General features: G+C 36.5%; 106 protein-coding genes. 67 read left to right on the top strand and 39 right to left on the bottom strand.

Features of this window, described 5'->3' with window-relative positions:
* Window positions 1-295: 295 nt before the first annotated feature.
* A complete protein-coding gene (locus RTX21_RS16660) occupies window positions 296-808 on the bottom strand; it encodes a hypothetical protein (RefSeq protein WP_312769439.1) in 513 nt (170 codons plus the stop codon).
* Window positions 809-2,932, bottom strand: coding sequence for a methylmalonyl-CoA mutase (gene scpA / locus RTX21_RS16655; RefSeq protein ID WP_312769436.1), 2,124 nt, complete (start codon window positions 2,930-2,932; stop codon window positions 809-811).
* Window positions 2,933-3,323: 391 nt separating this feature from the next.
* Here scpA and htpG point away from each other — a divergent pair, with 391 nt between their 5' ends.
* Window positions 3,324-5,213, top strand: a complete 1,890-nt coding sequence (gene htpG / locus RTX21_RS16650) for a molecular chaperone HtpG (RefSeq protein WP_312769434.1) — start codon at window positions 3,324-3,326, stop codon at window positions 5,211-5,213.
* 56 nt (window positions 5,214-5,269) lie between these two features.
* Here htpG and RTX21_RS16645 read toward each other — a convergent pair whose 3' ends face one another.
* Complete coding sequence (locus RTX21_RS16645; RefSeq protein WP_312769433.1) at window positions 5,270-7,390, bottom strand: carboxy terminal-processing peptidase; 2,121 nt, start codon at window positions 7,388-7,390, stop codon at window positions 5,270-5,272.
* Window positions 7,391-7,562: 172 nt separating this feature from the next.
* Between RTX21_RS16645 and surE the strand changes: the two genes are divergently transcribed.
* The gene (surE, locus tag RTX21_RS16640) at window positions 7,563-8,327 is read left to right on the top strand and encodes a 5'/3'-nucleotidase SurE (protein WP_312769432.1); all 765 of its coding nucleotides are present in this window, start codon (window positions 7,563-7,565) and stop codon (window positions 8,325-8,327) included.
* A 6-nt stretch (window positions 8,328-8,333) separates the two neighbouring features.
* Window positions 8,334-8,903, top strand: coding sequence for a Crp/Fnr family transcriptional regulator (locus tag RTX21_RS16635; protein ID WP_312769431.1), 570 nt, complete (start codon window positions 8,334-8,336; stop codon window positions 8,901-8,903).
* Window positions 8,904-9,089: 186 nt separating this feature from the next.
* Here RTX21_RS16635 and RTX21_RS16630 read toward each other — a convergent pair whose 3' ends face one another.
* The 8 genes from RTX21_RS16630 to RTX21_RS16595 all read right to left on the bottom strand — a co-directional run bounded on the left by RTX21_RS16630 (window position 9,090) and on the right by RTX21_RS16595 (window position 16,792).
* Complete coding sequence (locus RTX21_RS16630) at window positions 9,090-9,599, bottom strand: hypothetical protein (protein WP_312769430.1); 510 nt, start codon at window positions 9,597-9,599, stop codon at window positions 9,090-9,092.
* Window positions 9,600-9,663: 64 nt separating this feature from the next.
* Window positions 9,664-10,863: a diaminopimelate decarboxylase gene (lysA, locus tag RTX21_RS16625; protein WP_312769429.1), complete on the bottom strand. Its 1,200-nt coding sequence runs from the start codon at window positions 10,861-10,863 to the stop codon at window positions 9,664-9,666.
* A gap of 309 nt (window positions 10,864-11,172) precedes the next feature.
* Window positions 11,173-11,931 carry an alpha/beta hydrolase gene (locus tag RTX21_RS16620; protein WP_312769428.1) on the bottom strand — a complete coding sequence of 253 codons (759 nt, stop codon included), beginning with the start codon at window positions 11,929-11,931 and terminating at the stop codon, window positions 11,173-11,175.
* Window positions 11,932-11,964: 33 nt separating this feature from the next.
* Window positions 11,965-12,381, bottom strand: coding sequence for an OsmC family peroxiredoxin (locus RTX21_RS16615; RefSeq protein WP_312769427.1), 417 nt, complete (start codon window positions 12,379-12,381; stop codon window positions 11,965-11,967).
* An 84-nt stretch (window positions 12,382-12,465) separates the two neighbouring features.
* A complete protein-coding gene (locus tag RTX21_RS16610) occupies window positions 12,466-13,320 on the bottom strand; it encodes an AraC family transcriptional regulator (protein ID WP_312769426.1) in 855 nt (284 codons plus the stop codon).
* Between the two features lie 39 nt (window positions 13,321-13,359).
* Window positions 13,360-14,583: a 3'-5' exonuclease gene (locus RTX21_RS16605; protein WP_312769425.1), complete on the bottom strand. Its 1,224-nt coding sequence runs from the start codon at window positions 14,581-14,583 to the stop codon at window positions 13,360-13,362.
* Window positions 14,584-14,597: 14 nt separating this feature from the next.
* Window positions 14,598-15,248 (bottom strand): hypothetical protein, encoded by a 651-nt coding sequence (locus tag RTX21_RS16600; RefSeq protein ID WP_312769424.1) that lies wholly within the window; start codon window positions 15,246-15,248, stop codon window positions 14,598-14,600.
* A gap of 11 nt (window positions 15,249-15,259) precedes the next feature.
* Window positions 15,260-16,792 carry a helicase HerA-like domain-containing protein gene (locus RTX21_RS16595; RefSeq protein ID WP_312769423.1) on the bottom strand — a complete coding sequence of 511 codons (1,533 nt, stop codon included), beginning with the start codon at window positions 16,790-16,792 and terminating at the stop codon, window positions 15,260-15,262.
* Between the two features lie 184 nt (window positions 16,793-16,976).
* Between RTX21_RS16595 and RTX21_RS16590 the strand changes: the two genes are divergently transcribed.
* The 7 genes from RTX21_RS16590 (at window position 16,977) to RTX21_RS16560 (ending at window position 22,783) form a co-directional block, all read left to right on the top strand.
* A complete protein-coding gene (locus RTX21_RS16590) occupies window positions 16,977-17,858 on the top strand; it encodes a bestrophin family ion channel (protein ID WP_312769422.1) in 882 nt (293 codons plus the stop codon).
* Between the two features lie 2 nt (window positions 17,859-17,860).
* On the top strand, window positions 17,861-18,400 hold the full coding sequence (locus RTX21_RS16585; protein WP_312769421.1) for an RNA methyltransferase: 540 nt from the start codon (window positions 17,861-17,863) through the stop codon (window positions 18,398-18,400).
* A gap of 170 nt (window positions 18,401-18,570) precedes the next feature.
* Window positions 18,571-19,224 (top strand): CBS domain-containing protein, encoded by a 654-nt coding sequence (locus RTX21_RS16580; protein ID WP_312769420.1) that lies wholly within the window; start codon window positions 18,571-18,573, stop codon window positions 19,222-19,224.
* A gap of 3 nt (window positions 19,225-19,227) precedes the next feature.
* Window positions 19,228-20,100: an NAD kinase gene (locus RTX21_RS16575; RefSeq protein WP_312769419.1), complete on the top strand. Its 873-nt coding sequence runs from the start codon at window positions 19,228-19,230 to the stop codon at window positions 20,098-20,100.
* Between the two features lie 105 nt (window positions 20,101-20,205).
* A complete protein-coding gene (fbaA, locus tag RTX21_RS16570; RefSeq protein WP_312769418.1) occupies window positions 20,206-21,273 on the top strand; it encodes a class II fructose-bisphosphate aldolase in 1,068 nt (355 codons plus the stop codon).
* An 87-nt stretch (window positions 21,274-21,360) separates the two neighbouring features.
* Window positions 21,361-22,218, top strand: coding sequence for an acetyl-CoA carboxylase, carboxyltransferase subunit beta (gene accD, locus RTX21_RS16565; protein WP_312769417.1), 858 nt, complete (start codon window positions 21,361-21,363; stop codon window positions 22,216-22,218).
* Window positions 22,219-22,312: 94 nt separating this feature from the next.
* Window positions 22,313-22,783, top strand: a complete 471-nt coding sequence (locus tag RTX21_RS16560) for a DUF6973 domain-containing protein (RefSeq protein WP_312769416.1) — start codon at window positions 22,313-22,315, stop codon at window positions 22,781-22,783.
* 47 nt (window positions 22,784-22,830) lie between these two features.
* Here RTX21_RS16560 and RTX21_RS16555 read toward each other — a convergent pair whose 3' ends face one another.
* The 4 genes from RTX21_RS16555 to RTX21_RS16540 all read right to left on the bottom strand — a co-directional run bounded on the left by RTX21_RS16555 (window position 22,831) and on the right by RTX21_RS16540 (window position 26,626).
* Window positions 22,831-23,895, bottom strand: a complete 1,065-nt coding sequence (locus tag RTX21_RS16555) for a T9SS type A sorting domain-containing protein (protein WP_312769415.1) — start codon at window positions 23,893-23,895, stop codon at window positions 22,831-22,833.
* Between the two features lie 247 nt (window positions 23,896-24,142).
* Window positions 24,143-24,943 carry a methionine ABC transporter substrate-binding lipoprotein MetQ gene (gene metQ, locus RTX21_RS16550; protein WP_312769413.1) on the bottom strand — a complete coding sequence of 267 codons (801 nt, stop codon included), beginning with the start codon at window positions 24,941-24,943 and terminating at the stop codon, window positions 24,143-24,145.
* Window positions 24,944-24,954: 11 nt separating this feature from the next.
* Window positions 24,955-25,608, bottom strand: a complete 654-nt coding sequence (gene metI / locus RTX21_RS16545; protein WP_312769412.1) for a methionine ABC transporter permease MetI — start codon at window positions 25,606-25,608, stop codon at window positions 24,955-24,957.
* Complete coding sequence (locus tag RTX21_RS16540) at window positions 25,598-26,626, bottom strand: methionine ABC transporter ATP-binding protein (protein ID WP_312769410.1); 1,029 nt, start codon at window positions 26,624-26,626, stop codon at window positions 25,598-25,600. Before RTX21_RS16540 ends, metI begins: the two co-directional genes overlap by 11 nt.
* Before the next feature lie 544 nt (window positions 26,627-27,170).
* Here RTX21_RS16540 and RTX21_RS16535 point away from each other — a divergent pair.
* The 6 genes from RTX21_RS16535 (at window position 27,171) to RTX21_RS16510 (ending at window position 31,535) form a co-directional block, all read left to right on the top strand.
* Window positions 27,171-28,571 carry a nucleoside recognition domain-containing protein gene (locus RTX21_RS16535; protein WP_312769408.1) on the top strand — a complete coding sequence of 467 codons (1,401 nt, stop codon included), beginning with the start codon at window positions 27,171-27,173 and terminating at the stop codon, window positions 28,569-28,571.
* A 47-nt stretch (window positions 28,572-28,618) separates the two neighbouring features.
* Window positions 28,619-29,011: a hypothetical protein gene (locus RTX21_RS16530; RefSeq protein ID WP_312769406.1), complete on the top strand. Its 393-nt coding sequence runs from the start codon at window positions 28,619-28,621 to the stop codon at window positions 29,009-29,011.
* A 9-nt stretch (window positions 29,012-29,020) separates the two neighbouring features.
* Window positions 29,021-29,473 (top strand): tRNA (cytidine(34)-2'-O)-methyltransferase, encoded by a 453-nt coding sequence (locus RTX21_RS16525; RefSeq protein ID WP_312769403.1) that lies wholly within the window; start codon window positions 29,021-29,023, stop codon window positions 29,471-29,473.
* 141 nt (window positions 29,474-29,614) lie between these two features.
* Entirely contained in the window at window positions 29,615-30,376 is a 762-nt protein-coding gene (locus tag RTX21_RS16520; protein ID WP_312769401.1) for an alpha/beta hydrolase, read from the top strand.
* A gap of 93 nt (window positions 30,377-30,469) precedes the next feature.
* Window positions 30,470-31,093, top strand: a complete 624-nt coding sequence (yihA, locus tag RTX21_RS16515; protein ID WP_312769400.1) for a ribosome biogenesis GTP-binding protein YihA/YsxC — start codon at window positions 30,470-30,472, stop codon at window positions 31,091-31,093.
* Window positions 31,086-31,535 carry a GNAT family N-acetyltransferase gene (locus tag RTX21_RS16510; protein ID WP_312769398.1) on the top strand — a complete coding sequence of 150 codons (450 nt, stop codon included), beginning with the start codon at window positions 31,086-31,088 and terminating at the stop codon, window positions 31,533-31,535. Before yihA ends, RTX21_RS16510 begins: the two co-directional genes overlap by 8 nt.
* A gap of 154 nt (window positions 31,536-31,689) precedes the next feature.
* Here the strand turns inward: RTX21_RS16510 and RTX21_RS16505 are convergent, their stop codons facing one another.
* The gene (locus RTX21_RS16505) at window positions 31,690-32,355 is read right to left on the bottom strand and encodes a response regulator (protein ID WP_312769397.1); all 666 of its coding nucleotides are present in this window, start codon (window positions 32,353-32,355) and stop codon (window positions 31,690-31,692) included.
* Window positions 32,345-34,045 carry an ATP-binding protein gene (locus RTX21_RS16500; RefSeq protein ID WP_312769396.1) on the bottom strand — a complete coding sequence of 567 codons (1,701 nt, stop codon included), beginning with the start codon at window positions 34,043-34,045 and terminating at the stop codon, window positions 32,345-32,347. Before RTX21_RS16500 ends, RTX21_RS16505 begins: the two co-directional genes overlap by 11 nt.
* Before the next feature lie 97 nt (window positions 34,046-34,142).
* On the opposite strand from RTX21_RS16500, the gene RTX21_RS16495 reads away from it, so the two are divergent.
* From RTX21_RS16495 to RTX21_RS16480, 4 genes are all read left to right on the top strand, one after another.
* On the top strand, window positions 34,143-34,748 hold the full coding sequence (locus RTX21_RS16495; protein ID WP_312769395.1) for a SprT-like domain-containing protein: 606 nt from the start codon (window positions 34,143-34,145) through the stop codon (window positions 34,746-34,748).
* Window positions 34,735-35,814, top strand: a complete 1,080-nt coding sequence (locus RTX21_RS16490) for a mannose-1-phosphate guanylyltransferase (RefSeq protein ID WP_312769393.1) — start codon at window positions 34,735-34,737, stop codon at window positions 35,812-35,814. The genes RTX21_RS16495 and RTX21_RS16490 overlap by 14 nt, the downstream gene beginning before the upstream one ends.
* A gap of 82 nt (window positions 35,815-35,896) precedes the next feature.
* Window positions 35,897-37,429, top strand: a complete 1,533-nt coding sequence (locus tag RTX21_RS16485; protein WP_312769391.1) for a YifB family Mg chelatase-like AAA ATPase — start codon at window positions 35,897-35,899, stop codon at window positions 37,427-37,429.
* A gap of 25 nt (window positions 37,430-37,454) precedes the next feature.
* Window positions 37,455-37,841 (top strand): HU family DNA-binding protein, encoded by a 387-nt coding sequence (locus RTX21_RS16480; RefSeq protein WP_312769583.1) that lies wholly within the window; start codon window positions 37,455-37,457, stop codon window positions 37,839-37,841.
* Window positions 37,842-38,111: 270 nt separating this feature from the next.
* Here the strand turns inward: RTX21_RS16480 and rnhA are convergent, their stop codons facing one another.
* On the bottom strand, window positions 38,112-38,588 hold the full coding sequence (gene rnhA, locus RTX21_RS16475; protein ID WP_312769389.1) for a ribonuclease HI: 477 nt from the start codon (window positions 38,586-38,588) through the stop codon (window positions 38,112-38,114).
* A 14-nt stretch (window positions 38,589-38,602) separates the two neighbouring features.
* On the bottom strand, window positions 38,603-40,177 hold the full coding sequence (gene dnaB / locus RTX21_RS16470; protein ID WP_312769387.1) for a replicative DNA helicase: 1,575 nt from the start codon (window positions 40,175-40,177) through the stop codon (window positions 38,603-38,605).
* Between the two features lie 172 nt (window positions 40,178-40,349).
* Between dnaB and RTX21_RS16465 the strand changes: the two genes are divergently transcribed.
* A complete protein-coding gene (locus RTX21_RS16465; protein WP_312769386.1) occupies window positions 40,350-41,813 on the top strand; it encodes a DUF5687 family protein in 1,464 nt (487 codons plus the stop codon).
* A 149-nt stretch (window positions 41,814-41,962) separates the two neighbouring features.
* Window positions 41,963-42,679, top strand: a complete 717-nt coding sequence (locus RTX21_RS16460; RefSeq protein WP_312769384.1) for an ABC transporter ATP-binding protein — start codon at window positions 41,963-41,965, stop codon at window positions 42,677-42,679.
* Between the two features lie 114 nt (window positions 42,680-42,793).
* Here RTX21_RS16460 and RTX21_RS16455 read toward each other — a convergent pair whose 3' ends face one another.
* Window positions 42,794-43,123, bottom strand: coding sequence for a multidrug efflux SMR transporter (locus RTX21_RS16455; protein WP_312769383.1), 330 nt, complete (start codon window positions 43,121-43,123; stop codon window positions 42,794-42,796).
* Between the two features lie 87 nt (window positions 43,124-43,210).
* The gene (gene fumC / locus RTX21_RS16450; protein WP_312769382.1) at window positions 43,211-44,605 is read right to left on the bottom strand and encodes a class II fumarate hydratase; all 1,395 of its coding nucleotides are present in this window, start codon (window positions 44,603-44,605) and stop codon (window positions 43,211-43,213) included.
* A 284-nt stretch (window positions 44,606-44,889) separates the two neighbouring features.
* Here fumC and RTX21_RS16445 point away from each other — a divergent pair, with 284 nt between their 5' ends.
* Complete coding sequence (locus RTX21_RS16445) at window positions 44,890-45,165, top strand: hypothetical protein (protein ID WP_312769379.1); 276 nt, start codon at window positions 44,890-44,892, stop codon at window positions 45,163-45,165.
* A gap of 182 nt (window positions 45,166-45,347) precedes the next feature.
* Window positions 45,348-46,436 (top strand): peptide chain release factor 1, encoded by a 1,089-nt coding sequence (gene prfA / locus RTX21_RS16440; protein WP_312769376.1) that lies wholly within the window; start codon window positions 45,348-45,350, stop codon window positions 46,434-46,436.
* A 47-nt stretch (window positions 46,437-46,483) separates the two neighbouring features.
* Here prfA and RTX21_RS16435 read toward each other — a convergent pair whose 3' ends face one another.
* Both RTX21_RS16435 and RTX21_RS16430 read right to left on the bottom strand, forming a co-directional pair.
* The gene (locus RTX21_RS16435) at window positions 46,484-46,909 is read right to left on the bottom strand and encodes a DUF6146 family protein (RefSeq protein WP_312769374.1); all 426 of its coding nucleotides are present in this window, start codon (window positions 46,907-46,909) and stop codon (window positions 46,484-46,486) included.
* A 64-nt stretch (window positions 46,910-46,973) separates the two neighbouring features.
* Complete coding sequence (locus RTX21_RS16430; RefSeq protein WP_312769372.1) at window positions 46,974-48,173, bottom strand: endonuclease; 1,200 nt, start codon at window positions 48,171-48,173, stop codon at window positions 46,974-46,976.
* 225 nt (window positions 48,174-48,398) lie between these two features.
* On the opposite strand from RTX21_RS16430, the gene RTX21_RS16425 reads away from it, so the two are divergent.
* Together RTX21_RS16425 and RTX21_RS16420 are read left to right on the top strand one after the other, a co-directional pair.
* Window positions 48,399-51,278, top strand: coding sequence for a TonB-dependent receptor (locus RTX21_RS16425; protein ID WP_312769370.1), 2,880 nt, complete (start codon window positions 48,399-48,401; stop codon window positions 51,276-51,278).
* A 62-nt stretch (window positions 51,279-51,340) separates the two neighbouring features.
* Window positions 51,341-52,720: a DUF5689 domain-containing protein gene (locus tag RTX21_RS16420; protein ID WP_312769368.1), complete on the top strand. Its 1,380-nt coding sequence runs from the start codon at window positions 51,341-51,343 to the stop codon at window positions 52,718-52,720.
* Between the two features lie 52 nt (window positions 52,721-52,772).
* Here the strand turns inward: RTX21_RS16420 and RTX21_RS16415 are convergent, their stop codons facing one another.
* Genes RTX21_RS16415 through RTX21_RS16400 form a run of 4 tightly spaced genes read right to left on the bottom strand, consistent with a single transcriptional unit; the run spans window position 52,773 to window position 55,132 of the window.
* Window positions 52,773-53,366 carry a DUF4126 domain-containing protein gene (locus tag RTX21_RS16415; protein ID WP_312769365.1) on the bottom strand — a complete coding sequence of 198 codons (594 nt, stop codon included), beginning with the start codon at window positions 53,364-53,366 and terminating at the stop codon, window positions 52,773-52,775.
* Window positions 53,367-53,409: 43 nt separating this feature from the next.
* Entirely contained in the window at window positions 53,410-53,781 is a 372-nt protein-coding gene (gene rnpA, locus RTX21_RS16410) for a ribonuclease P protein component (RefSeq protein WP_312769363.1), read from the bottom strand.
* 9 nt (window positions 53,782-53,790) lie between these two features.
* On the bottom strand, window positions 53,791-54,516 hold the full coding sequence (locus tag RTX21_RS16405) for a tRNA threonylcarbamoyladenosine dehydratase (RefSeq protein ID WP_312769361.1): 726 nt from the start codon (window positions 54,514-54,516) through the stop codon (window positions 53,791-53,793).
* A complete protein-coding gene (locus RTX21_RS16400; protein WP_312769358.1) occupies window positions 54,509-55,132 on the bottom strand; it encodes a TatD family hydrolase in 624 nt (207 codons plus the stop codon). The genes RTX21_RS16405 and RTX21_RS16400 overlap by 8 nt, the downstream gene beginning before the upstream one ends.
* Before the next feature lie 218 nt (window positions 55,133-55,350).
* Here RTX21_RS16400 and RTX21_RS16395 point away from each other — a divergent pair, with 218 nt between their 5' ends.
* Window positions 55,351-55,980 (top strand): TetR family transcriptional regulator, encoded by a 630-nt coding sequence (locus tag RTX21_RS16395; RefSeq protein ID WP_312769355.1) that lies wholly within the window; start codon window positions 55,351-55,353, stop codon window positions 55,978-55,980.
* Here the strand turns inward: RTX21_RS16395 and RTX21_RS16390 are convergent.
* Window positions 55,977-57,119 carry a serine hydrolase gene (locus tag RTX21_RS16390; RefSeq protein ID WP_312769351.1) on the bottom strand — a complete coding sequence of 381 codons (1,143 nt, stop codon included), beginning with the start codon at window positions 57,117-57,119 and terminating at the stop codon, window positions 55,977-55,979. The genes RTX21_RS16395 and RTX21_RS16390 overlap by 4 nt on opposite strands.
* 78 nt (window positions 57,120-57,197) lie before the next feature.
* Between RTX21_RS16390 and RTX21_RS16385 the strand changes: the two genes are divergently transcribed.
* Window positions 57,198-58,499, top strand: coding sequence for a M48 family metallopeptidase (locus tag RTX21_RS16385; RefSeq protein ID WP_312769349.1), 1,302 nt, complete (start codon window positions 57,198-57,200; stop codon window positions 58,497-58,499).
* 19 nt (window positions 58,500-58,518) lie between these two features.
* Here the strand turns inward: RTX21_RS16385 and RTX21_RS16380 are convergent, their stop codons facing one another.
* Window positions 58,519-60,048 (bottom strand): hypothetical protein, encoded by a 1,530-nt coding sequence (locus tag RTX21_RS16380; protein ID WP_312769346.1) that lies wholly within the window; start codon window positions 60,046-60,048, stop codon window positions 58,519-58,521.
* 128 nt (window positions 60,049-60,176) lie between these two features.
* Here RTX21_RS16380 and RTX21_RS16375 point away from each other — a divergent pair, with 128 nt between their 5' ends.
* Entirely contained in the window at window positions 60,177-61,418 is a 1,242-nt protein-coding gene (locus tag RTX21_RS16375; protein ID WP_312769343.1) for a DUF445 domain-containing protein, read from the top strand.
* Window positions 61,419-61,480: 62 nt separating this feature from the next.
* On the opposite strand, the gene RTX21_RS16370 is transcribed toward RTX21_RS16375, so the two are convergent.
* Window positions 61,481-63,148 (bottom strand): DUF6909 family protein, encoded by a 1,668-nt coding sequence (locus tag RTX21_RS16370; RefSeq protein ID WP_312769341.1) that lies wholly within the window; start codon window positions 63,146-63,148, stop codon window positions 61,481-61,483.
* Window positions 63,149-63,518: 370 nt separating this feature from the next.
* Between RTX21_RS16370 and RTX21_RS16365 the strand changes: the two genes are divergently transcribed.
* Window positions 63,519-65,717, top strand: a complete 2,199-nt coding sequence (locus RTX21_RS16365; protein ID WP_312769340.1) for a glutamine synthetase III — start codon at window positions 63,519-63,521, stop codon at window positions 65,715-65,717.
* Between the two features lie 224 nt (window positions 65,718-65,941).
* On the top strand, window positions 65,942-66,598 hold the full coding sequence (locus tag RTX21_RS16360; protein ID WP_312769338.1) for a C40 family peptidase: 657 nt from the start codon (window positions 65,942-65,944) through the stop codon (window positions 66,596-66,598).
* A 48-nt stretch (window positions 66,599-66,646) separates the two neighbouring features.
* On the opposite strand, the gene RTX21_RS16355 is transcribed toward RTX21_RS16360, so the two are convergent.
* The gene (locus RTX21_RS16355) at window positions 66,647-67,663 is read right to left on the bottom strand and encodes an aminoglycoside phosphotransferase family protein (RefSeq protein ID WP_409414992.1); all 1,017 of its coding nucleotides are present in this window, start codon (window positions 67,661-67,663) and stop codon (window positions 66,647-66,649) included.
* 135 nt (window positions 67,664-67,798) lie between these two features.
* Between RTX21_RS16355 and xrtF the strand changes: the two genes are divergently transcribed.
* Both xrtF and RTX21_RS16345 read left to right on the top strand, forming a co-directional pair.
* Window positions 67,799-68,320: an exosortase family protein XrtF gene (xrtF, locus tag RTX21_RS16350; RefSeq protein WP_312769335.1), complete on the top strand. Its 522-nt coding sequence runs from the start codon at window positions 67,799-67,801 to the stop codon at window positions 68,318-68,320.
* A 341-nt stretch (window positions 68,321-68,661) separates the two neighbouring features.
* Window positions 68,662-69,096 carry an exosortase F system-associated membrane protein gene (locus RTX21_RS16345; protein ID WP_409414991.1) on the top strand — a complete coding sequence of 145 codons (435 nt, stop codon included), beginning with the start codon at window positions 68,662-68,664 and terminating at the stop codon, window positions 69,094-69,096.
* Between the two features lie 295 nt (window positions 69,097-69,391).
* On the opposite strand, the gene RTX21_RS16340 is transcribed toward RTX21_RS16345, so the two are convergent.
* The 7 genes from RTX21_RS16340 to RTX21_RS16310 form a co-directional block, all read right to left on the bottom strand.
* The gene (locus tag RTX21_RS16340) at window positions 69,392-70,393 is read right to left on the bottom strand and encodes a cation diffusion facilitator family transporter (protein ID WP_312769331.1); all 1,002 of its coding nucleotides are present in this window, start codon (window positions 70,391-70,393) and stop codon (window positions 69,392-69,394) included.
* A gap of 52 nt (window positions 70,394-70,445) precedes the next feature.
* Window positions 70,446-71,435: an aspartate-semialdehyde dehydrogenase gene (locus RTX21_RS16335; protein WP_312769328.1), complete on the bottom strand. Its 990-nt coding sequence runs from the start codon at window positions 71,433-71,435 to the stop codon at window positions 70,446-70,448.
* A gap of 36 nt (window positions 71,436-71,471) precedes the next feature.
* Window positions 71,472-71,909, bottom strand: coding sequence for a hypothetical protein (locus RTX21_RS16330; RefSeq protein ID WP_312769325.1), 438 nt, complete (start codon window positions 71,907-71,909; stop codon window positions 71,472-71,474).
* Window positions 71,910-71,992: 83 nt separating this feature from the next.
* Window positions 71,993-74,719, bottom strand: coding sequence for a TonB-dependent receptor (locus RTX21_RS16325; RefSeq protein WP_312769323.1), 2,727 nt, complete (start codon window positions 74,717-74,719; stop codon window positions 71,993-71,995).
* 60 nt (window positions 74,720-74,779) lie between these two features.
* Window positions 74,780-75,643 (bottom strand): carboxylating nicotinate-nucleotide diphosphorylase, encoded by an 864-nt coding sequence (gene nadC / locus RTX21_RS16320; protein ID WP_312769322.1) that lies wholly within the window; start codon window positions 75,641-75,643, stop codon window positions 74,780-74,782.
* A 4-nt stretch (window positions 75,644-75,647) separates the two neighbouring features.
* Complete coding sequence (nadB, locus tag RTX21_RS16315; protein WP_312769321.1) at window positions 75,648-77,246, bottom strand: L-aspartate oxidase; 1,599 nt, start codon at window positions 77,244-77,246, stop codon at window positions 75,648-75,650.
* 50 nt (window positions 77,247-77,296) lie between these two features.
* A complete protein-coding gene (locus tag RTX21_RS16310; RefSeq protein WP_312769320.1) occupies window positions 77,297-77,923 on the bottom strand; it encodes an NAD(P)H-dependent oxidoreductase in 627 nt (208 codons plus the stop codon).
* A 248-nt stretch (window positions 77,924-78,171) separates the two neighbouring features.
* Between RTX21_RS16310 and mraZ the strand changes: the two genes are divergently transcribed.
* From mraZ to RTX21_RS16195, 23 genes are all read left to right on the top strand, one after another.
* Window positions 78,172-78,645: a division/cell wall cluster transcriptional repressor MraZ gene (gene mraZ, locus RTX21_RS16305; RefSeq protein WP_312769319.1), complete on the top strand. Its 474-nt coding sequence runs from the start codon at window positions 78,172-78,174 to the stop codon at window positions 78,643-78,645.
* Window positions 78,646-78,733: 88 nt separating this feature from the next.
* Entirely contained in the window at window positions 78,734-79,627 is an 894-nt protein-coding gene (gene rsmH / locus RTX21_RS16300) for a 16S rRNA (cytosine(1402)-N(4))-methyltransferase RsmH (RefSeq protein WP_312769316.1), read from the top strand.
* 63 nt (window positions 79,628-79,690) lie between these two features.
* On the top strand, window positions 79,691-80,062 hold the full coding sequence (locus RTX21_RS16295; RefSeq protein WP_120211937.1) for an FtsL-like putative cell division protein: 372 nt from the start codon (window positions 79,691-79,693) through the stop codon (window positions 80,060-80,062).
* Window positions 80,043-82,040 (top strand): penicillin-binding transpeptidase domain-containing protein, encoded by a 1,998-nt coding sequence (locus RTX21_RS16290; protein ID WP_312769314.1) that lies wholly within the window; start codon window positions 80,043-80,045, stop codon window positions 82,038-82,040. The genes RTX21_RS16295 and RTX21_RS16290 overlap by 20 nt, the downstream gene beginning before the upstream one ends.
* 24 nt (window positions 82,041-82,064) lie before the next feature.
* Window positions 82,065-83,543, top strand: a complete 1,479-nt coding sequence (locus tag RTX21_RS16285; protein WP_312769312.1) for a UDP-N-acetylmuramoyl-L-alanyl-D-glutamate--2,6-diaminopimelate ligase — start codon at window positions 82,065-82,067, stop codon at window positions 83,541-83,543.
* 6 nt (window positions 83,544-83,549) lie between these two features.
* Entirely contained in the window at window positions 83,550-84,791 is a 1,242-nt protein-coding gene (mraY, locus tag RTX21_RS16280; RefSeq protein WP_312769310.1) for a phospho-N-acetylmuramoyl-pentapeptide-transferase, read from the top strand.
* Window positions 84,792-84,807: 16 nt separating this feature from the next.
* On the top strand, window positions 84,808-86,151 hold the full coding sequence (murD, locus tag RTX21_RS16275; protein WP_312769308.1) for a UDP-N-acetylmuramoyl-L-alanine--D-glutamate ligase: 1,344 nt from the start codon (window positions 84,808-84,810) through the stop codon (window positions 86,149-86,151).
* 44 nt (window positions 86,152-86,195) lie between these two features.
* Window positions 86,196-87,431: an FtsW/RodA/SpoVE family cell cycle protein gene (locus RTX21_RS16270; RefSeq protein WP_312769307.1), complete on the top strand. Its 1,236-nt coding sequence runs from the start codon at window positions 86,196-86,198 to the stop codon at window positions 87,429-87,431.
* The gene (gene murG, locus RTX21_RS16265; RefSeq protein WP_312769304.1) at window positions 87,431-88,534 is read left to right on the top strand and encodes an undecaprenyldiphospho-muramoylpentapeptide beta-N-acetylglucosaminyltransferase; all 1,104 of its coding nucleotides are present in this window, start codon (window positions 87,431-87,433) and stop codon (window positions 88,532-88,534) included. Before RTX21_RS16270 ends, murG begins: the two co-directional genes overlap by 1 nt.
* Window positions 88,534-88,995, top strand: coding sequence for a hypothetical protein (locus RTX21_RS16260; protein WP_312769301.1), 462 nt, complete (start codon window positions 88,534-88,536; stop codon window positions 88,993-88,995). The genes murG and RTX21_RS16260 overlap by 1 nt, the downstream gene beginning before the upstream one ends.
* Before the next feature lie 7 nt (window positions 88,996-89,002).
* Window positions 89,003-90,379, top strand: coding sequence for a UDP-N-acetylmuramate--L-alanine ligase (gene murC / locus RTX21_RS16255; RefSeq protein ID WP_312769299.1), 1,377 nt, complete (start codon window positions 89,003-89,005; stop codon window positions 90,377-90,379).
* Window positions 90,380-90,431: 52 nt separating this feature from the next.
* Window positions 90,432-91,460 carry a cell division protein FtsQ gene (locus RTX21_RS16250; protein WP_312769297.1) on the top strand — a complete coding sequence of 343 codons (1,029 nt, stop codon included), beginning with the start codon at window positions 90,432-90,434 and terminating at the stop codon, window positions 91,458-91,460.
* Window positions 91,461-91,573: 113 nt separating this feature from the next.
* Entirely contained in the window at window positions 91,574-91,960 is a 387-nt protein-coding gene (locus tag RTX21_RS16245; RefSeq protein WP_312769295.1) for a GxxExxY protein, read from the top strand.
* A gap of 103 nt (window positions 91,961-92,063) precedes the next feature.
* On the top strand, window positions 92,064-93,449 hold the full coding sequence (gene ftsA, locus RTX21_RS16240) for a cell division protein FtsA (protein WP_312769293.1): 1,386 nt from the start codon (window positions 92,064-92,066) through the stop codon (window positions 93,447-93,449).
* 105 nt (window positions 93,450-93,554) lie between these two features.
* Window positions 93,555-95,456, top strand: coding sequence for a cell division protein FtsZ (gene ftsZ, locus RTX21_RS16235; protein WP_312769291.1), 1,902 nt, complete (start codon window positions 93,555-93,557; stop codon window positions 95,454-95,456).
* A 102-nt stretch (window positions 95,457-95,558) separates the two neighbouring features.
* A complete protein-coding gene (locus RTX21_RS16230) occupies window positions 95,559-96,005 on the top strand; it encodes a GatB/YqeY domain-containing protein (RefSeq protein WP_312769289.1) in 447 nt (148 codons plus the stop codon).
* Window positions 96,006-96,265: 260 nt separating this feature from the next.
* The gene (locus tag RTX21_RS16225) at window positions 96,266-96,676 is read left to right on the top strand and encodes a BrxA/BrxB family bacilliredoxin (RefSeq protein ID WP_074235805.1); all 411 of its coding nucleotides are present in this window, start codon (window positions 96,266-96,268) and stop codon (window positions 96,674-96,676) included.
* A 189-nt stretch (window positions 96,677-96,865) separates the two neighbouring features.
* A complete protein-coding gene (locus tag RTX21_RS16220; RefSeq protein WP_312769284.1) occupies window positions 96,866-97,804 on the top strand; it encodes a ribose-phosphate pyrophosphokinase in 939 nt (312 codons plus the stop codon).
* Window positions 97,805-97,847: 43 nt separating this feature from the next.
* On the top strand, window positions 97,848-98,486 hold the full coding sequence (locus RTX21_RS16215) for a 50S ribosomal protein L25/general stress protein Ctc (protein WP_312769283.1): 639 nt from the start codon (window positions 97,848-97,850) through the stop codon (window positions 98,484-98,486).
* Between the two features lie 85 nt (window positions 98,487-98,571).
* Complete coding sequence (locus RTX21_RS16210) at window positions 98,572-99,396, top strand: T9SS-dependent choice-of-anchor J family protein (protein ID WP_312769282.1); 825 nt, start codon at window positions 98,572-98,574, stop codon at window positions 99,394-99,396.
* 128 nt (window positions 99,397-99,524) lie between these two features.
* The gene (locus RTX21_RS16205; protein WP_312769281.1) at window positions 99,525-100,025 is read left to right on the top strand and encodes a M15 family metallopeptidase; all 501 of its coding nucleotides are present in this window, start codon (window positions 99,525-99,527) and stop codon (window positions 100,023-100,025) included.
* A 107-nt stretch (window positions 100,026-100,132) separates the two neighbouring features.
* Window positions 100,133-102,652 carry an ADP-ribosyltransferase gene (locus RTX21_RS16200; RefSeq protein WP_312769279.1) on the top strand — a complete coding sequence of 840 codons (2,520 nt, stop codon included), beginning with the start codon at window positions 100,133-100,135 and terminating at the stop codon, window positions 102,650-102,652.
* A 1-nt stretch (window position 102,653) separates the two neighbouring features.
* Complete coding sequence (locus RTX21_RS16195; RefSeq protein ID WP_312769278.1) at window positions 102,654-102,917, top strand: hypothetical protein; 264 nt, start codon at window positions 102,654-102,656, stop codon at window positions 102,915-102,917.
* Window positions 102,918-102,984: 67 nt separating this feature from the next.
* Here the strand turns inward: RTX21_RS16195 and RTX21_RS16190 are convergent, their stop codons facing one another.
* Complete coding sequence (locus tag RTX21_RS16190; RefSeq protein WP_312769276.1) at window positions 102,985-103,452, bottom strand: hypothetical protein; 468 nt, start codon at window positions 103,450-103,452, stop codon at window positions 102,985-102,987.
* 159 nt (window positions 103,453-103,611) lie between these two features.
* Here RTX21_RS16190 and RTX21_RS16185 point away from each other — a divergent pair, with 159 nt between their 5' ends.
* The 11 genes from RTX21_RS16185 (at window position 103,612) to RTX21_RS16135 (ending at window position 115,332) form a co-directional block, all read left to right on the top strand.
* Window positions 103,612-103,821 (top strand): hypothetical protein, encoded by a 210-nt coding sequence (locus RTX21_RS16185; RefSeq protein WP_312769274.1) that lies wholly within the window; start codon window positions 103,612-103,614, stop codon window positions 103,819-103,821.
* 182 nt (window positions 103,822-104,003) lie between these two features.
* A complete protein-coding gene (locus tag RTX21_RS16180; RefSeq protein WP_312769272.1) occupies window positions 104,004-104,381 on the top strand; it encodes a hypothetical protein in 378 nt (125 codons plus the stop codon).
* Window positions 104,382-104,524: 143 nt separating this feature from the next.
* Window positions 104,525-105,562: a patatin-like phospholipase family protein gene (locus RTX21_RS16175; RefSeq protein ID WP_312769271.1), complete on the top strand. Its 1,038-nt coding sequence runs from the start codon at window positions 104,525-104,527 to the stop codon at window positions 105,560-105,562.
* 247 nt (window positions 105,563-105,809) lie between these two features.
* Window positions 105,810-105,971 carry a hypothetical protein gene (locus tag RTX21_RS16170; RefSeq protein WP_312769270.1) on the top strand — a complete coding sequence of 54 codons (162 nt, stop codon included), beginning with the start codon at window positions 105,810-105,812 and terminating at the stop codon, window positions 105,969-105,971.
* A 20-nt stretch (window positions 105,972-105,991) separates the two neighbouring features.
* The gene (locus tag RTX21_RS16165; protein ID WP_312769269.1) at window positions 105,992-106,522 is read left to right on the top strand and encodes a hypothetical protein; all 531 of its coding nucleotides are present in this window, start codon (window positions 105,992-105,994) and stop codon (window positions 106,520-106,522) included.
* A gap of 3 nt (window positions 106,523-106,525) precedes the next feature.
* Entirely contained in the window at window positions 106,526-108,025 is a 1,500-nt protein-coding gene (locus RTX21_RS16160) for a hypothetical protein (RefSeq protein ID WP_312769268.1), read from the top strand.
* Between the two features lie 16 nt (window positions 108,026-108,041).
* A complete protein-coding gene (locus RTX21_RS16155; protein ID WP_312769265.1) occupies window positions 108,042-108,239 on the top strand; it encodes a hypothetical protein in 198 nt (65 codons plus the stop codon).
* 135 nt (window positions 108,240-108,374) lie between these two features.
* Entirely contained in the window at window positions 108,375-112,277 is a 3,903-nt protein-coding gene (locus RTX21_RS16150; RefSeq protein ID WP_312769264.1) for a hypothetical protein, read from the top strand.
* A 114-nt stretch (window positions 112,278-112,391) separates the two neighbouring features.
* Entirely contained in the window at window positions 112,392-114,578 is a 2,187-nt protein-coding gene (locus tag RTX21_RS16145) for a zincin-like metallopeptidase toxin domain-containing protein (RefSeq protein ID WP_312769262.1), read from the top strand.
* Window positions 114,578-114,886, top strand: coding sequence for a hypothetical protein (locus RTX21_RS16140; RefSeq protein WP_312769261.1), 309 nt, complete (start codon window positions 114,578-114,580; stop codon window positions 114,884-114,886). Before RTX21_RS16145 ends, RTX21_RS16140 begins: the two co-directional genes overlap by 1 nt.
* 158 nt (window positions 114,887-115,044) lie before the next feature.
* Window positions 115,045-115,332: a hypothetical protein gene (locus tag RTX21_RS16135; RefSeq protein ID WP_312769259.1), complete on the top strand. Its 288-nt coding sequence runs from the start codon at window positions 115,045-115,047 to the stop codon at window positions 115,330-115,332.
* Window positions 115,333-115,343: the final 11 nt, after the last annotated feature.

Below are 115,343 nucleotides of genomic sequence, written 5' to 3'. Positions count from 1 at the left end.
CTGGCAAAAAAGATTGCAACGGAAAGCGGGAAATAGCTCCTAAAAAAAGATTTCGGGGAAACTGTTTTGAGTTTGAAATATTGCGCAATAAAAAACCCGAAAATCTTACGACTTCGGGTTTTGATATTTCAATATACTGTTATTCTATGAGTGTACCAAACCACGAAGCCTCGCCTTTGCAAAAGGCAATCCTACTGATGTATGTAGATTATATTTGAACATTGCTTCGTTGTTTTTTTATTGGTTGAACTTGATTTTCAGATGCAAAGATATTATTTTTTTTGAATTGGCAAATTTATTGCGATTTTTTTTCAAAATTTTCCATCCATATTTTCGCTTCTTTTCTAACAACAGTATTAAAGTTTTGAAGCGTAACTCCGTCATAATGATAACTTGTACCCAAATCTTGTAAATCTTCCCAAGAAAATTTTAATAGATAAAATGGAAAAATACTTGATTCATAATCTGATTTAATACAGAAGTATGATAGTTTTTCGAGATGAGATTTTAAATTTCCTTCTTCATTGATGATGGACAATATGTAATAATAACACATATTTTGAATTGCCTCTTCATCTTCAAATTCTTCGAGGTCAAATTCTTTTAAAACTTTATGAACGTATGATTTTATCTCCCAAGCATCTGTAGGTTTGGGAAATGATGCAAGAATTTGAATATTCTCAGTTGCTATTCCTTTTTCAAGAAGTTCGATAGCCCAATCTACAGAAAAGTCATAATTGAAAGGTTCGAATCCTTTGTGTGACTGAGCTAGTCTTGTAAGATTTGATTTTTCGTGTAGAATATTCATTTAAGCTAAAAATTTCTCCAAAATATCCACAGCACACTTCGGTAAATTGGTTCCAGGACCAAAAATAAAATCCGCACCATTCTTATAAAGGAACTCGTAATCTTGTTTCGGAATTACACCTCCAACGACGATGGTAATATCATCCGCTCCCAATTTTTTCAATTCTTCAACAACTTGCGGAACCAAAGTTTTGTGACCTGCGGCCAAAGAGGAAACGCCCAAAATATGAATGTCATTTTCCACCGCTTGTTTCGCAACCTCTTCCGGAGTTTGAAATAACGGTGCAACATCGACATCAAATCCCATATCGGCGAAGGCTGTCGCAACGACTTTCGCGCCTCGGTCGTGACCGTCTTGTCCCATTTTTGCCACCATAATTCTTGGTCGTCTTCCTTCTGCATCTTCAAATTTCTGACTTAAGGAAACTGCTTTTTCGAAATATTCATTTTTTCCTGCATTCATAGCGTAAACTCCTGATATAGTTCTGATATTAGCTTTGTAACGTCCGAAGCTTTCTTCCATTGCATCGCTCATTTCTCCCAAAGTTACTCTTCTTCTTGCTGCTTCTATGCAAAGTTCAAGAAGGTTTCCGTTTCCTGTTTTGGCGGTTTCTCGGATTTTGTTTAAAATTTCTTCGACAGATTCTGCGTTACGATTTGTTTTTATGGAGTTTAATCTTTCGATTTGTTTTCTGCGGACTTCTGTATTATCAATATCGAGAATGTCGATGTCTGTTTGTTTTAGATTGGATTTGAAGGAATTAACACCAATGATGAACTCTTCTCCACTATCGATTTTTGCTTGTTTTCTCGCAGCAGCTTCCTCAATTCTCATTTTCGGGATTCCGGCTTCAATGGCTTTTGTCATTCCGCCTTCTTTTTCCACCTCATCGATGTATTTCATCGCTTCGTCAATCATCTGCTGGGTTAATGATTCAACTAAATGACTTCCGCCCATTGGGTCGACAACGTCGCAAATTCCGCTTTCTTGTTGAAGAATGATTTGGGTATTTCTGGCAATTTTTGCGGAATAATCTGTCGGTAAAGCAATAGCTTCGTCTAAAGCGTTCGTATGTAAAGACTGCGTTCCGCCTAAAGCCGAAGACAATGCTTCAATGGCAGTTCTTGTGATATTATTAAAAGGTTCTTGTTCTGTTAAAGACCATCCGGATGTTTGGGAATGTGTTCTTAAGGCTAATGATTTTTGATTCTGAGGATTGAACTGTGTCAAAAGATTGGCCCAAATATATCGTGCAGCACGCATCTTGGCGATTTCCATAAAGTGATTCATTCCGATGGCCCAGAAAAAGGATAATCTTGGCGCAAAATCATCGACGTTCATTCCGGCTTTGATTCCTGTTCTGACATATTCCAGACCGTCGGCTAATGTATAAGCCATTTCCAAAACCGGTGTTGCGCCGGCTTCCTGCATATGATAGCCTGAAATCGAAATCGAGTTGAATTTCGGGATATTTTTAGACGTATATTCGAAAATGTCGGCGATGATTTTCATTGATGGTGTTGGCGGATAGATGTAAGTATTCCGAACCATAAATTCTTTCAGGATGTCATTTTGAATCGTCCCTGACAATTTATCCATCGAAACGCCTTGTTCTTCTGCGGACACAATATAGAAAGACAAAATCGGGAGAACTGCGCCGTTCATCGTCATCGAAACTGAGATTTCGTTGAGTGGAATTTGGTCAAACAAAATCTTCATATCTTCAACAGAATCAATCGCAACGCCTGCTTTTCCAACGTCGCCAATGACTCTTGGGTGGTCGGAATCGTAACCTCGGTGTGTTGCCAAATCGAAAGCTACGGAAAGTCCTTTTTGTCCAGCTTGGAGATTTCTTCTGTAAAAAGCATTGGATTCTTCGGCTGTGGAAAATCCGGCATATTGACGGATGGTCCAGGGTTTCTGAACATACATCGTGGAATATGGACCTCGCAGAAAAGGTGCGATGCCTGCGGAACCATTCAAAATGCTTTTGTTTTTGACGTCTTCTGCAATGTATTTCGATTTAAGTTCCAAACCATCTTTTTCAAACGAATAATTTTCTAAATTCGAATTGGATTCAATGTTTTGAAAATCAGGGTTTTGGTTTTTTATTTTGTGGCGCATTTTTCCTTTTTCTTGATGAAAGTAAATGTAAGGAATTTTGAAAATGTAGTGGACCACAAAAGGAACAAAAGTTTTTGTGCTCAAAAATTCATTTGTATGTATTCTTTTAAACGCAAAGGACGCAAAGAATTATTTCCATTATTGAAAATATTTTTAAGTGCACAAAGGCATAAAACTCATCAAAGGAAGAAGGCTGATGACACTTCGACTCCGCTCAGTGTGACAAGTCTAATACTATGGTTTCATTTTCAGCGATGTCAGTCTGAGCGGAGTCGAAGACTTTTTTGGAATTAGAGTTTTTTATTCCAAGCGACAATTTGTCATTCTTTTTTTAGATGGTCTTTTTTTTGAGATTTGACTTTCAAAATATAAAATAAAAAATAATATAAATATGGCAACAGGAAGTATTAATGTGTCGGTGGAGAATATTTTTCCGCTGATTAAAAAGTTTCTTTACAGCGACCATGAGATTTTTCTGCGTGAGTTGATTTCTAACGCGACGGATGCGACGACGAAGTTGAAGCATCTGACGATAATTGGGGAAGCAAAAGTGGATTATGGCAATCCAATTATCGAAGTTAAGATTGATAAAGAGGCTAAAACTCTGGCTATCAAAGACCAAGGTCTCGGGATGACAGGTGAGGAAGTTGAAAAATACATCAACCAGGTTGCTTTTTCCGGTGCAGAGGAATTTCTTGAAAAATATAAGGATTCTGCGAAAGATGCTGGAATTATCGGCCATTTTGGTCTTGGATTTTATTCGGCATTTATGGTGGCGGAGAAAGTGGAAATTTTCACGAAATCATATAAAGAAGATGCAAAAGCGGTTCGTTGGGTGTGCGACGGAAGTCCGGAATATACGCTTGAAGAAACGGAAAAATCTGATAGAGGAACGGAAATCTTACTTCATATTGCTGAAGATTCGACGGAGTTTTTAGAGGAATCTAAAATTCGTGAATTGCTGACAAAGTATAATAAGTTCAATCAAGTTGCGATTAAATTCGGAACAAAAACTGAGACTTTGCCTTTACCAGAAGGTTCAGCTGAGGATGCAAAACCAGAAACAATTGAGGTTGATAATATCATCAATAACACGAATCCGGCTTGGACGAAATCTCCTTCTGAACTGAAAGATGAAGATTACAATAATTTCTACAGAGAATTGTATCCGATGCAGTTTGAAGACCCGTTGTTTCATATTCATTTGAACGTGGATTATCCGTTCAATTTGACAGGCGTTTTGTTCTTTCCAAAATTAGGTAACAACCTGAATATTGAGAAAGATAAAATCCAATTATATCAAAATCAGGTGTTTGTTACGGATGAGGTGAAAGGAATTGTTCCGGACTTCCTGATGTTGCTTCGTGGAGTTATTGATTCACCGGATATTCCGTTGAATGTTTCGCGTTCGTATTTGCAGGCTGACGGCGCTGTGAAAAAAATCTCTTCTTATATTACGAAAAAAGTGGCGGATAAAATGGTTTCATTGATCAATGATAACCGTGAAGATTATGATAAAAAATGGAATGATATCAAAATCGTTATCGAATATGGAATGATTTCGGAGGATAAATTCTATGAAAAATCTGACAAGTTTGCGCTTTATCCAACGACTGACGGAATCTATTATCTTTGGAATGAATTGATTGAGAAAATCAAACCAACTCAGACTGATAAAGACGGAAAAACGGTGATTCTTTATGCTAACAATGCCAATGAACAGCACAGCTACATCCAATCTGCGAAAGAAAAAGGTTATGAGGTTCTATTGTTGGATTCTCCGATTGTTCCGCATTTGATTCAGAAATTGGAAGCTTCGAAAGAGAATGTTTCTTTTGCGAGGGTTGATGCAGACCACATCAATAATTTGATTAAAAAAGATGAGCCTAAGATTTCTAAACTAAATGATACGGATAAGGAAACTTTGAAGAAAGAAATTGAGGAATCTATCAATGACAATAAGTTTACGGTTCAGTTAGAGGATTTGGATTCTACAGATGCACCGTTTACTTTGACTCAGCCGGAGTTTTTCCGAAGAATGAAGGATATGCAGGCAACCGGCGGTGGCGGAATGTTCGCAATGGGCGGTTTCCCAGAGATGTATAATTTGGTGGTAAATTCTAATTCTGATTTCGCTGGAGAATTGCTGAAAAAAAATAATGCTGAAGAGAAAAATGCGATGATTAATCAGGCTTTGGATTTGGCAAAATTGTCTCAGAATCTTTTAAAAGGAAAAGAACTAACGGATTTTATCAAACGTAGTTTTGAGAGTTTGAAGTAATAAAGTATTTCATTAAGCATAAAAAAGCGGAACTAAATTTGAGTTCCGCTTTTTTGTTATTTGATTTTCGAAAGCACATCCACCGTTTCTTCCAGATAAAAATCTCTTTCAAGATTTTTTCTCCAGTTTTCTGTTTTCTTGGCAAACGCTTCGTCTTTTTTGATTCTTTCCGCTTCGTCTGTATGAAGGGTAAATTTCAATCCGTTATTGAATTTATCCAAACCTTTGAACTTGTTGATTTGTGCTTTGCGTGCTTTCATCAATTCATTGAATTTGGTTTGATTCAACGTGATTGTTTCTTCTTTGTCCAAAGCTTCTTTCCATTCTGCAGATTCCTGCAACATTTTATAATTGTTGTTATCCAGCAATTGTTTGTCTAATTCCGCTTGCAATTGAGGAACATTAAGTCCTGTCAATTTCTTGTAAGAAGTAGTTTCGATTTTGTCCCAAGGCAAAGCGAATTGGTCAAAACGCTCTCCAACTTCTGCATAAGAGAAGAAATCTTTCATTTTAAGGTCAGATTCCACACCTTTTCTTTGAGTCGATTCTCCGGAAACTCTATAGAATTTTTGAATCGTCAGTTTCAAAGCTCCGAAATCGTCATTCGTGTTCAGGAATCTATTCAATTCCACAAAAGTCTGAACCGTTCCTTTCCCAAAAGAACTTGGCGAACCGATTATTGCTGCTCTGCCATAATCCTGGAAAGCGCCCGCCAAAATTTCAGAAGCTGACGCAGACAATTCGTTTTGCATCACCACCAACGGACCAGTCCAGATTGGCTCATTCGATTTATTACTAAGAACCTGAATTTTTCCTCTGCTATCTTTTACCTGAACATAAGGGCCAGCGTTCATAAACAATCCCATAATATCGCCAACTTCGGTCAAAGAACCGCCGCCGTTGCTTCTCAAATCAAGGATTATTCCTTCTATATTTTCTTTCTTAAGTTTAATCAATTCATTTTTGATATCATCAGAAGCATTTCGGCCTTTCGGGTCTTCAAAATCCACATTGAAACTTGGAAGATAAATGAATCCGTATTTTTTTCCATTCTTGGAATTCACCACAATACTTCTCGCAAATGTGTCTTCGATTGCCACTTCTTCACGAATCATCGTTACTTCTTTGATGGTTTTATCTTTTTTCTCAACAGTTAAAGTTACAGGCGTTCCTTTTTCCCCACGAATCAGTCTTACAGCTTCGTCAGACAACATCCCGACAACGTTCACAGGTTCTTCATTTGGTTTAGATTTTACTTTCAGGATTTTGTCGCCAGCCGTCAATTGTTTTGATTTCCACGCCGGTGCACCGATTGTCAATTCACCAAGATATAAATAGCCTTTCTTTTCCTGAATCAAAGCACCAATGCCAATCACTTTTCCAGTGAATTGCATATCAAATTCCTCTTTGTTTTTCGGTGAGAAATAATTGGTGTGCGGGTCAAAAACTTCGGTATAAGCATTCATATAAACAGTGAACCAGTCCATTTTCTTTCTCTTTTTGAATCTTCTGAAAGAATCTGTAATCAAATCTTTCACTTCAGCAGTAGCCTTCTCACGTTTCTTTTCCATAGAAAGTGGCGCATATTTTATCGTGTCCGGAAGTTTGTTGTTTACCACAGAATCTTTCTTCTTTTTCTGAGCTTCTTCCTTGCTGTTCATCGTTTCAATTTCCTGAAGAATGTTATACTTAATGTATTTTTTCCATTCTTCACGCTGTTGTTTGGCATCAACAGGATTGGTTCTTTTCTTTGGCTCAAGGATCAATTCATCATTTTCCTCCAGATTGATTGGTTTGGAAAGAATATCCTGGGTCATTTTATCGATTTCGTCGACTCTTTGATAAAGTCTGTCAATTGTCAGTTTATAGAAAACGAGATTTCCCTGGTTGAGATAATCGTCGAGTTTGGTATAATGCTTTTTGAATTCGTCCATATCAGACTGCAGAAAATATCTTTTTGAAGCATCTACACCTTCAAAATATTTCTCATAAACATCTTGGGAATAAGCATCGTTGATCGGTTTTGGACTGTAATGAAGATAGGAAAGTGTATTTTTCACGCTTACCATTATGGTCTGCATTTTTTCGTCATCATTTTGTGGGGAGTTGAAACAGAACATCAGCGTCATCAGGGGCGCAAACATCAGCAGTTTCTTGAACTTGATTTTTTTGAACATATAATTTTTAAATCTGTACTTGGATTAGTATTTTTTTCGTTTTGAATGTTACGAAGATATTCAAAAACGAAACCAAATTTAACACCTTATTTTAATTAAAGTATTATAAATTGGTTATTTTTGAAAGAATTATGAAAATATCGCAAAAAGCGAAAAAAATTAAAGAAAATTTATGAGTAAACCATTGATTCTGGTAACCAATGACGACGGAATTACTGCGCCGGGCATCAGAAAATTAATTAGCATAGTCAACCAAATTGGAGACGTTATTGTCGTAGCACCCAATTCTCCTCAAAGTGGAAAAGGTCACGCCATCACTATCAACTCAACTTTAAGCTTCGAAGAACTGAATCTGGATGGACCTCAGAAAGATTTTTCGTGTTCCGGTACGCCTGTAGATTGCGTGAAAATGGCTTTAGATAAAATTCTTCCAAGAAAACCAGATTTGGTAGTTTCGGGAATCAATCACGGCGCGAATTCTTCCATTAATGTTATTTATTCAGGAACGATGTCTGCGGCGGTGGAAGCTGGAGTAGAAGGTTTGCAAGCCATCGGATTTTCACTTTCCGATTTGAAGTGGGAAGCCGATTTTGACCAGGCTGAAGATTTTATCAAAGATATTATTCTGAAAACTTTGGAAAACCCAATGCCTAAAGGTGTTGTCCTGAATGTTAATATTCCGAAATTAAACAAGGAAGAAATCAAAGGCATCAAAGTTTGTAAGCAAGCCAATGCCAAATGGGAAGAAAGTTTTGATGAAAGAACCAATCCGCACGGAAGAAAATATTACTGGTTGACAGGCTATTTCAACAATATGGATGAGTCTGAGGATGCAGACGAAACAGCTTTGACAAATGGTTATATCAGCATCGTACCTATAAAATTTGATTTGACAGCTTATGAATATATGAACGAACTCAATTCAATTTATAAATAAAAATGAATGGAGTTTATCAGACAATATTTGCTTTCTAAAGGCATTCCGCTTACCGAACAAAACTGGAGACCTTTCGTAGAGAAAAACTTTAGGAAAGAATACAAAAAAAAAGATGTGATTCTTAATAAAGGAGAGGTGGATAACTACCTCTCTTTTGTAGAAAATGGAGCAGCAAGGCTTTTCTTTATGAAGGAAAATAAAGAATTGACGATAAGGTTTGTGTTTCAAAATCAATTCCTTACGGCTTATGATTCTTTTACTCAAAGAACGCCTTCCAGATGCGATATAGAGGCGTTAACAGATATGGTAATCTGGCAAATCCATTACGATGATTTGCAGGAAATCTACAAAACTCAGGCTATTGGCAATCTGGTTGGTAGACTGACGGTTGAAGCGCTTTATGTAGAAAAACTCAACAGAGAATTTTCTTTCTTAAGTGAAACAGCTGAGGAAAGATACCTTTCACTTTTGAGAGAGCAGCCAGACCTCTTTCAAAAAATTCCGTTGAAACATATTGCTTCTTATATGGGCATTACACCACAGGCACTTAGCCGAATCAGAAAACGAATTTATTAACCATGGTTCATTTTATTTGAACTAAATTAAACATACTTTTGCCTAAAATCAATTCTGATTAAAAAATCCGAATGAGGGAAGAAAGGCGTTTAGAGAAATCTGAATGCTTTTTTTAGCAATGATAGAAGGGTAGAAACTAATAAATAAAAAAACCGCTAAATTAATTTAGCGGTTTCTGTTTTTATATCAATTAAAAGCATTGTCATAAGTCATTGATGAAAAATCGATTTTCAGAATGGCTTTAGAATCTATAGGATTTCCATTACATTTTGCAGGAATCCAGGTTTTCCCAACCTTTGTTGCGGCGTCTTTCAAATCTTTGAGGAAAGGTTCGCTGTTCGCAACTTTTGGTCCGGCTTCAACTTTAGACAAAATTCCGTCTTTATTGATGTCAAGTTTTACAAAGAACAATCCATTGATAGAGTAGGTGTTCCAATTGACGTTTTGTTGAAGTTTCTCTTTTAATTCTTTGATATATTTATCTGTTCCACCAGGATATCTCAAACTTTTGAACTGAGAAGGATTACAAGACTCGTCTTTTATTTGATAAATTCCTCTTACACTGTAAGTCACAGAACTTGTAGAAGCATCCGCCATTGGAATATCGATATTCAAAGATTCTTCAACATCATTATTCGCTTGTGCAAAAGCAAATGAGCTGACAAGCAGACTTAATGAAAATAGTATTGATTTCATAGTATTTGATTTGTATGATTTTAGAATGAAATTTTATGCCAAAATAATTCTGATTAGCAACAAATTACAAAACTTCAATCTGATTTTTTAATAAATCTTCAAATTCATCTCTTTTTCTGATGAGATGTGCTTTTCCGTCCAAGAACATTACTTCTGCTGGCTTCAATCTTGAGTTAAAATTCGAACTCATTTCAAAACCATAAGCTCCAGCGTTTCTGAAGACAATCACATCACCTTCTCTCACTTCATTGATTTTTCTGTCCCAAGCAAAAGTATCTGTCTCACAGATATTTCCAACCACAGTGTAGATTCTTTCCGGACCTTTTGGATTGGATAGGTTTTCGATAATGTGATAAGAATCGTAGAACATCGGACGAATCAAATGATTGAATCCGGAATTAACACCTACAAAAACTGTTGCTGTTGTTTGTTTGATAACATTTGATTTTACTAAAAAATGTCCGCTTTTACTCACCAAGAATTTTCCAGGCTCAAACCAAAGCTGGAACTTCTTCCCGGATTCTTCCTCGAATTTTTTGATGGCGGCATTCACTTTTTTTCCCAAAGATTTTACATCCGTTTCCAAGTCGCCATCCTGATAAGGAACTTTGAAACCGCTTCCCATATCCAGATATTTCAGATTTGGGAAATGTTCTGCCAATTCAAACATGATTTCAAGACCTTGGATAAAAACATCAGTATCCTTGATTTCGCTTCCAGTGTGCATATGAAGACCTTCAACATTGATGTTGGTCGATTTCATAACACGTTCGATGTGACGAAGTTGGTGAATAGAAATTCCGAATTTGGAATCGATATGTCCAGTAGAAATTTTATAATTTCCTCCGGCAAAAATATGGGGATTTATTCTTACAAAAATCGGATAAGAACCTCCGAATTTGTTCCCAAATTGTTCCAGAATCGAAATATTATCGATATTAATATGAACATTCAGAGACATCGCTTCCTCAATTTCTGCAAGGTCAACGCAGTTCGGTGTGAAAAGGATTCTGTCATTTGAAAATCCAGCTTTCAGCCCCAATTTCACTTCATTGATAGAAACACAGTCAAGAGAAGCACCTAACTTTTCGACGTATTTCAGGATGTTGATATTGGTTAAAGCTTTGGCTGCGTAGAAAAATCGTGTGTTCTTCGAGAAAGAAGAAGTCAGTTTTTCATATTGTTCGCGTATCGAATTAACATCATAAACATAAACGGGTGTCCCGAATTCTTTTGCTATACTTAGCAAATCCTGATTTGTCATAAGGTAGATTTTTAAAATAAAAAGGCAGATTCTTTATCAAAAGAGTCTGCCGCAATAGATATCTTATGCACGCAACTCTTTATACATTCCAAACCTTAGAGAACCTTACAGCTCCCTTTTTCCCGATTTTGCTTTGTTTAAAATATTGCATTGCTTTTGTTAAAATTTTTCGCAAAATTAGAGTTTATCTATAAATCCTGCAATGTTTTAATTTATTTTTTATTTGGAGAAGGAAATTCTACTAGAATAAAATACCATTAAGGAATGACAATCACTTCAGAAATGGTATTTCTACGATTTAAACTTTAATTATTTCAGAGATTTGATAGCATCTTCGATAACTCCCAAAACTTCTTTTGGATGCGAAAGCATTACCACATGACTACCTTCTATTTCTGTGATTTTTGATTTTGCTCTTTTTGCCATTGTTCTTTCAAGGTCTGGGTCTATGCTTCTGTCGCTTTTGGCTACCACGTACCAGCTAGGTTTTGTTTTCCATGCAGGCTCACCACTTTTTTCTCCAAAAACGGTTTGCGCTCCCGGCGTTTGTGTAGCATAGATAAATTTTTGTTGTGCCAGTGGTAAATCTTGGGCAAAAGCATTTTTCACGCCTTCTTCTGATAAATATAATGTGCCATCAACAGGAACCAAATATTTTCCTAAATCATTTGGTTTGCCAGTCGCAGATAAACTGCTAATGGATTCTCCTAAATCTGGTACCAATGCAGCGATATAAACCAAACCGGCCACTTTCGGATCATTTCCTGCTTGAGTGATGACAATTCCTCCCCAAGAATGTCCTACCAAAATCACTTTCCCTTTTGCCAGACTGATGGCTTTTTTTGTAGCTTCTACATCACCTGCGAGTGAAGCCACTTGGTTCTGAACCGACATTACTGGATATCCTTTTGCCTGCAATGCAGTGATTTGGTTACTCCAAGATGAGCCGTCTGCCCAAATTCCGTGTACGAAAATTATGGTTGGTTTTTCATCTGTTTTCAGTTGTGCAAAAATTATAGTGCTGAATAGCATTAATACTAAAAGAGCGAAGTTTTTTATTGTTTTCATTTTATTTAAATTTAATGGATTTGTTTATTTGAATTAAGCGATAAAATGCGCTTCTGAACTGATTGGAATATTGAGAACCTTTGAGATAAGGCAATTTTGTTCTGCACCTTTGGTAATCGCTTCAAATTCTTCCGCTGTAATTCCAGATACAGATCCTGTGATATTGAGATGCACCGCTGTGATGCTCAAGCCTTCCATTGATACTGTAGCTTGTGTGTCCAATGTGTTTGGACTCAGACCTTTCTCTGTCAAGATGGCACTCACGGCCATTGTAAAACAACCTGCATGTGCTGCTGCTAATAATTCTTCCGGATTAGTTCCAGTTTCTTCTCCGGTAAAGCGGGTTTTAAAACTGTAGTTGGTTTGGTTGAGGATTCCACTTTGTGTAGATAGATTTCCTTTTCCTTCTTTTAGATTTCCTGCCCAATGTGCATTTGCTGTACGTTTCATTTTTTTATCTTTTAAATTGTTTGCCATTATTGACAGTACAAAGATGCGATGCAAAAAAGAAAAGTATTTTGTAGAAAAGTTCAATTATTTGTCGATTTGGTTCAATCGAAAATTGGAGGGGGAAACATTGTATTTATCGTGAAAACTTTTGGTAAAATTGGCCAAATCATTGAAACCGCTTTCAAAGGCGATGTCGGTAATGCGGTTATCCGTTTTTAAGAGAAGTTCGCTGGCTTTTTCCAGCCGTTTGGTTTTGATGTAATTGGCAGGCGTGTCATTATAGAGCTTTGCAAATTCCCTTTTAAAGGACGATAAGCTGAGGTTGCAATAATCTGCCAGCGTTTCCATAGTAATCGGCGAGAAAATATTGGCCTCAATAACTTGTTTGAAAGTATAAATAATAGGCGAAAATAACTGCGATAAAATTACCTGAATGGCTTCCGCATTCTTGGTTTGTGAGAGCAGAATAATGATTTCCTTTAACTTAAGAATCAAAATATCATCATTCACCAATGCTGGATTTTCAAAATAAAACAAAAGACCTTCTATATATTTATTGATGAGAAAATCATTGCTGATGTGTTCGCTCGTTTTTCGGGTAATGGTGTTTTTCGGATTCTGTAAGATGGCAGGCAACTCTCTGTCGTACACTTTTTTTAGAATTTCCGGATGGAAGTGTATCAGTAGAATCTCATTGCTACTTTTCTCGCCCACTTTTACCATCGTATTTCCAATGTTCCTGCAATTGAGCAAAATAGATTCCTGCGCAGGAATATTTTCTACTTTATTGTCTATAGTGTACTGCAGATCATTCCGCAACATATAATGAAAACAAGCATTTTCAGCAATCGGCATCTCGTGCCTGAATGGCGAATCGAACTTTAATATTTCTATAAAAGTTTTATCTAACAGGTCGTATTTTTTGTGGCTTGTTACCATTTTAATGATAATTATAAATTGATATTTTAAATATCTAAATCAATTCTTCGGCAATTCCGCTACTTCAAACTCATTTCTCAAAAGAGCCAATTGCAAATCGTTTTGAAGCTCTTGTGTGAATCTCGAAACAGGCAACATCAGTTTTTTAATTTTCTCCAAAGACTGAATCTGATGGTGTAATTCATAAAAACCAAACCCAATTAATTTACCTTTCTCCAAAACCAAAAACGATTTTTCGCCCAAAATTCTTCCGGATGACGACCAGATTTCATTTCTTCCTTTGAGATTGATTTTCTGGGTGAATTCAATAAAATCTTTAAGCTCTTCTTTGGATTTGATGTAATTAATGGCTTTTAGACCTTGTGTAAAACTCTTGAATTTCAGCAAAGGTTTATCTTTCTGAAGTTTAATTTTCTCAAGAATATATTTGTTCTTTCTGTAAAACAATCCGAAAGTCAATGGTTGTCTTTTTTGGATGCCTTTGTTCTGCATCATGAGTTTTGCGATGAGGTCGGTTCCTGTGAGCTCGTAGGAGATTTTTTCTGTCTCTTCCTGGATTTTTTTATATTTAGCTTTATCAGAATCAAAAATTTTCCTGGCAGATTTGTAAAGGTCTTCCACCACATCAGAACTGATGATTTTACCATCCGAGTTTTGGAAATATAGAATTCCTCTTTCATTTGGTAAATCTTCTGTCAAAATCTGAACTTTGCTAATGTAATCTTTCTCCAGATTTTCTTCCTGTTGTGACTGGATTATTTCGTTGTTGTTGTCTTTGATAATCAATAATTTAAACAGATCCAAAGTCGCTCTTGCATCGCCGCTTGCACGATGGGCCTCACTGAGAGGAATGCCGATTGACTTACAAAGTTTGCTTAAGGAATAACTTTTCTCATCCGGAATCAGATTTTTAGCTAAAGGAATTGTGTCTAAAGTATTGATTGTGAAATCGTAACCAAGACGTTTGAACGATTGGCGAAGCATCCTGTAATCGAAGTCTATATTGTGACCAACTAATACAGAATCTTTGGTTATTTCGACAACACGTTTGGCAATTTCGTGGAATTTTGGGGCAGTAATCACCATTTTTTGAGTAATTCCTGTCAGTTTTTGTACGAAGGCAGAAATCTCCGCTTCAGGATTCACGAGTGAGATAAACTGGTCTGTAATCTCATGACCGTCAAAACGATAAATGGCAATTTCTATAATACTTTCTTTTCGAAAGGGTGCTCCGTTACTTTCTATGTCTATTACTGAATACATCTACATTTTTCGTTCTACAAAGTTAAGAAACTTGAGAGATTTCCTTTCTCAAACATTTTGTTGTTAATCAATTCTATTTTCTTAATTGAACCAACCGGAACTATTGTAACTGTCTTACGTCCTTTCTCAACATAAAAAAAATAGGCACTATTGGAATCTATAAGATAAATATCTTTTTGATTTCCGGAATCATCAGTTATTCTGTGCTTAATTTTCATTTTATTGTTGACAATTCTGTCTTTTGCGGTCATACCCATTCCCAAACCGCCTCCAAGAAAGAAAGAGGCAATCATAAATGCCACAGCAAAATAAGCTTGTTTCTTGATGTGAGTTTTCAAATCGCTATCTGCTGAATCAGGATTTTTTTTAAGATACTTTTTGATGACGATAGAATCCCGAACCCATTTTTTGTGACTGTTTTTGGCAAGAAAATTATAATAAAGAAAGAATCCTATAATCATTAAAGTTACCGTCAATAAAATGATGGGCTGAGAAGTCAATTCTGCAATAGGACTTATCAAAATGTCCATTATTGAAGAATATTTTAGAAAATTAATTCCTAGCATATAGAAAAAAACACCATCTCTCAGTATTCCTAAAATAATAAGATATAAATAACCCAAGGGCAAAAATGTCTGTATTTTTTCAATCAGTTTGTAGTCCATCAATCACTATTTTATCTCCTCTTCTTCATACTGAACATTCCCAAAATAAACTTCGCGCCTTCTCTTGCCAAAGTATTCAGAAAGGTTTTTCCGGCTCGGCTTTCGATGACCTGCTCAAACATTCCCTGCTCTTCTTTTGGTTGTGCAGCCCTTCCTCTTGTTGGAGTAGAAATCACGGATTGAGTATGTTCTTCGATTCTTTTATTAAGGATTTCGTAAGCGCTTTCTTTATCGATGTCTTGCTCGTATTTTTTGACAAGGTCAGAATTTCTTGTTAGTTCATCGATTTCTGATGAGGTCAAAATATCCATTCTGCTTTCAGGCGAAATCAAATACGTTTGAACCAGGGGCGTTGGAATTCCTTTTTCGTCTAATGCGGTTACAAAAGCTTCTCCGATTCCCAGGTTTTGGATTAACTCGTTGGCTTTGTAGAATTCTGTCGTTGGATAATTTTCTACCGCTTTATCGATTTCTTTTCTGTCTTTCGCCGTGAAACCTCTCAAAGCGTGCTGAATTTTTAAACCCAATTGGCTCAAAATATTCTCCGGAACATCACCCGGAATTTGAGTAATAAAATAGATTCCAATGCCTTTGGAACGAATCAATTTTACCATCGTTTCAATCTGGGAAAGCAAAGTTTTTGAAGCTTCGTTAAAAAGCAAATGCGCTTCATCAATGAACAGAACTAATTTTGGTTTTCCACTGTCGCCTTCTTCTGGAAAAGTCATATAAATCTCGGCAAATAATGATAAAATGAACGTCGAGAAAAGATTAGGCTTATTCTGAATATCATCGACTCTGAAAATATTCACAACACCTTTTCCGTCTCTAGTTTTCAAAAGGTCATCCACTTCAAAACTTGGCTCGCCGAAGAAAGTTGTTGCGCCTTGCTGTTCCATTGCGACAATCGAGCGAAGAATGGCGCCCAAAGAAGCGGGAGCAATCGAGCCGTAATTGTCGGCCAATTCTTTTTTACCAATCGGATTATCAGTCACATATTGCAACACTTTTTTCAAATCCTGTAAATCAACCAAAGGCAAAGCTTTATCATCACAATATTTGAAAACAATGGACATTATGCTTTGTTGCGTGTCATTGAGACCAAGGATTTTACTCAATAAAATAGGTCCGAATTCCAGTACCGTTGCTCTCAACTTTACACCTTTCGCACCAGAAATTGTCATCAGTTCTACCGGAAAACTCTGTGGTGAATATGGCAATTGTGTTTTAGAATATCGGTCTTTGATGTTGTCATTTTCTGTTCCGGCTTCGGCAATTCCAGATAAATCGCCTTTGATGTCCATTACCAAAGTCGGGATTCCTGCGTGAGATAATTGCTCTACAAAAACCTGAAGTGTTTTGGTTTTTCCGGTTCCGGTTGCTCCGGCAATTAATCCGTGTCTGTTGACGGTTTTCAGAGGAATCGAAACATTGACCTCTGTAATAACTTCTCCGTCCAGCATTCCTTTTCCGAGAATGATGTGTTCGCCTTTCGGATTATATTTGGCGTTCAGGTCGGTTATGAATTTTTCTTTATTTGACATCGATTGGTTTTTCAATCCTTAAATTTAAAAATAATTTTCAGAAACGATTTAAAACTTGAGTGAATTATAATATTCTTTAAAAACTCTTAATTATTAAATATTTTGATTGGATTAAAATAGGTTTTTAAAGTTATCACAGGATTTTATCTGATATCGATTATCTTTGTCATCAAATGTTTTTTGTATGCGCGCTTACAACACAAAAAATTTCCTCAAAATACTCATCAGTCTCCATAAAAGTGACACACTGAGTATCCTTTTTCCAACAATGCTTCTCGTAGGAGCTTACTCTTACGGCATCTATTATTTGGAAGTAGAATATTTGCATTTGACGTCCAAATCGTCCGTTATTAATATTGGATTGATTCACTCTTTATTAGGATTTGTTTTGTCCCTGCTTTTGGTTTTTAGAACCAATACAGCGTATGATCGTTGGTGGGAAGGGCGGAAACTTTGGGGAAAACTAGTCAATGATAGTCGGAATTTTATGATCAAGATAAGTAGTATTCTGGATGATAAAGATGTTAAAACCAAAAATCAGATTGCAAGATATCTTAAGTTTTTTCCTCATTTGCTGGCAACACATCTTTCCAAAGAATCAACAAGATTGGTTTTGGATGAGGATTTTACCGACCTTAAAAAAGAACTGAAACATCACGGACCTGCAGAATTGGTTTTTTTATTGACCAAAAAACTGTATCAACTCAAAAAAGAAAATAAGATTTCTGATACGGAGATGTTATTTCTTGATGCCCAACTTTCAGGTTTTCTGGATGTTTGTGGAGGTTGCGAAAGAATTAAAAACACACCAATTCCTTATTCATATTCATCCTTCATCAAGAAGTTTATTGTTTTTTACGTGATGGCTTTGCCGATCGCTAACGTTGTGAATCTCGGCGTTTTTATGATTCCGATCACGATGTTCGTCTATTATGTTTTAATGAGTTTGGAACTGATTGCGGAAGAAATAGAAGACCCGTTCAACAACGATGAAAATGATATCCCGATGGAATCTATCGCACAAAACATCGAGAGAAATATCGATTTAATTTTAAATAAAGCCTGATTTTGACAAAAAAACTGAAACTAGAAGAGCTAGGAAGAATAGATGTAGAGACTTTCAAAAAAACAGCGAAGATTCCCTTGGTTGTGATTTTGGACAGCGTGAGAAGTATGCACAATGTTGGCGCGATTTTCAGAACTGGCGACGCTTTTTTGATTGAAAAAGTCGTGCTTTGTGGCATCACGCCTCAGCCACCTCATCGTGAAATTCATAAAGCAGCGCTTGGTGCAACCGAAAGTGTGGACTGGGTTTATGAACAAGATATTAATGTTGCAATCGACAATCTTAAAAAAGAAAATTTTGAAATTATCGGAATTGAGCAAACTTCATCAAGTCAAATGATAACCGGTTTTGAAATAAATCCAAATAAAAAATACGTTTTGATTCTAGGAAATGAAGTCGATGGAATCAGTGATGAAGCTCTACCTAATATTGATACTTTTCTTGAGATTCCGCAACTTGGAACCAAGCATTCTCTGAACGTAAGTGTTTGTGGCGGAATTGTTATTTGGGAATTTGCGAAGAATCTTAGCCTTGGAAAATAAAAAAACTGCAAGCACCAGAAGTGCTGCAGTTTGAAATAAATCTAATAAAAAGTAAAAATGAAAGGCGACAAAGATATATTTTTTGTTTGATACGAAGCAATACTTTTTGTAAAATTTTATAAAAAACTTTAAAATCTTTTGTGGCTGAGGATTTTTTGTAAATTAGCATAATGTTTATAAAAGACTACATTTCCAAAGATTACCCTGCTTTCAGCAACAGAGATTCTATAGAAGAGGCTTCTGAGGTTGCAAAGGAGTTTGGTTATTCCCACGTTTTTATAGTAAGCAAAGGTGTTTTCCTCGGAGGGCTCAGCCAGTCTTTTTTGGAAGACAGCCCGGAAGGGAAATTGGACAGCCTCAATATCCATTACGAACGCTTTGCAATCATTGAAGATAGTAGTCTGCTCGATAGCATCAAGCTTTTCCACACTTTCAATGCCAACGTAATTCCTGTTATTTCAAAAGAAGAAAAGTATTTGGGTTATATCTCCTGTGATGATATCTTTAATGAGTTTTCGAAGTATCCTTTATTTTCTGAGAATGGTGCAATCCTTACGATCCAGACCAACGGTTTGCATTATTCCATGACAGAGATCTCTCAGATCGTGGAAAGTAACAATGCGAAGATCTATGGAACTTTTATCAGCGCGATAAAGGAAGACAGCATAGAGATCACGCTTAAGATCAGTAATGAGAACCTAAGTTCAATAGACGAAACCTTTGAGAGATATGGTTATAATGTTATCAACAAGCACTATGACGACGAGAAAGAAGAACTGTTGAAAGACCGTTTCGGGTTCTTTCAGAAATTTTTGGAAATATAGTTTATGAAGGCAGCTATCTATTCTCAAAAAAAAGACCTTGATACGTTTTTATATCTCAATAAATTCATTTCTGAACTGGCACTTAGAGATGTTTCTGTGGTTCTTCATTCGGAAATGGCCGAGAAACTTAATTTTTCTAAGGAATTCGATACGTTTTCCTGTAAAGAAGAACTTAAGAATAAGAATGTCAATATCGTTTTCAGTTTTGGTGGTGACGGGACAATTCTCAACGCATTGACTTTTATCCAGGATTTGGAAATTCCTATTATCGGTGTGAATACAGGGCGATTGGGATTTTTGGCGAATTTCCGAAAAGATCAGATCTTCGATGAGCTGGATTCTATCATTCTCGAAAAAAATTATAATATCAGTAAGCGTTCGGTGATCAAGATCACAACGGACAGCAATTCCAACATCGATTTTCCTTTTGCTTTGAATGATGTCAGTCTTTCGAGAAAAGAAACAACCTCGATGATTACCGTCGAATCTTATATTAATAATGATTTCCTGAATGTTTTCTGGGGTGATGGATTGATTGTTTCCACGCCGACAGGTTCTACAGCATATTCTCTAAGTTGTGGAGGGCCAATTATTTCTCCTGCGAATGATAATTTTGTCATCACACCGATTGCACCTCATAATCTGAATGTCCGTCCATTGATCGTGAAAGACGACGCAAAAATAAAATTGACCGTGAAAAGCCGCGTTCCCGAATATACTTTGGCTTTGGATTCTAGACTTTATCATGTGGAAGTTGGAAGTGAAATATTAATTGAAAAAGCTGAATTTTCATTATTTCTCATCAAACCAAAAAATTTCAGTTTCTACGAAACAATTCGTCAAAAACTGCTTTGGGGAAATGATAAACGAAATTAAAAACAAAAATTACTATCTATAACATAGGATTTGTAAAAATGAAATTTGAATTGTTAATAATTTCGTAGCTTTACAGTCCAAAAAATCTTAAAAAATATAATAGAAATGAGCAGAAAATTTCCGGCAGGAGTTGCCACTGGTTCTTTAGTAACAGAAATATTTGATTATGCCAAGGAGAAGCAGTTTGCGCTTCCTGCAGCTAATGTGATTGGTTCAAGTAATATCAACGCAACTTTGGAAACTGCTGCAAAACTGAATGCACCTGTTATCATCCAATTTTCAAACGGTGGTTCTGTCTTTAACGCAGGAAAAGGACTGAACAACGACGGACAAAGAGCTGCGGTTCTTGGTGCTGTTGCTGGTGCAAAACATATCCACACTTTGGCTGAAGCTTATGGTGCGACAGTTATCCTTCACACAGACCATTGTGCTAAGAAATTATTACCTTGGATAGACGGACTTCTGGATGCGAGTGAAGAATTTTACAAACAAAACGGAAAGTCTCTTTATTCCTCTCATATGTTAGATTTTTCAGAAGAGCCAATTGAAGAAAACCTAGAGGTTTCTGCAAAATACTTCGAGAGAATGAACAAAATGGGAATGACTCTTGAAATCGAATTGGGTGTTACTGGAGGTGAAGAAGATGGTGTTGACAACTCTGATGTCGATAGCTCAAAACTTTATACTCAGCCGGAAGAAGTAGCATACGCTTACGAAATCCTTAAAAAAGTTTCTGACAATTTCACTATTGCAGCGGCTTTCGGAAACGTACACGGTGTTTACAAGCCAGGAAACGTTAAATTGACTCCAAAAATTCTTGATAATTCTCAGAAATATGTTCAGCAAAAATTCGGAACGGGAGACAAGCCAGTGAATTTTGTATTCCACGGTGGATCAGGTTCTACGTTGATGGAAATCCGTGAAGCAATCGGTTACGGTGTTGTGAAAATGAACATCGATACAGATTTACAATTCGGTTACACAGAAGGAATCAGAGATTATATGACAGAACAGATTGAATATCTGAGACATCAGATTGGAAATCCAACTGGCGCAGATGCTCCAAACAAGAAATTCTATGACCCGAGAGTTTGGGTAAGAAAAGGAGAAGAAACGTATATCAAGAGATTGACGCAGGCTTTTGAAGACCTGAACAATATTAATACACTTTAATTAAATTATAAATTTTAGATTATAAATTTTAAATGTCATCGATGCTTAATTTTTATAATCTAAAATCTAAAATCTAAAATTATATCAATGGCATTTGATTGGTTTAAAAGGAAAACCCAAAACATTACAACGTCCACAGAAGACAAAAAAGATGTTCCGAAAGGGCTTTGGCATAAAACACCGACTGGAAAAATCATAGAAGCAGAAGAGCTCAAAGCTAATAATTTCGTGTCACCGGAAGATGGTTTCCACGTAAGAATCGGAAGCAGAGAATATTTTGATATGCTTTTTGATGACCATAAATTCAAGGAATTGGATGCGGATGTAGAAAGTGTTGATATTCTTAAATTCAAGGATACAAAATCTTACACAGACCGTCTGAAGGAAGTGAAATCAAAAACAAAACTAACAGACTCTATCAGAAATGCAACCGGAAAAGTAAACGGTGTAGAAATGGTGGTTTCTTGTATGGACTTTGCTTTTATTGGAGGTTCTTTGGGCTCTGTAATGGGAGAAAAAATCAGAAGAGCTATTGACTATTGTATCAATAACAAACTGCCTTATATGATCATTTGCCAATCGGGTGGAGCAAGAATGCAGGAAGCGGCTTATTCATTGATGCAGTTGGCAAAAGTTCAGGCCAAGTTGGTTCAGCTGTCTGATGCCGGTTTGCCTTACATTGCTTATTTGACCGACCCGACCTTTGGTGGAATCACAGCTTCATTTGCAATGACTGCTGACCTTATTATTGCGGAACCAAGCGCATTGATTGGTTTTGCTGGTCCAAGAGTTATCCGCGAAACTATTGGTAAAGATCTGCCGGAAGGTTTCCAGACATCAGAATTCTTGCAGGAAAAAGGTTTTGTTGATTTCATTGTAAAAAGAACCGAAATCAAGCAACAGGTTTCCAGAGCGGTAAAACTTTTGATCCACGAATATCATTAATCAAATTATTTGACTAAAAATTTACTCTCTCAAAATCTGGGAGAGTTTTTTATTGATGAGATTTATAGGCATATTTTTTAGAACATTAAAATCATTGACCTTTGGAAAACTGTTGAAGGTTTTTTCTATTGGATTGATGCATCCTTTGTTCGCCATTTTATACACTTACGCAAGCTTTAAAGCCTTTGCGAAAGCGAAAGAATTATATCCTGAAACCAACTCTAATAATGGCGAAGGGAACGCTTTCAGACACGCTTATTGGTGTTGTTTGATCATGATGTATTTCTGCAAAGTATCTTCGCCAAGAAAATCATTAGAATGGTGCGAGAAACTAACGAATATGCACGAAAACCTTTTCCCAAACAAGCCTTTGGAAACCAAAATGGACCTTCATAATAATAGAGTTGGGATGGATTATTTTATGAGTTTGATTCCTGGCGTCCATCGTCAGTTTTTTGAAAGTAGTTTTTTTATTAAGGAATTGCAGGAAAGAACTAAGAATGGCGTTTTGATAAAATCTGTGGACGAAGAAGTTGATAAAGATATCTTGATATATTTAGAATAAAAAAGACGCTCGATTGAGCGTCTTTTTCCTTTAGATTTTTATTGAAATTATTTCTTGATGAATTTCTTAGTCGTTGTTTTTCCGTTTTCGAAAGTTATTTTGATGAAATAATTTCCTGTCGTTAAGCTAGAAACATCAACTGTGTTTTCTTTAGTTTCCAATACTTTTTGTCCAGTAATAGAAAGAACTTCCACAGATTTCAAAGCATTTTCTGTATTCACTTTGATGAATTTATCAGCTGGATTCGGTCCAAAACTGAAGTCAGCTTTAGAATAATCATTAACAGCTAAAATGTTATTCGATTTGTTGACACATCTTACAGAGTAACCAAAACTCTTTGCATCACCACCGAAACCAGTTGTACTAGAAGCTGCTGCTCCCAAATAAACATAACGGTAAAAATTGGGATTTGCACTCGCAGATCTTGTCCAGATGTAAGCACGAGTTCCTTCAAAAGCCCAACCGGCATCTTTACGGGAGCCTGCACCAGCGATTTTCAGGTTACTTTCAAAACCTCTTACGATTCCACCAGTTGTTGCGCCAGCGGGTTTTGGGAATATGTTTTCTTTTGTCATAACCAGGTCCCAATCTACTTCAGAAGGCATTTCCCAATCATTACCAATTGCTTTACAAGGGTCCATTCCATTGTGCTCTGTTACTTCAGAAAGACTTTTTGCCGTCCAGCTATCGTTTTGTTCAGGATTGGCAAACCAGCCCGTATAGTTAGAATTCCAAGGCGAACCTCCACCAATATAGAATAAATTTGTTCCGGTTCCTAAACCGACAGGATTATTCGGAGTTGGATAAGTTTCTGTAGTCTGAGAAGTTTTTAATTGATGGCCATCATCCCAACGTCCGTATTGGAAATAATCACCACGTGCACCTTCATCAGCGATACTTGTTGCAACATTTGAACTTCCAAGATTTTGTTGCAACCATTCGTTTCCGTCAGCAGCTCTTACGGTTTTGTAAAATACAGTTTGGTTTTGATAAGTAAGGCTCACGCAACCGTTATCTCCAATGTTGACGCCTGCAGTTTGTGGCGTGCAGTTTTGAGCTTGTATATTAAGAAAAGCTGCAAACAGTCCTAAACAAAGATATTTATTAAGCATATAATTAAATTTTTTTTGCAAACATATTTATTTAGAACTAATAAAAATAACAAAATGATTTATATCATAATGAGACATTGTATAAAAATATCTCATATTTTACTTTAAATAAATGGAGTAATGTAGCTTTAGATTATTATTTGTAATAATAATTTTAAAATCATAATTATTATTTGTTTAATTATAAATAAAAATTGGCGATTCGTAAGAACCGCCAACTTAAAAAATTAGATATAGAATAGAAGTTTTACCACGCTTTCACAGCACCTCCTTTGAAGGTTTGTTTCGCCGCGGATTCTACTTCCGGAGATTGGTATGCTTGTACAAATTTTTTCACTTTTTCATCATTCTTATTATCTTCTCTTGCCACTATCAGATTGGCGTAAGGTGAATCTTTGTCTTCGGTGAATAATCCTTCTTTTTCAGGTTCAAGTCCTGCCTGAGCTGCGAAATTATTATTAATAATCGCTAATGCTACTTCTTTATCTTCCAAAACTCTTGGGATTTGAGGCGCTTCCAATTCCAGGATTTTCAGGTTTTTCGGATTAGCGATAATGTCGGTTACTTTTGGCAATAAACCAACGCCGTCTTTTAATTTTAGTAAACCTTGTTTTTGTAATAACAATAAAGAACGTCCACCATTGGTTGGGTCATTCGGAATCACAATGGTTTGTCCGGGTTGCAATTCGGAAACTGATTTTATTTTTTTAGAATAAGCCACGATCGGGTAAACAAAAGTTTTTCCCACAACTGCTAATTTATAACCACGTTGTCTGGATTGTTCTTCCAAATAGGGCAAATGCTGGAAAGCGTTCACATCTACATCGCCTTGGCTCAAAGCTTCATTGGGAACAACATAGTCATTGAAGGTTATCAATTCCACGTCCAAACCATATTTTTCTTTCGCGACTTTTTTCGCCGCTTCGGCAAGGTTTTGTTCTGGTCCGGTTGCGATTCCGACTTTTAGAATATTTGGATTTGATTCTTTTTTGTTGCAGGCTGATAATGTGATAATAGCCAACGCTAAAGCCAATATTTTCGATTTCATTTTTTATAATTTTATCTATGATTGAATTTTTTTGAAAGAAAGTCTCCGGAAATCTGGATAATGAAAACCAGAACAATTAATAATATCAAAACCGAATTCATTACCGCAAAATCATATCCGATATAACCGTATTGATAACCAACTTGTCCCAATCCGCCGGCACCAACTGCACCACCCATTGCAGAATAACCAACTAAAGTAATCAATGTGATGCTGACATTATTGATTAGCGATGGCAAAGCTTCTGGTAAAAGGACTTTTCGGATGATTTGAAGCGGTTTTGCACCCATTGCTCTCGCTGCTTCTATCAATCCCGAAGGAATTTCCAACAGGCTGTTTTCTACCAATCTCGCAATGAATGGAGCAGAACCCACACTCAGCGGAACCAACGCTGCAGAAACGCCAATCGATGTTCCTACAATGGTTCTCGTGAATGGTATCATCCAGACAATGAGAATGATAAAAGGAATCGAGCGGAAAATATTGACTATAATTGATACGATCTGGTGTGATATCTTGTTTTCCAATAATTGACCTTTTCTTGTAAGGAAAAGAAAAATTCCCGTCGGTAATCCTAAAACAAATCCGAAAAATCCTGAAACCAAGGTCATTACAATCGTCTCAATCGTCCCTTGAAATAACAAATTGATGATGCTATCCGACATAACCTAAAATTTCTGTGTTTGTATATTCATTCTCCAAATAAGCCAAAGCCTCATTGATATTTTTTCCCTGCAATTCCAAAATCAAAACTCCAAAATTTAAGTGACCAACATATTCCAGTTGGGCGCTGATAATCTTAGCTTTAACCTGAAATTTTTCATACAGATTAATAATAACAGAACTTTGTGCTTCGTTGCCGCTAATGAAAATTTTAACCAAAGGATTATTGTCCTCACTGTCAATATTGCTGATAGAATTTTGATAAATCAAAGGCAGTTCTACATTCAAAGAAGCCTGGATAAAACCTTTCGTGATTTCTTTTTCCGGATGGATGAAAATCTGCTCAACTTTTCCTTGTTCTGCTAATTGTCCGTTGTCAATCACGGCTACTTTATCACAAATACTTTTAATCACTTCCATCTCGTGTGTGATGAGAAGAATCGTGAGATTCAGTTTTTGATTAATGGATTTCAGAAGTTGTAAAATCGATTTCGTGGTTGCCGGGTCAAGCGCACTGGTCGCTTCATCACACAATAAAACTTTTGGGTCATTCGCCAAGGCTCTCGCAATCGCAACTCTTTGTTTTTGCCCACCGGAAAGATTCGCAGGATAATCTTTTGCCTTTTCTTTCAGTCCAACCAATTCCAAAAGCGAATCCACTTTTCCCTTGATTTCCGACTTCGATTTTCCTTCCAATTCCAACGGAAATGCCACATTATCAAAAACCGTTCTTGATGACAACAAATTAAAATGTTGGAAAATCATCGCAATTTTTCTTCTTTCCAGAGTCAATTGAGAATCGGAAAGTTTTGTCAATTCAATTCCATCAACAATTACTTTTCCCTCATTTGGTTTTTCCAGAAGGTTCACACATCGAATCAACGTACTTTTCCCCGCGCCGGAAGTTCCAATCACGCCAAATATTTCTCCTTTTTCAACAGTCAGGGAAACATTGGACAACGCTTGGACGGTTTTATTTTTGGTTGTAAAACGTTTAGAAACGTTTGTTAGTTCAATCATTTTTATTTATCAATTAAAATAAAAAACCTTTCACATAGAAGTATGAAAGGTTTTCAAAATAAACACACTATTATTACTTCTTCATATATATTCGAAAAGTTAAATCGTAGCAACAAAACATTTTTCCTGACATAATAGTGTTTTAAAAAAAGCCTTTGCAAAACTAAAAATTCAATTCATACCAAACAAGTATAATTTGAATTAAATGATAAATATCAGTTTTAACTATATTGAGAATAGTAATTTGGGCAGCTTTATCCGCCTGTAGTATATCCTGAGCTTGTCGAAGGGCTCCCAATCTTTTCACTCCACTTCATTTCGTAAAAAAGATTTCCGCTCAAGTCGGGTCGCAGATTCGCTGTCCCATTTAGCGAAATACTTAACATAAACTTTGTCATTCAGTAGGAATCCAAATATAATTATCAAATTCATTGTCGAGATTCCTACGAAATGACAATATTGTGTTTTTGCGATCAATAATTCTAATATCTAGAATCTAACATCTCATATCTTTTCTTACATTTACTGAAATTAATTTCCACAAATGGTTCTAAGTAGGATTTGGTCCGCCTTCATCATTATTGCGATTGCGGTTGCATCGATTAAATATTTCAGTTCAGAAAATTACAGCCAGATTTTCAACGATATGGTTGTTGGAAAAGGAGGCGACACGATTCAGATTTCGCAAAAACCTTTAGCTCAGATTTCTCCCGAGATTCAGAAATCATTATTAAGCAATCCGGATTTTGAAGACAGTCATATCCATTACAAAATGGATTCGCTTCAAAACGTAAAAACCTACAGAGTTTCAGAAACCGACGGCGTCATCGGAACCAGCGAAACAGCGGTTAATATCTGTTTGAAGCTCATTGGAATTATGGCTTTGTTTATGGGTTTTATGAGCATCGCCGAAAAAGCAGGCGGAATCAATTTCCTCAGCCGTCTGATTCAGCCATTTTTCTCAAAATTATTTCCGGAAATTCCAAGAAACCATCCTTCATTCGGACATATGATGCTGAATTTCAGCGCGAATCTTCTTGGTCTTGATAATGCGGCAACACCTTTCGGACTTAAAGCAATGGAAAGTCTCCAAACTCTGAATCCTGATAAAGATAAAGCCAGCAACGCTCAAATAATGTTTCTATGTTTGCACGCCAGCGGATTGACCTTGATTCCGGTCTCTATCATAGCGATTCGTTCCTCGATGGGTTCGGAGACGCCAACCGATATTTTCCTGCCTTGTATGATTGCAACTTTTTGTGCGACTTTGGCGGCAATGACAATCGTTTCTATCAGACAGAGAATCAATCTTTTTCAGCCAATCGTTCTGGCTTACGTTGGCGGAATTTCGGCGATTATCGCATTGTTGGTAATTTATCTGGTTCAATTGAATAAAGAAGAATTGGATTCTTTCAGCAAAGTAATGAGCAACGGCATTATTCTGTTGATATTCTTCGCGATTGTTCTCGGCGCGGTTTATAAAAAAATCAACATTTTTGATGCATTTATCGACGGGGCGAAAGAAGGCTTCACGGTTTGTGTGAAGATTATTCCATATTTGGTTGGAATGTTAACTGCGATTTCATTACTGAGAACAAGCGGCGTTTTTGATGTAATAATCGATGGAATGAAGTGGATTGCAAGTGCATCACATCTCGATACAAGATTCGTGGACGGATTGCCGACCGCTTTGATAAAACCATTATCCGGTTCCGGAGCTCGCGGGATGATGGTGGACACGATGAAAACCTTTGGAGCAGACAGTTTCCCGGGGAAATTATCCGCCATTTTGCAAGGAAGCTCTGATACAACATTCTATGTTATCGCCGTTTATTTTGGCTCGGTTGGAATTAAAAATACAAGATATACAGTTGGTTCGATGTTGTTGGCTGACTTGGTGGGAGTTGTCGTTTCAGTAATTTTGGCGTATTTATTTTTTGGTTAGTGATTTGCCAACTAAAACCTAATACCAATTAGCTAAAACCTAAATCAATGATTCAAGATAAAGACTTTACATTAAGATTAATTAGACAATTAACTCAAGCATTAGAAAAATTGCTTTTGGGAAAACCGGAAGAAAGTCTGATGCAAAAAGAACTCGATTTCGATTCTTTGATGAAAGATATTTTTAAAATCGATTTCAAGGAATTATCATTAAAATCAAAAGAAGAATTGGTTGAAATGGTAAAACTTCGGGAAACCAAAGACCACGCAGATTATTATGAGATGCTCGGCAATGTTTTTATGTTTCATTACAGAATGGAGAAAAATTTAGATTTTGCTGACAAATCCAAAACTTTCTACGAATTGTATCTTCAAACCAGCGGGATTTTCGCTTTGCCAATTATCAATAGGATCAACGAACTGAAAGTAGTTTCATATTAAAATTCAAAAATGTTAAATGTAGTTTTAGTAGAACCGGAAATTCCTAATAACACGGGAAATATCGGGCGTTTGTGTGTAGGAACAGAAAGTAGATTGCACTTGATTCATCCGTTTGGATTTGTCATCAATGATGCCAATTTGAAACGTTCCGGCTTGGATTATTGGGTTCATCTGGATGTTACAGAATATCAAAATGTTGAAGAATGGATGAAGCAAATCCCTGATAAATCAAGAGTTTTCTTAATGAGCTCACACGCAACGAACTCTATGTATGAAAATGAATTCCAAGATGGAGATTGGCTCGTTTTTGGAAAGGAAAGTCGTGGATTGAGTCAAGAGGTTTTGGATTTATTTGAAAATCATTTAACCATTCCAATGTCAAAGAAGATTCGAAGTTTTAATATTGCAAATTCTGTTGCGTTTGTTGTAGGCGAAGCCAAAAGACAGATTGCATTGAAGTGAAATTTAATAAAGCATAATTTAAGAGATTTTCCTTAAATTGACATCAGTGTTAAAATAAATTTAATTTTGACCACTTTAGTAGGATTATCATAAAAAAATAATTCTTTTATTTGTATTTTTGCGCGTTATCGAGAGAGCATTATGATTTTTAAGACTAAAAAAGACACGAAATATAGTTATGTAGAAGCGGGTGAAGGTCACCCAATGGTGCTTTTGCATGGTCTGATGGGAGGTTTGAGCAACTTCGATAAGATGATTAATTACTTTTCGGATAAAGGGTATCAGGTCTTTGTTCCTCAATTGCCTATTTATGATCTACCGATTCTAAACACCAATCTTGCTTCGATTTCCAAATTCGTTGCAAAGTTTATTACAGATATTATTGGGAAACCTGTGACTATCGTTGGGAATTCCATGGGTGGACATATCGGATTGATTCTCACGACATCTCGTCCGGAACTGGTAAGGAATCTTGTTCTGACCGGAAGTTCTGGTCTATATGAAAGGACTTTTGGTGATAGTTTCCCAAGAAAAAGTGATAAAGATTATATTAAAAGAAAAACCCAGGATGTTTTTTATGACCCTATCGTAGCCACTGATGAGCTGGTAGACGAAGTTTTCGCGGTTGTAAACGATAGAATGAAAGGTATAAAAACGGTGATGTTAGCGAGAAGTGCTATCAAACACAATATGCTGAACGACCTTCCTAAAATTACTTGTCCAACGTGCATCATTTGGGGAAAACAGGATAATGTGACACCTCCGGAAGTTGCAGAAGACATGCACAAATTCATCCCGAATTCTGAATTGCATTGGATCGATAAATGTGGGCATGCTGCTATGATGGAAAAGCCAGATGAATTTAACGATATTCTTTATGGCTGGCTTAAGAAAGTAATGTAAGTTTTACTTAGAAATAAAAATATTCCGAACCATTAAGAAATTGATTTTTAATAAAATAAATCTGATTCTTAATGGTTTTTAAATTATGAAAATATGGTAATCAAAACCGCAGAATTTGTAAAAAGCAGTCAAAAATGGCAAGATTGTCCGGAACCAACTTTGCCGGAATATGCTTTCATCGGGCGTTCCAATGTTGGGAAATCTTCCCTCATCAATGCGATGATGAATCATAAAGACCTTGCCAAGACTTCACAAACTCCCGGAAAAACACAATTGATCAACCATTTTTTGGTCAATGAAAGCTGGTATCTTACAGATTTGCCAGGATATGGTTATGCCAAGGTTTCTAAAAGTCTTCGAAAAGATTTTGAAAAACTCATTACCAATTACATCCTAAACAGGAGAAACCTTGTCAACCTTTTTGTTCTGGTAGATATCCGTCATACACCACAAAAAATAGACCTTGAATTTATGCAATGGCTTGGGGAAAGCGGCGTTCCATTTTCCATAGTTTTTACAAAGGCGGATAAGCTAAAATCTGGCGGAGCTGATAGAAATGTGGAGATTTATAAAAATGAATTACTTCAAACTTGGGAAGACCTACCTGATTTATATATTACTTCTGCAGAAAAGAAGGAAGGTGGTGATCTGATTTTAAAATTCATTCAGAAAACCAATGATTTTCTGATTAAAAATAAAGTAAGATTCGATGACTAATGTAGATTGGAAGATCAAAACGTTTTCCGAGCTCGATACGACCGAACTTTACGAAATTATAAAAGCCAGGATCAACGTATTCGTTGTAGAGCAAAATTGTCCTTATCCGGATTTGGATGATTATGACCAAAAAGCCATTCATCTTTGGGCAGAAGGAGAAGGCGAAGTTTTGGCGTATTGCAGAATTTTTGATAAAGGCATCAAATATCCGGAAACATCCATCGGAAGGGTTATAACAACAGAAAAAGGAAGAGGAACAGGATTAGGAAAACAATTGATACAATATGCAATTGAAGTTATAGAAAATCGATTAAGGACTTCGGAAGTTAGGATTTCTGCACAGGATTATTTGTTGAGGTTTTATTCCGGATTTGGTTTTCAGGAAACAGATAAAAAATATTTGGAAGACAATATTCCTCATACAGAGATGTTTAGAAAATAAAAAAGAGTCTGAAGCATGGCTTTAGACTCTTTCTGAAAAATGAATGTATCTTGCTTTGTGTTTTTACGGTTATTAATCTGGGTGCAAAGTTAGAGACATCTAACTACATTTCCTTACGGGAAACCGTAAAAACGAAAAATATTTGATTTTTTTTTTAGATTATTCCTAGATCTTTGCAACAGGCAATCAGTTGTTCGTTGTTTTTTACCGTCAATGCTAACTTCATAGCGTTCATTCTTTTTTCAATACTGCTCAAGCTGCTCGGATAGATCTCCCTTTCTCGTAATATCTTGGGAATATTTTTTTGTAAAACCCCGTCTGATAACAATTTTAGAAGGATAATATCAAAGTTGCTAAATTCCAGCGTATTCATACTTTTTACAGGGAGTTTTAAATCGTGGGAGACATAAGTCTCATTATGATAAATGGCTTCAATAGCTTTTTTAAGTTCCTTGGAATCAGATCTGGCTTTTCTTACAAAAGCATTGATGTTTAACTCATTGAATAATAAATCTATTACGCCTAGTCTATGCTCGGCGGAAAAAACAATCACTTTCAGATCAGGATGTATATTCCGACAGGATTTTATCAGATCTCGACCATCTTTTATAAGTTGTTTTCTATGGTCCTCTTCAAAAGAAAGATCTGTGATCAAAACCTCATAAGCCAAAACCGATTCTAATGATTTTTTTACCTTAGAAAAGGCGTCATCACAATAGTAAACGTAATCGACATTCTGAACAAATAGATTCTCCAGAACTTTTTGAACAGAAAAATTGCTGCTTTCGTGATCTTCTGCGATCAATACTTTACTGAACATAGGGACAATGTTTTATTGAGATTTTTAAACCTCCGGAAGGACTTTTTTCTATGACCATATTTGAACTTATTTCTTTCATACGGGACTTCATGTTGGTAAATCCATTTTTCTCTACAAAATCGTCGGGCAATCCCACACCATTGTCAGAATAAATGATCTCGTAAGAATTATTTTCTTTTCCGAATCTTAGTATGACTTGCGTTGCAAAACTATGTTTTTTCATATTTACCAGTAATTCTCTGATGATATGGTAAACATCTTCTTTAAAGGCGGGACTCAGGTTTTCCCAAAAATCGGACTCATTACCAATGATGATTATTTTTGTATTATCATTGTCAAAGGAACTTATCAGTCCAGATATTTTTTCATTAAACTCCTGCTCCAATGTATTGTCGTAAGAAAGATCCCGCGATTTTTCATACATCAGTTCCAGCTTGTCGAGGATTTTTGCTCTCGGGAGGTCTTTTTGGTTTTCGATGGTTGTCATTACCTCATATATTCCGTTTGCAACCACGTCATGAACTTTTTTGGAAAGGTTCAGACGTTGATATTGCAATTTGTTATTGGCCTCTAAAATGAGTTTCTCTTTTCTTTTCTTGATCCATATTGAGACAAAAAAAGTAACAATGGTCACAATTATAATAAGAGCCCAGATAATGATTTTTTGACGTATAATAGCATATTGACTGATTTCTTTTTCTTTTTGGAGAATCAGATTTTCGGACTTTGCTTTTTCGCTTTCAAAACGAATCAAGGCAAATTGATTTTTTGCCCTATTCTGGGCATTTATAAGACTATCCTGAATTCTAGAGTATGTATCGAAATATGTTTGAGTATTGTTCCCATCCGAAAGCTTGATCAGAGTTTGTAGAGCTTCTAATTCATCTGCAGGGTATTTTAGTTTCTTTGCGAGGCTCAGCATTTTTTTTGCGTAGAACTTTGACGAATCGGATTTTTTATTGAGGTAATAGGCCGATAAATAAGCATATGCAGCATCTTCTGTCCAGCTATCGTTTAGCTTTTTACTTGATCTTTCTGCTGATAGATAATTAGGTACAGGATTATAATTACTATCCTCAAACCATTTTGACCTGGAAAAATTAAGTAATAACTTAGGATAGAATTCACTTTCAGTACCAATGCTGTCAATTAGCTTTTTGTAGATAGCTACTGCTTTTCCGTATTTCTTCTCATTATGAAAAATAATAGCAATATTATTAAACAGCATCAGCTTGTCTACTGGATTGTTTGTAAAGAGAAGTGCTTTGTCGTAGAACCGTTTGGAGTCCATGTAATTCTTAAGGTTATTAGAAGCAACACCGAGATTATTGTAATTACAGGATAGAAAAGAATGGTGGGCTGTATCTTTTTCTTTTAAAAATTTCAAAGCGAACAAACTTGTTTCGATACTTCCAAAATTATCCCCGGCATTTTCCTGGGTAATGGCCATGTTTACGAGGCTTTTTCCCATGCCAAAAGAATCTTTTCTGTGGAAGAACAGTTCTTTACCTTTGTCCAAATAATAGAAAGCACTATCATATTCGTTCCTGTCTAAGAATGCAAAAGATTTCTCGTAATATGGATTAATCTGTTTTTTTTGCGGAGTTGTTTTTGGTGAATCTATATTTTTAGAACACGAGAATAAGAGTAATACGAATAAACAAAAAATAGATTTTGGCAACTTTTCCAATTTATCCGAAATTTAAGAAAAAACAATAATAAAAGCTTAGTATTTCTAAAAAATATCAAGCGTATTGATTATTTTTGTTGCCTATATTTGGACTTGGATGTCAATCAATACATTAGAACAATATCTTCCCGAGAATACCCTTCCCTTTCTTAAAAAATGGTTTGCGGACCATTATATTCATATAAAGATCACAAAAAATAGGAATAGCAAACTCGGTGATTATAGAAGAATGCCTGACAGATCACACCAGATAACGGTTAACTCCACATTGGATCAACAACTTTTCTTTTTTGTCCTGACCCATGAGCTGGCTCATCTTATTGCTTTTGAGAAGTTCAGCTTCAGCATCTCGGCACATGGAAAAGAATGGAAAGATACTTTCAGAGAAATGCTTCTGGAAAGTATTGATATTTATTCCAACGATTTGAAGCCAATTATTAAGAGGTTTGCAAAAAATCCGAAGGCCAATTTCATGGCAAGTCCAGAGCTTGTCCGTTACTTTCACATCGAAGAACCTGACGGAAATAATATCTTTATTGAAGATTTAGCAATTAATGACAAGTTTCATTATAAAGGTGAAGCGTATATCATATTGGAAAAAAAGAAAAAATCATATCTTTGTATCCATTTGAAAAATTCAAAAAAATATTTATTCAGACCTTTGGCAAAGGTTGAAAAAGTGACTGTAGATGATGAACAATAATTATTGCGTAATAATGGCCGGAGGTATCGGAAGCCGTTTTTGGCCAATGAGTACTCAGAAATTCCCAAAACAATTCCATGATATACTTGGAACGGGTAGAACAATGATTCAGCAAAGTTTTGACCGGATCAATCAGTTGATTCCCACAGAGAACATTTATATTATTACAAATCAGGAATATGTAGAGCTGACACAACAACAATTACCAGAGATACCCCTCGAAAATATTGTTGGTGAGCCAGCTATGAAGAATACTTCTGCCTGCAATCTTTACATGGCAAAAAAGATAGAAGCGGTTAATCCCGATGCAAACATCATTGTTATGCCTGCTGATCATTTGATTTTGAAGGAAAATACCTTTTTGGAAAAAGTATCGTTAGCATTCAAATTAACATCAGAAAATGATTACCTGATCACATTGGGGATCACACCTACTCGACCGGACACTGGTTATGGTTACATCCAATTCATTCAGGAAAAGAATGAAGTTTTTTCTAAAGTCAAAACCTTCACAGAGAAACCTGACCTCGAAATTGCCAAAAGTTTTATAGAGTCTGGTGATTTTCTTTGGAATGCAGGGATTTTTGTCTGGAGCGTAAAAAGCATTTTAAAGGCATTCAAGAAACATTTGCCAGAAATGACAAATCAATTCAATAGTTGCGAATATAACTGTGATGCAGAAAAAGAATGCATAGATCTCGTTTATCCTACAGTAAGTAAAATCTCAATAGATAACGGGATTTTGGAAAAAGCAAATAACGTCTATGTTATTCCTGCCAATCTTGGTTGGAGCGATCTTGGGACATGGACATCTGTCTATACCAATGCAGATAAGAATGATGACAATAATGCAGTAAACTCTAAAAATGTTTTGACATATAATTCCAAAGGAAATGTCATTAGAATCAAAAATCAAAATAAAGCGGCTGTTATCGATGGACTCAAAAATTATATTATTGTTGATACGGAAAAAGCATTACTTATTTGCCCACGTGATAATGACCAGCTTATAAAGGATTATGTTCTAGACCTTAAAAATCTAAAAAAAGGCGAACGATTTATGTAGCAAGAAACTATTTCTCAAAAAAATATTAACTCTTTGATTTTCATCAGGGAGTTTTTTTTATTTTTGGTAAAACAAAACACAAATGCTTGTCAAAATTTACGGTGCGGCCATTCATGGTGTTTCTGCACAGATTATTACAATAGAGGTCAATGTGGATCAAGGCGTCGGTTATCACCTGGTTGGGTTGCCGGACAATGCCATCAAAGAAAGTAGCTATAGGATCTCTGCGGCTCTTAAGAACTCCGGTTTCAAAATCCCCGGAAAGAAAATTACGATAAATATGGCTCCTGCAGATCTCCGCAAAGAAGGTTCCGCCTATGATATGAGCATTGCTCTTGGCATATTAGCTGCTTCCGACCTTATAGAAGTAGATGATCTGGGACAATATTTAATTATGGGAGAGTTGTCTCTTGATGGTAGTTTGCAGCCAATAAAAGGTGTTTTGCCAATTGCTATAAAAGCCAGAGAAGATGGTTTCAAAGGAATAATTCTTCCAAAGCAAAATGCAAGAGAAGCGGCAATCGTCAATCAGCTGGATGTTTATGGTGTGGAAAACATCAAAGAGGTTATTGATTTTTTTAATGATGACCAGCCCTTGCAGAAATTCGAGATTGACACCAGAAAAGAATTTCAGGATAAGGTCAATCATTTCCCTTTTGATTTTGACGAGGTGAAAGGACAGGAAGCCGCAAAACGTGCAATGGAAGTTGCAGCTGCCGGCGGACATAATATTATACTGATCGGTTCGCCGGGAAGTGGGAAAACAATGCTCGCCAAACGTCTCCCGAGCATATTGCCGGCACTTAGTCTCAAAGAGTCTTTGGAAACAACGAAGATCCATTCTGTGGCAGGAAAAATGGGGACCGAAACATCATTGATAACAATTAGGCCTTTCAGGTCTCCCCATCATACGATTTCAGATGTAGCACTTGTCGGAGGAGGGAGTTATCCCCAGCCGGGAGAGATCTCTCTTGCCCACAATGGTGTCTTGTTTTTAGACGAGATGCCCGAATTCAAGAGAACGGTTCTCGAAGTAATGAGACAACCTCTGGAAGATCGTGTCGTAACTATTTCACGAGCCAAATTTACAATAGAATATCCTGCGAGCTTCATGCTTGTCGCAAGTATGAACCCCAGTCCCAGCGGTTATTTTCCGGATGACCCCAATAATACTTCCTCAACTATGGAAATGCAGCGGTATATGAACAAACTGTCCGGACCTCTTTTGGACAGGATTGATATTCATATCGAAGTTTCAAAAGTAGAGTATGAACAATTAGCCGAGAAAAAGAAAGGAGAAAGTAGTGAGAGTATCAGGCAAAGGGTAAATAAAGCGAGAGACATTCAGAATGAAAGATATAAAGATTCTGAAGTCAATTATAATGCGCAAATGGGACCAAAAGAAATCGAAAAATACTGTGAACTGGATGAGTTTTCCCAATTGCTAATAAAAGCGGCTATGCTGAAACTCAATCTCTCCGCAAGAGCCTATGACCGGATACTAAAAGTTGCAAGAACAATCGCGGATCTGGAAAATTCGGAAAATATCCAGGGAGACCATATTTCTGAGGCAATACAATACAGAAGTCTGGACAGAGATTTTTGGAACGCTTAGTTTAAATCAACCATAATAGTCCTCCATATCTATACAATATAAATTATACAAAAAACCAGAACCAGGTGTTGCAGGCGGTGGCAACAAGAAATGGTATGCTAATGCATTTTTGAATCAAGAAGTTTCTATCGATGATTTGGTTGCCAAAATAGAGAAGTTTTCAACCTTCTCAGAAGCCGATATCCGTGGAGTACTAATTGCAATGGAGAATGTTGTCAAAGAAGAAATTTGCAATGGCAACATTGTGAGACTGGATGTTTTGGGGAGTTTTTACCCATCACTTTCCAGTGAGGGCGTAGAGGATGAGAAAGATTTCACGGCTGCTAATGTTAAAAATGTGAAGATTATTTACAGACCGGGCAAGCGCATCACAAAAGCTCTTTCGCAAGTTGACTTCAAAAAGAAAGGCTAATATGATTAAGCTGTTAGTTTCCTGAATAAAAATGAGCGGCTTCCTGTTTAAGAATTAGTAGCTTCTCGATTGGCAACTAATAGCTTCTCGTCATTTAACCGGTAGCTTCTCATTTTATTAAATAGAGCTTACAGTTTTTTATTTCTTAATTAACGTGAGTTTGGTATAAGTATAAGATTCAAATATCAATAGGAATGGGGCTGTTCCCATTTTAGTAATTGTAATTCCAAATTGAGCTAAAGCCCTACATAAAAAATAAAAAGGTCTTGATTAGAACATTCCGCCATCATCAGGATTCTCAAAGAATACATCGATTTCCAACTTTCCAGATTTGGCAGCTGCCACAGCAAGCTGGTCACACAACTCATTTTCAGGATGTCCGGCGTGTCCTTTTATCCAATGAAACTTTGGTTCATGGAGTTGATATAATTTGTAGAAAGCTTTCCAGAGGTCGGGATTTTTCACATTCTTCCAACCTCGTTTGATCCAGCCATAGATCCATTTTTGATTGATCGCATCTGCAACATATTTGCTGTCGGTAAAGATATGGACATCATTATCAGAGGTTTTCAGATTTCCAAGAGCAACGATAACGGCCATCAGTTCCATTCTGTTGTTGGTTGTTTTTCGGAAGCCTTTGGAATAGATTTTCTGATATTTTTTTTCGGGAACGCGCATCAGTATTCCGTAACCACCAGGTCCTGGATTTCCGCTGCATGCACCATCGGTAAAGATTTCGATTCTCAAATTAGAAAAAGAATTTAGAATGGCATATCGTCATCGTCATCATCATTCATTGCAGAACCGGATAACTGATTGTTATTAGGTAATCCAAAAGCTGCTCCCGGATCGATCGTGATATTGATCTTATCAAAGCCGGAGGGCTCATCTTTCTGTCCGAAGTTGGAAGGTGTATATTCGTAATTCGTTCCAAGGTCTGCAAACTTACCAATGTTTTTGTGGAATGCCAATCTTACATCCGCTGTAGCACCATTTCTATGTTTGGCTATGATGATCTCGGCCTGGTTTTCTGTGCTGGTTTCTGCGCCATCTTCGTCATTATCCCAAACAGCTATTTTGTAATATTCTGGTCGGAAGATGAAAGAAACGATGTCCGCATCCTGCTCGATGGCCCCAGATTCACGGAGATCAGAAAGCATCGGTCTTTTTCCTGGACGTGTTTCCACACTTCTGGATAACTGAGACAGTGCAATTACCGGAACATTCAGTTCTTTTGCAATGGCTTTCAGGGATCGAGAAATCATAGATATCTCCTGCTCACGGTTTCCGCCTCCTTTCCCGGAACTGGCTGTCATCAGCTGGAGATAGTCGACCATAATGATCTTTACGCCATGTTGCATTACCAATCTTCGACATTTAGCACGGAAATCAAAAATGGAAAGAGAAGGCGTTTCATCAATATAAAGAGGCGCATTTTCTAATGCAGAAACATTGGTAAATAATCTTTGCCATTCATCATCTGACATTTGACCCTTTCTCAATTTCTCTGATGATATTCCGGTTTCGGACGAGATCATCCTTGTGATCAGCTGAACCGAGGCCATCTCCAGGGAGAACAATGCCATCGGAATCTGGTGGTCTACACAGATATTTCTAGCCATCGACAGAATGAAAGCCGTTTTACCCATCGCCGGTCTTGCCGCAATAATGATGAGGTCTGAGTTCTGCCAGCCTCCGGTTTCCTTGTCAAGGGCGGTAAATCCGGATGGAACTCCGGATAGGCCTTCTTTATCTTTAAGCGCTTTGATTTTGTCAATCGCTTCTTTTACTAATGAATTGGCGGTATCAAATCCCTTTTTAATTGTTCCGTTCGTGATCTCAAAAAATGATTGTTCCGCTTTGTCCAGCAATTCGAAAACGTCGGTTGATTCTTTGTAGGAACTATCGATCACGTTCGCCGAAACATTGATCAAAGAACGAAGGATGTATTTTTCAAGGATCACGCGTACGTGATATTCGATGTGTGCAGAAGAACTCACACCCATTGTCAAATCGATGATGTAATGGTCGCCGCCGGCAAGATTCAGTTTCTCATTCTTTTTAAGGTCTTGGATCACGGTCATCAAATCAATAGGGGAGTTGCTCTCATACAACTTCAGGATTGACGCAAAAATGGTCTGATGTCTCGGGTCGTAAAAAACTTCGGGTGTCAATAAGTCTATGGAATGGTCGAGACCTTTTCTGTCAATTAGAAAAGTTCCAATCACAATTTTCTCAAAATCCAGTGCATTGGGCGGCATTTTGCCATCCGAAATAGAGAGTTCCTTTGCAAAATTACCCTGCGTAAGCGATGATAATGTTTCCTTCTGTACCATCTTACAAAGGTAGAATTTTTTGTAAAGTTTGGAAATTTAGTTTTAAGCAAACAATCCACAGGAAATTGTTGATAAATCATTTTTTTTGTAACAAAATGTACAAAGCTCGAACTTAATATATAGGAAACACAATGATATTCAGAAATCATTAAATTTAATTAAAATTAACTTTATGCTACAACGATTTATCCGATTAGAATTCAAAAATTTTTTCAGGTCCAGTTCGTTGGCCGCCAACATTATTGTCAAGATTTTCCAGCTTTTGGGTATGCTGTATATTCTTGCCCTGTTTGTGTTATCTGCTTTCGGTGCATTTTATTATCCGAAGCAGGAATTGCATATCGACCCATTGCCATTCATTAGTAAGTTTCTTATTTATTGGCTGATGGCAGATTTGTTTCTGAGATATTTTTTCCAGCAGATGCCAACACAGAATATCAAACCATTTCTGACGATGAATATCAAGAAAAGTACGTTGGTCAATTATATGATCAGCAAAACCTTTCTGTCATTTTTCAGTTGGGGTGGACTTTTTATTTATGTTCCGCTGTTGGGAATTTTGCTTTATAACGGTTATTCTGTTTTAGGAAGTTTTGCATGGATTTTTGCATTAATCATTCTAAGTTTCAGCATCAATCTGATTAATATCCTTCTGAACGGTAAAGACTTAGCCGTTTGGATTATCGGTGGACTTTTGATTCTTGCAGGCGGATTGGATTACTACAATATCATTGCGCTATCAACCGTTTCAGAGAAGTTTTTTATGCTATTTTATAAACACTGGTTTACGATTATATTGCCGATTGCACTATTCATTATTCTCTACATCATTTGCAGAAAATTCATATATGACAATTTCTATCTCGACAAAGGTCTTGAAATGAAACAGGAAGTCGGGAAAACAGAAAATATTCAATTTCTTAATAAATACGGCGTTCTCGGCACCTTCATCAACAATGATATCCGAATGATAAAACGAAGTAAGGCTGCAAAATCCATTGCCTTAGGAAGCTTTCTATTTTTGTTTTATGGACTGCTATTGTTTAGTTCTCCGGCTTACAAAACCGCTTATATGCAGTTGTTTATGGGACTTTTCGTAACTGGTGGGTTTCTGTTTTTATTTGGGCAAAGAGTTCCGTCGTTCGACAGTTCTTACTATCCGCTGATGATGACACTGAACGTTCCTTACAAAGAATATCTGAAAGCCAAATGGTGGATGATTGTGAGTGCTGTGGCCGTGAGTATGGTTTTGGCAGTTGCTTATGCGTTTGTGAGTTGGGATCTGTATTTTACGTTTTTGGCGGCCGGACTTTACAATGTCGGTGTCAATTCTCAGGTTGTTCTGTTGTCGGGCGCATTTAACAAAAATCCGATTGACCTCAATGCGAGGGGAAAAACATTAGGCAAGAAAAATAATTTCAGTTTCAAAAATATCCTACTTCTTTTGCCTCAAATGGTTTTACCAATGGCGGTTTTCGGAGTTTCAAAATACTTTTTCGGGACAACTGCAGCTGTGGCGAGTTTAGGCGTTTTGGGATTGATTGGTTTTTTCCTAAGAGAACAATTCTTCGATTTCATTGTCAAATTGTATAAAAAAGAAAAATACTCAACCATCAAAGCTTTCAAAGGAAATTAAAATGATTTGGGCAGCTATTTCCGTCTTCCGCTCCCAATCTTTTTATTTTTTTGCAAAAAACAAAAAGGATTTCCGCTCAAGCCGGGCTGCGAGAGATTCAACTTTTAAACCACAACCTAAATCCTAACATCTAATACCTCAATAAAAAAATGATAACAATAAATAACCTCTCCAAAGTTTACGAAACCAAAAAAGTCTTATCCATAGAAAACCTCGATTTCCTCAAAGGTCAAACCATTGGTTTGGTTGGGAACAACGGTGCGGGAAAAACCACATTATTCAGTCTGATTCTGGATTTGATAGAACCAAGTTCTGGATTTGTTTCCATAGACGAAGAGAAAGTTAACGAATCTGAAAACTGGAAAAACAAGGTCGGTGCTTTTATCGATGAAACTTTTCTGATTGGCTATTTGACCCCGGAAGAATATTTCTATTTCTTGGGAGAACTCAGAGGGCAAAGCAAAGCTAATGTTGATGAGTTCCTGAAAAATTTTACCGATTTCTTCAACGGCGAAATCCTGAATGCCAAAAAATATATCCGCGATCTTTCCAAAGGAAATATGAAAAAAGTCGGAATCATCGGCGCATTGATTGGAACGCCTGCTATTATCATTTTGGATGAACCTTTCGCAAACCTTGACCCTTCAACTCAAATTAAATTGAAAAATCTTATCAGGGATTGGTCACAAAACTCAGACTCCACATTCCTGATTTCCAGCCACGATTTGGCTCACACGACAGAAGTTTGTGAAAGAATTGTGGTCATCAACAAAGGCGAATTGGTAAGAGATATCCAGACTTCTCCGGAAACTTTGAGAGATTTGGAGCAATATTTTGCAGACCAAGTTTCTATTAATGCTATTTAATGTCTCGCGGATTTTGCAGATAAAGCGGATTTAAAATTTCATCTGCTAAATTTGCGAAATCTGCGAGAATTTTTCTCTGAAAAATAAAGCTTCAGGATTTCTGAGGCCTTTGTATTAATGTGAAGAAACGGCTTTCAATCCAACGATGGAAGCAATCAAGGTAAAAATAAAAAACAAACGCCAGAATGTCGCCGGTTCTTTGAAGATAAAAATCCCGACCAAAACAGTTCCAACAGCACCAATTCCTGTCCAGACAGCATAAGCGGTTCCCAACGGAAGCGTTTGTGTTGCTTTGATTAGGAGAAGCATACTTGCAACCAAGGATATTCCAAATCCTGCGTACCAAAGGTAAGATTCTGCGCCCGATGTTTCTTTTGCTTTTCCCAAACAAGAGGTAAAACCGACTTCGAAAAGACCACCGAGGATTAATAAAATCCAGTTCATATTCTATTTATTTATACTGTTCTTAATAAATCAACCCTTTCAGAACCTCGATTCTGAAAGGGTTTTATAATTTCTAAAAGCTATTTTCTATTTCAAGCTTCCCACCATATCTTCCGGCTTCACCCATTCATCGAATTGTTCAGCAGTTAATAGTCCAAGATTGATTGCTTCTTCTTTCAGAGTCGTTCCGTTTTTGTGAGCGGTTTTGGCAATTTTCGCAGCGTTTTCGTAACCGATGTGCGTGTTAAGCGCAGTTACTAACATCAGAGATTTATCAACCAATTCTTTGATTCTCGGCTCATTTGGCTCAATTCCAACAGCGCAATGGTCGTTGAAAGAAATCATCGCATCGGCCAACAACTGTGCAGATTGTAGGAAGTTCGCAGCCATAACAGGTTTGAAAACATTCAGTTCATAATTTCCTTGTGTTCCTGCAAAAGAGATTGTTGTATCGTTCCCCAAAACCTGTGCACAAACCATAGTAATCGCTTCATTTTGAGTTGGATTCACTTTTCCTGGCATAATAGAAGAGCCTGGTTCGTTTTCAGGAATGAAGATTTCTCCAATTCCCGAACGTGGGCCCGATGCCAATAATCTGATATCCTGAGCAATCTTGTAAAGCGAAACTGCCAATTGCTTCAAGGCACCATGTGTTTCCACTATTCCGTCGTGTGCTGCCAAAGCCTCGAATTTATTAGGAGCAGTCACAAATGGTAATCCTGTAAAATCTGCAATATATTTCGCTACCAAAACGTCATAACCTTTTGGCGTATTCAGACCAGTTCCAACAGCAGTTCCGCCAAGCGCCAATTCTTTCAAATGGTCAAGCGTATTGTTGATTGCTTTTTTCGCATAATCCAACTGCGCAACATAGCCAGAAAACTCTTGTCCCAAAGTCAAAGGCGTTGCATCCATCAGGTGCGTTCTTCCGATTTTTACAATGTTCTGATATTTCTTCGCTTTTTCGTCCAGCGTATTTCTTAGTTTTTCCAAAGCTGGCAAAGTCGCTTTTACCACTTTCGTGTAAGCTGCGATGTGCATTGCTGTTGGATAAGTGTCGTTGGAAGATTGGGATTTGTTCACATCATCATTTGGATGAACTTCTGTTTTCTCGCCCAGTTGTCCACCGCTGTTCACGTGAGATTTGTTAGCAACAACCTCGTTCACGTTCATATTAGATTGTGTTCCCGAACCGGTTTGCCAAATTACAAGAGGAAATTGGTCGTACAATTCGCCTGCAAGAATCTCATCACAAACTTTCCCGATTGCATCTCTTTTGTCGTTGGAAAGCACGCCCAATTCAGCATTGGTGTAAGCCGCCGCTTTTTTCAGGTAAGCAAACGCATCGATGATTTCGCGCGGCATACTTCCTTCCGGACCAATTTTGAAATTATTTCTGGAACGCTCCGTTTGCGCACCCCAAAATTTGTCAGCAGGCACTTGCACCTCGCCCATCGTGTCTTTTTCGATTCTGAAACTCATTATATTTGATTTAAATTTTTAATTACCACAAAAGTCACAAAAGAAATTCATCAACTCAGAAACATTGTTCTTTACTAAGTTTTCGGCTTTGCGACCTGGAAACAGGTTGTAAGATTATAATTCTTTGCGGACTTTGCGTTTAAAAAAAAATCAGGCAAAGTCAACATTTTTACAACCTTACGAAAATACTAAAAAGTCAAAATTCAGCAAAATGAAAAAAATCAATCCGGAAATTTTGTCAAATAAAATAAAAACGTCTATTTTTGCTCAAAATATATAGCATTATGATGTTATCAGCATTCTGGCCGTTTTACCAATTTCTTTGGACTGTTTATTTCTTCACGATGATGATTTGTGGATTTTGGTGTATTCTGATGTTCTTCGGATTCATCGTACCATTGTGGTTAACAGAAGGTGTTGCAGAATACTTCGGAAAAATCAACAAAAACTTCGACCCGGAGAAAGTAAGATACAAAAAATTGTATGAGCAGGAAGGTGTAGAGGTTATCTACCAAAGACCAGCAGGAGAAAAACCAGTGAGTCATGGTCATCACCATTAATTTGGCAATTTTCTTTTCGTGAGAGATTGCACTCAAAGCGAAACAATATATAAGAAATCCATTCTTTCGAGAGTGGATTTTTCTTTGAAGATCAGAATAATTTTTCATGAATTCCAAGTCTTGAATCTTGTCTCTTTCTTCTTGTTTCTTAAATCATTATCTTTGCAAACTAAAAATTACCTATGTCTAAGTCATTAATTCCGAAACTGGAAGCGATAAAACAACGATATAATGAGGTTGCGGACCTTATCATCCAGCCGGATGTAATTTCTGACCAAAAAAAATACTCTACACTCAACAAAGAATACAGCGATTTGGGAAAAATCGTGAAAGTTTTTGATGAATATAAAAATGCATTGGACACAATCGCTGAGTCTGACGAAATCATTGCAGACGGTTCCGATAAAGAATTTGTGGAAATGGCGAAGGAGGAAAAATATCAAGCTATGGACAAACTCCCTGCTTTTGAGGAAGAATTGAAATACCTTCTGATTCCTAAAGACCCTGCTGATGATAAAAACATCATTCTGGAAATGCGTTCCGGAACGGGTGGTGATGAAGCGGCGATTTTTGTGGAGGATATGTACAGAATGTACACGATGTATTTCAAAACAAGAGGTTGGAAACACGAAGTTACAGATTCTAGTGAGGCTTCCAAAGGTTATAAAGAACTCATAATGAAAGTGCAAGGCGAAAGCGTTTACGGAATTATGAAATTCGAATCTGGTGTTCACCGTGTACAGCGTGTTCCTGAAACCGAATCTCAAGGTCGTGTTCATACTTCTGCAATCACGATTGCGGTTTTGCCGGAAGCTGAAGAAGTGGATGTTGAAATCAATCCTGCAGATATCGAAATGCAGACTTCGCGTTCAGGAGGTGCTGGTGGACAAAACGTTAATAAGGTTGAAACGAAAGTTCAGTTAACACACAAACCATCAGGATTAGTTGTAGTTTGTCAACAAGCGCGTTCTCAGTTGGCTAACAGAGAATTAGCAATGGAAATGTTGAGAGCGAAATTGTACGATATCAAACTCCAGGAAGTGGTAGGTGATATTGCGGCACAAAGAAAAACAATGGTTTCTACAGGTGACCGTTCTGCAAAAATCAAAACTTATAATTATCCCCAAGGAAGAGTAACAGACCACAGAATCAATAAATCAATGTATAATCTGGATGCTTATATGAACGGTGATATCCAGGAAATGATGGATGCTGTGATAATGGCAGAAAATGCTGAAAAGCTAAAAGGAGAAGAAGAAGGAATTGCATAAATTTCAATCATTATAAAAAATTAAAGACTGCAGCTATGCAGTCTTTTTTATTTTGTTTTATCGATTCCTCTTAGTCCAGTAAACTTGACGCCGTACTTCCAATTACAATAAGCAAAGAATTGATATAATCTGTATTCGAAATCGAAACCGTAGTTTTCTTTTGGGTCGTAATCGATTGCAACTTCGTAAAAATTTGGATTGACATTAGAATAGAATCTATTGTTCCATTCGGTTACGAGAATCTGATTTCTGGATTTCAAACTGCTTTCTGTGAACATCGATTTTGGTTGGGCTCTGGTTGCAACAAAATTTTCGTACTCCGCATCGAAAACGGTGACTTCCCATTCGTCTGCAGAGTCGGCCTTTTTCTGTGTTGACAAACTTGGTTTGGAATCCAACGACATGTTTCTGGTGCCTGATGCACAAGACCAAATGAGTCCGGAAATTATAATAAGTTTAATTAATTTTTTCATTTCGAATTTTTTATTCAATAAATAAAAAACCGTTCCAAAGATTTGAAACGGTTGATTAAATATGTTAAGGCTCTTTTTGTAGGACGACAAATGCCGGGAAGTGATCGGAATAACCTCCGGTAAACGTATCGCCACTCCAGGACCTGAAAGGATAGCCTTTGTAATTTCCTTCTTTGGTGATCAAATAATCTGGTGCAAAGATCTCTGCTTTGAAAACCGTATAATCCTTCTTCAATTCATTATTAGGCGAATGAAGATTAGATGAAACTATGATTTGATCAAATAAGTTTGGTGCATCCTGATAAGCTAAGGATGCTACACCTTTCTTATACAAAGGATACATTAAATTAAGATAAGGTGAAGTCTCGGACAGGTCTTTTGGGTTTCCTACAGCTTTGAAGCCATTTTTTAAACTCGAGCTTACCGGATCATCGTTGAAATCTCCCATTGCAAATAGTTTTGTAGAAGGGTCCAAAGCTCTCACACTGTCCATTTGTTGTCTTAAAACCATTGCGGCCGCATTACGTTTAGGAAGAGAAGCCGCTTCTCCACCTCTTCTTGATGGCCAGTGATTCAAGAAAAATGCAACTTTTTCATTGTCAAGAAATCCAGTCAAAACCAGAATGTCTCTGGTATATTCTCTTTTTCCGCCATCACCGAAGATTTTCACTTCTTTTTTCCAAGATTTAGAAGGTGTGAATCTTCTTTTTTGATAAATGAAAGCAATATCAATTCCTCTATAGTCATAAGAGTTGTAATGAACAACCCCGTAATCATACTTAGCAATTGATGGTTCTTTTACAAGATCTTCCACTACTTGACGGTTTTCTACTTCCAAAAGACCAACAACAACAGGGGCTGTCCCAGTGTAAGCTTTTCCCATTTCTGAGATTACTTTTGCTTCATTTGCTAATTTTTGTTTATATACGCTGTAAGTGTAATTTTTACCACTTTTTGGAGTGAACTCTTCTGATCCGCCTTGAATTCTCACCACTTTTTTACCGATGAGCGACTCGTCATTCCAAGGTCCTTTATAATCTTTTTCGGTTACTTCCAGATATTTTATAGAATCCAAAGGCACGCTTCTGTGAAAAGCAGGGTTACTTCTGTCTTTGGTTCCGTCGATATAATCAGCAGAGCGAACGGTGTCCCAAAGGTTTTCCACATTCAAGAATCCTACGGTTGCAGCACGCACTTGTCTTTTTTGCTGTGCAAATAATAAGGAAATACTAAATATAGCTATTACGCTAAATAAATTTTTCATAATAAAAAATGTAAGGCTACAAAAGTAATTTTTTTTAGATAGTTGCAAAATAAATTTTCAAACTTTTTCATTAAAGTAAATTTATGTTTCTAAAAATTGATATTCTGTTAAAATAAAAATAAAATGTTAAAAAGTTTTAATTATCAAAAAATTATTTACATTTGCCTTCCCGTGTATAACGGACTGTATATTAGAAAAAAAGAGCAAACAAAACCTAATTGATTTATGATTAAAAAATTATCATTAATCTCCTTGTTTACAGTGCTTCCAGCGTCGTTTTATTTTGCACAGACTACTGTCTTTGCATACCTAAAAGATGCAGATGGGAAACCAGTGGAAAAAGCAAGAGTAGATCTAAAAGGAGAAGGTAATGATGTTACGGCGGACAAAATTGGTTATTTCCAATTTGTAGATCTGAAATCCGGGCATTATCAAATTGTGGTGACAAAACCAAATTTCGAGACGAAAACTTTGGAATTTGATGTTACTACAGAAAAAAGAAAAGATTTGGGGGTTATTACCCTTTATTCTACATTAACAGGTGCTGATCAAGGTCTTGCAATCCTTGATAATGCAGATGATGAAGGTAGTGGTCAGACTTCAACAGTTGGACTTTTGCAATCATCTCAGGATGTTTTCAACAGAATAGCAAGCTTTGACTTAGGCGCTTATTGGTTCAGACCAAGGGGAGTAGATGGGCGAACTTCCGAAAATATGTTGAATGGTGTTTCTATGGTAAAGTCTGATAATGGAAATGTCGACTTTTCTAACTGGGGAGGTCTTAATGAAATTGTAAGATACCCGGAGATTGCTGCAAATCATGCACCTTCAGAATATGCTTTTGGTGGAGCGACTGGTGTAATTTATAAAAATACCAGAGCCAGCGAATACAGAAAAGGATTCCAGGCTGTTTATTCTATCACCAATAGAAATTATAGACAAAGAGTTTCTCTGAGATATTCCTCTGGGATGTCAAAAAGTGGCTGGGCCTTCACATTGATGGGAGCCAAGAGATGGGCAGAAGAAGGTATCCAGGAAGGAACTTTCTATGATGCTTATGGTACTTATTTGGGTGTAGAGAAGAAATTTAGTGATAATCATACAATAACCTTTAATGCTTTTGCATCACCGTACAGAAGGTCTACAGCTAGTCCAAGCACTCAGGAAGTCTATGACTACAGAGGTGTACATTATAACTCTTATTGGGGATGGCAAGATGGAGAAAAAAGAAGTGAAAGAGTAAGAAAAGGTTTCCAACCTGTCTTCCAACTGCAGGATTTTTGGAAAATTAACAAAAAATCAAATTTGTGGACTTCTCTTTCGTATCAGTTCGGCAAGGACAAAGGATCTAGACTAGATTGGCAAAGTGTACCAAATCCTTCTCCCACATATTACAGAAATTTACCAAGTTATTTCGGCTCATTGAATGAAGATGCTTTTGTATGGGATCCGAATTCTGGCACTTACTTGAGTGCGGGTGACGCATATCAGACTTCTCGTGCTGCTTGGCAAAACGGAGATCCGAACGTAACACAAATCAATTGGAATAGATTATATGCAGCTAACATAGGACAAAATCCTGTTACACAATATGGAGTGACTGGTAAAAGAGCATTATATTATCTTGTAAATGATGTAAGTGATGATAAGATTTGGAATGCTGCAACACATTACACATACAACTTTACAGATAAGGCTAAGTTTATGTTAAATGTTTCTTACCAAAACTACAAATCTGAACTTTATAGAGAAGTGAATGATTTACTAGGAGCAGATTTTGTATTCAATAAAGATCCATTTGCTGCAACTAATAATCCGGGTACTTCTGCGCTATATAATGAAGGAGAAAGTGATGTGGCTAAAAAAGTCGGAGATAGATTGCTATATAACTATATTTTCAGAAGACAAGAAGTAAAGGTTAATCCTGGATTCAAGTTCTCGGAAGGTAAATTTGATGTTTTTGTATCTGCACTTGCAGGTTACTCAACGTCTAGCAGAGAAGGTTTGTTCAAGCACTATCTTTATGCAGATTCTTTTGGAAAAAGTAAAGATTATGATTTTTGGAATTTTGGTTTGAAAGGACAAATTATTTATAAAATCAATGGAAGAAATTTCCTAGTTTATAATGGTTCATTCTTCTCTCAAGCACCTTATCTCGAAGATCTTTTCATCAATCCAAGACTCAATGCTTCTGTAGCTCCTAATATCAAGAATACCGTAATTAATGCGAATGACTTAAGTTATGTCATCAATTCGCCTCTATTTAAAATCAGAGCATCTGTATTTTTAATTGATACTCAAAACGAGACAAGTGTGCAAAGGTTTTTTGCGGATGGAATTCAAATCGATAATTCTGCAAGTGGAGGAACAACCGACAGCAATACTGGAGGACAGTATATTCAAAGTGCCTTTGTGACCCAGGTGATGTCTAATGTAGAGAAAAGAAACATGGGTGCAGAACTTGGGGTTGATTTCAAAGTATTGCCTACATTGTCTCTACAAGGTGTTGCAAGTTATGGTCAATATACATACCGTAACGACCCTAATGTTTATTTTGCATCAGATGCGATTGGCGTTTTTGGAAACGGACAGTCATTTGTACAATTCGGAAAAGCTAATATCAAGGATTACAAACAAGGAGGAACTCCTCAGACAGCTTTCTCTGCTGGTTTCAGATACAGTTCTCCAAAATACTGGTGGTTTGGTGCAAACTGGAATTACTTGGATAACAATTATCTAGATCCTTCTGCATTGTTGAGATCACAAAGTTTTGTTCAGAATAGTAATTCGGGAACACCTTATGAAACGGCTACTCCTGAAGAATTAAGAAGATTATTAGCACCAAATAGATTACCTGCTGCTTATTTCATCAATGCCAATGTTGGTAAGTCTTGGTTGATAGGTAAATATTATTTGTTGATTTCTGCATCTGTTAACAATATTTTCGACAATACGAAATATATTACAGGAGGTTTTGAGCAAACAAGGAACGTTAAATTTGATGGTTTCCAAGAAGACTTTAACAGAAGCCAACAATTATTTGCTCCTAAATATTGGTATACACAAGGGCGTTCCTATTTCGTAAATTTACAAGTAAGATTTTAAAAAATAAAATAATGAAAACATATACAACAATCAAAACATTGGTCTTTTCTGCAATAGTTGCGATGACCTCTACTTCGTGTGTTAAAGATGATGACTGGAATACTCCGGAAATCCTTTGTAATAACAGATTCGATGCGCCAACAACTACAATGGCGGATTTTGTTAAATTAGCACCAGCTCCTGCTAATTCAACTACTTATTCAGCAACAACTTATAAAGTGCCAGCTGATGGATCTCCCGTGATTTTTGATGCTTATGTCATTTCCTCAGACGAAAGCGGGAATTTTTATAAAACAATCTCTTTCCAAGATAAAGCGGAAAATCCAACTGTAGGTTTGCAAATAGAAGTTGATAAAGCTTCAAATTATGCGGATTTTCCTGTTGGAGCACATGTTCGTATCAAAGCTAATGGATTAGTTCTAGGATTGGATAGAGGTACGATAAAAATTGGATCAGTGGATCCAACTTATGCAATTGGAAGAATTCCTAGTATTCTATTAACAAGATATTTAGCAGGTGTTTGTGATGGAAATAGGATGGATGTTGCAACTATTGTTCCTACAAAACTTCCTAATCTTGACGCTGCGAAAAATGAGAAATACATTAATACATTAGTTCAGGTTTCTGATGTACAATTTTCTGAAGATCTTATTACACCAGTTCATAAAGCTTTCATAGAATATGTTGCAGGTGTTGGACAAGATACTGATAGAGCTATTTATGGAAAGAATGGAAATAATACAATTATTAGAAATTCGGGTTACTCTACATTTGGGGCTAATTTATTACCAGAAAAAAGTGGAGATTTAACATTTGTGGTTAGTAGATATAATGGAAACTTCCAGATGTTAATTAGAGGGCTTTCGGATATCAATTTTAATAATAATAGATTTTTACCAGGAGCACCTGATAATCCTTCAGCTTCTGCAGTAAATCTTTTCGCTGGATCAGATTTTGAGAATTGGACTACTTTCTTATCAAGTGTAAATAACTTTGGGCTTAAAACCTATGCAACTCAAGGAGTGGGTCTAGGTTATAATGGAACAAATTCATTACAAATTAAAGGAACACCAACAGCTAATGATTATGTATTTACATCTGTAGCAACTTCAGGTTTACCTACTAAACCGAAGAGAATAACTATGTACATTAAGGGAACGGCAACAGGTAAATCTCTTTCATTTAATGTATACAAGACGTCTGGAACACCAGCGTATTATACGTATAACCTTGGAACTTTTGCAACTGGGGCAATTTTATCCCCTTCGGATGCTAATGCATATACAGGGTCTATTAATACAAATGGACAATGGAGATTGATAGAAATAAATGTTTCCACCTTAACAGATATGAATTTGGTCGCTGGTAAAGATATTTTTGCAATTAAAACAGGTACATCAGGAGTTTACGATTTACAAATAGATAATATTACCATAGAATAATATACATTACTCGTTAAAATATCGAAAAGACCGCAATTTGCGGTCTTTTTGTTTAGAATATTCCAGAATTCTGTGTTTTCATCTTCCGCCACAATTTTCTTCCAAAAAATAAAACCAGAACTATCAATGCCATCGCAAAAATAAAAGCAATTACAGGAATAAAAATAGCAAGTAAAGACATCAAACCAGCGCCTGCAGTTTCTGTAGTTGCAACAACATTATTACCAATTCCGGCAGTAGTTGCTGTAGAAGCTGCTCGTGTACCAGCAAAACCAGAGGCGATTGTTGCAGCAGTTCCGCCACCAGCAATCAATGCCAAAGCCCATTGAGGAAATGCTCCCAATTCCATAAACTGGCTCGCAAATAGAATAGAACCAGCAATAGTTGCTAATGGAATAGTGATCGTGTCCAGAAAATTATCTACAACAGGAATATAATAAGCTATGATTTCTATAATGGTAGCAACTCCGGTAGTAATCAGTGTTGGTAATCCGGACAGCCACTCAAAGTTATCCGACATCGGGATCCAGCCAAGATATGATGCAAGACTGACAGCAAACATGGGTAAGAATACTCTAAAGCCAGATGCTGCTGCCAATCCAATTCCGATAAAAGCACTCAGAATGTAAGGTAAAATGTTTTCCATTTGTAATTTCTTTGAGATTAAAATTACAAATTAAAATAAGATGTTATCCGGATCTTTTTTTGCAAAGGTCCAAAAACTGTTTTTCAACCACGGAAAAATGTTCTGGAAGCTCTTTGGATGCCCAAAAGAGCATGGCTATAGATCGGTCTCCGAAAGCATCAGTGTAAACAGATTTGTTAAGTCTGTAGGACTCTCTTAATAAGCGTTTTATACGGTTTCTGTCAACGGCTTTTTTGAAAAATTTCTTAGAAACAGAAACGCCTATCCTATGGGTATCGATACTAAGTTTTTCCGAAGATCTCAGATGGATAATTCTGATATTATCCACAGAAAGCCATTTGCCTTTACCAAAAAGCAGGTCTATCTCGTATTTTTTTTTCAGTTTTTCGTGGGAAGGGTAGCCGTTTATTTTCATAAGAAAATATTATTTTCTTCCCGTTAAATGATTAATAACTTCCGCTGCAGCATATAGACCAAAAATTGCGGGGATGAAACTGATCGTGCCATAAAAAGACCTCTTGAAGTTCGTACCATCGGTCATTTTCAAGCTGTTCTCGTCCTGTACCTCTGTTGAGAAAACACATCGGAAGCCTTTGTTGATCTTTTCTTTTTTCAGGCGTTTTCTGACCTGTCTTGCAAGAAGGCAATCTCTTGTCTTGTGAAGGTCCCGCACCATGACTTTACTTGGGTCGGTCTTTCCGCCGGCTCCCATTGATGAAACCAGTTTTACTCTGTTTCTGCGACAAGTTATCATCAATGCCAATTTTGGTGTCAAAGAATCGATGCAGTCCAAAACATAATCGAATTTTTCTGATTTGATGAGTTCCTCCATTCTTTCCGGCTCCAAAAACTCATTGATCTTGGTAAGTTCAAGCTTTGGATTGATGTCCATTAATCTGTCACCGACCAATTCCACTTTATGTTGGCCAATTGTTGAGTGCAACGCAGGTAACTGTCTGTTGATATTGGTAATATCCACAACATCACCATCAGCAATTATCATTTTTCCGATACCTGCCCTTGCCAAAAATTCTGCAGCAAAAGAACCGACACCGCCTAGTCCTACAACTAAAACTTTCGCTTTCTGTAGTTTTTCGATTCCTTCATCTTTTATCAGTAATTCGGTGCGTTCCAACCAAAATTTATCCATAATTAATCACATTTTCGAGATTTTCCCAAGTTTGAGCTTTCACATCTTTCAAAGAAATAGATCTGATCTCTGAAACTTTTTCGTACAATTCAATGATATCAAAATCAGCATTATCAGTTTCAAGAAATAGTCTTTGCATCGGAATATCTTCTATCAATTTTTGCAAAGATAAGTTATCTAAGGCTGCTTTTCCAAAACTGAGATAGAAGCCTGCCTTCAGGAGCTCTTTGGCAATATTTTCTTTTTTATTGAAACCATGGATGATCAAAGGGACTTTTGCTTTTTTGAAATGTAGAATCTGTGAAAATCTACGAATGCAATGGATGATGATTGGCTTTTTGATTTCTTCTGCCCAGGAAATATGAGCCTGGAAGATTTCGTTTTGAAGTTTCTCATCGGTGTCAATTGACCCATCCAAACCACATTCGCCTATTGCAAGACAGTTTTCTGAAAGTGAGATTTCCTTGATCTTTTCAAAATCGGATTTCCAATTTTTTGTGATATCTTTTGGATGAAGCCCAATTGAAAATCTCCTGTTCGGGATATTTTCATTTAAATTTAAATTATAAATCCCAACTTGATTTGGTTTGTGGTGGTGAAAATCCAGAAAATCCATAATCAAAGATAATAAATAAAGCTTTCTAACATTGAATTATGCATCTTAACTTATCTCTTTATTTTATTTGAATCAATCAAACACACCATTGGATTTTAACATACTTTTTCGGAAAAATGAGAAAAAGAAAGTCGAAATATTGTTCCTCAAAATGTTTAATAATATCTGTTGTTAATTATTAAAATTATGTTAATTTTACATAATATCTTTCAAGGCAAATGCGAAAAAAATTTACTGATAAACAGATCAAAATTCTAGATGTGGCAGAAGAACTGATTGCCAAAAAAGGCTTTGAAGGAACTTCTGTAAGGGATATTTGTTCCAAGGCCAACATCAATGTAGCGATGATATCTTATTATTTTGGATCTAAGGAGAAAATGATGTCTTACCTCTATCAATATCGTGTTCAGCGAACGAAAGAGAGTTTTTCTGAGTTTGCCCAGACGATCAAGGAAGGAAAACCAGAAATGCAAATGAAGGAAATAGTGAATTATGTGATCTCTTTGCTGTTCAAGTATAGCTATTTTCACGGTTTTGTAACACAGGAGATGCGAACGTTAGACAATGTGAAAGATGACCTTCTGGAGTTTTACCAGACATGTGTGGGAAGAATTGATGAAATTGTAAAAAGAGGCATCGTTTCCGGAGTTTTTCATAATGCCCCAAAATCCGAAGATATTCTGACAATGATCATCGGCTCGACTTTGTTTGTGATTAGAAATAAAAACTTCTACGAGATCTATGTTCCTGCAAATACAGATGTGCAATACATGAAAGAAGCTGAGCAGAAACTTAAGAACAGCACGCTCCTGAGTGTTTTTGCATTATTGGATTACGATGCGGATTAATTCTTATTGGCAAATCCCAATGCTTCATTGATGTAGAATTCTACAATTTTCGGTCTGCTTTTGGAATCTTTTTCCTCATTTTCCTTGTTTCCTAATCTTACGATGATCATATCATATTCCGGAACCATGATCACAAATTGCCCGTGAAGTCCCCACATATAATAATGAGGAATCCGTGAATCATAATTTGTCCATAAACCAAGACCATAGACACCGTTTGAGCCTTCTGTAGGAGTTGTCATCCGAGAAACAAAATCTTCATTGATCAAAGGAATATTGCCGAATCTCCCTCTGTTCAATATCAAAGACCCGATTTTGGCAAAATCCCTCGCATTGGATTGGATGCAACAAAATGATTTTTCTATACCAAGACCATCTGTTGTCCACGTGGCATTTTGTTCCATTCCCAGAGGTTTCCAGAGTTTTGCAGAAGCATAGAAAGATAAAGGAGTCCCCATTGCTCTACCAATTGCAAATCCTAGAAGCTGCATGGCACCACTTTGATATTCGAATTTTTCGCCAGGCTTGGTTTTGATTTGACTATCGAAAACGACATTAGCCAAAGAAAAGCCATAATAAGTTTCCGCATTTTTTGAAAAGGGGCTTAGATGATCATCTTTCCAATCTAGTCCGGCTTCCATAGAGGCGAGATTTTCTAAAGTAAGTTCTTTACCAAACTTTTTCTCAGAAAATTCCGGGTAGATCTCAGAAAAAGGTTGATTGATCCCCTTTATCCTCTGGTCGTCAATCGATTTTCCAAGGAGCAAAGTTGTAATGGTATTTGCCATGGAAAAAGAATTGCTTGCGGTCGTTTTGTTGTAACTGTCCCAATAATGTTCCTGCAGTATTTTCCCGTGCTGAATTACCAGAAATGAAACCGATTCATTTTCTTTAAGGTGTTTTTCCAGTTCAGGGGAAAGCTTTTGTTTATTGTAGTTGATGTCCGTCGGCCAGGGTTTTGAATCGCCTTTGGAAATGGTCTTTGAAGGGAAATCTTTCCCATCATCTATTGTCGGTCCGCTTTCTCCTCTCATATATGTAAGCCTGATTCCTCGAAAAAGATAATTATATCCCGTGATGTACGTGAGAACAATAACAGAAGCGATCAGCAGCAGGATAGCATTAATGATTTTTTTCATAGAAAGCTTTTGCTACAAAAATATAGAATATGTGATCATCATCACCCGAAAAGATTATTTTTGTTAAAAACTTTGATAATGAGGCAAACTTTACTATTCCTTATTTTGAGTTTCCTGTCATTTTGCAAAGCTCAGAATAATTATAAACCAATTGATACGGCCGATTATCTTCACCGGAAAAATTTCCTGACTACCTACATCAAAGATTCAGAAATTTATAATAAGAAACAAAAAGACAAGTATGACGGAAAAACTGGTAGAGAGATCTCTGTTTCTTTATCCAGATTTCAGAAGGGTTTCCAGGATGAAGTGAAGAATAAGAATTTTGTATTCAATACTGCTTTCAATCAATATATAAATCAGCTGGTTGAGCAGATTCTTAAAAATAACTCTCTTGATTTTCCGAACCTGAAAGTTCTCGTAGAAAAAGATAACAGCCCGAATGCCTATTGCATGGGAGATGGAACTTTGGTCGTGAATATGGGGCTTTTCAACTGGGTGGATAATCAGGATCAGTTGGCTTCAGTAATTTGTCATGAGTTGGGACATCTTTTCCTGGACCATTCCATCAAGATTCAGTTAGAGAATATTCAGTTGGAAAAAAATGGAAAGGCAGAAGCCAAAACTTTGACACTTGTTCAAAATAACAAAGGGAAAAGAGCACAGGAGTTTTATAAAAGACAATTGTACAAATTCAGCGCACAGAAGAGAAAACAGGAAAATGAGGCCGATTCTCTTGGCTATATCTATTATCAGAGATCCAATTTTTCCAAGCCGGATTTCAGGAAAGCTTTGTTGAATTTGAAAAAATACGATACAATTTCTCCAAAAATGGTGAAAGCGGAAACCTATAAGCAGTTTTTTGACCTTCAGAACCATCCTTTCAAAGAGCAATGGATGAAAAAAGAAGATTTTTCTGGATACGACTATTCTCATTACAAAGAGAAGATAAATAAAGACTCTGTAGCGTCCCATCCCGAGATAGAAGCCAGGATCCAATATCTCGATAAGCGTTTTCCTTTGCAGGACTTGGTTTCGAAAGAAGAACCGAAATCTGATTTCCTTGAACTTCAGAAAATATCGAAAATGGAGATCCTTCCTAATTTTTATCAATCGGAGGATTATGGTGTTGGGATTTATTCCGCATTGCAATTTCTTCAAAAAGAAGATCTGGATACAGATTACTACAAATACTGGTTGGGGAAAAATTTCGAGAAGATATTTGAAGCTCGGAAAAATTATAAGCTCAACCGCTATCTGGACAGGGTTGATCCAAAGAATCAGGACGAGAGTTACCAGCAATTCCTCAACTTTATGTGGAATCTGAATCTGGATGACATCAAATACATCGCCGAATTTTACAATAAAAAAAGTCTCTGAAAACTCAGAGACTTTTGTCTTAATAATTGAGACGTTCCAAACGGATCTTATTGTATTTTTCTTTCTGATTGAATTCTCTCAACAAGATGTAACCTTCTTTTCCAACATACGGATAAACCATATAATCACCTTTTGCAGAGATTGGAACAACTTCTTGTTTAAAATTTCCGTCAATTAATGTATTGATGTACAGATTCCAGTTTTTTTCTTTTGTTTCGCTGTCTTTTACATAATCCCGGTAGAAGAAAACCAAATCTTTCCCATCATTCAGATATTGAGAAAACAGATAATCAGAGTTGGACCATCTTGACTTTTCCTTTTCAAAGATTTTTACGCCTTTTGTTTTAAAATCTTTATCTGTGAATATATAAACTAAATCTGTAGTTTTTGGTGCGCTGTATTGTCCTTCTGGCTTGTATTTTTCCAAAATCAAGCCCACGCTTCCATCTTTCAGAAAATACACATCGCGAGGATGTAAATAATAACCAGATTCTACCAATCCACTTTCTTTGATCTTCGGGATATAACTTACAAGATCAAGGTGGTCGAGGTCTGAGACGCTAACTTTAAAAGTATTTTTATCCACCAAAAGTCTGGTGTAACCAATTTTTCTGATATCATTGGTAATATGATTGCCGAGCATCATAATTTTATCATCAAAAACCTTGTCGTTGTCAATGTTTCCAAAAGTATAGGAGTACAAACTCGTGATGTAATCCAGAGTTTCGTTATTTAAAACATCTATTTTTTCGAGGCTTTTTTGTTCTCCGGTTTTGATGTCCAGAACCAAAAGAGAATATTGCTTATTTTTTTCTATCGTTTTTTTGACCAGGAAAAAGAGATTTTTTTCATCTTTATCAATCAAGGAGATCTCCTCATTTATTTTTTTATCACCGGAAGTATTGTATTTGTATCGCCAAAGTTCCTTTTTGTTTTCATCAAATTTCACAAGGCTGTTGTTGTTTACATATTTCCCATAATCATTGTATTCTACAGCAATGTAACCGCCTTCTTTGATCTCTACGACATACGAAATATAGTTGAAGCCTTTCTCTTTCTTCTCCTCACGATTCTCTTTTCTGGCACTTTTCCAGGATTTCGGTTCCGTGATCTCTTTGAAAGTTCCGTTCTCATAATCATAAAAGATTTTCTTTTTTACCGAATTATCTTTCAGGTCAATGACCATAGAAGACGGCGTGAAAACTGTTTTGTTGGTCACATATTGACGGTCTATACTGGAAGGTTTCAAAATAATTTGACCTCGGAAATCCATATATCCATAATAATCTCCTGCGGTTATATCACCTTCGAATTCTTTGTTGGCGATAGGATTCAGGTTTTTGTCGAGGATCACATATTCGAATTTTTTGGTTTTGTCGCTACTTTTTCCATAAGAATAGATAGAAACATAACCGAACAGATTATCCTTTTGGTCAAATAACGCGTTGAAGCCAAGATATTCTCCTTTTGCCAAAGCATAAAGATCCTGAGTTTGTGAAAAGAAAAATGATGATAAAAATACCATCAATAGAATAGGAAGTTTTTTCATGAAATTATTTTCTTTCACAAAACTAAAAAAATAATTATCTCAGCTTTAATTTCCTGACATGATTTTCAAGTGTATTAGTTAAGTTTTTGATTAATTTTGTTTGGAATGATTTTCGAATTTCCTGAAGTATGAATGATGAACTGAAAAAACAGCAGCTCAGCCGGTACAAAACATTAGCGACAGGATTGTTTATCTTGATGGCGGTGACTTTTGTATCGATGACGATCTTGCAAAAGCAGAATCCTTCCCATTGGATCGGCTACATCCGGGCATTTTCCGAAGCTGCGATGGTTGGCGCTTTAGCAGATTGGTTTGCAGTGACGGCACTTTTCAATTATCCCTTAGGTATCAAAATTCCACACACGAATCTGATTGAAAATTCTAAAGAGAAAATCGGAGATAATCTCGGAAATTTTGTGGTCGATAATTTTCTTTCACCTCAGAATATTCGGCCATACATTCAAAAACTAAAAATTTCGGCTTATGTTGGAGATTGGCTTTCCAAAGAGAGAAATCAGAATCTTTTGATTAATGAATTGTCCACGATTCTTAAAGATGTTTTAAATAAACTAGACGATGAAGCTGTTGTAAATTTCATTTCAAATAAAGCTAAAGAAATGACTGATTCTATAAAGTTAAATTCAGTCATTGGAAATGGAATCGAATATCTCTTAAACAAAAATGACCATCAGAAAATCATTACGAATCTAAGTTCTCAAATCAAAAAATATATTCTTGAAAATCAGCAAATGGTTTCCGAAAGAGTAGGAAAGGAGAGCTTTTTTCTGATTCCAAAGTCCATAGATAATAAAATTGCAGAAAAAATAACAAAAGGTTTGAGTGATTATTTTCTGGAAGTTGAAGAAAATCTTAAGCATCCATTACGAGAAGAAATCACGAATAAAATCCTGGATTTTTCTAAAGAACTGAAAGATGAACCAAAATGGGAGGCAGAATTTGATTCTATCAAATCTGATTTTCTTCATAACGATAAACTGAAACAATATTCATACGATATTTGGCAATCTCTGAAATTGTCATTAATCAAAGAACTATCTGAAGAAGATTCTAAACTGAAATCTTACGTCAAAAAAAATATCAATGAGTTTGTTTTCAATCTTCAAAACGATGAACAATTCCAAAACCGAATAGATCATTGGGTAAGAGTTACGGCTTACAAATACATTCTTAAAAACACAAAGAATTTTGGTGAACTCATCAGTACAACTGTCGGAAATTGGGAAGGAAAAGAACTGAGTCGAAAACTGGAGCTGGAAGTTGGAAAAGATTTACAATTCATTCGAATCAATGGAACTTTGGTTGGCGGATTGGTTGGGTTGCTGATTTATACGATTGCGAATTTTATTTAATAATTAAACCACAATATTTAGTTAAAACAAAAAAAGCCTCCAAAATCTGGAGGCCTTCAAGTTTATTTCTTCTCAAGAATTTTCTCGATGATTTTATGAGTGATCATATAAGTTGGTTTTACACCTGTCAATCCAAGACCGCCGGAAGATAATGTACTTCCTGTTTCCAATGGGTTATCCGAAGCGTAATAAGCGTACATCACGAACAAATCCGGAGAAATATGATGACGGATCTTACTCGCTACCTGAATTGCTTTTTGATAATGAGCACCTTCCATTTCCAGTCCAATAGCTTTCCAAGACGTTGTCATAAAGTAAGACAAGATATCTTTGTTCTGAAGCGAAGTTCCCAAAACCGTAACCATTGGTCCTTCAAAAGATTTAACCTCATCATCCACGAAATCTGTCGCTTTTAAAGCATTATCGAAAACGTAGTTGTCAGCAGTTCCTTCAAAAATGTGAGAAGTTGGAATCATAATGTCGCCTTTTCCTCCAGTTAAGATTCCTGCTTTACCCATTATCGAAACAGATTTCACTTTCATCATATAGACTTCGCCTTTCACTTCGTAAGGTCTTAGTAATTCGTCCATTACTTCGTAAGCCTGTTCTCCGAAAGCATAATCGAAAACCAGGATCACATCGTCTCCTTTGTATTTCTGGTTTGCGAACACAGTGTTCTTAAGTTCAGTTTTAGCAAGGTCGATGATTTGAACATCTATATTACTTCCGCTATTGTCATCGATATAGATCATTCCTTCTTTCAAAGCATGGTCAAGAACTTTCTCCTGAAGGTCCTTTTTGTTACTGATGTCAGCAAATAATTTATAATCTACTTCTTTTGTTCCTTTTTTATTGAGAGCGTCATTGGCAAAAACCATATTTTTCACAGAGTGCATATTTGCACTGATGATGTGAAGTGGACGCATATGAAGGTCGTTTTCTACAAGGATTTTCTTGATCTTGTTGGCCCATCTTTCTCCAAAAAGGTGATGTCCAACTCTTTCCTGAAGAATCGCTGAGAAATAGATCTCCCTTTCTCTCAATTCTTTCCAATCCTCTAGGCTGATTTGTCCCAGCCAGTAAATGATCTTGAACAGACGGTCCGGATTTTTATCGTCTCCAAAGTTGTTGTAAGCGTTCAAAGTTTCATCAAAAGTTCTTCCCAGGAAAGATGAAAGGTGGATCAGTGCTACTTCTTTTTCCTTTCTGCTGTATTTTTTCTCTCCTTTCGCCACTTCTTCGATGATTTTCCAAATGCGCTTTGGGCGACCTTCATTATCCAGATCAAAACCGATGTTTTTGATCTTATCAGCTTCCAGATAAAGGAAAGTCAAGTGAGTCAAAATATCATAGATCTCGGAACGTCCTAAAAGAACTTCGATGTTCATCTGATGTTCATCGATCCTGTAGCAATTTCTACGTCTTTTCTTCGGAACGATTGGTTCGAAACTTCCTTTGTCAAAACCTTCGTCCGAGGTTAAGTGAATAAAAGAACATTCCTCAATGCCTTCCGGAAGACGGTCAAGAACATAAAGTAAACCATCCAGTTCTATCTTGTTGGGAACACTCATACTTCCGTAGATTTCAGGATTGATAACCATTAACAGTTTTCTTAATGATTCCCCCGACACTCCTGAAGGTTTGAAAAATCCTCTATAGAATAAGTGTCTCATAGAGACGTACAATCTTTCGATAGCTTCTGTGGTTTCTCTTGCTCTTGAATTTGCCATATATTAAAATTTTTGTAAAAGTCTGCAAAGGTATGAAATGTATTTTAAATCAAAAATAATTATTTAATTAATTGAATTTCAATAGTTTGCTTTCTTTTGTTGAGTTTTAGGTTATTGATTTGTATTGGTTTTTAAAGTTAAACTTTCCTATTAATATAGTAAAATAAAAGTGAAAATAAATTTTCTTCATATTTTGATAACATTTATTAAATATGAAATTTTGTTAGGTGAATTCTGTAATGTGTTAAAATTTGGGGTTGTTTTGGTTTATGGGTTAATATTAAATATAAATAGCGTTAATTTTTCAGGGGTAAATTTATTTTAATTTATATTTTTTGTAAATTTGCCCTGTTTAAAATAACACACTTTTATGTCAACATTAAGATTTAAAGCCTTAGCCGAGCTTCCATTTAGAAATTACAGAAAAGATAATTTCATAGAAGTTCCCGCAAAACTATCCGAATTGTTTTGTCAAAATGTATTCTCGGAAGAAACAATGAGAGAATATTTAACTAAAGAAGCTTTCAATTCCATTTTGGATGCGATCAAAAAAGGAACAAAAATCCAGAGACATATTGCAGACCAGGTGGCAGTTGCGATGAAAGACTGGGCTTTGTCAAAAGGTGTGACACATTACACGCACTGGTTTCAGCCATTAACCGGAGCTACTGCAGAAAAGCATGATTCTTTCTTTACACCGATTGAAGGTGGAAGAGCGATCGAGAGATTCAGTGGTGGAATGTTGATTCAGCAAGAGCCAGATGCTTCCTCTTTCCCGAATGGCGGAATCAGAAATACCTTCGAAGCTAGAGGATATACAGCTTGGGACCCGACTTCTCCGGCTTTCATCATGGGAACGACTCTTTGCATTCCTTCTATTTTCATTTCTTACACAGGCGAAACATTAGATTATAAAACACCTTTGTTGAGAGCTTTGAATGCCGTGGACGAAGCTGCAACCGACGTTATGAAGTCTTATTTCGATAAAAACGTAACGAAGGTTTCTCCGACTTTGGGTTGGGAACAAGAATATTTCCTGGTAGATACAGCTTTGTACCAGTCTCGTCCGGATTTGGTTTTGACTGGAAAAACTTTGTTGGGACATTCTCCAGCAAAAGGACAACAGTTGGACGATCATTATTTCGGTTCAATTCCTACAAGAGTGATGAACTTCATGAAGGAATTGGAAATCGAATGTATGAAGTTAGGAATTCCAGTAACAACAAGACATAACGAGGTTGCTCCAAATCAATTCGAATTGGCGCCAATGTTCGAAGAGGCGAATGTTGCGGTTGATCACAATTCATTACTAATGGATATTATGGCGAGAATTGCGCATAAACATCATTTCCATATTTTATTTCACGAAAAACCATTTGCCGGTGTTAACGGAAGTGGAAAACATAACAACTGGTCTTTGGGGACAGACACAGGTGAAAACCTTTTGAGTCCTGGAAAGAATCCGAAGAAAAATCTTCAGTTCCTGACTTTCTTTGTTAATACTTTGAAAGCGGTTCACGATTATTCAGACTTATTGAGAGCATCAATCGCATCTGCAAGTAATGACCACAGATTAGGAGCGAACGAAGCGCCACCGGCAATTATTTCTGCATTCATCGGAAGTCAATTGTTCGGGGTTTTGGAAGAGTTGGAAAAGGTAACAGACGGAAAATTATCTCCTGAAGAAAAAACTGAATTGAAACTGAATGTTGTTGGAAAGATCCCTGAAATTCTTTTAGATAACACAGATAGAAACAGAACTTCTCCATTCGCTTTTACTGGAAACAAGTTCGAGATCAGAGCGGTTGGTTCTTCTGCAAACTGTGCGGAAGTAATGACTGTAATGAACGTAATTGCTGCGAAACAATTAAGAACTTTCAAGGTTGAAGTTGATGCCTTGATTGAAAAAGGTCTAAAGAAAGACGAAGCAATTTTTAACATCCTTAGAGAATATATCAAGCAATCTAAAAACATTATGTTCGAAGGTGACGGATATTCTGACGATTGGGCAAAAGAAGCTAAGAAAAGAGGTCTTAATAACTTGAAAACAACTCCGGAAGCTCTTAAACAGGAATTGGATAAAAAATTCGTTGAGCTTTATGAGGAATTGGGAATCTACTCACATAGAGAGTTTGAAGCTAGGAACGAGATCAAGTTAGAAAAATACTCAACAGTGATTGATATCGAAGCAAGAGTTTTGGCTGATATTGCAAGAAACCACATTATTCCTGCAGCGCTTAATTACCAAAACAGATTGATCGAGAATGTTAAAGGTTTGAAAGAAATTTTCTCTGAAAAAGAATTCAAGACTTTGGCGAAAGAACAGCTAAGTTTGATTTCTGATATTTCCGGGAATGTATCTCAGATCAAAGTTGGTGTTGATAACCTTTTATCTGCTAAAGAAAAGGCTAAAAACACTGTAGGTAGCCAGAAACAAGCTGAAGAATATTGCAACAAGGTAATCCCGTTATTTGAGAACATTAGAGAAGCTTCTGATGCTTTGGAAATGATGGTTGATGATGAACTTTGGCCAATGACAAAATATAGAGAATTGTTATTTACCAGATAGACAATTTCTAAAAAGTTAAAAAGTCTTAACTAAAAATAAAACCGCAAAGTCTAAATAAAGGCTTTGCGGTTTGTTTTTTTTTAACATTCTGTAAAAGACTGTTAAAATATGTTAAACTAAAAGTCTCTCAGTTTGAAATGGAAGACCCTTTAAACTGTAATGGTTAAATTTGCTATGCAATCACAAAATACCAAACCAAGTTTAACACAAATAATTAAATATATATGAAGAAAAGAGTTCTAGTTTATATCTTATTTGTGACCACGTTTTTCACACTTCAGTCTTGTGTTTCTAACTATGTGGTTTCTAACAATCAAACATACAAAACTGATGCCAAGTTTGCATCTTTGGAAGTAAAGGCGGTATCTAATAATTCAAATAACAAAGGACAGCGTATTTTAGCTTCTATGGCTAGTACCAACGATGCAATCAAAAGGTCAGCAATAGAAAATGCGATCAAGCACAGTAATACCATTGACAACATCTTATCTGAAGCTGAAAGTTACCTGGGGACTCCATATAGATTCGGAGGGACTTCCAGAAGCGGGATAGATTGCTCAGCGTTTGTATTGTCTGTTTTTGGTGCGGCTGCCGGAATGGATCTTCCAAGAGTTGCAGCAGAACAATCACAAGAAGGTGATGCTGTAGAAAGAACAGAATTACAAAAAGGAGATCTGGTTTTTTTCTCACACAGAGGCAGCAGAATTTCCCATGTCGGAATTGTAGAGGAAGTAACGCCTGAAGGTGAGGTCAAATTCATTCATGCGGCCACTTCAAAAGGAGTAATGGTATCATCATTGGATGATAACTATTGGGGACCGAAATTCAGATTCGCCAAGCGAGTGGTAAAAGAGAACGCATTAACTGTATTAAATAATTAGAGAAACTGAAAATATTCAGAAAAAACCTCAGAAGCAATTCTGAGGTTTTTATTTTATGATCAGATCTTCGATCTTCAGCTTAACTTCTTGAGTTTTCAGTCTCAGGATCAAAAAATATAACTCAGGGAACTCAACCGCTATTTCCTGCCAGGTTTGATTTAATTCAGATATATTCTCAATACCTTGCTCAATGCTTGCTAAAAAGTGCGCTTTTCTTTGAATCAACCCTCGGAATCCATAAGCTCCCAAAACCTGTAGAAAACGCATCAGTTTCATCCAGTTAAATGATTCCTTCAAATTATCTTTATCATATTCATCTTTCCAAAATGATAAGTAATGGTCCAGCATTTTTTCTTTGAGGTCATTTGGAAAATTAGCCTTGGCTTGATAAAGAAATGAGATCACATCATAAGCTGTAGGCCCTTCCATTGCTGATTGGTAATCGATAAAGAAAACCTCATCTTTTTCATTCACCAAAATATTTCTGGCTTGGAAATCCCGGATCATGAGCGTTTTTGGGACAAGTCTCTGGATTTTTTCCGAGATTGCTTTAAACTCTTTTAAAAGTGATGATTTGTGGTATTCGATTTCGAGAACGTCAACAAAAAAGTTTTTGAAATAATACAGATCGTGGGTAATGGGCAGATCATTATAGCTTTCATATTCGAAGCTTTTGGAGTAATCTACCTTTCCCAATGTTTTTGTCTGAAGTTCAAACAATTTCTCCAGACTTTTTTTGACTAGATCCTTCACTCGTCCCGATAATCCTTCTTCAGAAATGATCTCGGAAAGTGTTTTGCTTCCAAGGAATTCCTGAATGTAAAGATTCCTTTCGGAATTGATTTTAAAAACCTTAGGTGTGTTGAGATTCAGACTTTGGAATAGCTCTGTGAAATAAAAAAAAGCTTCATTCTCACGATTATTTTCGTTGTAAGTAATAATGAAATTCTTATTCTCGGATTTTCCGATATAATTGATTCTTGAAGACCCGCTTTGTGGCAAAGCTTTGAAAAAAATTGCTTTTCCCCCTAAAAACTCTTCGAAAAATTCCTGATGTTCCTGCATGAAAACAAAGTTAATCAATAATAGAATTTGATCCGTGAAAAATTGTAATTTTACTTTATGAAATCATGATTTGCAAATTACTATAATCTAAATGCATAAGTATGATTTCTGACTTTAAAAAATGACTATCTGCATATGAAAGATTTTCTGCCGGTTCTCAAGATCCTGTTAAGATTTGTTTTGATCTATATTGGTTTGGTGTTGCTATATCAATTCTACCTAAACGGTTATGAAAATGAGGTAGTGGACCCTTTCACAAGATGGGTTGCCAAACAAGTGGCATTTTTGCAGGGTATGATGGGCTTTCCGACAGTTTTGGTGGATAGTATGAAGCTTCATAGCGTATTATTCCAGACATCTGGAAAATTCACGACAAGGATGGTAGAGGGTTGTAATGTTTTTTCGGTCGCCATTCTTTTTGCAGCATTTGTTTTTGCTTTCTATAAAGGTGCTAAAACATTTTTGTATGTTTTAGCCGGGCTTGTTACGCTTCATATTCTGAACGTTCTCAGAATTGCTTTATTGAATATCATTTATCTCAAATATCCTCAATACGAAAAAGTGGGTCATGACTATGTTTTTCCTGCAATCATATACGGAGGCGTTGTGATTCTTTGGTTGATCTGGATTCAGTTTTTTGCTTTGAAGAAAAAATAGAGATACTTTTCTTAATATTGATTTTATCTCATCGACTTTAATTGTTGATTATTAGCGGTTAATAAGAATTATTTTTATATTTTTGTCATCTAACACATGAAAAAATGGAAAATAAATTTATTATTAAGCCTCAGCTTTTCGATATTTCTTTACTGAATCATACCGATTCAAATATTTTACAATTCGGTTTATAAAAAATTTACTCTTGTAAGTACATCATTGCTTTATGTTTTTTTAATCTATTTGGATTGAAAATCCCATAACACTATTTCCTAACTAATTTAATTTTTTATAAATGTTCGCTTTTGCTTCTATTTTGCATTTGCAAGGTCTAAAACATTATCGTCATGTTTAGGTATTTTTGTATTCTATTTGGTATTTTTGGTTTGATAGCAATCCGTGGGGTAGAAGATCATTTCTTTTACGATCCGTTTCTGATATTTTTCAAAACGGCAAACCATTCTGCAACATTCCCAAATTTTGTCTGGAGTAAATTAATTTTGAATCTTCTTTTAAGATTTGGCCTGAATACTTTTTTTTCATTGATAATCATCCATTTTCTTTTCCGGAATAGGGAATGGACGAAACAGGCTTTTGTTTTGATCTTATTAGTTTTTGTGATCGTTTTTCCAATTTATCTGTACTGTATCTATGATAGGTTCCAGTTCGGGTATTTGTTCTCTTTTTATGTAAGACGGTTTGTGATCCAGCCTTTGACGGTTATTCTTATCATTCCTATTTTTTATTATAGAAAGAAGATGATTCAGGAAAATTAACATGATCGAATGTTTTCTCCTTGCCTAAGCTAACATTTTATCCGCCATTGCCTATATTATAATTGCCAAGGGATGTTTTGAACCCGCCATGAGCAATATTATAACAGACACTGCTTATATTATAATCGCCGCTACCAATATTATAGGTGCCAACACCAATATTATAATCGCCACTGTTAATATTATATTATAGTCGCCACAGGTAATAGTATGGCCGCCAACCGAAACTTTGAAGTAGACGGTGCTCATATTATCATTAACGATCATGTTTTTGTCTTTAGCAATCGGAATTTGATCAATTGTCTGCAGTATGTTTGTCTGGCTGGGAAATATTCTCGCCGTTCCACTCGACCATTTTGGTGAAAACATGCTGGCGAACCGGACACTCGAATATCTGACAAATGGCACAGGACGTTGGCTTGCAATCATCCATATGGAAATTGAACTCTACTTTTCTGTCTGTATTTTTTGCAATGAGTTTGATGACCTCCTCCATTTCGTCATGAGCTGTTCTTAGCTCAAAATACCAAGGAAGTGTAATATGTGCATCTATATGAAGACGGCTACCGAATTGCTGTATCTTCATGTTGTGAACATCGATCCATTCTGGTTTTCGATTTTCATTTAGGAAAGTCGCTAATCTATCAAGCATTTCAGGGTCGGCTTCATCCATAATTCCACTCAGAGATTTTCTAATGATCTTGTAGCCAATCACGATAATATAGAAGCCAAAAAATAGTGCAACAACAGAATCGATCCATATGATCTTAGTAAAATAAACCAAAATCAAGCTGACTACTACACCTAATGTAGTAATTGTATCAGACTGTAAATGTTTTCCGGAAGAGACGAGTACAATAGAATTCTCTCTCTTTCCTTTCTGAATCGAAATATATCCTATAATGTAATTGACAATGGCTGTTGCAGCAATGATCCATATTCCTATATCCAATTTGTTGAGAACTTTTCCGGAAATCAAACTATCGGTTCCTTCATAGAGGATCATGAGGCCGGCAATGCTGATCAGAGAACCTTCTATGGCAGAAGTCACAAACTCTACTTTTCCGTGACCATAAGGATGGTTTTCATCTCTCGGTTTCGAAGCTAAATATAAAGCATAAAGTCCCAGAAAAGCACTGATGACATTCACGATGCTTTCCATGGCGTCTGAGAAAACGGCATCAGAATTAGTTAGCTTCCAAGCAACTAATTTTCCAATGAAAAGAATAATACCGACAGCGGCTATCCACTTCTGAAATGCAATATTAGAATTTGTTTTTTTATTTATTGTTTTCATTGCTAAAAAAAAGAATCTTCGAAATTTCGAAGATTCTTTGGATTTTGTTAGTTTAAACTAAGTTGTTTGCTACTAAGTATTCTGCGATCTGAACGGCGTTGGTAGCAGCGCCCTTTCGGAGATTGTCTGCCACGATCCAGAGGTTGAGTGTTTTCGGTTGCGAAAGGTCTCGTCTGATTCTTCCCACGAAGACCTCATCTCTTCCTTCGGAATAAAGAGGCATCGGGTATTCGTTATTCTTGACATCATCCTGAAGGATAACTCCGGGTGTTTCAGATAAGATTTTTCTTACTTCTTCCAGATCAAATTCATTTTCGAATTCGATATTCACACTTTCAGAATGTCCGCCTTGTACAGGAACTCTTACTGCGGTCGCTGTCAAATTGAAAGTATCGTCACCCATGATCTTTTTAGGTTCTTTCATCAATTTGATCTCTTCCTTGGTATAATCGTCATCGGAAAAAACATCGCAATGTGGCAATGCGTTTTTGAAAATCTGATAAGGGTAAACTTTCTCAGGATTTTCGCCTTTGATCTCAGAATTTAATTGATCAACTGCTGCTTTTCCAGTTCCGGTAACTGATTGATAAGTAGAAACGATAACTCTTTTGATGTCGTATTTGATATTTAATGGGTGAAGAACCATTACCAACTGGATTGTGGAACAATTTGGGTTGGCGATGATCTTGTCTTCTTTTGTCAAAACGTTGGCGTTGATCTCAGGAACTACTAATTTTTTAGTTGGATCCATTCTCCAGGCGGAGGAATTATCAATCACTACTGTTCCAACCTCAGCAAATTTTGGAGCAAATTCCAATGAAGTATTGCCGCCCGCAGAGAAAACTGCAATCTCGGGTTTGACTGCAATAGCGTCGTCCATGCTAACGATAGTGAATTCCTTACCCTTGAATTTAATCTTATTACCAACAGATCTCTCTGATGCTACGGGAATCAGTTCAGTGATTGGAAGATCTCTCTCTTCCAAGACTTTCAGCATAACTTGTCCAACCATTCCGGTTGCGCCTACTACAGCTACTTTCATTGTTTTAAATTAATTAAAATTGTTAATAATATATACTTATCCAAAAACTCTTGCCCAAGGGAATGCAAATACGAATAACGCAATGGCAACCAATCCTAATGAGACAACAGGAATTGTTAATTTGTCGTTAGATTTTACTTTTTTGTTGATGATAGTCATGATAACCGCTGCAATCAACATAGAGAAGGGGTGTTCCACATACTGGAATCTGGCATAAGGGTCTTTCATCAATGTTCCAGCATCTAAAGCTGCCTTGAAACCAGGCGAAAAAATAAATAATAGACAAACTCCCACTAAAAATTGAATGTGAAAGAATACCATCGTGAAAAGAGTCACTTTTCTAAAAGGTTTTGAGATTTTCCCACTATAACCAAACATTGTGGTCAATAACAGTACTAAAAATGCTGCAACCAATGCAAGCTCCAGGTACGCAAAACCTTTGTGCGCACTAAGAAAAATTTTAAAGAAGTCCATATCCAGATTTTTGATTGACAAAGATAGAAAAATCCCGACAGATTGCCGGGATTTGAGTTATTAATTAAAACGTTTTAATTGTTTTAGAAATTGAAAGATAATGTTGCCGCCCAAGTTCTTCCGTATCCGAAGTAAACCTGGTTAGAAGTATCTAATCCTTTGTAAAAGTTCGAAGGGTTGTTTATGTAAGCATCATATTTTTGCTGTGCAGTAGTAGTAACACCACCGGTTGTAGTTGTCGTGAAATCAGACAATTGCTTTACATGGTTATTGGTGTTCGATTCTGCTATATAAACTTTATTCAAAATGTTATAAACATTACCTCTTAAAGTGAAGAACTGCTTAGGGTCATTAAGTTTAATTTTAAAAGTTAGACCCAGATCTAATAAACCGAAAGTCGGCAATTCCAATGACCCAAGTTTTTGAGCTGCTTCCGTTTGAAAATTGACAGGGTTGATGTTGGCGTATAATCTGCTCACAGCTCTATATGTTCCATCTACAGATACCCAATCTGTAGGTCTTATAACAATGCCCCCAGCTAAAGTTCTGTGTGCCGAACCTCCAACTTTAACCTTGTCTAGATACAAGGTAGTACTTGCACTTGCAGCACCTGGTGCATTAATAGGCTGATTACTTTCATCAAATATATTACTAGTAGCATTTCCTTTATAAAAATAATCTCCCAAGGAAGCCATTGCTGTAAAAGATAGATATTTATTAACAGTAGCCATCGCTTCTACCTCTATACCTTGATGGATTTCTTCAATACCTTGGATGTTAGCATATGCATTTGTTATGATATCATTCGTAGTTGCAGGATTATTGTCTAAGTCAATCTGCAAGCCGCCTCTTCTTAGAAATCTGTCTTTCCAAGATGTTCTGTAGACGTTAACATTTGCAGTAAGAAAAGATGCTCTAAAACCATAACCTGCTTCAACACCAAATATTTTTTCATTGGTTAAATTCGGGTTAAGGTAGTTTTTGTTATTTGGATATACAGCATTTAAAAAAGGCTGTTTGGAATAATAACCAATGTTTGCAAAAACATTGTGATAATCATTAATATTATAATTGGCTCCGGCTTTTACATTGTATCCAAAAATATCTTTAAAGCCAGTTTTGGTATTAAGTGCAGGATTGGAAGCCGTTGGCTGAGCGGTAATTGTTGTTCCATTTTGAGTATAATTGGTGCCAGCAATCTGACCGTTCAACAATGTTCTGCCATCTAAAACGAAGTGGTCTATCCTTTGAAAACTTTGGTTGGATATAGCCCCTTGAACATATGCTGATAATTTGTCATTAGAATATTCCAATTGTCCAAAACCACCATACCAAAGCACTTCTCCATCGTTGTTATAGGCTACCATATCGCTTTCGTTGTTTAATTTTCCTCCAAAAGGATTCCAGTTTGGAGTTGGATTGAACGAATTGGTAATTACCCTTGGTGTAGGTGTGAAAACGTTTGTTGCAGAAGTGGTGTAAAAGTTTTGATTGGTAATATCCTTGTAACCGTTTGCGCCATAGAAATCTGAAACTATTTGGTAATGATAACCATAATAGTATCTATCATCTGTACCGATTGTAAAATTTAGATTGTCATTAATTTTATGATTGAAGCTGATAATAGTTCCAAACCAGTTATGTGAGTTAATAGAAGATCTTCTGACCATTGTATTTCTTGCCGTTGCAGAATTAGCATCAACGGCTGCATTGGCTGCAAATAGGCCGTCATAATTGATTAGTCCCTCAGCAGTTCTCGGAAATGCATTAATATTACTGTAGGTAGTATTTCCAACTTTTACAGTCCCCAAATCTCCTGTTCCACCACCTCTACCAAAAGAAGCATAGAATACAGAGTTTAATTTGGATTTTTCACTCATTTTCCAATCCCAATTCAACGACATTACAGGTTTGTGATAGTAATTAACCCTGTTGGAAAATTCTTCTCCATTTCTATATCCCCAGTCAGAGTTATATTTGATATCTGGAGTTCCATCCTTATCAGGATTATAGAGGATTGTATTTGCAATAGGGATATATGATGACCTTTGATTATGCCATTGAGGAGCTCCAGTAATGGTAAATTGAAAATCGTGCTTTCCGCCAGGCTTTTGATATCCTAAAGCAAAATAATAATTATAACCTTCAAATTTTGTCCCGTCAGCATACATTGAACCAGCAGTTCTACTTAATAGAAATGAAGACGCCCATCCTTTTTCGGATTTTCCAGTATTGTATGCAAATAAGGATTTGTGATAATCATCATTACCAACACCAACGGAAACAAGTGCCCCCTGTTTTTTGTCGGCGGCTCTAGTAAAAATATTAACAGTACCACCAACTGAAGCAATTGCCAGCTTAGACGACCCAAGACCTCTCTGAACCTGCATTGCAGATGTTACATCAGACAATCCCAACCAGTTGCTCCAATAAACAGCTCCTGTTTCCATATCATTAACCGGCATACCGTTTACCATAACAGCGATATTTTCCTGCTCAAAACCACGGATTTTCATTTTAGAATCTCCGAAACCACCACCCGCTTTCGTCGCATAAACTGACGGTGTAGTATTAAGAATCTCCGGGAACTCCTGGTTTCCTAGTCTTTCGACTATCTGAGCTTCTTTAATCGTAGAAACAGCGACAGGAGTCTTTCTATCTTTAGCGATATCAGCGACTCCTGTCAATACTACTTGTTCGATGTCTGTGTCTTTCGATAATGTGTCTTGTGTCGATTGAGCAAAATAAAAACTTGCCGTACTCATCGTCAGCATAAGGACCAATGCTGGTTTTTTCGATAACATTTTCATTCTTTTAAGATTTATGTCGCAAAAGTCTTAAAAAAAATGATAAGAGATGTTAATGGATTGTTAATTTTTTAATGCCTTGAGACTCAGGTCGATATTGCTCGAAGAGTGGGTTATAGCACCTGCAGATATAAAATCAACACCAGTTTTTGCTACCGAATTTAACACTTCGCGTGTAATTCCTCCTGAAGCTTCGGTCTCAGATTTTTTATTGACAATCTTTACAGCTTTGGTCATTGTCTCAACGTCCATATTATCAAACATAATTCTGTCGGCACCAGATTTTACGGCTTCTTCGACTTCCTCAAGGTTACGGGTTTCAACCTCAATTTTAAGTTTCAACTTGTTTTTCTTGACATAATCTTTCGCCATTTTCACGGCATTGGTGATGCTTCCATTATAATCAATATGATTGTCTTTCAGCATTATCATATCATAAAGTCCGTATCTGTGATTGGTTCCACCACCAATTGCCACTGCCCATTTTTCACAAACTCGGAAATTCGGCGTTGTTTTTCTGGTATCAAGAAGTTTTGTTTTGGTTCCGACAAGTCTGGAATCCCAATCGTGCGTCATCGTAGCAATCCCACTCATTCTTTGCATACAATTAAGAACCAAACGTTCTGTAGAAAGAATCGACCTTGCTTTACCGGAAACGATAAAAGCAACATCGCCTTTCTTAGCTGGCTGACCATCTTTGATAAAAACTTCAATAGTTAGATTTTTATCAAATGTTTTGAAAATAATTTCTGCCAATTCAACACCCGCCAGAATGCAATTTTCTTTGACTAAAAGCTGGGCTTTCTGCTCCAAATCTTTAGGAATTGTTGACAATGTCGAATGGTCTCCATTTTGGATGTCTTCTTCCAAAGCCAATTTTATAAATTCCTTTAGAGCTTTATCATTAGCGTAAGATGGTCTTTTCATTGTTTTAATTTTCTTTTATCAATAATGGTTTTGTAGCCAAATCTTTATTGTAGAATGCGCCTTTGTTTTCTTTCATTTCAAGAGAATGCTTAATAATCAAATAAGAAACATTTACAAGATTTCTTAACTCCGAAAGTTGTGGCGAAAGTATGGAATAATTGTAAAGTTCCGTTACCGCTTCGTAGATTTCACGTTGTTTTTTCTTGGCCAATTCCAATCTCGCATTGCTTCTTACGATAGCAACCAAGTCACTCATCATTTCTTGAAGTTGTTTTCTGAGATAAGTTACCAGAACCATCTCGTCCATCATTTTCATTCCTTCTTCATTCCATTCCGGAACGGCTTTCAAGTCATCGAAATTGAAATCATTCTCTTTCAACAATTCAACTGTTTTCATCGCCGCATTATGACCAAAAACCAAGCCTTCTAATAAAGAATTTGAGGCTAATCTGTTTGCGCCATGAAGCCCGGAATTGGTACATTCTCCAACAGCAAAAAGATTTTTGATGGATGATTGTCCGTTTTTATCAGTTTCTATGCCTCCCATCAGATAATGACAAGCCGGAACAACCGGAATCAGCTCTTTGAAAGGGTCAATACCTTCATCCAGACATTTTTGATAGATATTGGGAAAATGTTTGATGAATTTTTCCTGGTCCATTTCCCGACAATCCAAACCGACATAATCATCACCGCTGATTTTTAGTTCATTATCAATAGCTCTTGCTACAATGTCACGGGAGGCCAGCTCTTCACGTTCATCATATTTTTGCATAAAAGGCTTTCCGTTTTTTGTGCGGAGTTTGGCACCATCACCACGAACAGCTTCGGAAATCAGGAATAACATTCCGTCTCTTTTAGAATACATCGCCGTTGGATGGAATTGATAATATTGCATATTCGAAACTTTCCCTTGAGCTCGATGTACAAAAGCTATTCCGTCTCCTGTTGCAATAATTGGATTGGTTGTGTTTTTATAAACGTGACCAGCGCCACCAGTTGCGACTAACGTAATTTTAGAAGTTATTTTTTTGATTTTCTTATTCTGCTCATCAAGGATATAAGCACCGTAAGCATTGATGTTTCCTTTATCCAATTCTTTTCCGGGAACATGGTGTTGAGTAATCAAATCGATGACATAATGATGGGGCAATATCTCAATATTTGGAGAGTTTCTAACAGTTTCCAAAAGTGCTCTTTCGATTTCGAAACCTGTAATATCTTTGTGATGTACAATTCGGTTTTCCGTATGTCCGCCTTCTCTTCCGAGCGAATATTTTCCTTTTTCTTGGTCAAATTTTGCACCCCATTCCACAATTTCATTAAAACGCAAAGGCGCTTCTTCCACCACAATTTTTACAATTTCCGGGTCGTTGATATAGTCGCCTGCACGCAAAGTATCATCAATATGTTTTTGAAAATTATCTTTGGAAAAATCTGTTACAACTGCCAATCCGCCTTGCGCATATTTGGTATTGCTTTCGTCTTCGTTGGATTTGGTGACGATGATTATTTTGGTGTCTGGCAACTGCTCGGAGATTTTAATGGCATAAGATAAGCCCGAAATTCCGGAACCGATTACAAGAACGTCTGTTTTTATCATAAATAAGAATTAATGATTCTCAATATCTGAGAAAATTCAAAAGAATAAAGTTAAATGAATTTGATGAACTTATCCGCAGGTTTTCTGACTTTTTTGAAATTCTGAAAAATATCATCTTGTGCACGATAACCTAAAGCCAAAACAACTGCAACTTTTTCATTCTCCTTATCGATTTTCAAAACATCTTCCAGAATTTCGGCTTTGAAGCCTTCCATTGGGCAAGTGTCGATTTTTTCTTCTGCAGAAGCCAAAATCAAAGAGCCAAGAACAATGTAATTTTGTTTCTCTGACCAGCTTTCCAATTCTTTCTGGGTGTAATTTTCTAAAAATTGATTGATATTATTTCTAAAAGCTGACAACTGTTCCAGAGTCACACCACGCTCATTAATTATATGGCTGAAATAATTATCGACATATTCCTTATTAATATGAGTCTTAGAAACCAAAACTATCAAATGTGAACAAGTCGAAACCTGAGATGGATTATAAAATGCCGGAATCAATTTCTGAATTGTTTCGTCATTCTCGACTACCAAAAGATGATAAGGCTGTAATCCTAATGAGCTGACGGACAGTCTTCCTGCTTCCAGAATATTATTTAATTTCTCCGATGAAATCTTCCTTCCATCAAATTTTTTTACAGAATATCGCCAGTTAAGGGCTTCTAAATAATTCATATAACAAATATACTCATTTATGATTTTGGTTTAGAATCATTTTAAATAATGAAACTTTTCTATCCTAATTTTTTAAATCATTCATTGCAAATGCTTTATGGTAAGGCTTTTCGCAATATATGATTTTAATTGATTTGTTATCAAATCATTAGCCAACAAAGCTGTGAAACCAAAAAGTTATAAACATTAAGTATAAAAGTGGGCGAAAGTGGTAAAATGTGGTAGATTTTTATATAAATTTGCTCCAAATGAAAAACTTCATTGGAACATATGAGTGTAAAATAGATGACAAAGGGCGCATCAAACTGCCTGCTTCGCTTACGAAGCAGATGGAACATTTTGCAGATGAGCCATTTGTGATCAAGCGTTCGGTGTTTCAGAAGTGTCTTGAGGTCTATCCAATGAAACCTTGGGAAAAACTGATGGCAAAAATAAACGGTCTGAACCGATTTGTGAAAAAAAATGCAGATTTCATTAGGATGTTTACGGCTGGAGTCAAAACGGCAGAGTTGGATAACGTTGGTCGTTTGCAAATCAGTAAGGATTTAACACAATTTGCAAATCTTGGAAAAGATATCGTGATTACAAGCGCTGGCGAATTGTTCGAGATTTGGGATAAAGATTCTTATGAACAGGTTATCTCAGTCAGTGAGTCTGATTTCGCTAGTCTTGCGGAAGATGTAATGGGAAATCTTAACGAAATCGATAACGAAAATTTGTAAAAAGTATTAACGTAAAATGTATTCACGAATTGAAAAAATCATTAATACATAAATACTTTCGACATTAATACAAAAAATCAAAATCAAAATGTATCACAATCCTGTCTTATTAAAACAAAGTGTTGACGCTCTGGTAACCAATCCGGACGGGATTTATGTGGACTGCACTTTTGGTGGTGGTGGTCACTCGAGAGAGATTTTAAGCAGGCTTTCCGATAAAGGAAAGTTGTTTTCTTTTGACCAGGATTTGGACGCATTAAAAAATGCAATTGATGACCCGAGATTTATTTTGGTTAATCAGAATTTCAGGTTTTTGGAAAATTCGATGCTGGCTTATGGAATTTCTCACGTTGACGGAATTTTAGCGGACTTGGGTGTTTCTTCTCATCAGTTTGACGAAGCGGAAAGAGGATTTTCCACAAGAAGTAATGCGCCACTTGATATGAGAATGAATGTGATGCAAGGTCTTGATGCAAAGAAAATCATCAACGAATATGAAGAGGAAGATTTGGCGGACATCTTTTATCATTATGGAGAGCTGAGAGAGGCTAGGAAATTGGCAAGAGAAATTGTTCATCATAGAAAATCAAAAAAAATTGAAACGACTGAGGATTTGAAAAACCTGTTCAGTTATATTCCTGCATTTAAACAGAATAAATTCTTTGCCCAGGTTTTCCAAGCAGTGAGAATTGAAGTGAATCAGGAATTGGAAGTTTTGAAAGAAATGCTGGTTCAGTCTTACAAAATTTTAAAAACTGAAGGAAGATTAGTTGTGATTTCTTATCATTCTTTAGAAGACAGATTAGTAAAACGTTTTCTGAAAAACGGGATGTTCGAAGGCGAACCTCAGCGTGATATCTACGGAAATTATGCAAAAGCATTCGAATTGTTGCAAACAAAAGCAATTATTCCGGATGATAAAGAAATTGAAGAAAACTCAAGAGCGCGTAGCGCAAAAATGAGAATTGGAACAAAGTTATAAATGATAGATGATAAGCGATAAATGATTATCAATTATTATTCATCACTTATCAATTATAAAAACGTGGCAAAGCAGACAACCTACAATAAGCAGAAAAAGAAACTCACTTTTATGGACATCATAAAAGGGAATTTCCTTAACCGTGATGAGGTAAAAGCGCATTACAAATATTTCGTGTTTATTTTCGGATTGTTGATGGTGATGATTTATAGTAACCATTTGGTTAATAAAAAAATAGAGCACGTTAACAAACTTAAAGAAGAAACGGAAGAATACAAATCCAGAAACGCTTACGCACAAAGTAGGCTGATAAAAATAAGAATGGAATCCGAACTGGGAAAAGAAATGGTTCAGGATTCTTTGGTGAGTTTGGAAAGCCACCCGATGAAATTATTGATAAAAGTTGATAGCACAGATGATAAAGCAGCCAAATAACAATTACGAAAAAAAGCGTTCCAATGCGTTGAAGTGGGGCTACCTTTTTGTTTTGGGAGCTTTCATTTTGTTTGTCATTTTTTTAGGTAGAATTATGATTCTTCAGAACACCAATGTTGAGGAATTTGAAAATAATTATATCAGTAAAAACTACCGCGAAGCAACTTTGAAAGCAGCTCGTGGAAATCTATTTGCTTCCGACGGTTCTATCCTGGCGACGACGGTAATGCGTTATGATATCTATCTGGATTTCAAATCGATGAGAGATACAATCTATTCCAATAATATTGGCGCTTTGACAGATTCTCTCAGTAAAATGTTTGATAAGCCGAGAAGTTATTTCAGAGCGAAATTGGATGCACAAAACAAGAAAAATAATCAATATTATCTTTTAGCGAAAGGTTTGGACTTCGATGAATATGATAGAATCCGTGAGTTTCCGATTTTCAAAAAAGGTAAAAATAAAGGCGGTTTCATCGTAGAAAGAAATTTCCGAAGAGAATTGGCAACAACTCAAATCGGAGCCGGAACAATTGGTGCTGATAATGGCGAATCAAAATCTGGTTTGGAAGGTGCGTTCAGTAAATTCTTAACCGGAATTGACGGAAAAAGATTGGAGCAAAAAATCACTTCTACACAATGGAAACCAATCGATTACTGGAAAGTTCAGGAACCTGTTGATGGGCAAGACGTTTATACAACTTTAGATTTGAGAATTCAGGATATTGCACATTCCGCATTGGAAAATCAATTAATCAAATTCGATGCGAATCACGGAAGTGTTGTCGTAATGGAAGTTGAAACAGGGAAAATCCGTGCAATGGTCAACCTTAGAAGAACCGAACCGGGAATTTATGTCGATGCTTACAATTATACTGTGAAAGATGCTCAGGAACCAGGTTCTACGTTCAAAACAGTTTCGCTTTTGGCGGCAATGGACGATGGTTTCATTGATGAAAATACAAAAGTTAACATCGGAAACGGAGTCTGGACTTACGCAGGACAAAGAATTACAGACGGTCACGGTGGTGGAACTTATGATGTGAGCGATGTTTTGGCGAAGTCAAGTAACGTTGGCGCAGCGAAATTAATTACCGCACATTACGCAGATAAACCTCAGGTTTTTATAGACCATTTGAAACGCTGGAAGATGTTTGATAAAATGCAGATTGAACTTCCCGGAATTGCTAAACCATCGATTCAAACACCACAAAGCAAACGTTGGAATAAAGCAACTCTGGCTTCTTTAGGTTACGGATATTCATCAAGTTTTCCATTGCTGCAATTGGTTGCTTTCTATAATGGAGTTGCGAATAAAGGTAAAATGGTGAAACCGCTTTTCATTGATAAAATAATGAAAGACGGAAAAGTTCTTTATGAAGCGAAACCTGAAGTTATGGTTAAAAAAATGGCTTCGGACAAAGCGATTACAATGATGACCAATGCTTTGACAAAAGCGGTTGAAAAAGGAACAGCAAAAAGTATCTATACTCCGAATCTTAAAATTGCAGGTAAAACCGGAACAGCAAGATTCGAATACTGGAAAGCCGGACCTATGAAGTATCAGGCTTCGTTCGCAGGTTTTTATCCGGCCGACAATCCTAAATATACGTGTATAGTTGTTGTTAATCAGCCAGATGTGTCAAAAGGATTTTATGGAGGGACGGTTTCTGCGCCAGTTTTTAAAGAAATTGCAGGAAAGACTTTCTTGAAAACGCCTTTGAATGTTGAGAAAGACCTTTTGGTTGAACATAAAGTTGACCTTAATAAAATGACTGCACCAAATATTAAGGTAAACGTAACCAGAGATTCGATGCCAAATTTGGTTGGAATGATTGGGAAAAATGTGATTCCTCAACTTGAAAATTTGGGTTACAGAGTAGATTACAAAGGTGTTGGGAAAATAATGGGACAGTTTCCTGCAGAAGGAGCGACCATTGGAAAGAACCAAAAGATTTATTTGAATCTTCAAAACTAAAAATTAAAGCGAAAGCTTAGATATATGATTTTAAAAGACTTATTACAAAGAATCCAGACTCTGGAAACCATCGGAACTCTGGAAACCATCGGAACTTTTGAAAGAGAGGTTTCGGAATTGGTTTTTGACAGCAGAAAAGTTGTTGAAAATTCTTTGTATGTTGCATTGAAAGGAACAGTTTCGGATGGACATTCTTACATCAATCAAAGCATCGAAAAAGGTGCGAAAGTAATTGTTTGTGAAGAATTACCTTCGGAAATTAATAATGAGGTAACGTATTTGAAAGTTGAAGATTCTTCCAAAACTTTAGGACATTTGGCTTCTAATTTTTATGGGAATCCTTCTGAGAAATTAAATTTAATCGGTGTTACAGGAACTAACGGAAAGACTACAGTAACGACTCTATTGTTCGATATTTTCAAAACGTTGGGTTATCAATCTGCTTTGATTTCAACTGTTGAATACAGAATCGGAGAAGAGATTATTCCTTCAACGCACACAACGCCAGACGTGATTCGATTGAATCAAATGTTGGCGAAAGCTGTTGAAATCGGTTGTGAATATGCTTTTATGGAAGTAAGTTCTCACGGAATTTCTCAGGACAGAATTGAAGGCCTGCACTTCAAAATCGCTGGTTTTACGAATATCACACACGACCATTTGGATTATCACAAGACTTTCCAAAATTATATCTACGCCAAGAAGAGATTCTTTGACGAGTTAGAAGATTCTGCGATTGCGATTACTAATGCTGATGACAAAAATGGATTGGTAATGTTGCAAAATACCAAAGCGAAAAAGAAAACTTTTGCTTTGAAAACAATGGCAGATTTCCACGGAAAGGTTTTGGAAGTAGATTTCAATGGGATGTTACTGAATTTCAATAACAAAGAATTCTGGACAACTTTAACAGGGAAATTCAATGCTTATAATTTGCTTTTGGCTTACGGAATTGCTTTGGAATTAGGAATGGATGAAACGGAAGTTCTTCAGGCGATTTCAGTTCTTCAAAGAGTGAATGGAAGATTTGAAACGATAAAATCCGACAGCGGAATTTTCTTCGTGGTTGATTATTCGCACACGCCCGATGCATTGGAAAATGTGTTGGACAGCATCAACGAAATCAGAACCAAAAACGAAAGGTTGATTTGCGTTTTCGGTTGCGGAGGCGACAGAGACAAGACCAAACGTCCGGAAATGGGTGACATTGCTACCAAAAAATCAACGTTGGCAATTATCACTTCTGACAATCCAAGAACGGAAGATCCGGCGCAAATCATTAAAGAAATAGAAGCTGGTGTTCAACCACAGAATTTCAGCAAATACACATCGATTCCGGACAGAAGAGAAGCTATAAAAATGGCTATCAAATTTGCGGAACCAAAAGATATAGTTGTTGTAGCGGGAAAAGGGCACGAAACATATCAGGAAATCAATGGTGTAAAACATCATTTTGATGATAAAGAAACGATTAGGGAATTATTACAATTAATGGGAAAATAACAAAATATGCTTTATTACCTATACGAATATCTTTCCAGCCACGGAATTCACGTTCCGGGAATGAACTTGTTCAAATACATTTCGTTCCGCGCAGCGATGGCAGTTTTGTTTTCGCTAATTATTGCGATGGCTTATGGAAAAAGAATCATCAATTTCCTGAGAAGAAGACAAATGGGAGAATTGGTAAGAGACCTTGGTTTAGAAGGGCAAAAGCAAAAAGAAGGAACGCCAACGATGGGAGGTTTGATTATCATTTTGGCTACTATTATTCCGGTTTTGTTATTTACCAGAATTACCAATGTGTACATCGTTCTTTTAATCATTTCGGTTTTGTGGATGGGAGCGATTGGATTTTTGGACGATTATCTCAAAAAAGTTAAGAAAAATAAAGACGGATTAAGCGGAAAATTTAAAGTAATTGGACAAGTTGGTTTAGGCTTAATTGTCGGAATTACAATGTATTTTCACCCTGATGTAGAGGTTAAGAGAAAGTATGCAGACGCAACAGTTATCAACAGAAATAATGTAGAACAGAACTTTATGCCGGACGAGAAAATTCCGGTTTCTACAGTTCCTTTTACAAAAAATAATGAGTTCGATTACAGTGGGATTTTATTCTGGATGGATGATGCAAAAGCGCACGAATGGGCTTGGGTTGTATTCATTCCGATTGTAATTTTCATTGTCACAGCAGTTTCTAATGGTGCAAATATTACCGATGGAATCGATGGTTTAGCTGCGGGAACAAGTGTTGTGATATTGCTGACTTTAGCATTTTTCGCCTATGTTTCTGGGAATATGATTTTCGCTGATTATCTGAATATTATGTTCCTCCCACATATGGGCGAGACTACGATTTTTGCCCTCGCTTTGGTTGGTGCGGTTATCGGATTTTTCTGGTACAACACTTATCCGGCGCAGATTTTTATGGGCGATACAGGAAGTTTGATGTTGGGCGGCGTGATAGCTGTTTTAGCAATTATTTTAAGAAAAGAGTTATTGATTCCTGTCTTATGCGGTGTGTTCCTTATCGAAAACCTTTCTGTTATTCTGCAGGTAATGGTTTTCAAATACAGAAAAAGAAAATACGGGCTGGAATATGCTCAAAACAATAGATTATTCAAGATGTCCCCATTGCATCATCATTATCAGAAAGAAGGATTTCACGAAAGCAAAATTGTGAACCGAATGATAATTTTAGGCGTAATGCTGGCGATTATTTGCTTAATCACTTTAAAAACTAGATAAAAACTAATAACCACAGATGAGAGTAGTAATACTTGGAGGAGGCGAAAGCGGCGTTGGTGCGGCGTATCTGGCAAAAGCCAAAGGCTTTGATGTCTTTCTTTCGGATATGGGAACTATCCGTGAGAATTACAAAAAAGAATTGGACGAGCTTGGGATTGACTATGAAGATGAAACACATTCTGAAGAAAAAATTCTGAATGCCGATTGGGTCATAAAAAGCCCCGGAATTCCTAAGAAGGCGGAAATGGTCCAAAAGATTCAGGAGAAAGGAATCAGATTGTCTTCTGAAATTGAATTTGCTTCGGAATTTACCAATGCAAAAATTATTGCGATTACAGGAAGTAATGGAAAAACGACAACAACGTCTTTAATTTATTACATCCTGAAAGAAGATGGATTCAATGTTGGATTGGGTGGAAATATCGGGAAGAGCTTTGCAAAACAGGTTGCAGAAGAGAATTTTGACTATTATGTGTTGGAAGTGAGTAGTTTCCAGTTGGATGATATTCAAAACTTTAGACCATATATTTCATTGTTATTGAATTTGTCAAAAGATCATCTTGACCAGTACAATTACAATTATGAAGAATATGCTTTGGCTAAATTCAGAATTGCTGAAAATCAGGATGCTAATAATTTTTTCATCTACAATAAAGATGACGAAATGAGCAAATCGATTCTTGAAAAACTGGATTTGAAAGTGACCAAGGTTCCGTTTTCTTTGAATGAAAGATTAGAAAAAGGCGCTTTCTCGATTGATGAGAATTTTATTGTCAATATCAATGAAGGATTCACAATGAATATTGACGAATTATCATTGGTTGGAAAACATAATGTAGCGAATAGCTTAGCGGCAAGTATCGCCGGAAAGTTGTTGGAAATCAGCAATGAAAGCATCAGGCATTCATTGATGACCTTCCAAGCGGTGGAACACAGATTGGAACCTGTAGCTGAAATTAGAGGTGTGAAGTTCATCAACGACAGTAAGGCAACAAATGTGAATGCGACTTATTTTGCTTTGGAAAGTATGAAACAGCCAGTTATTTGGATTGTTGGCGGAAAAGACAAAGGCAACGATTATACAGAAATCGAAGAATTAGTCAAGAAAAAAGTAAAAGCCATTGTCTGTTTAGGAATTGATAATTCTAAAATTATTGAGTTCTTCAAAGGCAAAAAAACGCAGATTTATGACACTTCCAGTATGCATCAGGCAGTAGAAGTTTCAAAATCGATTGCAGAAAAAGGAGATGTGGTTTTATTGTCGCCTTGTTGCGCAAGTTTTGATTTGTTTAATGGTTATGAGGACCGAGGAAATCAATTCAAAGAAGAAGTATTAAACGAGTTAATAATTAACAATTAATAATTAAAAATGTTCATTATTCATTTTTAATTATTCATTATAAGATGGAAAACCAAACTACAGAAAACAAATTCGAGCTACTGAAAGGCGACAAAGTCCTTTGGTCGGTTATCATTTTGATTTCCTTCCTTTCCGTATTTCCGGTTTATTCCGCCAGTTCGAATCTGGAATATATCGTGAACAACGGGACCACAACCGGTCACGTTTTCAAGCATATTGTTTTCGTATTCATTGGTTTGGGAATTATGCGTTTCGTTGGAACAGTTAAGTACGAATATATCGGAAAACTGAGTTCCATTCTACTTTTGTTCACGATTGGATTATTGTTAATTACAATGTTCACAGGACAAAAGATTGAAGGTGCAAGTGCTTCGCGTTGGCTAAAGATTCCCGGAACTCCGATTTCTTTTCAGCCTTCGTCATTCGCTTATTTGATGCTAATTATCTATTTGTGCAGATATTTAACCAAAAAAATCAAAAGAGAAAGAGTTCCGATTGAGAATATCGTTTACATTTTCGGACCGATATTATTGGTTTTCGGATTGGTTGCGAAAGACAACGGTTCTACAGCTTTGATGATTATGATGGTGTCAATTATCATCTTGATTATCGGACAATTAGCTTGGCAATATGTAGCGGGATTCATCTCGCTTTCTGTGGTTTTCATTGTGATGTTTTTAGTCATTGCACTGAACACCAATTTAATCGGCGGAAACCGTGTTCACACGTGGATGAGCCGTATCGAAACCTTTACAAGTTCAAAGAAAACAGCTGATGTTGAGGATGAAAGTATCAAAGCCAAAAACTATCAGGTGATGCAGGCAAAAGCCGCGATTGTTCACGGCGGATTCAACGGGATAGGACCAGGGAAAAGTGCTTTGAAACAGACATTACCGCAGTCGGTTTCTGATTTTATTTTTGCAATTATTGTGGAAGAATACGGCTGGATTGGGGCTTTCGTTCTGGTTAGCCTTTATATGATAATGATTATCAGGATTGTGATGATAGCCAGTAAAATGCCTGCTTTTTTCGGCTCGTTGCTGGTGCTGGCGATTGGACTGATGATTTTTGTCCAATTATCAGTAAACATTGCCGTTGCCGTGAATCTGATTCCGGTTACAGGACAACCTTTACCATTGATAAGTTACGGTGGAACATCAATGTTAGTTACCTATATTCAGTTAGGAATTATCCTGAATGTAAGTTCTAGAATTCAGGTTTATGATGAAGAAGGTTTGGGCAAAAGACAGAGTTTGGAAGAAATAAATGATATAGCTTAATGAGCAAAAAACTAAAAATATTACTCAGCGGTGGCGGAACAGGTGGACACATCTTTCCGGCGGTTGCGATTGCTCAGGAAATCCAGAAAAGATTTCCCGATGCGGAGTTTTTGTTCATTGGTGCCAACGGAAAAATGGAAATGGAAAAAGTTCCTCAAGCAGGTTTCAAAATCGAAGGATTGAACATCGCCGGATTCGACAGAGGAAATCTTCTAAAGAATATCGGACTGCCGTTTAAAATCATTTCCAGCTTGATGAAAGCTAAAAAAATCATCAAAGATTTCAACCCAGATTTTGCAGTTGGAACTGGCGGTTTTGCAAGTGGACCAGCTTTGTATATCGCTTCGAAAATGGGAATTCCGACTTTTATTCAGGAGCAGAATTCTTTGCCAGGAAAGACGAATGTTTTCAATGCAAAAAAGGCGAAAGCTGTTTTTACAGCTTATCCGGATATGGAAAAATTTTTCCACAGAACGAAAACTTATTTCTTAGGAAATCCAATCCGTCAAAATATCATCACGGATTTGATTGATAAAGATTCAGCTAAAGAAAAATTAGGCTTAGATAAAAATAAATTAACGATTCTTTCAGTCGGAGGTTCATTGGGTTCCAGAACTCTGAACAACGGATGGAAAGACAATTTAGATAAACTAAAGGAAAAAGATTACCAACTCATCTGGCAGACTGGGAAAACAAATTTTAAAGAAATTTCAGACAACCACCAACTGTCAACTAACAACCAAATCCAGATTAGAGAATTTATTTCTGATATGGCTTTGGCTTATTCAGCAGCAGATGTGATTGTTTCCAGAGCTGGCGCGATTGCGATTTCCGAATTGGCGATTGCGAAAAAACCGGTTTTGCTGGTTCCGTTTCCATTTGCGGCGGAAGACCATCAAACCAAGAATGCTTTGACTCTGGTTGAGAAAAATGCGGCAAGAATAGTCAAAGATTCTGAGATGAATGACAAATTCTGGAATACACTTTCAGAAATCTGTGAGAATGAAAATCTTAGAAAGGAGATGTCAGCTAATCTGGAATTTTTTGCAAAGCCAAAAGCTGCGGAAGGTATTGTGGATGAGATTTTTAAAGTAATTAAATAGTGAAGTGTTTTTATATTTTAAGTATAGTTTTTTCGATGTTGATGACAGTTTCCTGCGCATCAAAATATCGACCTGACTTGAAAGGAAAAAATAGAAGTGCGGAAAGAATCAAATTAGTAAAAAACTTCGCAACAGATTATTTTGCTAAATGTGAAAAGCAGGATTATTCGGAGTTTCAAGGTTATAAAATGGATGTCAATTTCAAGAATAAATTGACTCCGGAAAGTTTTAAAAAAAGCTGTGAATATTACGAAAGCAAATACGGAACAATCACGATTGGAGAACTGAGTGAGGCAAAATCAAATTATTCTCCGAAGGACTTTTTGGATTATTTTATTTTCAAAGCCAAAGGTTCTAAAAACGACAGTGTACAATCTGTGAGAGTCAATATTTACAGAGATAATAATATGTTGGAAAGAATCAGTATTCCAAGATACAGAGCATCAAAGTCAAAAAGATAAGAATTAAATGAGCATCTTAAATAAATATCAAAACTTCTATTTCATCGGCATCGGTGGGATTGGGATGAGTGCGCTGGCGCGGTATTTTCACGCTAACGGCAAAAATGTTTTGGGTTATGATAAAACGCCAACAAAACTGACGGCTCAAATCGGTTTTGAGGGCATTGATATTACGTTTGAAGATGTGATTGATGAGAAAATTGTAGCGTTGGATAAAGAATCAACTTTGGTTATTTATACACCTGCAATTAAGAAATTGTCAATTTTGGATTACTTAACCAGCGAAGGTTTCGTCATCCTGAAACGAGCAAAAGTTTTGGGGCTGATTACTGAAAATACAGATTGTATCGCTGTTGCTGGAACACACGGAAAGACAACCACTTCTACTTTGATTGCGCATTTGTGCAAAGAAGCAAATCTTCCTTCATCTGCATTTTTAGGCGGAATTTCTGAGAATTTCAAATCGAATTTCGATTACAACGGTAACCAGTTTTCTGTAGTCGAAGCGGATGAATACGACAGAAGTTTCTTGAATCTTTCTCCGGATTGGGCAGTTGTAACCTCGATTGATGCTGACCATTTGGATATTTATGGAGACCGAGTTCAGATAGAAGATGGTTTCCGTCAGTTTGCAGGTTTGGTTCCAAATGATAATCAACTATTTGTGAGAAAAGGAATTGCAATCGGAAGAGGACACAAAACTTATGCTGTGAATGAGGAGGCGGATTATTATTCCGATAACCTGAGAATGAACCACGATAAAATCTATTTCGATTTTCATACGCCAACGCAGGAAATTGAAGATTTTGTTTGGGAAATTCCGGGAATTCACAATGTTGAAAATGCAACCGTTGCTTTGGCAATTCTGAGCAATTTGGGTGTTGATTTTGAGACTTTGAAAAAAGCTATTGCCAGTTTCAAAGGCATCAAGAGAAGATATACAAAACATATTTTCGATAATGGAAAAATCTATATCGATGATTATGCGCATCATCCAACAGAGCTGAATGCAGTCATTGGTTCAATAAAAACTTTCTATCCGACCAAAAAATTGCTGGTGGTTTTCCAACCGCATTTGTTCAGCAGAACGAGAGATTTTGCTGAGGATTTCGCTAGAAGTCTGGAAAATGGAGATGATTTGTTGTTGTTGGACATTTATCCTGCTAGAGAACTTCAGGAAAATTTTGAAGGCATCACATCAACTTGGTTGGCAGAAAAAATCGAAACAGAGAATAAAGAAGTTTGCACGTTGCAAGAGACTTTTGAAAAAATAAAAGAAAGAAATTTTGATATTCTTCTAACCGTTGGAGCAGGAAATATCGATACACTCTACGACGGAATTGTAGAATGGCTTCCAAATCTCGAATTAAAAGTTAATAACTAAAAATTTAAAAAAATACTTTGTACAGAATACATTGTACTTTATACAAAATAATATGAAAAACAAGTGGAGAATATTGAAGATATTGGTAACAGTCGTCCTTTTTGGATTTCTGCTCAGTTTCTCGTTGAAGCGTTTCAACAATGCTAAGATGGAGAACGTATCTATCAATATGAACCAGACCAAAACGCCGGTTTATTTTGTAGATGAGAAGGATATCAAAGATTTGGTAAAGCAATTTAATCCAACGAAAAAGATTGGCGATGTTAAGATTCCGGAATTGGAGAAGAAGATTAATGAGATTCCATTTGTTGACAGTGCTAATGTTTATATGAATCTGAACGGAAATCTGAATGTCGATATCAAACAACGCATTCCGATTTTTAGATTGAACAAAAACGGAAAAGATTTTTATGTGGATGAAAAAGGTGTAGAATTCCCGATTTCGAGAAACTTTTCTTATCCGTGTATGTTGGTAATGGGCGATGTTGAAGCTTCGGAATATCAGGAACTGGGCCAATTGGTTGAGAAAATTGACAAAGATGATTTCAGCAAAAAATATTTCATCGGAATCAAAAAAGAAAAAGACAATTATAATCTTCTGACAAGCGATGGAAATTACAAAGTTGAGATTGGAGATTTAGATAATATTGATTTCAAGGTTAAAGGATTTAAAACTTTTGTAGAGAAATATCTGGTTTATCAGAATCCGAATAAGTACAAAAAGATTTCGGTCAAATACAATAATCAGATTGTAACCACACTGAATCCTTATTTCAAAGAAAACGACAGTATTCTGAGAAATGCACCAAAAATTGAAATCGCAAAACCAGAAGAAAAACCGACGCAACTTTTAGCATCAGTTCCGGCAAAAACAGAAACTAAAAAAGCGGAACCCAAACTGGAATCGAAGAAAGAAATAAAAAAAGCTGAACCTAAGAAATCAGAAGCAAAGAAAGAAACTTCGAAACCGAAAAAAGTAGAGAAGAAATCTGAACCGAAAAAAACTTCGGAAAAGAAAAAGGAGACATCTTCCAAATCGTCTTCTGATAAAAAGAAAAAAGCAAAAGTAGTAGTAGAGTAACAATGTAGAATTGAACACAAAGCGCACGAAGATTATTTTTAATATTGAAAATATTGTTCACAAAGGCGCTTCGCTCAGAAAAGACAAATGATTTAAAAACAATAAACACACAAATGAATGAAAACGAATTATCAAAAATTGTTATTGATTCCGGCTTAAAAGTTCATCGCAAATTGGGGATGGGTTTATATGAAACAGTTTATGAACAATGTTTGGAATTTGAATTGAAAAATAGAGGATTGAATGTAGAAAGGCAAAAGTTGTTGTCAATCAATTATGAAGGTTTGAAAGTTGAAAATGCCTTTAAAATTGATTTAATAGTAGAAAATAAGGTAGTATTAGAAATAAAAGCACAAGAAATACTTAATGATTTTAATTCAGCACAACTTCTGAATTATCTGAAATTAGGTGATTATAAATTAGGATTATTGTTGAACTTCAATTCAAAATTATTTAAAACAGGAATAAGAAGAGTTGTAAACGGATATATAATAGATTAAGTAAAACTTATATAAGCGAAGCGCCTTTGTGAACTAAAAAATAAAAAAACTTAGTGCACTTTGTGTTAAAAAAATTAGAATAAAAAATCAAATCGAGCATATAATGGAAAATCAAGAGTATTCAGTAGGTCTGGACATTGGGACAACTAAGATTGTCGCCATTGTCGGAAGACGTAACGCTCACGGGAAAATCGAAATCCTGGGCGTTGGGAAGGCTAAAAGTCTTGGTGTTCACAAAGGAATCGTGAACAACATTTCCCAAACCATCAATTCCATCAAAACTGCAGTTGCAGAAGCGCAATCCAGCGCTGGTGTTCCTATCCATAAGGTAACTGTGGGAATTGCAGGAAAACATATCCGTTCTCTCCAACATTCGGATTATATAATGAGGGAGCATCCGGATAGATACATCACAGAAGATGATATCGAGAAACTAAAAGACCAGGTAAAGAAATTGGTAATGTTGCCTGGAGAAGAAATCATCCACGTTTTGCCTCAGGAATACAAAGTTGATTCTGAAGGCGAAATCCAGGAACCAGTCGGAATGCACGGCAAAAGATTAGAGGCTAATTTCCACGTTGTTGTGGGACAGATGGGTTCTATCAGAAACATTGCAAGATGCGTTCGTGAAGCTGGTCTGGAGATGGAAGCTTTGACCTTGGAACCTTTGGCATCGTCTGAAGCGGTTCTGACTAAAGAAGAAAAAGAAGCTGGTGTTGCAATTGTTGATATCGGTGGTGGAACTACGGATATCGCAATTTTCAAAGACAACATCATTCGTCATACTTGCGTGATTCCTTACGGCGGAGGAATTATCACTGATGATATTAAGGAAGGATGCTCAATCATCGAGAAACACGCAGAACAACTGAAAGTGAAGTTCGGTTCGTCTGTTCCGGAATTAGAAAAAGACAGTACGTATGTTACAATTCCAGGATTGCACGGACGTCCGGATAAAGAGATTTCGTTGAAAGTTTTAGCTCAGATTATCAATGCAAGAGTTGAAGAAATTCTTGAAATGGTAAATACTGAATTAAAGGCTTACGGTGCATTCGAACAAAAGAAAAAACTGATTGCAGGAATCGTTTTGACTGGAGGTGGTTCCAACTTGAGAAACCTTCGTCAGTTGGCGAATTACACAACAGGTTTCGACAGCAGAATTGGTTTCGCTAATGAATATGTGGCAAATGACAAAAACCAATATCTGAAAGGACCGGAATTTGCAACGTCCATCGGTTTGTTGATGGAAAGCCTTAAAATCCGAGATAAAAGAATCCTTCCTACAGAAGAAGAAATTATCGAAGAAGCTGTAGCTAAGGCAGAACCGGTTGCACCTCAGCCAACTGCAGAAGTGGAGAAACCTCAACAGGTTGTTCAGCAGATAGAAGAAGTTGCAAAACCAAAAGAAGAAGCCAGAAGGAACAAACCGACTTTCGGACAGTCTCTAATGGATAAAGTGAAAAAATTCTTCGAGGAAGTAGAAGAGTAATTAATAATTGTAAAATCGCGGAATCGTGGAATCGTAAAACCAGCAAAAGCCAATTTTGCATATCAACGATTTAACGATTTAACAAAATTTAAAAAATAACATACTATGGACAATATAAATAATACACAAGGATTTTCATTTGACCTTCCAAAAGGGAATTCCGCTATCATCAAAGTTATCGGTGTTGGTGGCGGTGGAAACAATGCGCTGAAACATATGTACGAGAAAGGAATCTACGGTGTAGATTTCGTGATTTGTAATACAGATGCTCAGACTTTGGATAATAATCCGGTTTCTAATAAAGTTCAGTTAGGAGTAACGATGACGGAAGGGCTTGGCGCAGGAGCTGACCCAGAAGTTGGAGAAAAAGCAGCTATTGAAAGTATCGACGATATCAAAGCGGCGATGGGACAAAACACCAAAATGGTTTTCATCACTGCAGGAATGGGCGGTGGAACTGGAACCGGTGCTGCGCCTGTGATTGCAAAAGTGGCTAAGGAAATGGGGATTCTTACTGTGGGAATCGTAACCGTACCTTTTAGTTTTGAAGGAAAAAGAAGATTGGACCAAGCGGAATTAGGTTTGGAAAAATTAAGAAATAATGTTGATTCTTTGATTGTCATTAATAATGATAAATTAAGACAGCAATTCGGAAATCTTGGTTTCAAACAAGGATTCTCAAAAGCCGATGAAGTTTTGACTAACGCTGCAAAAGGAATGGCAGAAGTTATTACAGGTTATTTCGATGTTAATATTGACTTCCGTGATGCTAAATCTGTTTTGGCTAATTCCGGAACAGCATTGATGTCAACTGGAATTGCTAGTGGCGAAAATAAAGCGGAAGAAGCAGTTAAAAAAGCATTGGATTCTCCGTTATTGAATGACAACAAAATCACTGGTGCGAAAAACGTTTTATTGCTAATCAGAAGCGGTGCAACTGAGGTAACGATGGACGAAATCGGTGTGATTATGGACCACATCCAGAAAGAAGCTGGAAATACGGCTGACATTATTTTTGGAGTTGGTTCTGATGAAGAATTGGGCGATGCAGTAAGCGTTTTGGTTATTGCAACTGGTTTTTCAAACGATAACAAAAAACATTCTGGAGTAACTGAGACGATTAAATATTCTTTGGAAGACAGACCAAGTCCTTCCAGACATAGAGAATCTCCGTTCAAAAGCAGAGCTCAGGAAGAAACTAAACAACAGACAGAATCGGGAAAGAATTTTTTTCGTTTAGAAGATGATGACGATTTTGGAACTTCTAATTTTCCAACCAATTCGGTTGCAGAAAGCCTTATAGAAGAGCCAATAACAGAAATCGAAATCATCGAAAATGAGGGAATCCAAGATTTCTCAAATGATTATAATTCGAACAACGGAAAGCAAGAATATAACCTTTTCACTTTCGAGGAAGAAACTTACGAAGAAGTAGATTTGGAAGCACAATCTTTTTCTTTCGAAGTGGAGGACAAGCCAAAAGCATCTTTTAAAGAAGAAGGAATTGAGAAGCCTGTTGAAGTGACTTTCACAATCAATGAACCTGCTGTTGAAGAAGAATTTCCTGTAATTGAAAAGCAAGTTATTTCTGAAATCAAAGATTCCGTAATTGAAGAAACGCCAATCAGAGAAGAAATCGTTAACGAAATTATCGAGGAAATTGAAGAGCCAACAAAATTTTCTTTCGCTGTAGAAACTAAGGAAGAAATTGTAGAAGAAAAGAAGTTTGAGCCAGTTCAGGAAACTGAAAGCGGATTCACGTTCTTCAACAAAACTCCGGATTCTTCAAAAGCAATGGAAAGAAGAAACAAGTTGAGAGAATTCAATTCCCGTTATCAGCAATTGGATAATGAGAATGTTTTCGAAACAGTTCCAGCTTTCAAAAGAAAGAACATCAATATCGATGGTTCTAATGCATCTGACCAGAATATCAACACTTATTTGTCTGATAATAATGGAAGTATGCAGTTGAGAGAAAACCGTTTTCTTAACAAAGATGTTGACTAAAATTGTACTGATGTATTCACGTAGAATGTATTAACGATAAAGAATTTCGTTTTACATTTTAATCATAAATACATTAATACCTTTTACATTAATACAAACAAAATGAGTTTAGAAACTATAATAAGCGAAGCAATAAAAACTGCGATGAGAGAAAAAGACCGTGTGGCTTTGGATTCTCTTCGTGCTGTAAAAGCGCAAATTATTTTGTTGCAAACCGAAGCCAGAGGTGCAGAAGTTTCAGCAGAACAAGAGATTGCGATTTTGCAAAGAATGATAAAGCAGAGAAAAGATTCCTACGACCAATTTACGGCTCAGGGAAGAACTGACCTTGCTGAAGTGGAGGAAGCTCAATCAAAAATCATTGAGAAATTTCTTCCAAAACAATTGTCTGCCGAAGAATTGGAATCAGAAATCAAGAAAATCATTTCTGAAACTGGTGCGCAGTCAATTAAAGATTTAGGAAAAGTAATGGGCGTTGCGTCTAAAGCATTAGCCGGAAAGTCTGACGGAAAGAGCATTTCCGAAATGGTTAAGAAGCTACTTTCTTAAAATTTGTTGTTGGTTGATGGTTGTCGGTTGATGGGATTTCTATCAACAATCAACCAAAAACTAACAACCAAAAAGGATATACTTAATTTGCATATCGATTTGATTAAACCTTGAATTTTCGGATTCAAGGTTTTTTGTTGTAAAATCGGTCAAACTGTCTCAATAGATTTTCGGAATGATTTTAATAGAATGATAAATAAGATAATCAAAATATTATTTGATTAAATTTGCAATTCGAATTAACCTAAAATATATTTAATATGTATCCAGCAGATTTAGTATTGCCAATGAAGGCAGAACTTACAGATAAAGGGTTTGCAGACCTTACAACACCAGCACAAGTTGACGAAGCGCTTAAACAAAGCGGAACAACATTATTAGTAATCAACTCTGTTTGCGGATGTGCGGCAGGAGCAGCGAGACCAGGCGTTTTGTACTCTTTGACAGGCGAGAAGAAGCCGGACCATTTGGTAACAGCTTTCGCAGGATTTGATACAGATGCGGTTGCAGAAGCTAGAAGATTGCTTGCACCCTTCCCTCCAAGTTCGCCAGCTGTAGCGCTTTTCAAGGACGGCGAGTTGGTGCATATGTTAGAAAGACACCACATCGAAGGTAATCCTGCAGGCGCCATTGCTGCGAATCTTCAGGCCGCTTTTGACGAGTACTGTTAATAAAAAGAAAGACCAAAATAGAAATGTTTTGGTCTTTTTTATGAAATCATTCTTGGGATTTTCTTGAGAATCCAATGATGAAGGGCAATAGAACATCATTTCTAATAAAAAATATAAATCTATTTATGAAAAGTTCAGAAATAGGCTTTCAGACTTTTCATTATTTTTTAAATTTGCAAAAAAGTAAAAATGTCGGATCAAGCAAGTTATTTGTTTTCTACAAGAACCAGCCACGAGTTGGCAGAAAAAATCGCTCAGGCTTATGGGCAGCCATTAGGGCAAATTAATATTCAGCATTTCAGCGACGGAGAATTTGAACCGGTTTTGGAACAATCTGTAAGAGGAAGCCGTGTTTTCCTTATCGCTTCTACGTTTCCACCAGCGGATAATTTGTTGGAATTGTTATTGATGATAGATGCAGCGAAAAGAGCATCTGCCAAAAACATTACAGTAGTAATTCCATATTACGGTTTGGCGAGGCAAGATAGAAAAGACAAGCCAAGAGCGCCTATCGGGGCAAAATTGGTTGCCAATCTTTTGACTGCGGCGGGAGCAACCAGAATTATGACAATGGATTTGCACGCCGACCAAATCCAAGGTTTCTTCGAGATTCCGGTTGACCATCTGTATGCTTCTACGATTTTTGTACAATATATTCAATCGCTTGCGCTTGATAATTTGACGATTGCTTCTCCGGATATGGGAGGTGCAAAAAGAGCAAAAAATTATGCAGGACATCTTGGAGCAGACGTTGTAATCTGTTATAAAGAAAGAAAAAAAGCGAATGTTGTTGAGGAGATGTTCCTGATTGGTGATGTTAAAGATAAGAACGTTATTCTTATCGATGATATGATTGACACCGCTGGAACACTTTGCAAAGCCGCTGATATCCTTATGGAAAAAGGCGCAAAATCTGTGAGAGCAATGGCGACGCATGGTGTTCTTTCTGGCAAAGCTTATGAGAATATTGAAAATTCTCAACTTCTGGAAGTGATTGTCACAGATTCTATTCCACAAAAAACTGAGAAATCTTCAAAGATCCGAGTACTTTCCTGCGCAGAATTATTTGCTGACGTGATGAATATGGTACACGAACACAAATCTATAAGTGAGAAGTTTATTATTTAAAAAAAATTAATATCTTTGCACCCTTAAAATAATTTTATACAAAATGAAATCTATTACAATTCAAGGTACAAAAAGAGAAAGCGTGGGCAAAAAGTCGACAAAAGCTTTACGTGATGCTGAATTAGTTCCTTGTGTTGTTTACGGAGGTGGCGAGCCATTGAACTTCTCTGCAGAAGAGAAAGCGTTCAAAGGTTTGGTTTATACTCCTGAAGCACACACGGTATCTATTGAGGTTGACGGACAGGTAATTCCTGCAGTTCTTCAGGATATTCAGTTTCACCCAATTACAGACAAAATCATTCACGCAGACTTCTACAGATTATCTGATGATAAGCCAGTAATTATGGAGGTTCCTGTAAGAATCACAGGTCGTTCTAAAGGTGTTGTTGCTGGTGGTGTTCTTAGACAAACTTTCAGAAAACTAAAAGTAAAAGCGATTCCTGCTAACTTGCCAGATGAGATCGTTGTAGATATTACAGCGCTTAAGATTGGAAACAAGTTCTATGTGGAAAGTCTTAAAAATGACAAATATTCTTTCATGCACCCAGACAACGCAGTAGTAGTTGCTGTTAAGATGTCTAGAAATGCTAGCAAAAATGCAGCAGCAGGACAAGATGATGACGATGAAGAAGTAACAGAAGGAGCATCAGAAGTTACAACCGAAGAAACTTCTGTAGAATAATAATTAAATTTATTATATTATAAATACTAAGCCGTAGATTTTTCTACGGCTTTTTTATATCTTTATATTTAAATAATTTAATTCTATGAAAAAAATTCTATTTTCTATTCTATTAGCTTCAACAATGAGCAATGCTCAAACCTCAATCTATAATGAGAGTTTTGAAGAAATTACAGATTTGCAAGCATCGGGCTGGACGCTTTATAATGATACCAATACGCCATATGGGACATATGCAACTGCATTTCCTACAGCTTGGAGAACCATTGCCTGGACCGCTGAAGCAGGAAATACCGTGGCAACTTCTCCATCTTGGTTTACTACTGTAGCGGCAGCTGATAGATGGCTGATCACACCAGCTATCACTGTACCCGCAAATACTAAGGTTTCTCTTGAGTTCTTTGCAAGATCACACGATGTTAGTCCTTATGATGATGGCTTTAAACTGAAAATTTCTACGACCAATACTGCCAAAGCTTCATTTACAAACATCTTGGCTGTGGCTCACGCTGTTAATGCTCCTATTGCCGACCTTACTTCACCTTATATCGTTGATTTATCTGCTTATGCGGGTCAGACGATTTATCTCGCCTGGGTTAATGATTATACCAATGGAAATCTTCTCAGTATAGATGACATAGATGTGACGACAGTACCACTAATGGCAGTGAATGATTTAAGCAAAAAAGATCTGACATTATATCCAAACCCAACTGCAGATTACTTCACCATTAATAATACAAATAATATTATTTCGGTTAAAGTCTATGACATATCAGGAAAAATTGTGAAATCCAAATTGGAAGCAGTTAACGATAAATTTGATGTTTCTAATCTGGAGAAAGGTGTTTACAATGTTTCTATTGAAACTAAATCCGGAACTGTAAACAAAAAATTGATCAAAAAATAATTGATTTAGCTAACTTAATACATTTAAGGTCTCTTGAAAAAGAGGCCTTTTTTTGTGCAAAATTTAATTTGTTACGTCAGATTTTGTCGTTGTGCTCGGGTAGATTTGCCTCAATAAAATAATTGAAAATGGACAAAATTACACAGGAGCGAATCAGTAAACTCCATCCCAAAGTAAAGGTTGAAGTAGAGAAAATCATTGCAGAATGTGACGCTGCATTGACCGGCAGGGCGAAAATAAGAATTACCCAAGGTTTGCGAAGCTTCAAAGAGCAGGATGAGCTTTATGCGATTGGAAGAACAAAGCCTGGAAAAAAGGTAACCAATGCAAAAGCAGGACAAAGTATTCACAATTATGGCTTGGCGGTCGATATCTGTCTCATCATAGATGGAAAGACTGCCAGCTGGGATACGGCAAAAGATTGGGATAATGATAAAGTAGCAGATTGGTATGAGTGTGTAAAAATCTTTGCCAAGCATGGCTGGGACTGGGGCGGAAATTGGAAAGCCTTCAAAGACCTACCCCATTTCGAAAAGAAATCAATTAAAACAAAAACCTCCGAAATCAAAACCACTTGGAGAAACCTCATCAAACTTCCCAAAGATAAAGATGGTTATGTTGTTTTTTAAAATCAATTTTTAACACGACGAGTTTTGTCGCCACCCGCCTCTACATTTGGCTCAGAAATAACTCTTGCAAGAAATTTCTAAAACATTGTTTAACCAAAATTAAAAACATGAAGTACAAAGAATATTTTAAGGACTTTGACGATTTCGATGAGGAAAGCCAGCAAATATTATTATCTGCCTACGATGGTCTATTATTAACGAATACTTTTCAGCAAAACAAGTTACTGTCAAAACAAACATCACAAAAAACGAGCAACATTGATCAATCTGCCTCTTCTGTGTCAGATATTACAGATTGGGAAACAGACGAATATGTAAATTTGAATATGCTAATTGGCAGTATCAAATATTTCAAAAATGAATATGGTAATTTTCAGTTTTTATATAATATTAAAGATATAAAGTCTAATTTCCAGAATAGGTCAATCTCAGATAATAAAAATAATACCATAAGATTAAAAGTTTATCGGAGTAAAAAGGTAGGTAATGTAAGTCTCAAGATAGGAGATGTTATCATTAGCCAACAAATCGATGCCAAAAATCAAAAAATATATTATCGTTTGACATTTCATTATGTGGACAGTGATGAAAAAGCATTTGTTTTAGAGACTTATTCTTATCAGGAACTTTATAATCTGAACAATTTTTTAAATTTTAGAAATCTTGGGGAGATAGATGCTGCAAATCTTTATTTCCTCAGAAATTTCGCAAATGCACTGCATAATGAGTCCGACCCTGTTCGCCTCAAGTTTCTATATACCAATATTCCAGACTCTATTCTTGAAAATCTATATAAATCTGTTGAGAACAAAACGTTTTTCAACCATTTGGAGATTCTTACAAAATATGATAAAGACGGGATTTTCAGTGGATTTAAAGATGGGAGTTCGGCGATTATCCAGATTTTCAAAGCATTGAAGAAAGCACAAAATATTACAGATTATTACAGGAAGTTTCCGGAGAAGCTCAATACGATCTTTTACAATCTGGATGGTAATAGCGAGTATGAGGGAAAACAGCAAAGCAACAAGATGATCCTTGCCAATATTATGCTGGTGCTATGTCTATACTCTAAAACAGATGATAAAGCTGTCAAGAGCTTTACAATAGGAAAAGGTTATAAGATCAACACCAAACTTTGGGAGTTGGGAAGTATCTTGGGATTTGGTAATTCCGATGCGGGTACTTTCTTCTTGCAACAGCAGAAAGAAGAAGAGCGAAGAATAAAAGTTACAGCAAAAGAAGATGACCCTAATGCAACAGAAACTGTAGCAACCAATTTGGACGATGGCGCACAATTCCATCCTTTGGATATGGTATATCTCACAGACCTATCAGCCGAGACAGATCAGGCTTACTTTGTTCCCGCTATTTACATGAAAGCATTGGCAGATGCCGAGGAATGGAAAGTGGTAATGCAAAATATCCGGATGGCTGCAGACTTACTGGCTGTGGTTATTGGTATTGCCACATTGCCGACAGGCAACCCCTATTTCCTTCTTCTGGCTATTGCAGATATCACACTGGCAGGTGCAGACCTCACGATACAGGCTTTTCGTGAGCAGATTTTACTGATAGAAGGCGGAGAGGATTTTCTGAATAAGTGGGAACAGATCTACACAACGGGAGGTTTTGCCATAGCTGGGCTGACTTTGGTTGGCGGTTTCTATGCCGGTGCCGCAAGATTGCTTACAAAGCTTGCAGATGGAAGCGCAAAGACCTACCTTAAAACTTTGGTTCTGAAAGCCATTCTGGAAACCAATATCTCCAACTTCCAAAGAAACACGATAAAGATTTTAGAATCTAGGGAGATTTTCTTGGGAAGAGAATATGCAATGATGGGACAACAAATGGCGGAAAATGGTGTAGTATTTATATCGGGAGTGAGAGAAGGAAAATACCAGTTTAGCTATGCAGGCATCTACAAAGGCGAGATAATTATGGATTTTAACAAGGCAGAATTATCGAGAGTTTTTAAAGACTGGTGGAGGCTCAAAGGAGAAAAAATGATAGAATTACTGGAGTGGAAATACAATTTTTCCGTCCTCAAGAAAAACGAGCAATTTGTAAATATATACAGCAAAGTCCTTCAGGAAAAATACCATTTATTGAAACAATTTATTAATTTTGAAGAAGAAGCCGTAATCAGATATTACACCACATCTGCCTATGATAATCTGAACAAATATCTGAGAAAAGTATTAGATATCACAAATGAAGATGTTTTAAGGGAACTGGACGCCTTTGCAGATGCTTTGAGAAAAGCACTTGGCAAGCTCCCGAATTCTAAAGTTAAAACCCTTTATCGTTCTTTCTATATGGAAGAAAGCCAGCTGAAAGCTTTGTTCAAAGAAGGTGGAGTTTACGAAGAGAAAGCCTTTATGAGTGCATCAGCAGATTATGATGATTTCCTGAAATACTGGTTGCAGGAGAACCAAAGACACAACGTGATTATGAAGATAGAAGGCAAAACAGCAAAAAGTGTGAGAGAAATCTCAGATATGCCAGAAGAATCCGAAGCGATGTTTTTAGATGGGAAACAGTTTGATGTAACTGGAGTTAAGAAAATAGACCATCCATTAGATTTAAATAAAAAAATAATAGAAATTAAATTAAAAGAAAAATAAGATGGAAAATTTGCAAGAAAAATTAGATTTTTTAAAAAATAGAAATAAAGAACTCTCAAAAATAATATTTGTTGGATTTGATACAGATGAAGAATTAGATGCTTATAGGTTGACAATTAGCAAAGAAAGGGAAGAGTACTTTAGTAATTTGGAACAAATCCGCCAATTAGAATGGGATTTAATGACTCCTGAGCAACAAGCCAGAGATTTGGAGGTAAGACATCAGATAAGACTGAAAACAGGACAAATAAAAGAAGGAGAATAATTTTATTAACATCAAAAATGAAGAAAGCAGCCATTAATAGTGCTGCTTTCTTCATTTTTGATACGTTTTATAAAACAATTATTTTTATTGAATTGTTATCATAATCAAAAATAAATTTTAGCTTGCAATAGCTTCGAACAAACCATCCATTAACAGTAGCAGGATAAAAACGATAGTGCAGAAGCATTCTTTTTAATCCTGTAATTATCTCTTGGTTTTTGCCTGTTTCTATCTTTAGGTCGGATATATCTTTATGTACTTCGGAAACGAAAGAAACAATAAAAGTGTTTTCAGTTGGCTTGTGTTTTTGGTCAATAATAGAATGATCAAAAGAATCAGATAAATTTTTAGTATCAAATGTTATTTTTTTATCTACTTCATAAAAGATTTTATCTTTTGCGGGTTGTCCATTAACATCTCCTGGTCCAGGAGGAGGGGGAGGTCCCATTTCTTTATGAGCTATAACATCATTAATGTTTTGTGCATACAGTGAGAAGCTATAAAAGAGGATACAAATGAATAATATTTTTTTCATAAAAATGATTTTGTTTTGTACAAACATAGTCAATTCACAAAGAAATGCCACAAAAGTATCAACCCGATAGCTCGGATTTGCCATCCGTGCTTATTACAATGATTAAAATAAAAGCAGTAACAGAAAGTGTTATTGCTTTTTTAATATTTTCGAGAATTGATGTTGGATATTGTCACGGATTACAAATCCGCGACATCGGGGTTTGCAATCCGTGCTTTTTACTTTACTGTTGTAAATAGCAGATTCGCCATCTCCAATTACAGATATGCCGTTTCAATTAACGAAAATGCCAAATCCACTATAAGATTCGCCATCTCCAACGAGCGATATGTCATTTCCAATAATGGAATTACCAAATCCAATACATGATACGTTATTTCCGCTGACGGATGTGCTATTTCCGACATTAAAATAACGCTTGTGATAATTTGTTTTTTTTACTTCAATTAATTATTATAGTGAAAATATTATTCCTTTGGATTTTTCGTATGATTATTTTAATATATTTGTTTGTATTCGTTTATTAATATTAACATAAAAAAACAAAACAAATGAGTAGAACAAAAGGACGGGTCATACTTAGCAAGAACCCAAAAGAACATCTGGACATAGCCAAAACAATATATGACAAACACATGGAGTTGGGCGACAAAAGCCCGCTATTGCTGTTGGAGGATGTAGATTGGACAACCGTAGAGCCAAAGATCACCATAGGACTACAGGCGCACGCAGATGCGGAGTTCCACAAAGGTGAGATGGAGAAGCAATACGCCACAAGAGACCTTCAGATGCCGGACGTGACCAAGGCGGTCAAACAAAGCATCAACCTGCTGAAAGCCACCTTCGGCGATAATCCCAAAAAGCTGGCAGACTGGGGCGTGAATGTGGACGACTCTCCTAAGCCAAAATCTAAACCTCCCAAAGCTTAAAATAATAATTAACAACCGCTCAGTTTCCTGGGCGGTTTTTTATTCAAAAAATATTTAAAATCAAAATATAACACGACGAGTTCTGTCGCCACCCGCCTCTACATTTGTAATATCAAATCACAGCAAATTAAAATAAAAGAAAAATGAAAAAGATCACGATACTTTCTTTAGACGGCGGCGGAATCCGAGGAATTATCTCCTGCATCGTTCTTCGCTATCTGGAAGAGCTTCTTCAGCAGAAAGATAATCCCAATGCAAAACTCGGAGATTATTTTGACATGATCGCAGGGAGCAGCACCGGTGGGATTCTCGCTTCCGTCCTACTTTGTCCGGATATCAACGGAAAAGCCAAATATTCTATCCAGAAAGCGTTTGACCTTTATACGGAAAAGGGAGAAGACATCTTCAATGTTTCACTTTGGGAAAGCCTGATCAATCCTTTTGGTCTGTTCAGCGAGAAGATCTCTCAGGATAATCTTGAAAGACAACTGAAGGATTTCTTTGGAGACCTGGAACTGAAAGATTTTATAAAACCGTCTCTCATCACCAGCTATGATATCGAAAACAGAAAGGCTAAACTCTTCAATACCATCAATGCACAACAGAGTCAGCAGAATTTTTTTGTGAGGGATGTTTGCAGGGCGACTTCTGCTGCGCCGACTTACTTCTCTCCTGTCCAGATCAGGTCGTCTTACGGCCAGATCTTCAGCTTGATCGATGGTGGTGTATTTTCCAATAACCCCACTTTATGTGCTTATGCAGAAGCCAGGAAGATACCCTTCGCCAATATTTTTGAAAATCCTTTCAAACCCAATTATCCTTCTGTAAATGATATGATGATCATCTCTATCGGAACGGGAACAGAGATGAAAAGTTATCCTTTCAAGAAATATCAGAATGCCGGAAAGCTGGCTTGGGTCAACCCAATTATAGATATTCTTCTTTCCGCAAATGCAGAGACAGTAGATTATCAACTGAAACAAATGTTTATGACGCTAGGAAAACGTAACAGGCAGAATTATTACAGGATCAATCCGTCGCTTAAATCCGCTTCTCCGGAAATGGACAATGTGAAGAAAAAACACTTGGAAGCCCTGATACAGGCTGGCCTGAGCTATGTTGAGGAGAACAACGTACTTCTCAATGAAATTGCAGAAAAATTAATCAAAAATAAAATATAACACGACGAGTTCTGTCGCCTCTGCAAGATATCTTTGAGGTATAGAAAAAGCAAAATACACGAATACAAATGATGAAAAAATTAATCAAAAATAAAATTTAATGCGACGAGTTTTGTCGCCACCAACTTCTACTTTTGGATCATCATTCAGGGCCTTGAATTGATCTAAACCAAATTTTAACCGATCACTTAGGATATCAGCAAAAATAGCTGGTAAGGAAAACTATTCCCAAAACTCACAATATAATATGGAAAACAAAACACACAACATACCCGAAGAACTCCCGCAAGATGCTATCTACAGTATAGACTGGGAAGACATAGAGAACGTAGATCTAGACTACGACTATGATCTGGACGAGATAGAAAATTTCTTCCGGGAAGACTTTGAGAATGATATTATTTATTAACCTTTTAAAATTAAAATTTTATGAAACGAGAAATTAGCTATTTAAAAGAAAAATTTGAAACAGGGGACAAACCTGAACAAGAACATTTTTCTGACTGGATGGATTCCTATTGGCACAAGGACGAAAAAATTCCCATGGACAATTTGAACATCGATGTCTCTTCCAAAGCTGACAAAACGGCAGAAAACCTTTCTGCAGAAAATATTACAAGCTGGAAAGCAAAACTTGTTGAACCATCACAGATCACAATCGATGCAACATCAAACATTGACACAAATAGTAAAGATGTAAGTGGTTTAAAGATGCATGGGAAAAATGTAGTGATCAATAATGGGGCAAGCAATATTGATCTACAATGTTTGCAATCTTCTGAACGGGATTTTATGTGTACCATTACAAAGGCTGGTACAGGAAGCATTACAATCAAGAATGGTTCGGGAGTAAGTATCAAATCTGTGGATTATACAAACGTCTTAAATGGGGGAGTAGGTAGTACCGCCAAGTTGCAACGGATAGGAAATGATTATTATGTAAGAATTTTTAACACCTAGATCATGAATATAGTTGAACAATATGAAGCGCATAATAGCTATTATGCTATAGATTGTATAGATAGCACACATTTTGGAAATGGCAATAACGGTCCCTATTTTTTATCTTTTGATGATGCTATTTACAAGACCAAATTCAGTTTTACAGATGGTGTTTCTATTAATGGTACTAAAGGTTCTTATGTTGTTAGAAACTTTAATCCACTATTTAATGGAAAAATAAAAATTTTCAACAATCCTAAAAAGATAAAAGAAATAAGTATAAACATTGGCTTATCCAATTATAATGAACAGACTCAAACAGGAACAGTAAGAAATCTTGCAATAGATTCTAACATATTGGACTATTTTACTGAGTGTGAATCTTTTTATCTTGTACATTATTGTTATGGGAGTAATAATACTGACATCTATAAAGGTAAAATTACAGGGGAATGGGCTACTAAATGTGGAGATAAATTAAAGAAATTGGATCTTCACCAGGTAGATTATCCTTTAACTACAGCCTCTTTCAACTTAAACTTGTTACCATCAAATTCTGTTTTGGAGTACCTGAGAACAGGACAGTTAGCTACAAATACAGGTAATTCCTATTTAAATGTTTCTGGAGACCTATCCTATATTCCTACTAGTTGTAAAATCATAAATTTAGGAGGAGACAGACCCAATACTACTAATAATATAACCGGCGCCATACCTGTTTGGGTCGAAGAATTTTCAAGACTAGGTAGAAATACCATTGGTCAGAATTTATCGACTTTGAATCCTTATATAAGACATTTGTCATTACAAGGGTCAAATGTTCTTTCAGGTTCTATTCCTCCAATATGGACAAATAGTTTAAACTATCTTAAAATATTAGGAAAAAATACTATTTCAGGGACCATTCCTGATTTGTCTCTATGTTCAACCATTCATATTGAAGGCAATAATACACTATCAGGCAATATTCCTGTTTTACAGGCTTGTAAAGAGTTGACGATTCGAGGAAATAACAATATGTCAGGATCGATAGATATTGACACATATCTACCATCTATTGATACTCTGATAATCGGAGGAAATAATACAATAGCGGGAGTTATAAAAACAACGGACAAAAAATTTACAGTTGCAATTACTGGAAACAATACAATATCTGCAATAGGGTTTCTTCCAAATTGTACAAGTTTCACAATATCAGGGAAAAATACTTTAACAGGTAATATCTTTTCACTTATTCCCAGTGCAACCACAATCAATATCACAGGTAATAATACCCTGAATGGTTATTCCTCCCAATCTTTTAAAGCGAATATGAGCTATGTAAATATTGCTGGACGTGCCGTATTGACTCAATCCATGGTAGATCAATTGTTGACTGATCTTGCAGCAACTAGCTGGTTGTCAAATGGAACGAAGGTTATTTCAATAAAAGGATCTTGTGCCGCACCATCTTCTGCAGGTTTAGCCAAGATTGAGGTATTAAGGGAAAAAGGTGTAGTAGTAGCAGTAAATGTATAAATCTTAAATAATCGTTATGGAAGAAACAAAAGTCTTAACAAAATCATATATCGTAATATACGATAACGAGACAAGAGCAATTAAGTTAAAAATGCTGGACAACGGAACAACATATGTTCCCGATGGGTTAGCAACTGCCGAGTTCGATACAGAACAAGAGCTGGAAGATTATATTTCAGAAAATAATCTAATAGAAGATAATCTTTTAGAATAATTTACTCTTTCTCAAGTCCGAGAAAAAAAACAATTAACAAAAACATTCCTACAAATATTCCAATACTAATAAACATTGGAACAGGCAAAGGAATGTCTAAAAATCAAAATAACAACAATTAAAAAAATCAAAAAAATGACAACAGAAAAGAACAACACGAATCCGGAAGCTGCAGTTCCGGTAGATCAAAATCAGAAAGCAGTAGCCAATCCTGCAACACAAACACTTTTCAGATTTGTAAGCCTTAGAAATCCTCAGCTTGCAAAAAAAGAGGGTAATCTGAAATTTATTTTCAGAGATGATAATGTTGAAGAGACTACTTTTGACCAATTGGCCATTCAATGGAATCAAAACCCAAACCTTGCACCCAGTAAAATAGATTACTATATTAAAAAAATTATTAGCAATCCGGAATGGTTTCAGAACAGGATAAAAAGCGAAAAGCATTTTAAAGAGTTATATACAGATCTATACTCAATAGTTAAGAAATTTGCTATGGAAGGAGTAGAATCATTATCAGAAGATGATTTGAATGATGTACGGAATACACAACCCAATATGCAGTACATATGGACCACTATTATCTATCAGATTGTGATGCAAGAAGATTTCTACTTGAAAGAGCTTATGTCGCAACTATTGCAACTGATCCATTATGTAGAGAATCAAGATTATTTTTCTTCAGAAACCAACGCTGAAAAGAAGAAGGAAAAACAAAAAGAGCTCGCAACTGCCAAGGTTGTAATTCCAGATTTCCTTTTTGTCGATTCTGCCACTGTACCAACTGTACAGCAAAACAGAGACTTTACGGTAGGTACAAGCGCGGTGGGCTCTAATGATGCTATAAAAGGAGCGAATGCCAATAGAGTTCAAGAGCAGAATGTCGAGAATTCTGTAGCAGTAGACGCAACATATCTACCAACAGAATCTATGCTGAAACGTCAGAAAGTGGCTTTGGCTTCTTCTGAAAAAACACAGCTGGAAGATCTTAAAAAAGATCTTACCAAAGCTCAGAATATTTATAGAAAACAATATTCCAAGGCTTATGGTCTAGCTTCCAAAGACTATCAGAATTTGATAAAGCCCCTTTATGATGATTATGATCAATCACTGTTGGAAGTAGAGGCTACTTTTACAGAAGAAATGACAGCAGCTGCTAAAAAATTAGCTTTGAGCCAAGTGGCAAAACCGGAAGTACCAGAGTTTCAATTCGAGTTCCGAAAAGAAAGAGATATAAGTTTTTTACAAAGCAAGTTATCAGAAAATTCATTAAAGTCTTTTGTAAATCTGATAGGGGAATATGCTGAGAGTGAAAGCCTGTCTGGAAGATTGAATAATGGAGAAGTATTGCAGGAAAATATTGTAGCAATTGGTGATGACCAATTTATCCTTCCAGCAGATGAGAACCAGAATTTTGATGAAATGCTTGAGACCATCAATGCAAAACTATCTGATCTGAATGACACGATCTATCAAAATACAGAAGTTGAAAAACAACAGTATGCAAGTGTTGGAGGTGTTTTGATTCCTGTTAATAATGAAGAGGTACAAGATAAATCAGAAAATTACATGTTTATGGCTCAAACACTTACCGTAGCGCCGAATATGTGGAGTGTTGTTGTGACATTTCAAGCCTCTAATGTTAGCATTGTTTCTGCGGATTATAAGGCTCAAGGGAAAAGTAAGGAAATTAAAAGTACTGAGTTGGATAAAATCGGCTCTGCTTCCTATAGATTATTTAATAATCAAAGTTTTATACAGCCAAATGATGTCAGCGAAGGTGGATTTACCGTTTCAGGGATACTTAAACTCTCAGACGGTAAGGATTATCATATGGATTTCACATTAATTAGAGATTCTAATTATCCAATTAATGCAGCCTCTGGTCAATATTCTACGTTTGGATACAATTGCTATATAATGCCATATACACCGCCAACAAATCCAGGTAACGAAAACCCAGATAATCCTAGTGAACCAGAAAACCCAGGCAATACCAATACACCAGTAAGCACAAACAATACTTTCGTCCCAAAAGGTTTCGGTATCAAAAGATTGGGTATTGCAGATTATCTTAAGGTAGAGCAGACAACCCACGCTTACGTAGAAGGGGAAGTTGCGAATATAGAGAATATCATGGCTCGCGAATACCGTAGTCAGTCCACAAGAAGACTGAGAAGAAGCGAAACTACGGAAACATCATCTTCTGATAAAGAGAGAGAAAGGTCTACAGATACGACAACATCCAGCCGTTTTGAGATGCAGTCCGAGATAGCAAAGATTCTTCAGGAAGCTACAGATATTGGAATCAATGCCAATACAAGTTATTCCAACAATACAAGCTTTGGGAATTTCTCTGCACAATTAGGAGCTAGTTATGCAAACCACCGTTCCAAAGAAGATAGCATGAGGCAGGCAGTTACTCAGGCTCAGGATGTAACAGTGAGAGCACTAGACAGGGTGGTTACAAAAGTCCATCAGGAGCGTATTGAGAAAATGATTGAAGAGTTTGAGGAAAACAATACACATGGTTTTGACAACAGAAAGGGAAATCAGCATGTAGTAGGCGTTTACAGATGGGTAGATAAACTCATGAAAAATCAGGTTTGGAATTACGGAAAACGATTGATGTTCGAATTTGCAATCCCACAGCCATCCAAGCTACATACATTGGCGGCAGCTTCTGTTAAAAAAGTGATTCAGAAACCGGTAGATCCTAGAACAGCTGACAACTTGACAATGAAAGATTATACAGATTTAAGCGACGAGAAGGTTTTAAAACGTTGGACTAGCACTTATAATGTTGAAATTGAAGAAAAACTAAGTGAATATTGTAATATTACTAAATCATTTAGTGGTAGAGATTCTGCATTTTCTGGTAAAGACGAAGAAAAAACTCAAATTGTAAACGGAAATGGGGAAGTTATTATACCTGAAGGATATATTGCTACAGAAGTAAGATATTTATTTAATACTTACCCACATGGCTTTAAAGGATACCATCAAGCTTTTATTTCTGTTGCTGGTATATCCTCAGAATGGATTACGGATGTTCAAACAACGCAAAAAGGAGGAGTTATATCTGGTCTAAATGTTAAAGAAAGACTTGAGTTTTCTTTTGCTACTGGCGAAAGCCCTATTATTCAAGGGAGTTTAGATGTTAAATGTGAGCTTACTGAAGAAGCAAAAAAACAGTACCAGCAAAAAACCTTCAACGCAATCATAGAAGCCTACGAAGATGCATTAGCAGAATATAATGACAAAATTGCACAAGAAGATGCGAAGGCAAGCAGTATCAAAGATGGCAATCCAATGTTCTATCGCCAGATAGAGCAGGAAGTTCTTAAACACAACAGTATCGCTTATCTAGTAGATGATAGCGTTTCCAAAAACAATAAAGTATTAGGAAAAGAACTTTACACAGGAACTACGGTAAAAGAATTTGAAGTTACCAGAACAGGACTAGACGATTATGCATCATTGGCTAAGTTCATGGAGCAGGCCTTTGAGTGGGATATTATGTCTTACAACTATTACCCATATTACTGGGGCAAGAGAGACGATTGGGATGATATGTACCAGTCCGAGAATATAGATCCATTGTTCCGTTCTTTCCTTAGAAGTGGGATGGCAAGAGTTGTGGTTACCGTTCGCCCGGGTTTCGAAGATGCAGTCCAGTTCTATATGGCAACTGGCAGATTGTGGAATGGTGGAGAAGTTCCGGTGATTGGAGATCCAATGTATCTGTCTATTGTAGATGAGATGAAAGATATTAAAGGAGAAGCACAAGGTAAACCTTGGATCACAAGACTTCCTACATCGCTTACTATTCTTCAGGCACAGAGTATTGGCTTGACGGTCTCATCTGCACTTCCATTCACGAAAGAAGACCCTGCATTGTTTGAAAATCCGGAAGAAGTCATTACAGAAAGTAATTTCAAAAATACCAATGCAATGATAGAATCCGGAGCCGACAAGCAGGTGGCCAAGATCGGATTGGACGAGGATTCTCTGCAGTTGACCACGGAAGATGATTAGGTAGTATCAGAACTTTCTTTGGATGATCTGAAACAAGCTTTAGAATAATCACATTTGTTTAATCCATTAGAGGGGCGGTTTTCTAAGCCGCCCTTTTTAATTAAAATATAAAATATGAGCACATTAGTTTTAGATCAGGTGGCTCCGGTATTTCCTGTACAAAAATCACCGCCGGAACTCAAGCTGCTTACCTCGCAGCAGATTGCTAACACCTATTATGAAGGTAAGCCGACTGCTACAGGGAAAGGTTATAAAATATATACAGATGACCCTATACTTGATAAAGAAATAGAAGAGGTCCAGTTATACAAATCCAGATTTAGTAAGAAAATTGGAGATACAGATCTGGTACTTTTCGCCAGCAAAAATGGAGCATTTCTTCTCCAAAGATATCTGGAGGCTGTTCCGCAGAGCAAGGAACTGATATTGTTTCTGGAAATTGATGACAAGTATAACACCAATACCGTTCTTCGGGCTGTCGCAGGTTCCGACCTTACGAAGAAGGATTCTGAATTTGCTGATATTCTCAGCTTTGTAAGAAAACAAGAAGTTACCATAACACCCAAAGTCCTGAAAAAATTAATTGAAGAAGGGATTTACCGCAACAAGGTCAGTTTCATTAGTTGGTTTCTTGGGCTAAAAGATGCTGCAGTTAGCAAGATCTTTAATTTCTATACACAGGGGATATTATCCGCAGCTGCAGACTATTTCAAAAAGGATATTGCTGGTGATATCGCAAGCTGGCGTATCCCGGAAAACGGATGGAATCCTGAAAAAGAAAATTATGAGCCGGCATTGATTCCCGAGGCTGTCTACAAGGAACTGAAGAGATATTTTGAACATACAGATTCCCCAAATAATCCCTACGTTGGGTTGGAAGGGCAGAAGAAGGTCATCACCAAAATTGTTTCGTCCTTGTTTGAGAAAATAGATTCTGCTAAAAAGTATTTTCTTGGTATCCTGGATCAGGCAATGACACTAAAATTCTTCCCAGAACTCTTATTCAAAAAGATAAAACATTCTGTCAGCAGATTTTTTACCCAGTTCGATAAGATAGAGAAGTATCTTAAAAACCCTACCACAGGTATACAGGCGATGGTCTACAAAGGTTTTCAGACCGCCAATGCACTTCTCTGTGGGATTTATAATAGTTTTATAGACATCATTGCCGGTCTGTTTTCTTTGATTGGTTTCCTCTTTGAGGCAGTGGCTGCTATGGCAGATGTTGGTGCCAGCAAGGCAGACTATGGCGAGATGTTTCTGGAACTGATGGAGAATATGATGGAGGGCATCTTCTCCTTTGATTATGCCGATTTTATTATCCGCTGGATCAGCTTTGAAATAAGGACCGTCATCAAAATGGCAAACTGGGTCTTGGAAAATGTAACAGGCGTTTCTCTGGAAAGCATAGCCTATTATTTCGGCTACATTGTGGGACTTATTATAGACATTATTGTAGAAACACTCATTACAGGAGGTACGGCTGCCGTTGCAAAACTATTAGAAAGCACAGCAGCATTTATCAAAAACCCGTTGGCAAAAGTGGAAGCAGGCATCAATAAAATAGCGGGAGTTACCAAAAAACTGCTTGACAGACTGATAGATTTTATTACCTTTATCTCTGCCAAACTGAAGAAAGGCTCAGAAGCTTTGTTCAAAGATTTGAACAAGTTCATAGATGAGGTTTTTGGTTTTGGAGAAGAGGTTGCGGATAATGCGCTTACGCCTGCGGAGAAAAGGTTTAGAGATAAGAAGAAAGCACAAGCAGAAAGACTTGAGAGAAAGAAAAACGGAGGCTATCTTTCTGGTGATGATGAAGAGATTTTTAGGAAAGTACAAAAAGGAGCAGGAGGAGGACAACGATATAGAAGAAGTACTTTAAGACAAATTGCTAAAAGCATAGAAGAAAAATATGTAGATATTAATTTAAAAGTAGAAATTGTAACCAAAAGAAGCCATCCAGAACGTTATAAAAGATGGACAAGCTATCCGAATGATATTTTGGCAAGTTGCAGAACTCACGAGATTCCACCAATAATGTTTTTAAGGGATGATGCAACAGAGCTTACTATACAACACGAGATGTGGCATATTGATGATTTTAAAAAGTATGGTTTTGAAGGATTTAATAGTTTACCCAACTGGACAGCAGAAGAATTAGTTTGGGAAAGGGTTTGGAAACAAAAGCATCGTTGGACACAGGAAGAATTGATAGACTCTTACAAATATTACAAAGAATCGTGTGGCAGAGAAGGAGCAGAATATAAAATAATAGAAGAATTAGAAAAAATATCAAAATAATGAACTTAACAAAAGAAGAAGCATTGGCTTTAGGAATTAAAATAATGACAGATATTAATTTTCTATATGATGTAAATGCCGAAATTGGTGTAAAATATATAGAGAAAGGAGAATATCAAGAGTACAATAAATGGTTAATTAGTTTTCCTTATGGTTTAGAGGACTTTGGTAGATATATTTATGGTTTTATAGATATTAATGATGATTCTAAGATAGCTAAAAGAAAAATATCAATCCGTAATGGCTCAATAAATTTAGGTTATGATGAAGAAAAAGATAAATATTTTGTACAAAGTAAAAGACCTTAATTTTAAACCGCTTCATCCGAAGCGGTTTTTTACTGCTTATAGATTTTATTACCTTTATCTCTGCCAGACTAAAGAAAGGAAGTGAAGCCATCTTTACAGACCTTAATAAGTTCATAGATGAAGTTTTCGGCTTTGGAGAAGAGGTTGCGGATAATGCTTTGACAGCTCCGGAAAAAAGGGTTAAGAAAAGAAATGAAGCAAGAGAATTAAAGAGGAAAAGAAGAGAAGAAGCCAGACAGGATAGGGAAAGAATGACCAATAAATCTGATGGTGGACAGAAGTTTAAAAAACCTGTTCTCCAAAAAATGATAAAAGAGCTGGAAGAAAAATACCAGAATATTGGTCTTAAAGTTGAGGTTGTCGGAAAAAATAGTGGTCATACAATTATTGTAAACGGGAGGGTGGAGTTGCTAACTTTGTTAGGACACGATTCTTATACTCTTTAACTTTAAGAGTA

Source organism: Epilithonimonas sp. (assembly GCF_032054305.1).
In the GTDB taxonomy this organism is placed as follows: Bacteria; Bacteroidota; Bacteroidia; order Flavobacteriales; family Weeksellaceae; genus Epilithonimonas.
This window is presented reverse-complemented; position numbering and strand designations above follow the sequence as displayed.

Bases quoted from the DNA above. Each gene is read 5' to 3' on its own strand.
- RTX21_RS16520 (WP_312769401.1), top strand. From the start codon at position 29,615: ATGATTTTTAAGACTAAAAAAGACACGAAATATAGTTATGTAGAAGCG.
- RTX21_RS16390 (WP_312769351.1), bottom strand. From the start codon at position 57,119: ATGAAAAAAATCATTAATGCTATCCTGCTGCTGATCGCTTCTGTTATT.
- RTX21_RS16220 (WP_312769284.1), top strand. From the start codon at position 96,866: ATGTCGGATCAAGCAAGTTATTTGTTTTCTACAAGAACCAGCCACGAG.
- RTX21_RS16175 (WP_312769271.1), top strand. From the start codon at position 104,525: ATGAAAAAGATCACGATACTTTCTTTAGACGGCGGCGGAATCCGAGGA.
- RTX21_RS16310 (WP_312769320.1), bottom strand. From the start codon at position 77,923: ATGAATTATTTAGAAGCCCTTAACTGGCGATATTCTGTAAAAAAATTT.
- RTX21_RS16635 (WP_312769431.1), top strand. From the start codon at position 8,334: ATGGAGTTTATCAGACAATATTTGCTTTCTAAAGGCATTCCGCTTACC.
- RTX21_RS16250 (WP_312769297.1), top strand. From the start codon at position 90,432: ATGAAAAACAAGTGGAGAATATTGAAGATATTGGTAACAGTCGTCCTT.
- RTX21_RS16325 (WP_312769323.1), bottom strand. From the start codon at position 74,719: ATGAAAATGTTATCGAAAAAACCAGCATTGGTCCTTATGCTGACGATG.
- RTX21_RS16430 (WP_312769372.1), bottom strand. From the start codon at position 48,173: ATGAAAAATTTATTTAGCGTAATAGCTATATTTAGTATTTCCTTATTA.
- RTX21_RS16420 (WP_312769368.1), top strand. From the start codon at position 51,341: ATGACCTCTACTTCGTGTGTTAAAGATGATGACTGGAATACTCCGGAA.
- RTX21_RS16540 (WP_312769410.1), bottom strand. From the start codon at position 26,626: ATGATTGAACTAACAAACGTTTCTAAACGTTTTACAACCAAAAATAAA.
- surE (WP_312769432.1), top strand. From the start codon at position 7,563: ATGAGTAAACCATTGATTCTGGTAACCAATGACGACGGAATTACTGCG.
- rnpA (WP_312769363.1), bottom strand. From the start codon at position 53,781: ATGAAAATAAACGGCTACCCTTCCCACGAAAAACTGAAAAAAAAATAC.
- RTX21_RS16445 (WP_312769379.1), top strand. From the start codon at position 44,890: ATGATGTTATCAGCATTCTGGCCGTTTTACCAATTTCTTTGGACTGTT.
- RTX21_RS16165 (WP_312769269.1), top strand. From the start codon at position 105,992: ATGAAACGAGAAATTAGCTATTTAAAAGAAAAATTTGAAACAGGGGAC.
- RTX21_RS16245 (WP_312769295.1), top strand. From the start codon at position 91,574: ATGAATGAAAACGAATTATCAAAAATTGTTATTGATTCCGGCTTAAAA.
- xrtF (WP_312769335.1), top strand. From the start codon at position 67,799: ATGAAAGATTTTCTGCCGGTTCTCAAGATCCTGTTAAGATTTGTTTTG.
- nadB (WP_312769321.1), bottom strand. From the start codon at position 77,246: ATGATAAAAACAGACGTTCTTGTAATCGGTTCCGGAATTTCGGGCTTA.
- RTX21_RS16145 (WP_312769262.1), top strand. From the start codon at position 112,392: ATGAGCACATTAGTTTTAGATCAGGTGGCTCCGGTATTTCCTGTACAA.
- RTX21_RS16455 (WP_312769383.1), bottom strand. From the start codon at position 43,123: ATGAACTGGATTTTATTAATCCTCGGTGGTCTTTTCGAAGTCGGTTTT.
- mraZ (WP_312769319.1), top strand. From the start codon at position 78,172: ATGAAAAACTTCATTGGAACATATGAGTGTAAAATAGATGACAAAGGG.
- RTX21_RS16460 (WP_312769384.1), top strand. From the start codon at position 41,963: ATGATAACAATAAATAACCTCTCCAAAGTTTACGAAACCAAAAAAGTC.
- RTX21_RS16525 (WP_312769403.1), top strand. From the start codon at position 29,021: ATGTTAAATGTAGTTTTAGTAGAACCGGAAATTCCTAATAACACGGGA.
- scpA (WP_312769436.1), bottom strand. From the start codon at position 2,932: ATGCGCCACAAAATAAAAAACCAAAACCCTGATTTTCAAAACATTGAA.
- RTX21_RS16380 (WP_312769346.1), bottom strand. From the start codon at position 60,048: ATGAAAAAACTTCCTATTCTATTGATGGTATTTTTATCATCATTTTTC.
- RTX21_RS16510 (WP_312769398.1), top strand. From the start codon at position 31,086: ATGACTAATGTAGATTGGAAGATCAAAACGTTTTCCGAGCTCGATACG.
- RTX21_RS16465 (WP_312769386.1), top strand. From the start codon at position 40,350: ATGCTACAACGATTTATCCGATTAGAATTCAAAAATTTTTTCAGGTCC.
- ftsZ (WP_312769291.1), top strand. From the start codon at position 93,555: ATGGACAATATAAATAATACACAAGGATTTTCATTTGACCTTCCAAAA.
- RTX21_RS16485 (WP_312769391.1), top strand. From the start codon at position 35,897: ATGCTTGTCAAAATTTACGGTGCGGCCATTCATGGTGTTTCTGCACAG.
- RTX21_RS16610 (WP_312769426.1), bottom strand. From the start codon at position 13,320: ATGGTAACAAGCCACAAAAAATACGACCTGTTAGATAAAACTTTTATA.
- mraY (WP_312769310.1), top strand. From the start codon at position 83,550: ATGCTTTATTACCTATACGAATATCTTTCCAGCCACGGAATTCACGTT.
- RTX21_RS16170 (WP_312769270.1), top strand. From the start codon at position 105,810: ATGGAAAACAAAACACACAACATACCCGAAGAACTCCCGCAAGATGCT.
- RTX21_RS16660 (WP_312769439.1), bottom strand. From the start codon at position 808: ATGAATATTCTACACGAAAAATCAAATCTTACAAGACTAGCTCAGTCA.
- nadC (WP_312769322.1), bottom strand. From the start codon at position 75,643: ATGAAAAGACCATCTTACGCTAATGATAAAGCTCTAAAGGAATTTATA.
- ftsA (WP_312769293.1), top strand. From the start codon at position 92,064: ATGGAAAATCAAGAGTATTCAGTAGGTCTGGACATTGGGACAACTAAG.
- RTX21_RS16490 (WP_312769393.1), top strand. From the start codon at position 34,735: ATGATGAACAATAATTATTGCGTAATAATGGCCGGAGGTATCGGAAGC.
- RTX21_RS16555 (WP_312769415.1), bottom strand. From the start codon at position 23,895: ATGCTTAATAAATATCTTTGTTTAGGACTGTTTGCAGCTTTTCTTAAT.
- RTX21_RS16230 (WP_312769289.1), top strand. From the start codon at position 95,559: ATGAGTTTAGAAACTATAATAAGCGAAGCAATAAAAACTGCGATGAGA.
- RTX21_RS16285 (WP_312769312.1), top strand. From the start codon at position 82,065: ATGATTTTAAAAGACTTATTACAAAGAATCCAGACTCTGGAAACCATC.
- RTX21_RS16595 (WP_312769423.1), bottom strand. From the start codon at position 16,792: ATGTCAAATAAAGAAAAATTCATAACCGACCTGAACGCCAAATATAAT.
- RTX21_RS16415 (WP_312769365.1), bottom strand. From the start codon at position 53,366: ATGGAAAACATTTTACCTTACATTCTGAGTGCTTTTATCGGAATTGGA.
- RTX21_RS16395 (WP_312769355.1), top strand. From the start codon at position 55,351: ATGCGAAAAAAATTTACTGATAAACAGATCAAAATTCTAGATGTGGCA.
- RTX21_RS16620 (WP_312769428.1), bottom strand. From the start codon at position 11,931: ATGAAAACAATAAAAAACTTCGCTCTTTTAGTATTAATGCTATTCAGC.
- RTX21_RS16150 (WP_312769264.1), top strand. From the start codon at position 108,375: ATGACAACAGAAAAGAACAACACGAATCCGGAAGCTGCAGTTCCGGTA.
- murD (WP_312769308.1), top strand. From the start codon at position 84,808: ATGAGAGTAGTAATACTTGGAGGAGGCGAAAGCGGCGTTGGTGCGGCG.
- RTX21_RS16400 (WP_312769358.1), bottom strand. From the start codon at position 55,132: ATGGATTTTCTGGATTTTCACCACCACAAACCAAATCAAGTTGGGATT.
- RTX21_RS16225 (WP_074235805.1), top strand. From the start codon at position 96,266: ATGTATCCAGCAGATTTAGTATTGCCAATGAAGGCAGAACTTACAGAT.
- RTX21_RS16215 (WP_312769283.1), top strand. From the start codon at position 97,848: ATGAAATCTATTACAATTCAAGGTACAAAAAGAGAAAGCGTGGGCAAA.
- RTX21_RS16435 (WP_312769374.1), bottom strand. From the start codon at position 46,909: ATGAAAAAATTAATTAAACTTATTATAATTTCCGGACTCATTTGGTCT.
- yihA (WP_312769400.1), top strand. From the start codon at position 30,470: ATGGTAATCAAAACCGCAGAATTTGTAAAAAGCAGTCAAAAATGGCAA.
- RTX21_RS16155 (WP_312769265.1), top strand. From the start codon at position 108,042: ATGGAAGAAACAAAAGTCTTAACAAAATCATATATCGTAATATACGAT.
- RTX21_RS16355 (WP_409414992.1), bottom strand. From the start codon at position 67,663: ATGCAGGAACATCAGGAATTTTTCGAAGAGTTTTTAGGGGGAAAAGCA.
- RTX21_RS16375 (WP_312769343.1), top strand. From the start codon at position 60,177: ATGAATGATGAACTGAAAAAACAGCAGCTCAGCCGGTACAAAACATTA.
- RTX21_RS16505 (WP_312769397.1), bottom strand. From the start codon at position 32,355: ATGTTCAGTAAAGTATTGATCGCAGAAGATCACGAAAGCAGCAATTTT.
- RTX21_RS16425 (WP_312769370.1), top strand. From the start codon at position 48,399: ATGATTAAAAAATTATCATTAATCTCCTTGTTTACAGTGCTTCCAGCG.
- lysA (WP_312769429.1), bottom strand. From the start codon at position 10,863: ATGACAAATCAGGATTTGCTAAGTATAGCAAAAGAATTCGGGACACCC.
- RTX21_RS16405 (WP_312769361.1), bottom strand. From the start codon at position 54,516: ATGGATAAATTTTGGTTGGAACGCACCGAATTACTGATAAAAGATGAA.
- RTX21_RS16205 (WP_312769281.1), top strand. From the start codon at position 99,525: ATGGACAAAATTACACAGGAGCGAATCAGTAAACTCCATCCCAAAGTA.
- RTX21_RS16365 (WP_312769340.1), top strand. From the start codon at position 63,519: ATGTCAACATTAAGATTTAAAGCCTTAGCCGAGCTTCCATTTAGAAAT.
- RTX21_RS16600 (WP_312769424.1), bottom strand. From the start codon at position 15,248: ATGGACTACAAACTGATTGAAAAAATACAGACATTTTTGCCCTTGGGT.
- RTX21_RS16535 (WP_312769408.1), top strand. From the start codon at position 27,171: ATGGTTCTAAGTAGGATTTGGTCCGCCTTCATCATTATTGCGATTGCG.
- RTX21_RS16370 (WP_312769341.1), bottom strand. From the start codon at position 63,148: ATGGCAAATTCAAGAGCAAGAGAAACCACAGAAGCTATCGAAAGATTG.
- RTX21_RS16270 (WP_312769307.1), top strand. From the start codon at position 86,196: ATGGAAAACCAAACTACAGAAAACAAATTCGAGCTACTGAAAGGCGAC.
- rsmH (WP_312769316.1), top strand. From the start codon at position 78,734: ATGTATCACAATCCTGTCTTATTAAAACAAAGTGTTGACGCTCTGGTA.
- RTX21_RS16210 (WP_312769282.1), top strand. From the start codon at position 98,572: ATGAAAAAAATTCTATTTTCTATTCTATTAGCTTCAACAATGAGCAAT.
- RTX21_RS16335 (WP_312769328.1), bottom strand. From the start codon at position 71,435: ATGAAAGTAGCTGTAGTAGGCGCAACCGGAATGGTTGGACAAGTTATG.
- prfA (WP_312769376.1), top strand. From the start codon at position 45,348: ATGTCTAAGTCATTAATTCCGAAACTGGAAGCGATAAAACAACGATAT.
- RTX21_RS16360 (WP_312769338.1), top strand. From the start codon at position 65,942: ATGAAGAAAAGAGTTCTAGTTTATATCTTATTTGTGACCACGTTTTTC.
- RTX21_RS16185 (WP_312769274.1), top strand. From the start codon at position 103,612: ATGTTGGATATTGTCACGGATTACAAATCCGCGACATCGGGGTTTGCA.
- RTX21_RS16645 (WP_312769433.1), bottom strand. From the start codon at position 7,390: ATGTTCAAAAAAATCAAGTTCAAGAAACTGCTGATGTTTGCGCCCCTG.
- RTX21_RS16590 (WP_312769422.1), top strand. From the start codon at position 16,977: ATGCGCGCTTACAACACAAAAAATTTCCTCAAAATACTCATCAGTCTC.
- RTX21_RS16495 (WP_312769395.1), top strand. From the start codon at position 34,143: ATGTCAATCAATACATTAGAACAATATCTTCCCGAGAATACCCTTCCC.
- RTX21_RS16340 (WP_312769331.1), bottom strand. From the start codon at position 70,393: ATGAAAACAATAAATAAAAAAACAAATTCTAATATTGCATTTCAGAAG.
- fbaA (WP_312769418.1), top strand. From the start codon at position 20,206: ATGAGCAGAAAATTTCCGGCAGGAGTTGCCACTGGTTCTTTAGTAACA.
- RTX21_RS16180 (WP_312769272.1), top strand. From the start codon at position 104,004: ATGAGTAGAACAAAAGGACGGGTCATACTTAGCAAGAACCCAAAAGAA.
- RTX21_RS16530 (WP_312769406.1), top strand. From the start codon at position 28,619: ATGATTCAAGATAAAGACTTTACATTAAGATTAATTAGACAATTAACT.
- RTX21_RS16385 (WP_312769349.1), top strand. From the start codon at position 57,198: ATGAGGCAAACTTTACTATTCCTTATTTTGAGTTTCCTGTCATTTTGC.
- RTX21_RS16200 (WP_312769279.1), top strand. From the start codon at position 100,133: ATGAAGTACAAAGAATATTTTAAGGACTTTGACGATTTCGATGAGGAA.
- RTX21_RS16630 (WP_312769430.1), bottom strand. From the start codon at position 9,599: ATGAAATCAATACTATTTTCATTAAGTCTGCTTGTCAGCTCATTTGCT.
- dnaB (WP_312769387.1), bottom strand. From the start codon at position 40,177: ATGGTACAGAAGGAAACATTATCATCGCTTACGCAGGGTAATTTTGCA.
- accD (WP_312769417.1), top strand. From the start codon at position 21,361: ATGGCATTTGATTGGTTTAAAAGGAAAACCCAAAACATTACAACGTCC.
- RTX21_RS16190 (WP_312769276.1), bottom strand. From the start codon at position 103,452: ATGAAAAAAATATTATTCATTTGTATCCTCTTTTATAGCTTCTCACTG.
- RTX21_RS16615 (WP_312769427.1), bottom strand. From the start codon at position 12,381: ATGAAACGTACAGCAAATGCACATTGGGCAGGAAATCTAAAAGAAGGA.
- fumC (WP_312769382.1), bottom strand. From the start codon at position 44,605: ATGAGTTTCAGAATCGAAAAAGACACGATGGGCGAGGTGCAAGTGCCT.
- RTX21_RS16290 (WP_312769314.1), top strand. From the start codon at position 80,043: ATGATAAAGCAGCCAAATAACAATTACGAAAAAAAGCGTTCCAATGCG.
- murC (WP_312769299.1), top strand. From the start codon at position 89,003: ATGAGCATCTTAAATAAATATCAAAACTTCTATTTCATCGGCATCGGT.
- htpG (WP_312769434.1), top strand. From the start codon at position 3,324: ATGGCAACAGGAAGTATTAATGTGTCGGTGGAGAATATTTTTCCGCTG.
- RTX21_RS16605 (WP_312769425.1), bottom strand. From the start codon at position 14,583: ATGTATTCAGTAATAGACATAGAAAGTAACGGAGCACCCTTTCGAAAA.
- metQ (WP_312769413.1), bottom strand. From the start codon at position 24,943: ATGAAATCGAAAATATTGGCTTTAGCGTTGGCTATTATCACATTATCA.
- RTX21_RS16575 (WP_312769419.1), top strand. From the start codon at position 19,228: ATGAAGGCAGCTATCTATTCTCAAAAAAAAGACCTTGATACGTTTTTA.
- RTX21_RS16195 (WP_312769278.1), top strand. From the start codon at position 102,654: ATGGAAAATTTGCAAGAAAAATTAGATTTTTTAAAAAATAGAAATAAA.
- RTX21_RS16580 (WP_312769420.1), top strand. From the start codon at position 18,571: ATGTTTATAAAAGACTACATTTCCAAAGATTACCCTGCTTTCAGCAAC.
- metI (WP_312769412.1), bottom strand. From the start codon at position 25,608: ATGTCGGATAGCATCATCAATTTGTTATTTCAAGGGACGATTGAGACG.
- RTX21_RS16160 (WP_312769268.1), top strand. From the start codon at position 106,526: ATGAATATAGTTGAACAATATGAAGCGCATAATAGCTATTATGCTATA.
- RTX21_RS16330 (WP_312769325.1), bottom strand. From the start codon at position 71,909: ATGGACTTCTTTAAAATTTTTCTTAGTGCGCACAAAGGTTTTGCGTAC.
- RTX21_RS16140 (WP_312769261.1), top strand. From the start codon at position 114,578: ATGAACTTAACAAAAGAAGAAGCATTGGCTTTAGGAATTAAAATAATG.
- murG (WP_312769304.1), top strand. From the start codon at position 87,431: ATGAGCAAAAAACTAAAAATATTACTCAGCGGTGGCGGAACAGGTGGA.